General features: G+C 72.9%; 113 protein-coding genes and 1 pseudogene (2 of these 114 cut by a window edge). 56 read left to right on the top strand and 58 right to left on the bottom strand.

The window, feature by feature from the left end; translation table 11 throughout:
• Window positions 1–1044, top strand: partial view of a winged helix-turn-helix domain-containing protein gene (locus tag CRP29_RS15690; protein ID WP_097196035.1) — the 3' portion only. The gene continues 168 nt to the left of window position 1, outside the view; 1044 of the gene's 1212 nt are visible here — the last part of the coding sequence; the start codon falls outside the window, past its left edge; it ends in the stop codon at window positions 1042–1044.
• Here the strand turns inward: CRP29_RS15690 and CRP29_RS15685 are convergent.
• Together CRP29_RS15685 and CRP29_RS15680 are read right to left on the bottom strand one after the other, a co-directional pair.
• Window positions 1019–1516, bottom strand: coding sequence for a hypothetical protein (locus tag CRP29_RS15685; protein ID WP_141437153.1), 498 nt, complete (start codon window positions 1514–1516; stop codon window positions 1019–1021). The genes CRP29_RS15690 and CRP29_RS15685 overlap by 26 nt on opposite strands.
• Window positions 1517–1563: 47 nt before the next feature.
• Complete coding sequence (locus tag CRP29_RS15680; protein ID WP_097195971.1) at window positions 1564–1986, bottom strand: YkvA family protein; 423 nt, start codon at window positions 1984–1986, stop codon at window positions 1564–1566.
• Between the two features lie 39 nt (window positions 1987–2025).
• Here CRP29_RS15680 and thyX point away from each other — a divergent pair, with 39 nt between their 5' ends.
• The 5 genes from thyX (at window position 2026) to CRP29_RS15655 (ending at window position 6804) form a co-directional block, all read left to right on the top strand.
• A complete protein-coding gene (thyX, locus tag CRP29_RS15675) occupies window positions 2026–2778 on the top strand; it encodes an FAD-dependent thymidylate synthase (RefSeq protein WP_097195970.1) in 753 nt (250 codons plus the stop codon).
• Between the two features lie 64 nt (window positions 2779–2842).
• Window positions 2843–3649, top strand: coding sequence for a thymidylate synthase (locus CRP29_RS15670; protein ID WP_097195969.1), 807 nt, complete (start codon window positions 2843–2845; stop codon window positions 3647–3649).
• Window positions 3650–3671: 22 nt separating this feature from the next.
• Window positions 3672–4187 carry a dihydrofolate reductase gene (locus CRP29_RS15665; RefSeq protein ID WP_097196034.1) on the top strand — a complete coding sequence of 172 codons (516 nt, stop codon included), beginning with the start codon at window positions 3672–3674 and terminating at the stop codon, window positions 4185–4187.
• 9 nt (window positions 4188–4196) lie between these two features.
• Complete coding sequence (gene dapA, locus CRP29_RS15660; protein WP_097195968.1) at window positions 4197–5093, top strand: 4-hydroxy-tetrahydrodipicolinate synthase; 897 nt, start codon at window positions 4197–4199, stop codon at window positions 5091–5093.
• Between the two features lie 10 nt (window positions 5094–5103).
• Window positions 5104–6804 (top strand): ribonuclease J, encoded by a 1701-nt coding sequence (locus CRP29_RS15655; protein ID WP_097195967.1) that lies wholly within the window; start codon window positions 5104–5106, stop codon window positions 6802–6804.
• Between the two features lie 2 nt (window positions 6805–6806).
• On the opposite strand, the gene CRP29_RS15650 is transcribed toward CRP29_RS15655, so the two are convergent.
• From CRP29_RS15650 to CRP29_RS15620, 8 genes are all read right to left on the bottom strand, one after another.
• Window positions 6807–7790 (bottom strand): hypothetical protein, encoded by a 984-nt coding sequence (locus CRP29_RS15650; protein ID WP_097195966.1) that lies wholly within the window; start codon window positions 7788–7790, stop codon window positions 6807–6809.
• Complete coding sequence (locus CRP29_RS15645) at window positions 7780–8271, bottom strand: signal peptidase I (RefSeq protein ID WP_097195965.1); 492 nt, start codon at window positions 8269–8271, stop codon at window positions 7780–7782. The genes CRP29_RS15650 and CRP29_RS15645 overlap by 11 nt, the downstream gene beginning before the upstream one ends.
• Entirely contained in the window at window positions 8271–8396 is a 126-nt protein-coding gene (locus CRP29_RS23615) for a hypothetical protein (RefSeq protein ID WP_281256810.1), read from the bottom strand. The genes CRP29_RS15645 and CRP29_RS23615 overlap by 1 nt, the downstream gene beginning before the upstream one ends.
• Window positions 8393–8932, bottom strand: coding sequence for a M73 family metallopeptidase (locus CRP29_RS15640; RefSeq protein ID WP_097195964.1), 540 nt, complete (start codon window positions 8930–8932; stop codon window positions 8393–8395). The genes CRP29_RS23615 and CRP29_RS15640 overlap by 4 nt, the downstream gene beginning before the upstream one ends.
• Before the next feature lie 38 nt (window positions 8933–8970).
• Window positions 8971–9492 (bottom strand): hypothetical protein, encoded by a 522-nt coding sequence (locus CRP29_RS22855; RefSeq protein ID WP_176522999.1) that lies wholly within the window; start codon window positions 9490–9492, stop codon window positions 8971–8973.
• A 10-nt stretch (window positions 9493–9502) separates the two neighbouring features.
• The gene (locus tag CRP29_RS15630) at window positions 9503–10108 is read right to left on the bottom strand and encodes a TasA family protein (RefSeq protein ID WP_097195962.1); all 606 of its coding nucleotides are present in this window, start codon (window positions 10106–10108) and stop codon (window positions 9503–9505) included.
• Window positions 10109–10303: 195 nt separating this feature from the next.
• Window positions 10304–10831: a GNAT family N-acetyltransferase gene (locus tag CRP29_RS15625; protein WP_245852849.1), complete on the bottom strand. Its 528-nt coding sequence runs from the start codon at window positions 10829–10831 to the stop codon at window positions 10304–10306.
• Entirely contained in the window at window positions 10828–12795 is a 1968-nt protein-coding gene (locus CRP29_RS15620) for an alpha/beta hydrolase family protein (RefSeq protein ID WP_097195961.1), read from the bottom strand. The genes CRP29_RS15625 and CRP29_RS15620 overlap by 4 nt, the downstream gene beginning before the upstream one ends.
• An 89-nt stretch (window positions 12796–12884) precedes the next feature.
• On the opposite strand from CRP29_RS15620, the gene CRP29_RS15615 reads away from it, so the two are divergent.
• The 6 genes from CRP29_RS15615 (at window position 12885) to CRP29_RS15590 (ending at window position 19141) form a co-directional block, all read left to right on the top strand.
• Window positions 12885–15371: an FtsK/SpoIIIE family DNA translocase gene (locus tag CRP29_RS15615; RefSeq protein WP_097195960.1), complete on the top strand. Its 2487-nt coding sequence runs from the start codon at window positions 12885–12887 to the stop codon at window positions 15369–15371.
• Between the two features lie 106 nt (window positions 15372–15477).
• Window positions 15478–16875, top strand: a complete 1398-nt coding sequence (locus tag CRP29_RS15610; protein ID WP_245852847.1) for a MiaB/RimO family radical SAM methylthiotransferase — start codon at window positions 15478–15480, stop codon at window positions 16873–16875.
• Between the two features lie 4 nt (window positions 16876–16879).
• Window positions 16880–17554 (top strand): CDP-diacylglycerol--glycerol-3-phosphate 3-phosphatidyltransferase, encoded by a 675-nt coding sequence (gene pgsA / locus CRP29_RS15605; protein ID WP_097195958.1) that lies wholly within the window; start codon window positions 16880–16882, stop codon window positions 17552–17554.
• Window positions 17554–18018, top strand: coding sequence for a CinA family protein (locus CRP29_RS15600; RefSeq protein WP_097195957.1), 465 nt, complete (start codon window positions 17554–17556; stop codon window positions 18016–18018). Before pgsA ends, CRP29_RS15600 begins: the two co-directional genes overlap by 1 nt.
• A gap of 153 nt (window positions 18019–18171) precedes the next feature.
• Window positions 18172–18588: a helix-turn-helix domain-containing protein gene (locus CRP29_RS15595; RefSeq protein ID WP_097196032.1), complete on the top strand. Its 417-nt coding sequence runs from the start codon at window positions 18172–18174 to the stop codon at window positions 18586–18588.
• 28 nt (window positions 18589–18616) lie between these two features.
• Entirely contained in the window at window positions 18617–19141 is a 525-nt protein-coding gene (locus tag CRP29_RS15590) for a TetR/AcrR family transcriptional regulator (RefSeq protein ID WP_097196031.1), read from the top strand.
• Here the strand turns inward: CRP29_RS15590 and CRP29_RS15585 are convergent.
• Window positions 19114–19599, bottom strand: a complete 486-nt coding sequence (locus tag CRP29_RS15585; protein ID WP_097195956.1) for a GNAT family N-acetyltransferase — start codon at window positions 19597–19599, stop codon at window positions 19114–19116. The two genes, CRP29_RS15590 and CRP29_RS15585, sit on opposite strands and share 28 nt — an antisense overlap.
• Complete coding sequence (locus tag CRP29_RS15580; RefSeq protein WP_097196030.1) at window positions 19596–20609, bottom strand: PfkB family carbohydrate kinase; 1014 nt, start codon at window positions 20607–20609, stop codon at window positions 19596–19598. Before CRP29_RS15580 ends, CRP29_RS15585 begins: the two co-directional genes overlap by 4 nt.
• A gap of 135 nt (window positions 20610–20744) precedes the next feature.
• Here CRP29_RS15580 and CRP29_RS15575 point away from each other — a divergent pair, with 135 nt between their 5' ends.
• Window positions 20745–21590 carry a PspA/IM30 family protein gene (locus CRP29_RS15575; RefSeq protein WP_097195955.1) on the top strand — a complete coding sequence of 282 codons (846 nt, stop codon included), beginning with the start codon at window positions 20745–20747 and terminating at the stop codon, window positions 21588–21590.
• Between the two features lie 66 nt (window positions 21591–21656).
• On the opposite strand, the gene CRP29_RS15570 is transcribed toward CRP29_RS15575, so the two are convergent.
• Together CRP29_RS15570 and CRP29_RS22850 are read right to left on the bottom strand one after the other, a co-directional pair.
• Entirely contained in the window at window positions 21657–22514 is an 858-nt protein-coding gene (locus CRP29_RS15570) for a DNA-formamidopyrimidine glycosylase family protein (RefSeq protein WP_097195954.1), read from the bottom strand.
• A gap of 58 nt (window positions 22515–22572) precedes the next feature.
• Complete coding sequence (locus tag CRP29_RS22850; protein ID WP_176522997.1) at window positions 22573–22746, bottom strand: hypothetical protein; 174 nt, start codon at window positions 22744–22746, stop codon at window positions 22573–22575.
• A 138-nt stretch (window positions 22747–22884) separates the two neighbouring features.
• Between CRP29_RS22850 and CRP29_RS15565 the strand changes: the two genes are divergently transcribed.
• Complete coding sequence (locus tag CRP29_RS15565) at window positions 22885–23679, top strand: aminoglycoside 3'-phosphotransferase (RefSeq protein ID WP_217991618.1); 795 nt, start codon at window positions 22885–22887, stop codon at window positions 23677–23679.
• Between the two features lie 15 nt (window positions 23680–23694).
• Here the strand turns inward: CRP29_RS15565 and CRP29_RS15560 are convergent, their stop codons facing one another.
• Window positions 23695–28296, bottom strand: a complete 4602-nt coding sequence (locus CRP29_RS15560; RefSeq protein ID WP_097195952.1) for an ATP-dependent helicase — start codon at window positions 28294–28296, stop codon at window positions 23695–23697.
• Window positions 28297–28410: 114 nt separating this feature from the next.
• Between CRP29_RS15560 and CRP29_RS15555 the strand changes: the two genes are divergently transcribed.
• From CRP29_RS15555 to CRP29_RS15540, 4 genes are all read left to right on the top strand, one after another.
• Entirely contained in the window at window positions 28411–29676 is a 1266-nt protein-coding gene (locus CRP29_RS15555) for an MFS transporter (protein WP_097195951.1), read from the top strand.
• A 157-nt stretch (window positions 29677–29833) separates the two neighbouring features.
• Complete coding sequence (locus CRP29_RS15550; protein ID WP_097195950.1) at window positions 29834–30028, top strand: DUF3046 domain-containing protein; 195 nt, start codon at window positions 29834–29836, stop codon at window positions 30026–30028.
• Between the two features lie 205 nt (window positions 30029–30233).
• Entirely contained in the window at window positions 30234–31265 is a 1032-nt protein-coding gene (recA, locus tag CRP29_RS15545) for a recombinase RecA (RefSeq protein ID WP_091991062.1), read from the top strand.
• A 121-nt stretch (window positions 31266–31386) separates the two neighbouring features.
• Entirely contained in the window at window positions 31387–31914 is a 528-nt protein-coding gene (locus CRP29_RS15540) for a regulatory protein RecX (protein ID WP_097195949.1), read from the top strand.
• A 97-nt stretch (window positions 31915–32011) separates the two neighbouring features.
• On the opposite strand, the gene ctaD is transcribed toward CRP29_RS15540, so the two are convergent.
• The 8 genes from ctaD to CRP29_RS15505 all read right to left on the bottom strand — a co-directional run bounded on the left by ctaD (window position 32012) and on the right by CRP29_RS15505 (window position 38839).
• Window positions 32012–33772 carry an aa3-type cytochrome oxidase subunit I gene (gene ctaD / locus CRP29_RS15535; RefSeq protein ID WP_097195948.1) on the bottom strand — a complete coding sequence of 587 codons (1761 nt, stop codon included), beginning with the start codon at window positions 33770–33772 and terminating at the stop codon, window positions 32012–32014.
• A complete protein-coding gene (locus tag CRP29_RS23610; RefSeq protein ID WP_281256809.1) occupies window positions 33769–33903 on the bottom strand; it encodes a hypothetical protein in 135 nt (44 codons plus the stop codon). The genes ctaD and CRP29_RS23610 overlap by 4 nt, the downstream gene beginning before the upstream one ends.
• Window positions 33904–33949: 46 nt before the next feature.
• Window positions 33950–34450 carry a hypothetical protein gene (locus CRP29_RS15530; protein WP_097195947.1) on the bottom strand — a complete coding sequence of 167 codons (501 nt, stop codon included), beginning with the start codon at window positions 34448–34450 and terminating at the stop codon, window positions 33950–33952.
• 98 nt (window positions 34451–34548) lie between these two features.
• Window positions 34549–35391 carry a phosphatase PAP2 family protein gene (locus CRP29_RS15525; RefSeq protein WP_176522996.1) on the bottom strand — a complete coding sequence of 281 codons (843 nt, stop codon included), beginning with the start codon at window positions 35389–35391 and terminating at the stop codon, window positions 34549–34551.
• Window positions 35392–35500: 109 nt separating this feature from the next.
• Entirely contained in the window at window positions 35501–36418 is a 918-nt protein-coding gene (locus tag CRP29_RS15520) for an amino acid ABC transporter permease (protein WP_097195945.1), read from the bottom strand.
• Window positions 36415–37068: an amino acid ABC transporter permease gene (locus CRP29_RS15515; protein WP_097195944.1), complete on the bottom strand. Its 654-nt coding sequence runs from the start codon at window positions 37066–37068 to the stop codon at window positions 36415–36417. The genes CRP29_RS15520 and CRP29_RS15515 overlap by 4 nt, the downstream gene beginning before the upstream one ends.
• 93 nt (window positions 37069–37161) lie before the next feature.
• Window positions 37162–38049: a glutamate ABC transporter substrate-binding protein gene (locus tag CRP29_RS15510; RefSeq protein ID WP_097195943.1), complete on the bottom strand. Its 888-nt coding sequence runs from the start codon at window positions 38047–38049 to the stop codon at window positions 37162–37164.
• 34 nt (window positions 38050–38083) lie between these two features.
• Window positions 38084–38839, bottom strand: a complete 756-nt coding sequence (locus CRP29_RS15505; RefSeq protein ID WP_097195942.1) for an amino acid ABC transporter ATP-binding protein — start codon at window positions 38837–38839, stop codon at window positions 38084–38086.
• Between the two features lie 144 nt (window positions 38840–38983).
• Here CRP29_RS15505 and miaB point away from each other — a divergent pair, with 144 nt between their 5' ends.
• Window positions 38984–40474: a tRNA (N6-isopentenyl adenosine(37)-C2)-methylthiotransferase MiaB gene (miaB, locus tag CRP29_RS15500; protein ID WP_097195941.1), complete on the top strand. Its 1491-nt coding sequence runs from the start codon at window positions 38984–38986 to the stop codon at window positions 40472–40474.
• A 63-nt stretch (window positions 40475–40537) separates the two neighbouring features.
• On the opposite strand, the gene CRP29_RS15495 is transcribed toward miaB, so the two are convergent.
• Complete coding sequence (locus CRP29_RS15495) at window positions 40538–42076, bottom strand: DUF349 domain-containing protein (RefSeq protein WP_245852845.1); 1539 nt, start codon at window positions 42074–42076, stop codon at window positions 40538–40540.
• Window positions 42077–42200: 124 nt separating this feature from the next.
• Here CRP29_RS15495 and CRP29_RS15490 point away from each other — a divergent pair, with 124 nt between their 5' ends.
• Genes CRP29_RS15490 through dapF form a run of 3 tightly spaced genes read left to right on the top strand, consistent with a single transcriptional unit; the run spans window position 42201 to window position 44715 of the window.
• On the top strand, window positions 42201–42926 hold the full coding sequence (locus tag CRP29_RS15490; RefSeq protein WP_097196029.1) for a class III extradiol ring-cleavage dioxygenase family protein: 726 nt from the start codon (window positions 42201–42203) through the stop codon (window positions 42924–42926).
• Complete coding sequence (miaA, locus tag CRP29_RS15485; protein ID WP_217991617.1) at window positions 42923–43846, top strand: tRNA (adenosine(37)-N6)-dimethylallyltransferase MiaA; 924 nt, start codon at window positions 42923–42925, stop codon at window positions 43844–43846. The genes CRP29_RS15490 and miaA overlap by 4 nt, the downstream gene beginning before the upstream one ends.
• Window positions 43843–44715: a diaminopimelate epimerase gene (gene dapF / locus CRP29_RS15480; RefSeq protein WP_097195939.1), complete on the top strand. Its 873-nt coding sequence runs from the start codon at window positions 43843–43845 to the stop codon at window positions 44713–44715. Before miaA ends, dapF begins: the two co-directional genes overlap by 4 nt.
• Window positions 44716–44736: 21 nt before the next feature.
• Here dapF and CRP29_RS15475 read toward each other — a convergent pair whose 3' ends face one another.
• Entirely contained in the window at window positions 44737–44946 is a 210-nt protein-coding gene (locus CRP29_RS15475; protein ID WP_097195938.1) for a hypothetical protein, read from the bottom strand.
• A gap of 190 nt (window positions 44947–45136) precedes the next feature.
• Between CRP29_RS15475 and hflX the strand changes: the two genes are divergently transcribed.
• The 3 genes from hflX (at window position 45137) to CRP29_RS15460 (ending at window position 48431) form a co-directional block, all read left to right on the top strand.
• Window positions 45137–46603 (top strand): GTPase HflX, encoded by a 1467-nt coding sequence (gene hflX / locus CRP29_RS15470; protein WP_097195937.1) that lies wholly within the window; start codon window positions 45137–45139, stop codon window positions 46601–46603.
• 63 nt (window positions 46604–46666) lie between these two features.
• Window positions 46667–47389: a phosphatase PAP2 family protein gene (locus tag CRP29_RS15465; protein WP_245852843.1), complete on the top strand. Its 723-nt coding sequence runs from the start codon at window positions 46667–46669 to the stop codon at window positions 47387–47389.
• Window positions 47361–48431: a hypothetical protein gene (locus CRP29_RS15460; protein ID WP_097195936.1), complete on the top strand. Its 1071-nt coding sequence runs from the start codon at window positions 47361–47363 to the stop codon at window positions 48429–48431. Before CRP29_RS15465 ends, CRP29_RS15460 begins: the two co-directional genes overlap by 29 nt.
• 44 nt (window positions 48432–48475) lie before the next feature.
• Here CRP29_RS15460 and lexA read toward each other — a convergent pair whose 3' ends face one another.
• On the bottom strand, window positions 48476–49243 hold the full coding sequence (lexA, locus tag CRP29_RS15455; protein WP_097195935.1) for a transcriptional repressor LexA: 768 nt from the start codon (window positions 49241–49243) through the stop codon (window positions 48476–48478).
• 210 nt (window positions 49244–49453) lie between these two features.
• Between lexA and CRP29_RS15450 the strand changes: the two genes are divergently transcribed.
• The 4 genes from CRP29_RS15450 to CRP29_RS15435 all read left to right on the top strand — a co-directional run bounded on the left by CRP29_RS15450 (window position 49454) and on the right by CRP29_RS15435 (window position 54772).
• Entirely contained in the window at window positions 49454–50023 is a 570-nt protein-coding gene (locus CRP29_RS15450; protein WP_097195934.1) for a LysM peptidoglycan-binding domain-containing protein, read from the top strand.
• Between the two features lie 131 nt (window positions 50024–50154).
• On the top strand, window positions 50155–50973 hold the full coding sequence (locus CRP29_RS15445) for a hypothetical protein (protein WP_141437151.1): 819 nt from the start codon (window positions 50155–50157) through the stop codon (window positions 50971–50973).
• Between the two features lie 301 nt (window positions 50974–51274).
• Window positions 51275–51772 (top strand): transcriptional regulator NrdR, encoded by a 498-nt coding sequence (gene nrdR / locus CRP29_RS15440; protein ID WP_097195932.1) that lies wholly within the window; start codon window positions 51275–51277, stop codon window positions 51770–51772.
• 117 nt (window positions 51773–51889) lie between these two features.
• Window positions 51890–54772, top strand: coding sequence for a vitamin B12-dependent ribonucleotide reductase (locus tag CRP29_RS15435; protein WP_097195931.1), 2883 nt, complete (start codon window positions 51890–51892; stop codon window positions 54770–54772).
• 160 nt (window positions 54773–54932) lie between these two features.
• Here the strand turns inward: CRP29_RS15435 and CRP29_RS15430 are convergent, their stop codons facing one another.
• The 6 genes from CRP29_RS15430 to CRP29_RS15410 form a co-directional block, all read right to left on the bottom strand.
• Window positions 54933–55640 carry a hypothetical protein gene (locus CRP29_RS15430; protein WP_097195930.1) on the bottom strand — a complete coding sequence of 236 codons (708 nt, stop codon included), beginning with the start codon at window positions 55638–55640 and terminating at the stop codon, window positions 54933–54935.
• Window positions 55637–56803: a hypothetical protein gene (locus CRP29_RS15425; RefSeq protein ID WP_097195929.1), complete on the bottom strand. Its 1167-nt coding sequence runs from the start codon at window positions 56801–56803 to the stop codon at window positions 55637–55639. The genes CRP29_RS15430 and CRP29_RS15425 overlap by 4 nt, the downstream gene beginning before the upstream one ends.
• Window positions 56800–57600, bottom strand: coding sequence for an AAA family ATPase (locus tag CRP29_RS15420; RefSeq protein ID WP_097195928.1), 801 nt, complete (start codon window positions 57598–57600; stop codon window positions 56800–56802). The genes CRP29_RS15425 and CRP29_RS15420 overlap by 4 nt, the downstream gene beginning before the upstream one ends.
• The gene (locus tag CRP29_RS22845; RefSeq protein ID WP_176522994.1) at window positions 57590–59137 is read right to left on the bottom strand and encodes a Mu transposase C-terminal domain-containing protein; all 1548 of its coding nucleotides are present in this window, start codon (window positions 59135–59137) and stop codon (window positions 57590–57592) included. Before CRP29_RS22845 ends, CRP29_RS15420 begins: the two co-directional genes overlap by 11 nt.
• 176 nt (window positions 59138–59313) lie before the next feature.
• On the bottom strand, window positions 59314–59847 hold the full coding sequence (locus CRP29_RS22840; protein ID WP_176522993.1) for a PD-(D/E)XK nuclease family protein: 534 nt from the start codon (window positions 59845–59847) through the stop codon (window positions 59314–59316).
• 520 nt (window positions 59848–60367) lie between these two features.
• The gene (locus CRP29_RS15410) at window positions 60368–61045 is read right to left on the bottom strand and encodes a hypothetical protein (protein WP_097195926.1); all 678 of its coding nucleotides are present in this window, start codon (window positions 61043–61045) and stop codon (window positions 60368–60370) included.
• Window positions 61046–61368: 323 nt separating this feature from the next.
• On the opposite strand from CRP29_RS15410, the gene CRP29_RS15405 reads away from it, so the two are divergent.
• The 8 genes from CRP29_RS15405 to CRP29_RS15370 all read left to right on the top strand — a co-directional run bounded on the left by CRP29_RS15405 (window position 61369) and on the right by CRP29_RS15370 (window position 69459).
• Entirely contained in the window at window positions 61369–61935 is a 567-nt protein-coding gene (locus CRP29_RS15405) for a hypothetical protein (RefSeq protein ID WP_141437149.1), read from the top strand.
• Window positions 61936–62361: 426 nt separating this feature from the next.
• The gene (locus CRP29_RS15400) at window positions 62362–64008 is read left to right on the top strand and encodes a site-specific DNA-methyltransferase (RefSeq protein WP_097195924.1); all 1647 of its coding nucleotides are present in this window, start codon (window positions 62362–62364) and stop codon (window positions 64006–64008) included.
• A gap of 11 nt (window positions 64009–64019) precedes the next feature.
• Window positions 64020–66503 (top strand): DEAD/DEAH box helicase, encoded by a 2484-nt coding sequence (locus tag CRP29_RS15395; protein ID WP_176522992.1) that lies wholly within the window; start codon window positions 64020–64022, stop codon window positions 66501–66503.
• Between the two features lie 115 nt (window positions 66504–66618).
• Window positions 66619–67419 carry a hypothetical protein gene (locus CRP29_RS15390; protein WP_097195922.1) on the top strand — a complete coding sequence of 267 codons (801 nt, stop codon included), beginning with the start codon at window positions 66619–66621 and terminating at the stop codon, window positions 67417–67419.
• Between the two features lie 268 nt (window positions 67420–67687).
• The gene (locus CRP29_RS15385; protein WP_097195921.1) at window positions 67688–68176 is read left to right on the top strand and encodes a TIR domain-containing protein; all 489 of its coding nucleotides are present in this window, start codon (window positions 67688–67690) and stop codon (window positions 68174–68176) included.
• The gene (locus CRP29_RS15380; RefSeq protein WP_217991616.1) at window positions 68146–68640 is read left to right on the top strand and encodes an HIT family protein; all 495 of its coding nucleotides are present in this window, start codon (window positions 68146–68148) and stop codon (window positions 68638–68640) included. The genes CRP29_RS15385 and CRP29_RS15380 overlap by 31 nt, the downstream gene beginning before the upstream one ends.
• Window positions 68641–68657: 17 nt before the next feature.
• Window positions 68658–69068, top strand: coding sequence for a hypothetical protein (locus CRP29_RS15375; RefSeq protein ID WP_097195920.1), 411 nt, complete (start codon window positions 68658–68660; stop codon window positions 69066–69068).
• Window positions 69069–69081: 13 nt separating this feature from the next.
• A complete protein-coding gene (locus tag CRP29_RS15370; protein WP_097195919.1) occupies window positions 69082–69459 on the top strand; it encodes a hypothetical protein in 378 nt (125 codons plus the stop codon).
• Between the two features lie 22 nt (window positions 69460–69481).
• Here CRP29_RS15370 and merA read toward each other — a convergent pair whose 3' ends face one another.
• Window positions 69482–70849, bottom strand: coding sequence for a mercury(II) reductase (merA, locus tag CRP29_RS15365; RefSeq protein ID WP_097195918.1), 1368 nt, complete (start codon window positions 70847–70849; stop codon window positions 69482–69484).
• Window positions 70850–70938: 89 nt separating this feature from the next.
• Between merA and CRP29_RS15360 the strand changes: the two genes are divergently transcribed.
• The gene (locus CRP29_RS15360) at window positions 70939–71370 is read left to right on the top strand and encodes a heavy metal-responsive transcriptional regulator (RefSeq protein ID WP_097195917.1); all 432 of its coding nucleotides are present in this window, start codon (window positions 70939–70941) and stop codon (window positions 71368–71370) included.
• Window positions 71371–71802: 432 nt separating this feature from the next.
• On the opposite strand, the gene CRP29_RS15355 is transcribed toward CRP29_RS15360, so the two are convergent.
• Both CRP29_RS15355 and CRP29_RS15350 read right to left on the bottom strand, forming a co-directional pair.
• Window positions 71803–72768, bottom strand: coding sequence for a quinone oxidoreductase family protein (locus tag CRP29_RS15355; RefSeq protein ID WP_097195916.1), 966 nt, complete (start codon window positions 72766–72768; stop codon window positions 71803–71805).
• Between the two features lie 67 nt (window positions 72769–72835).
• On the bottom strand, window positions 72836–74608 hold the full coding sequence (locus CRP29_RS15350; RefSeq protein WP_097195915.1) for an acyclic terpene utilization AtuA family protein: 1773 nt from the start codon (window positions 74606–74608) through the stop codon (window positions 72836–72838).
• A 99-nt stretch (window positions 74609–74707) separates the two neighbouring features.
• On the opposite strand from CRP29_RS15350, the gene CRP29_RS15345 reads away from it, so the two are divergent.
• Entirely contained in the window at window positions 74708–75961 is a 1254-nt protein-coding gene (locus CRP29_RS15345) for an amidohydrolase (RefSeq protein ID WP_097195914.1), read from the top strand.
• Between the two features lie 75 nt (window positions 75962–76036).
• On the opposite strand, the gene CRP29_RS15340 is transcribed toward CRP29_RS15345, so the two are convergent.
• On the bottom strand, window positions 76037–76732 hold the full coding sequence (locus CRP29_RS15340; RefSeq protein ID WP_097195913.1) for a hypothetical protein: 696 nt from the start codon (window positions 76730–76732) through the stop codon (window positions 76037–76039).
• A 188-nt stretch (window positions 76733–76920) separates the two neighbouring features.
• On the opposite strand from CRP29_RS15340, the gene CRP29_RS15335 reads away from it, so the two are divergent.
• Window positions 76921–77631: a class I SAM-dependent methyltransferase gene (locus tag CRP29_RS15335; RefSeq protein ID WP_097195912.1), complete on the top strand. Its 711-nt coding sequence runs from the start codon at window positions 76921–76923 to the stop codon at window positions 77629–77631.
• Entirely contained in the window at window positions 77631–78686 is a 1056-nt protein-coding gene (locus CRP29_RS15330; protein ID WP_097195911.1) for an NAD-dependent epimerase/dehydratase family protein, read from the top strand. The genes CRP29_RS15335 and CRP29_RS15330 overlap by 1 nt, the downstream gene beginning before the upstream one ends.
• A gap of 58 nt (window positions 78687–78744) precedes the next feature.
• Here CRP29_RS15330 and CRP29_RS15325 read toward each other — a convergent pair whose 3' ends face one another.
• Window positions 78745–80109, bottom strand: coding sequence for a hypothetical protein (locus CRP29_RS15325; RefSeq protein WP_097195910.1), 1365 nt, complete (start codon window positions 80107–80109; stop codon window positions 78745–78747).
• A gap of 76 nt (window positions 80110–80185) precedes the next feature.
• On the opposite strand from CRP29_RS15325, the gene CRP29_RS15320 reads away from it, so the two are divergent.
• The 4 genes from CRP29_RS15320 to CRP29_RS15305 are packed head-to-tail and all read left to right on the top strand — an operon-like array spanning window position 80186 to window position 83152.
• Window positions 80186–80860 (top strand): glycosyltransferase family 2 protein, encoded by a 675-nt coding sequence (locus tag CRP29_RS15320; protein ID WP_097195909.1) that lies wholly within the window; start codon window positions 80186–80188, stop codon window positions 80858–80860.
• Window positions 80857–81528 carry a TIGR04282 family arsenosugar biosynthesis glycosyltransferase gene (locus tag CRP29_RS15315; RefSeq protein WP_097195908.1) on the top strand — a complete coding sequence of 224 codons (672 nt, stop codon included), beginning with the start codon at window positions 80857–80859 and terminating at the stop codon, window positions 81526–81528. The genes CRP29_RS15320 and CRP29_RS15315 overlap by 4 nt, the downstream gene beginning before the upstream one ends.
• The gene (locus CRP29_RS15310) at window positions 81525–82724 is read left to right on the top strand and encodes a molybdopterin-dependent oxidoreductase (RefSeq protein WP_097195907.1); all 1200 of its coding nucleotides are present in this window, start codon (window positions 81525–81527) and stop codon (window positions 82722–82724) included. The genes CRP29_RS15315 and CRP29_RS15310 overlap by 4 nt, the downstream gene beginning before the upstream one ends.
• Complete coding sequence (locus tag CRP29_RS15305; protein ID WP_097195906.1) at window positions 82721–83152, top strand: hypothetical protein; 432 nt, start codon at window positions 82721–82723, stop codon at window positions 83150–83152. Before CRP29_RS15310 ends, CRP29_RS15305 begins: the two co-directional genes overlap by 4 nt.
• Here CRP29_RS15305 and CRP29_RS15300 read toward each other — a convergent pair.
• The 7 genes and pseudogenes from CRP29_RS15300 to CRP29_RS15275 all read right to left on the bottom strand — a co-directional run bounded on the left by CRP29_RS15300 (window position 83149) and on the right by CRP29_RS15275 (window position 89117).
• The gene (locus tag CRP29_RS15300) at window positions 83149–83808 is read right to left on the bottom strand and encodes a nucleoside/nucleotide kinase family protein (RefSeq protein WP_097195905.1); all 660 of its coding nucleotides are present in this window, start codon (window positions 83806–83808) and stop codon (window positions 83149–83151) included. The genes CRP29_RS15305 and CRP29_RS15300 overlap by 4 nt on opposite strands.
• Before the next feature lie 11 nt (window positions 83809–83819).
• Window positions 83820–84593 carry an inositol monophosphatase family protein gene (locus CRP29_RS15295; RefSeq protein WP_097195904.1) on the bottom strand — a complete coding sequence of 258 codons (774 nt, stop codon included), beginning with the start codon at window positions 84591–84593 and terminating at the stop codon, window positions 83820–83822.
• A 29-nt stretch (window positions 84594–84622) separates the two neighbouring features.
• A complete protein-coding gene (locus tag CRP29_RS15290) occupies window positions 84623–85369 on the bottom strand; it encodes an SDR family oxidoreductase (RefSeq protein WP_097195903.1) in 747 nt (248 codons plus the stop codon).
• Window positions 85366–86184 (bottom strand): SDR family NAD(P)-dependent oxidoreductase, encoded by an 819-nt coding sequence (locus tag CRP29_RS15285; RefSeq protein WP_097195902.1) that lies wholly within the window; start codon window positions 86182–86184, stop codon window positions 85366–85368. The genes CRP29_RS15290 and CRP29_RS15285 overlap by 4 nt, the downstream gene beginning before the upstream one ends.
• A gap of 5 nt (window positions 86185–86189) precedes the next feature.
• Window positions 86190–86834: pseudogene (locus CRP29_RS23605) on the bottom strand (serine hydrolase); the annotation flags it as partial.
• A complete protein-coding gene (locus CRP29_RS23600; protein ID WP_281256812.1) occupies window positions 86732–87481 on the bottom strand; it encodes a serine hydrolase domain-containing protein in 750 nt (249 codons plus the stop codon). The gene CRP29_RS23600 and the pseudogene CRP29_RS23605, both read right to left, overlap by 103 nt.
• Window positions 87482–87644: 163 nt before the next feature.
• A complete protein-coding gene (locus CRP29_RS15275; RefSeq protein WP_097195901.1) occupies window positions 87645–89117 on the bottom strand; it encodes an HNH endonuclease signature motif containing protein in 1473 nt (490 codons plus the stop codon).
• A gap of 92 nt (window positions 89118–89209) precedes the next feature.
• On the opposite strand from CRP29_RS15275, the gene CRP29_RS22835 reads away from it, so the two are divergent.
• Window positions 89210–89383, top strand: a complete 174-nt coding sequence (locus tag CRP29_RS22835; RefSeq protein ID WP_176522991.1) for a hypothetical protein — start codon at window positions 89210–89212, stop codon at window positions 89381–89383.
• A gap of 4 nt (window positions 89384–89387) precedes the next feature.
• Here CRP29_RS22835 and CRP29_RS22830 read toward each other — a convergent pair whose 3' ends face one another.
• Window positions 89388–89558 carry a hypothetical protein gene (locus tag CRP29_RS22830; RefSeq protein ID WP_176522963.1) on the bottom strand — a complete coding sequence of 57 codons (171 nt, stop codon included), beginning with the start codon at window positions 89556–89558 and terminating at the stop codon, window positions 89388–89390.
• 91 nt (window positions 89559–89649) lie between these two features.
• Here CRP29_RS22830 and CRP29_RS15270 point away from each other — a divergent pair, with 91 nt between their 5' ends.
• The 4 genes from CRP29_RS15270 to CRP29_RS15255 all read left to right on the top strand — a co-directional run bounded on the left by CRP29_RS15270 (window position 89650) and on the right by CRP29_RS15255 (window position 92707).
• Window positions 89650–90930 carry a lipase family alpha/beta hydrolase gene (locus CRP29_RS15270; RefSeq protein ID WP_097195900.1) on the top strand — a complete coding sequence of 427 codons (1281 nt, stop codon included), beginning with the start codon at window positions 89650–89652 and terminating at the stop codon, window positions 90928–90930.
• A 92-nt stretch (window positions 90931–91022) separates the two neighbouring features.
• Entirely contained in the window at window positions 91023–91892 is an 870-nt protein-coding gene (locus tag CRP29_RS15265; RefSeq protein WP_217991614.1) for a lysophospholipid acyltransferase family protein, read from the top strand.
• Between the two features lie 58 nt (window positions 91893–91950).
• Window positions 91951–92160, top strand: coding sequence for a DUF4177 domain-containing protein (locus CRP29_RS15260; protein ID WP_091984156.1), 210 nt, complete (start codon window positions 91951–91953; stop codon window positions 92158–92160).
• 10 nt (window positions 92161–92170) lie between these two features.
• Entirely contained in the window at window positions 92171–92707 is a 537-nt protein-coding gene (locus CRP29_RS15255; protein ID WP_245852840.1) for a DUF4334 domain-containing protein, read from the top strand.
• Here the strand turns inward: CRP29_RS15255 and CRP29_RS15250 are convergent.
• The 3 genes from CRP29_RS15250 to CRP29_RS15240 are packed head-to-tail and all read right to left on the bottom strand — an operon-like array spanning window position 92691 to window position 94584.
• Window positions 92691–93098: an arsenate reductase ArsC gene (locus CRP29_RS15250; protein ID WP_097196024.1), complete on the bottom strand. Its 408-nt coding sequence runs from the start codon at window positions 93096–93098 to the stop codon at window positions 92691–92693. The two genes, CRP29_RS15255 and CRP29_RS15250, sit on opposite strands and share 17 nt — an antisense overlap.
• Entirely contained in the window at window positions 93095–94219 is a 1125-nt protein-coding gene (arsB, locus tag CRP29_RS15245) for an ACR3 family arsenite efflux transporter (RefSeq protein WP_097195898.1), read from the bottom strand. The genes CRP29_RS15250 and arsB overlap by 4 nt, the downstream gene beginning before the upstream one ends.
• Window positions 94216–94584, bottom strand: a complete 369-nt coding sequence (locus CRP29_RS15240; RefSeq protein ID WP_097195897.1) for an ArsR/SmtB family transcription factor — start codon at window positions 94582–94584, stop codon at window positions 94216–94218. Before CRP29_RS15240 ends, arsB begins: the two co-directional genes overlap by 4 nt.
• Window positions 94585–94697: 113 nt before the next feature.
• Between CRP29_RS15240 and CRP29_RS15235 the strand changes: the two genes are divergently transcribed.
• Both CRP29_RS15235 and CRP29_RS15230 read left to right on the top strand, forming a co-directional pair.
• Window positions 94698–95117, top strand: coding sequence for an ArsI/CadI family heavy metal resistance metalloenzyme (locus tag CRP29_RS15235; protein WP_097195896.1), 420 nt, complete (start codon window positions 94698–94700; stop codon window positions 95115–95117).
• A gap of 25 nt (window positions 95118–95142) precedes the next feature.
• Window positions 95143–96093, top strand: a complete 951-nt coding sequence (locus tag CRP29_RS15230) for a hypothetical protein (RefSeq protein WP_097195895.1) — start codon at window positions 95143–95145, stop codon at window positions 96091–96093.
• A gap of 6 nt (window positions 96094–96099) precedes the next feature.
• Here the strand turns inward: CRP29_RS15230 and CRP29_RS15225 are convergent, their stop codons facing one another.
• Window positions 96100–96615 (bottom strand): DinB family protein, encoded by a 516-nt coding sequence (locus CRP29_RS15225; RefSeq protein WP_097196023.1) that lies wholly within the window; start codon window positions 96613–96615, stop codon window positions 96100–96102.
• A gap of 92 nt (window positions 96616–96707) precedes the next feature.
• Here CRP29_RS15225 and CRP29_RS15220 point away from each other — a divergent pair, with 92 nt between their 5' ends.
• A complete protein-coding gene (locus CRP29_RS15220) occupies window positions 96708–97667 on the top strand; it encodes a helix-turn-helix transcriptional regulator (protein WP_097195894.1) in 960 nt (319 codons plus the stop codon).
• Here the strand turns inward: CRP29_RS15220 and CRP29_RS15215 are convergent.
• Complete coding sequence (locus CRP29_RS15215) at window positions 97664–98599, bottom strand: GGDEF domain-containing protein (protein WP_176522990.1); 936 nt, start codon at window positions 98597–98599, stop codon at window positions 97664–97666. The two genes, CRP29_RS15220 and CRP29_RS15215, sit on opposite strands and share 4 nt — an antisense overlap.
• A gap of 126 nt (window positions 98600–98725) precedes the next feature.
• Between CRP29_RS15215 and CRP29_RS15210 the strand changes: the two genes are divergently transcribed.
• On the top strand, window positions 98726–100084 hold the full coding sequence (locus tag CRP29_RS15210; protein ID WP_141437148.1) for an acyltransferase family protein: 1359 nt from the start codon (window positions 98726–98728) through the stop codon (window positions 100082–100084).
• Here the strand turns inward: CRP29_RS15210 and CRP29_RS15205 are convergent.
• The 5 genes from CRP29_RS15205 to CRP29_RS15185 all read right to left on the bottom strand — a co-directional run bounded on the left by CRP29_RS15205 (window position 99970) and on the right by CRP29_RS15185 (window position 105384).
• Window positions 99970–101400, bottom strand: coding sequence for an NAD(P)/FAD-dependent oxidoreductase (locus CRP29_RS15205; RefSeq protein WP_097195891.1), 1431 nt, complete (start codon window positions 101398–101400; stop codon window positions 99970–99972). The two genes, CRP29_RS15210 and CRP29_RS15205, sit on opposite strands and share 115 nt — an antisense overlap.
• Window positions 101401–101604: 204 nt before the next feature.
• On the bottom strand, window positions 101605–101952 hold the full coding sequence (locus CRP29_RS15200; RefSeq protein WP_097195890.1) for a hypothetical protein: 348 nt from the start codon (window positions 101950–101952) through the stop codon (window positions 101605–101607).
• A gap of 25 nt (window positions 101953–101977) precedes the next feature.
• A complete protein-coding gene (locus CRP29_RS15195; RefSeq protein ID WP_245852839.1) occupies window positions 101978–102493 on the bottom strand; it encodes a hypothetical protein in 516 nt (171 codons plus the stop codon).
• Window positions 102494–102639: 146 nt separating this feature from the next.
• On the bottom strand, window positions 102640–104265 hold the full coding sequence (locus CRP29_RS15190; protein WP_245852838.1) for a DEAD/DEAH box helicase: 1626 nt from the start codon (window positions 104263–104265) through the stop codon (window positions 102640–102642).
• A gap of 285 nt (window positions 104266–104550) precedes the next feature.
• Entirely contained in the window at window positions 104551–105384 is an 834-nt protein-coding gene (locus tag CRP29_RS15185; protein ID WP_097195888.1) for a helix-turn-helix domain-containing protein, read from the bottom strand.
• Window positions 105385–105422: 38 nt separating this feature from the next.
• On the opposite strand from CRP29_RS15185, the gene CRP29_RS15180 reads away from it, so the two are divergent.
• The gene (locus CRP29_RS15180; RefSeq protein ID WP_097195887.1) at window positions 105423–105968 is read left to right on the top strand and encodes a TIGR03086 family metal-binding protein; all 546 of its coding nucleotides are present in this window, start codon (window positions 105423–105425) and stop codon (window positions 105966–105968) included.
• A 104-nt stretch (window positions 105969–106072) separates the two neighbouring features.
• Here the strand turns inward: CRP29_RS15180 and CRP29_RS15175 are convergent, their stop codons facing one another.
• From CRP29_RS15175 to CRP29_RS15165, 3 genes are read right to left on the bottom strand one after another with little or no spacing between them, the layout of a single operon-like run.
• The gene (locus CRP29_RS15175; RefSeq protein ID WP_097195886.1) at window positions 106073–107689 is read right to left on the bottom strand and encodes a GMC family oxidoreductase; all 1617 of its coding nucleotides are present in this window, start codon (window positions 107687–107689) and stop codon (window positions 106073–106075) included.
• Window positions 107686–109230, bottom strand: coding sequence for an aldehyde dehydrogenase family protein (locus CRP29_RS15170; RefSeq protein WP_097195885.1), 1545 nt, complete (start codon window positions 109228–109230; stop codon window positions 107686–107688). The genes CRP29_RS15175 and CRP29_RS15170 overlap by 4 nt, the downstream gene beginning before the upstream one ends.
• A gap of 45 nt (window positions 109231–109275) precedes the next feature.
• Window positions 109276–109707: an ATP-binding protein gene (locus tag CRP29_RS15165; RefSeq protein ID WP_141437147.1), complete on the bottom strand. Its 432-nt coding sequence runs from the start codon at window positions 109705–109707 to the stop codon at window positions 109276–109278.
• A gap of 124 nt (window positions 109708–109831) precedes the next feature.
• Here CRP29_RS15165 and CRP29_RS15160 point away from each other — a divergent pair, with 124 nt between their 5' ends.
• Window positions 109832–111254 carry the beginning of a sacsin N-terminal ATP-binding-like domain-containing protein gene (locus CRP29_RS15160; protein ID WP_097195883.1) on the top strand. 1553 nt of this gene lie beyond the right edge of the window, so only the first 1423 of its 2976 coding nucleotides appear in the window; the start codon lies at window positions 109832–109834; its stop codon lies beyond the right edge, outside the window.

Below are 111254 nucleotides of genomic sequence, written 5' to 3'. Positions count from 1 at the left end.
TCGCACTACCTGCCGTTCTTCAGCCGGCTCGGGCCCTATGCGCGCCCGTCACTGGACACCCTCACCGACGGCCGGGGTGCCGTCTTCGAGTACTGGGCGCACGAGGCGTCGTTCCTGCCGGTGCGGCTGCACCCGCACCTGCGCTGGCGCATGGCGGCCGCGGACACCCTGGCGTGGGGCTCGATGACCCGGGTTGCCCGGGAGCGGCCGGAGTACGTCGCCGCCCTCGTCGAGCGGGTGCGCCGAGACGGCCCGCTCCGGGCCGCCGAGCTCGGGGAGGCGCGTCCCGACCGGCCCGGCAGCATGTGGAACTGGCACGCCGGCAAGGCGGCGCTCGAGTACCTCTTCTTCACGGGCGTGCTCACCGCCCGGGGACGGACGGCCGGCTTCGAGCGGGTCTACGACCTGACCGAGAGGGTGCTGCCCGCGGCGGTTCTCGCCCAGCCGGTGCCGGAGCGCGCCGATGCCGTCCGCGAGCTGGTCCGCACCGCCGCCCGAGCCCTGGGCGTCGCCACCGAGAAGGACCTGCGGGACTACTTCCGGCTCTCGCCGGGGGACGCGCGCACCGCGATCGCGGAGCTGACCGACGCCGGCGAGCTGACCGCCGTCGAGGTGGACGGCTGGGGCCGGCCGGCCTGGCTGGACCCGGCGGCCCATCGCCCGCGCTGGATCCGTGCGCGGGCGCTGCTGAGCCCCTTCGACTCCCTGGTGTGGGAGCGGCCGCGCGTCGAGCGGATCTTCGGTTTCCGCTACCGGCTGGAGATCTACACGCCGGCGCCCAAGCGGGTGCACGGCTACTACGTGCTGCCCTTCCTGCTGGGGGACCGCCTGGTGGGGCGGGTGGACCTCAAGGCCGATCGCCAGGCGTCGGTCCTGCGCGTGCAGTCCGCCTTCGCGGAGGACGGCGTCGTCCACGGTCAGGTGGCCGGCGAGCTCGCCGACGAGCTGCGGCTGATGGCCGACTGGATGGAGCTCGACGACGTCGTCGTGGGGGAGCGCGGCGACCTCGCCGGCGAGCTCAGCCGGGTTGTGGCGAGGCGCTGAGCCCGCCCGCCTCGACGACGAGGCCGCCCAGGACCACGACGGCGTGGATGCGCAGATCGGCCGCGTGCTCGTCGTGGGTGCGCTCCACGGCGCCGTCGGTACCGATGCCGCCCACTCCCCGGAACCGCCACCACACCCGCCAGTCCGCCGGGACCCGCACGACCAGCCCGGCCATGCCCATCCGGACGGTGAGGTCGACGCCGCGCGCGGGGAGCGGCAGGGCGGTCAGGTCGATCTCCCCGCCGGCCATCGCCAGGTCCACGCGCAGCCGCGACAGGTCGGCGTTCGTGGGACGCAGCTCGAGCCCGTTGTGGGTGACCGTCCGGCGGATGCTCGTGCTCGTCGCGTCGCCCTCGTCCCGGCGCCACGCCGTGAGGACGCCGGCGAGTGCCACCAGTGCCTGGAAGGTGAACCAGCCGACCACCCAGGGCCGCAGCCTGCGGAGCACGGACGACCAGTTCGGGTTCCTCATGGGGGCAGCCTGCCGCCGCGCGATGCGGAGGACCAGGGGCGGCGGGCTCAGCCCGGCGGCGTCCCGGCGGGCGGCAGGCCGGCGAGCCGGCTGACGAGGGCCAGCCCGCCGGGGTCGCCCGGCCAGTGCCGGGCGAGCGCGTCGGCACCGGCGCGCCTGGTCACCGACCGCAGCGTCCAGGCGACCACGATCACGTCGTCGGCGTAGCCGAGGACCGGGATGACGTCCGGGACCAGGTCGATCGGCATGAGCAGGTAGCCCAGCAGCAGCCACAGCCGGATGCGGACCCCGCGGGGGAGCGAGCCGTCGGCGGCCAGGCGGCGCACGAGGCGGACCACGTCGGGAAGCAGGCGGAGAGCCGTGCGGGCGGTGAGCTCGTCGGTGCGTGCCCGCCACAGCAGCGCGAGCAGGATCAGCCAGAGGAGCAGCAGGCCACCGACCACGACGGCCAGCGTCCGCACCCATTCCACGGGCCCAGTCTGCCGCTGCCCTCGCCGTACGCTCTCGGCGTGCCCGACATCGTGCCGCTGAAGGTCCAGGTCGTCGCCCAGACGCGGTTCACGCCGCCGGCGGACGTCCCGTGGACGACCGACGCCGACGGGGGCCAGGCGCTGGCCGAGTTCGCCGGGCGGGCGTGCTACCAGTCGTGGGACAAGCCCAACCCGGCGACGGCGACGAACGCCGCCTACCTGCGGCACCTGCTCGAGGTCGGTCACCTCTCGGTCCTCGAGCACGGCAGCGTGAGCATGTACCTGACCGGGGTCTCCCGGTCCCTCACCCACGAGCTGGTCCGGCACCGGCACTTCTCCTACAGCCAGCTCTCCCAGCGGTACGTCCCGGAGCGGGACGCCGAGATGGTGGAGCCGGCCGTCATCGCGGAGGATCCGGAGCTGCACGCGCTCTTCCAGGCCGCCACGGGCGCGGCGACCGAGGCCTACGACGCCCTCCTCGCCGGCCTGGAGCAGCGGTTCGCCGACCAGCCCAACGCCACGCTGCGGCGCAAGCAGGCGCGGCAGGCGGCGAGGTCGGTGCTGCCCAACGCCACGGAGACGCGCATCGTCGTCACGGGCAACTACCGCGCCTGGCGGCACTTCGTCGCCATGCGGGCCAGCGAGCACGCCGACGTGGAGATCCGCGAGCTGGCGATCGCCTGCCTGCGCGAGCTGCAGCGGGTGGCCGGCAACGTGTTCGGCGACTTCCGCATCAGCACGCTGCCCGACGGCAGCCAGGTGGCCGCCAGCCCCCTCGTGGGCGAGGGCTGAGGCCCCTGGGGCGGATGCGCTCCGGACTCACGGACCGTCGGCCGGTCGCCGTAGTCTCGGGTGCGTGGCAGCGCCGATCGACACCCAGTACGAGGACCTCCTGCGGCGGATCCTGGAGCAGGGCACGCCGAAGCAGGACCGCACGGGCACCGGCACCCTGAGCCTGTTCGGGGAGCGGCTCCGGTACGACCTCACCGAATCGTTCCCGCTGGTGACGACGAAGAAGGTGCACTTCAAGTCGATCGCCGTCGAGCTGCTGTGGTTCCTGCGGGGGGACAGCAACGTGGGCTGGCTGCGCGACCAGGGTGTGACGATCTGGGACGAGTGGGCCTCGCCCGAGGGCGAGCTCGGGCCGGTCTACGGCGTGCAGTGGCGGTCCTGGCCGGCGCCGGACGGGCAGCAGATCGACCAGATCTCCGCGGTGCTCGACACGCTGCGCTCGGACCCCGACTCCCGGCGCATGATCGTCTCCGCCTGGAACGTCGGCGCCCTGCCGGAGATGGCCCTGGCACCCTGCCACGCGCTGTTCCAGTTCTACGTCGCCGACGGCAAGCTCTCCTGCCAGCTCTACCAGCGCAGCGCGGACATGTTCCTCGGCGTCCCGTTCAACATCGCCAGCTACGCGCTGCTCACCCGCATGGTCGCAGCCCAGGTCGGCCTCGAGCCCGGCGACTTCATCTGGGTCGGCGGGGACTGCCACATCTACAGCAACCACGTCGCGCAGGTGAGCGAGCAGCTCTCCCGCGAGCCGCTGCCGTTCCCGACCCTCGAACTGGCCCCGGCGCCGTCGCTGTTCGACTACACCTACGACCACGTCACCGTGCACGACTACCGCTCGCACGCCGCGATCCGCGGCGCCGTGGCCGTCTGACCGGCGGCCGCCCGTGATCGGCATGGTCTGGGCCCAGGGCCGCGACGGGGTGATCGGTGCCGACGGCGGGCTGCCCTGGCACCTGCCCGAGGACCTGGCGCTCTTCCGCCGGCTCACCACGGGGTCGACGGTGGTCATGGGCCGCCGCACCTGGGAGTCGCTGCCCGAGCGCTTCCGGCCCCTGCCCGGCCGGGTCAACGTCGTCCTGACGTCGGACGACGGATGGTCGGCCGACGGTGCGCTGCGAGCCGCCTCGGTCGACCAGGTGCTCGCCGAGCACCGCTCGTGCTGGGTGATCGGTGGGGGAGCGGTGTACGCCGCGTTCCTGCCCCACGCCGACCGGCTGGTCGTCACCGACGTCGACGTCCAGGTCGACGGGGACACCTGGGCGCCGGTGCTGGACGACACCTGGACCCGCACCACGCGGACGCCGGAGCAGGGCTGGTCGGAGTCCGCCTCGGCGGGGTTGCGCTACGCGGTGACGGAGTACGAGCGCGCCGTCGTGGGCGGCCCGGTGCCCGAACGTGCGGCTCGGTAGATTCAGCCCATGACCACCGACCCCGCCCGGCCCTTCGGGCGCGTGCTGACGGCGATGGTCACGCCGCTGGCCGAGGACGGGTCCATCGACCTCTCCGGCGCGCAGGAGCTGGCCGCGCACCTCGTCGACCGGCAGGCGCACGACGGCCTCGCCGTCCTGGGCACGACCGGCGAGTCCCCGACCATGAGCGACGGGGAGTCGCACGCCGTCCTCGAGGCGGTCATCGACGCGGTCGGCGACCGCGCCACCGTCCTGGCCGGCGTCGGCACCAACGACACCGCCCACACCATCGAGCGGGCGCGGGCCGCGGAGCGGCTGGGCGCCGACGGCCTGCTGGTCGTCACCCCGTACTACAACAAGCCCCCGCAGGCCGGACTGCTCCGGCACTTCACCGCGGTCGCCGACAGCACCGACCTGCCGGTGATGCTCTACGACATCCCGCACCGCTCGGCGGTGCCGATCGAGGTCGAGACCTTGGTGCGCCTCGCCGAGCACCCGGGGATCGTCGCGGTGAAGGACGCCAAGGGCGACTTCGGCGCTTTGGCCTGGACGAAGGCGCGCACCGACCTGGCCTTCTACAGCGGCGACGACATGCTCAACCTGCCGATCCTCGCGATGGGCGGCGTCGGCGTGGTCAGCGTGGTCGGCCACCTGGTCGGCCCCCGGCTGGCCGAGCTCGTCGCCGCCGTCGAGGCCGGCGACCTGGCGCGTGCGCGCGCCGTGAACGACAGCCTGCTGCCGGTCTACACCGGCATCTTCCGCACCCAGGGCGCGATCCTGGTCAAGGCGGCGCTCAACGCTCTCGGCCTGCCGGCCGGCCCGCTGCGGCCGCCGCTGATCGAGGCGACCGACGAACAGCTCGCGCAACTGCGCATCGACCTCGCCGACGGAGGCATTCAACTGTGAGTGGCACCCGATGAGTGGCGTAGCCACCCAACCGCACCTGGGCCTCAAGGCCCCGCCGCCGCTCCCCGAGGGTGGTCTGCGCGTCATGGCGCTGGGCGGCCTGGGCGAGATCGGCCGCAACATGGCGGTGCTGGAGTTCGACGGGCAGCTGCTCGTGATCGACTGCGGCGTCCTCTTCCCGGAGGCCGAGCAGCCAGGCATCGACCTGATCCTGCCGGACTTCGGCGTGATCGAGCACCGCCTCGACGACATCACCGCCGTCGTCCTGACGCACGGCCACGAGGACCACATCGGGGCGATCCCGTACCTGCTGCGGCTGCGCGAGGACATCCCGCTGGTCGGCTCGCGGTTCACCCTCGCGCTGGTCAAGGCCAAGCTCCGCGAGCACCGCATCGACCCGGTGCTGGTCGAGGTCGCGGCCGGCGACGACCACCTCGCCGGGCCGTTCCACTGCGAGTTCATCTCGGTGAACCACTCGATCCCCGACGCGCTCGCCGTGGCCGTGCACACCCCGGCCGGGCTGCTGGTGCACACCGGCGACTTCAAGATGGACCAGCTGCCGCTCGACGGCGTCCTCACCGACCTCGGGGCCTTCGCCCGGCTCGGCGTCTCGGGCATCGACCTGCTGCTGTCGGACTCGACCAACGCCGAGGTGCCCGGCTTCGTCACCCCCGAGCGCAGCATCGGCCCGGTCCTCGACGACGTCTTCGCCCGCGCCACCCAGCGGCTGATCGTCTCCAGCTTCGCCAGCCACGTGCACCGCATCCAGCAGGTGCTCGACTGCGCGCACAAGCACGACCGCAAGGTGGCGCTGGTCGGCCGGTCGATGGTCCGCAACATGGGCGTCGCCCGCGACCTCGGCCTGCTTCACATGGCCCCGGGTCTGATGGTGTCCCTCGACGACGCGGCCAAGATGCCGCCCGAGCAGGTCGTGCTGGTGAGCACCGGTTCGCAGGGCGAGCCGCTCTCCGCGCTCGGGCGCATGGCCCGCGGCGACCACCACCAGGTCACCATCGAGCCCGGCGACACCGTCGTCCTCGCCTCGTCGCTGGTGCCGGGGAACGAGACGGCCGTCTACAAGGTGATCAACGGGCTGTCCCGGCTCGGCGCCACGGTCGTGCACAAGGAGACCGCGAAGGTGCACGTGTCCGGGCACGCGCCCGCCGGTGAGCTGCGCACCCTGCTCAACGTGGCCAAGCCGCGCTACCTGATGCCCGTGCACGGGGAGTGGCGGCACCTGCGTGCCCACGCCAAGCTCGCCGAGGAGACCGGCATGCCGGCCGACCGGGTCCTGCTCGCCGAGGACGGCGTCGTCATCGACCTGGTCGACGGCAAGGCGACGATCGTCGGCAGCGTGCCCATCGGCAACGTGTACGTCGACGGGCTCAACGTCGGCGACGTCGGCGAGGAGTCCCTGCAGGCGCGGCGGATCCTGGGCGACGAGGGCTTCGTGGCGCTCACCGTCGTGGTGGAGCCGTCGACGAGGACCATCGTGCGGCCGGTGCACCTGTCGACCAAGGGGTTCTCCGACGACCCGTCGGCCTTCGACGAGGTGCTGCGCCTGGTCGAGGACAGCCTGCGGCGCGCGCTGCAGGACGAGAACGTCGACGCACACCGGATGTCGCAGATCATCCGTCGCACCGTCGGCAAGTGGGTGTCGGACAAGCACCGCCGTCGTCCGATGATCATCCCGACCGTGCTGGAGGTCTGACCTCAGAAGTCGCGGTCGGCGGTGCCGGACTCGGTGACGGCCGTGGCGGGGGACCGGTTCCCCGCGCGGTCGAACACCGTGGTGCTCGGCGTCCAGGTGACCGTGCCGGCGGTGCTGCTGGTGACGACGTTGCCGGCGACGTCCGGCGGGCCCAGGACGACGGTGAACGCGGTGCCCGGCGTGGCCGCCCAGCTCAGCCTGGAGCGGGTGGCCGCGCCGGAGGCGCCGAAGGTGGTCGTCGCGGTCACGTAGTTGCCGCCCAGCACGATCTGGCCGAGCGGCAGCTGGGCGGTGTTCGCCGCGTTCCAGACGGTCAGCACGTCACCCCCGGTGGCGGTGCTGTCGGTGATCCGCACGGTCACGTCCATGGCGGCGCCGGTCCACCCGGGGACGACGCTGTGCGGGTCCAGCACCTCGCCCCAGCCGAACGTGACGGTGTCGCCGGCGTCCGCCCGCCGGGCCGTCCCGCCGTTGGCGACCGTCACTGAGGTCGGGGCGGGGGCGGTGTTGTCCACCACCACCCCGAGCGGGTACTCCGCGGAGGTGTTCCCGGGGGTGGCCAGATCCGTGGCCCGCACCCACGCGGTGTAGGACCCCGCAGGCGCGTACGCCTCGGTCCGCGGCGATGTCCGGTGGCTGTACGTCACGCCCGGCGCGACGGCGACCAGGTCCATGGGCGGCAGGCCGGTGATACCGACGACGACCCTGCCCACCCCGCTGGCGGGCCGGGACGACGGATCGTCGCCGACCGTCGCGTACACCTGGTAGGAGCCGCCCTGGCGGATGAAGCCCGGGGTCCCGCCCTCGGACTTGACGACGACCGCGCCGCTGACGATCGGCGGCTTCCAGTCGGAGGCGCTGCTCAGGGACATGACCGGCGTCCCCGTGCTGACGGCGAACGCCGCCTCGGTCGCCCCGGAGACGTGCAGGGCGAGGCCGAGCGCCGCGAGGACGCCCAGGCCGCGGGCCGGGCGGCTACCCCGCACGACCGACCGCCTGCGGGCGGGACCGGACGACGGGGGCGCGTCCGTCGCGGCCCTCGTGCGCAGCGGCACGGGCGTGCACGGGGAGCGGGACGGTCGCGGGGGCCGGCCGCCAGATGAGCTCGATCGCCCAGAAGGCCAACGACAGCGCGAGCACGCCGACAGCCAGCCGCCCGGCTGGCGTGCCCAGCACACCCAGGACGTAGCCCGCGGCGGGCAGGCGCAGGACGACCAGGCCGACGGTGCCGTCGGCGGAGATCGTCCACTCCTCCCCGGCGTCGTTGGCGTCGCCGCGGGTGACGACGTCGGCGAGCTCGCCCCGCCAGACGATGCTCTGCACCCGGTGCGTCACGAACCGGTCGTGGCCCGGGTCGCGGTAGGTGACCAGGTCGCCGGAGACGAGATCGGCGGGGCGCACCACCCGGGTCACGACGAGGTCCCCGACGTCCAGCGCCGGGGCCATGCTGCCCGAGAGCACGCTCATCACGCGGACCGGCTGAGCGGAGCCGCCGGTGGCGCCCGCGCGAGCACCCCGCCGGCGCCGATCACGCTCCACGTGAGCAGGACGGCCACCGCACGCAGCAGCGGGCCCCGGTGCGCGCCGGTCAACTGCGCGCCTCCCAGGTGAACCCGGCCGTGCTGGTCAGCCCCTGGGCGGCGTTGGTGTCCAGGATCTCCGCGCTGAAGCGGTAGGAGATCCGGGTGTCGGTCGCCCACGAGGCCGTGGGATCGACCAGCGCGGTGGCGAAGGTCGTCGGGAAGGTGGAGAGCGAGCCGGAGAACAGGATGCCCGGGCCCAGGCCCGTGTGGTCGGCGGTGTCGGCGGTGAACGTCGCGCACGAGCCGAACGACGGGGCCGCGTCGGTGCCGCGGGTGATGGTGATCTTCACGTACGGGGCCAGCGCCCCGGCGTACGTGCCGTACAGCCGCACCCCGGCGGTCAGGGAGCCGGTGTAGCTGACCTGCAGGCAGTTGGTCGCCGGCGCTCCCGGGCGGGCGTTGGCCAGGGAGAGCAGCGCCGTCCCGGCGTCGTTGTCGGTGAGGACGACGGTCCCGGCCGAGAAGCTGTTGGCGGCGTTCTCGGTGGTCCCCGAGAGCGCGGCCATGGTGCCGCCGCCCAGGACCGTCGACGCGCCGAACAGCACCGCCAGCGTGAGCGTCAGCCTGGCGAGGACGCCGCCGCTCAGCCGCCGCGGGGCGCGACGGGGGTCGAGGCGAGGAGGAACCGCAGCTCGGTGCGTCGTCCCTGGTGCACGTCGGGCGCGCCCGGGGCCAGGGTCACGGAGACCGCCAGGGGCAGCCGCGTGCCGGGGTCGAGCCGCACGGGGACCGACGGCGCCTGGCGCAGCGAGGACCGCGGCCCGTCGAACACCACCTGGTCGCCGAGCGCGATGCGAAGCCACAGCTGTTCCTCCCATCCGGTGGGTGGGCCGATCTCCTGGACGGTGACGTCGACCGGGAGCCTGGTCTGCGAGATGAGGTGCGTGCGTGCGTGCGCGCCGCCCCGGTCGGTGGGCCGCACCTCGGCGCCGGAGAGCAGGTGCCCGGCCCCGTCGACGCCCACCTCGCCGCTGCGGACCAGGGAGGCGTCGACGGTGAGCGGCAGCGCCGGCGGTCCGGCCGCCGGGGCGAGCGCAGGGAGCGCGAGGAGGGCCAGTCCGGCACCGACCACTGCCCCCGCGATGCGCAGCGGGAGCCGTCTCATGCCGGCCTGCTCAGGCGGTGTCGGCGCGCCATGTGTAGGTGTGCGGGCCGGAGAAGTTCTCGCCCGGGCCGCGGGGGGTGGACGAGAGCTCGAGCCGGACCTTGTAGACGACGGTGTCGTTGTCCGCCCACAGCTCGCCGACGCCGTTCGGGCTGTAGACGACCCCGGTCCCGACACTGCCGTGGTCGGTCCGGAAGCCGGTGAGCGTGCCGCTGTAGAGCGACTGCGCGGAGACGAACCCGGTGCAGTCGGGGTAGACCGGAGTGCCCGTCTGGGTGCCCGCCTCGACGGTCATCGAGACGTAGGGGCCGACGCTGCCGACCGGCGTGCCCAGGTACAGGGCGACGGTGCTGCCGGCGGTGCCCGTGTAGGAGACCTTCACGCACCGCTCGACGGTGTCGCCCGGCTCCTGGTTGTCGACGTCGTAGAGGAACGAGCCCGCGTCGTTGTCGGCGAGGTCGATCTCCCCGGCGTCGAACTGGTTGAGCGAGTTGTCAGTCGTGGCGCTCAGCGCGGCGGTCGTCCCGGCGACCCCGAGCACCCCCACCAGGGTGACGGCGGCGAGGGTGCCGAGGACCTGGACCGGTGAGAAGCGGGATCGTGCTGCCGTGGTCATGGGGAAGCCTTCCGTGGCTGACGCGGTCGGGACGCAGGCCGCGATGCTCGACGGCCGATGATCGAACCGTGATCATCGAAGGCTCTTACGGACACCGGCCCGACCGGTCGAGCCGAAACTGTTGTCACTACAGCCGCGGCGAGAACTTTGTGGTTCCGGTATCCGATCGGTCGCGCCGACGGATGGAGCCGCTGCTCAGGCAGGCGGGACGGGCGGCGCCACGTCCCGCCGCAGCACCTCGCGGGGCCAGTGGTCCAGGCCCCGCCCGGCCTCCTCGCGCCGGATCTCGCGCAGCCCGGGCGTCAGCTCCGCCGGCGCGACCGGGCCGAACCCGAGCCGCCGGTAGTAGGGGCCGTTCCAGGGGACGTCGCGATAGGTGGTGAGCGTGACGGCCGGCAGGCCCTGCTCGCGCGCCCAGACCTCCAGGTGTGCCACGAGCTCCCGGCCGTGACCGTGCCCGGCCGCGTCCGGGTGCACGCTGACCTGCTCCAGGTGGGCGCAGCCGTCGACGACGTCGGCCAGCAGGTAGGCCACCGGCCGGTCGGCGTCGTCGGTGCGCACCCACGCCCGGCCGCCGTCGGCGTACCGGCGCAGCTCCTCCAGCGGCGGGGGCTCGTCGTCGGCGACGAGGTGCATGCCGATCGCGGCGAAGGACCGCCCGGCCGCGCGCTCGATCTCCCGCAGCAGCGGCAGGTCGTCCTCGCGGGCCGGGCGGAGCGTCACGTCCCGACCACCTCGATGGGGGTGATGCCCTCCGCAGCGGGGAGGTCGAAGCCCCAGACCTGGGCGTAGAAGGAGAGCTCCCCGTCCAGTGCCGCGCGGATGTTCCCGGCCTTGCGGAACCCGTGCTGCTCGCCCTGGAACAGCAGGTAGGCGTGCGGCACGCCCTTCTCCCGGAGGGCGGCGACGATCGCCTCCGCCTGGTCGGGGGGCACGATCGCGTCCTCGTCCCCCTGGAACACCGCCAGCGGGGTGTCGAGCGCGTCCACGTGGTTGATCGGGGAGCGTGCGGCGTAGACGTCGGCACCCGCGGGCCAGGGGGCGACCAGGCCGTCGAGGTACCGGGACTCGAACTTGTGCGTCTCCGCCGCCAGGGCGCCGAGATCGGCGACGCCGTAGTGGCTGGCGCCCGCGGTGAACACGCCCGGGCGCATGGAGAGCGCGGCCAGCGTCGTGTAGCCGCCGGCCGAGCCGCCGCGGATGGCCATCCGGGCGGGGTCCACCCGGCCGGCGGCGGCGAGGTGCCGGGCACACGCGACGACGTCGTCCAGGTCCACCACGCCCCACCGGCCCTGGAGTGCGTCGCGGTACCGGCGCCCGTAGCCGGTGGAGCCGCGGTAGTCGACGTCGGCGACGCAGAACCCCCGCGAGGTCCAGTACTGGACGGCGAGGTTGAGCACCGGTGAGGCCGCCGACGTCGGGCCGCCGTGGACCACGACCAGCAGCGGTGGGAGGTCGCCCTCGGGCAGGGAGACGTCCGGGTTCGCCGGTGGGTAGACCAGGGCGTGGGCGACGCCGATGCCCGTGCCGGCCTCCTCGGTCGGGAACGAGACGTGCTCGGGTCGGGAGAACCAGGCCGGGTCGATCCCGAGCTCGCGCGCGGGGCGCAGGACGCGGGCCCCGCCGCCGTCGAGCGGCACCTGCAGCACGACCGGCTCGCTGTCCGGGCCGCCGGCGACGCACACCACGTCCTGGCCCACCGTGACGAGGTCGCGGAGCGCGGCGTAGGGGAGCGGGACCTCGCGCACGGCGCCGTCGGGGGAGAGCACCGCCAGTCGGTCGGCGCCGTCGCGGCCGTAGGCGAGGGCGATGCGCCCGTCGGGCAGCAGGGCGAAGCGGCTGCCGCCGAACACCCACTGCGGGCCGGCGATGTCGCTCCCGACGTCCAGCACCAGCTCGGCCTCCCCGCCGGCCCGCCACCGGTACAGCGACCAGAAGTTGGTGCGGTCGCAGAGGAACCACAGCGTGCCGTCGGCGGCCCACACCGGCTGGACGACCGACTCGCCGGACCCGCCCGCGACGACGGTCTCCATGCCGTCGGCCGCGCGGACGACCAGCTGCGCGGCGTCCCACGGCATGGAGGGGTGGTCCCACTGCAGCCAGGCGAGCTCGCCGCCGGGCCCGGGACGGGGGTCGGAGACGAAGTCGGGGCCGCTGACCAGCACCTCGGAGCCGTCGGGGCCCACCCGGACGATCTCGTTCACGACGTCGGCGGCGGGGGTGTGCTCGGCCGGGTGGGTCTCCCGGACGGCGAGCACGGTGCCGCCGTCGACCCGCAGGTCGGCGTACCGGACCCCGGCCCGGACGGCGGGCTCCGGGGTGACCGCGACCGGCCGGTCGCTGCCGGGGTCGATCCGGTACAGCCGCTGGTCGGAGAACTCGGTGAACCACAGCGTGCCGTCGGCGACCGTCCACGCGCCGCCGCCGTACTCGTGCACCCGGGTGCGGGCGTTCCACGGGGCGGGGAGCACGTCGGCGACCGCGCCGTCGGCGCCACAGCGCACGAGCACCGACCGGCCACCCTCGTCGGGACGGGATTCCGACCACCACACGTCGCCGGGACCGGTGGGGGAGCCGTCCACGACCACCTCGCCGATCCGGGCGGCCGCGCGGACCACCAGCTCGGAGGTGATCGGGGTCGGCCAGCTGCCATGTCGACGAGGGGCACGGTGGTGCGTCGGGCTCATGGCTGTGACGTTATGAGATGGGTCGCCGGTGCGGGACACGACGCTCTGCCTGCCCGTTCGCGGCCTCCACGCGGATTACCGTTCGACACATGCCTGCCCGCACCACGTCGACGCGCCCGGCGTCCCCCCGGAAACGCTCGGGCTCGACCGCTGCGAGCAAGAAGCGGCCGGCCGCCAAGCGCACCGGCAACCGTCGCCCGCCCGCCAAGAAGCAGGACTCCGGCTTCAACCTCTGGCGAGCCGCGAGCGGCACCTGGGGGCTGCTCGCCCGGGGAGCCGGTGGACTGGCCCGGTCGGTGGCCCGTCCGGAGGAGGCCGAACCGCTCGCGCCCGAGCACCGCCGTGACGGCGTGGGGCTGGCGTTCCTCGGTCTGGCCATCGTCCTCGGCGCCGCGGCGTGGAGCCACGGCATCGGTCCCGTCGGCGAGGCCCTGACCGACGGCGTCCGCTGGGTCATCGGCTCGCTGGTGATGGTGCTGCCGGTCGTCCTGTTCTTCACCTCGCTGCGACTGCTGCGCCGCGGCCCGCGTCCCGAGGCCCGCGGGCGGCTGGTGATCGGCTGGCTGTGCACGGTCGCCTCGGTGCTCGGCATCGCCCAGGTCGTCGGCGAGCCGGCCGACCCCGAGGCCGGCCTCCCGGGATCCGGCGGGATCATCGGCTGGGGCGTCGGCACGCCGCTGGTGACCGGCATGGGCAGCGTCGTCACCGTCGTCCTGCTCGCGCTGCTCGCGTTCTTCGGCCTGCTGGTCATCACCGCCACGCCGGTGCACCAGATCCCCGAGCGGATGCGCGAGGTCGCCGACCGGCTGCTCGGTCGCAACGACGACGACGACGAGTACGACGACGACGAGTACGAGGAGGAGGAGCTCGCCCCGACCGGGCGGCGGCACCGCCGGAAGCTGTCGGAGGACCTCCTCGCCACCGGGCCGATCGACCACGGGGCGATGGCGCAGGCCGCCGAGGCCACCCTCACCACCGAGCCCGAGCACACCGAACTGCGGCCCGCGCTGCCCCGGCCGCCGGTCGTCGACCGCACCTTCCCGGCCGAGGACCTGCCCCCGATCACCGAGCCGGAGCAGCTGTCCATCCAGCCGGTCGAGGGGCACTACATCCTCCCGGCCCTGTCGATGCTGCGGCCCGGCGATCCGCCGCGGGCCCGGTCCAAGGCCAACGACGTCGCGATCGAGGCGATCAGCGGCGTGCTCGACCAGTTCAACATCGACGCGGCGGTCACCGGGTTCACCCGCGGACCGACGGTCACCCGGTACGAGGTGGAGCTCGGCCAGGGCGTCAAGGTCGAGAAGATCACCCAGCTGACGAAGAACATGGCCTACGCCGTGGCCAACGACAACATCCGCATCCTGGCGCCGATCCCGGGCAAGTCCGCCGTCGGCATCGAGGTGCCCAACACCGACCGCGAGAAGGTCAGCCTCGGCGACGTCCTCCGGTCGGGAGCGGCCAAGCAGGACCCGCACCCGATGCTCGTGGGCCTGGGCAAGGACATCGAGGGCGGCTTCGTCTGCGCCAACCTCGCGAAGATGCCGCACCTGCTGGTCGCCGGCGCCACCGGCGCCGGCAAGTCCAGCTGCGTCAACTCGATCCTGACCTCGCTGCTGCTGCGGGCCACGCCCGACCAGCTCCGGATGATCCTGATCGACCCGAAGATGGTCGAGCTGACGCCGTACGACGGCATCCCGCACCTGATCACGCCGATCATCACCGACCCCAAGAAGGCGGCCACCGCGCTGGCCTGGCTGGTCGAGGAGATGGAGCAGCGCTACCAGGACATGAAGTCCACCGGGGTGCGGCACATCGACGACTTCAACCGCAAGGTCGAGAACGGCGAGATCACCGCGCCGCCCGGCAGTGAGCGGGTGTACCGGCCCTACCCCTACATCCTGGCGATCGTCGACGAGCTCGCGGACCTGATGATGGTGGCCCCGCGCGACGTCGAGGAGCACATCGTCCGCATCACGCAGAAGGCGCGCGCGGCCGGCATCCACCTGATCCTCGCGACGCAGCGGCCGTCGGTCGACGTCGTCACCGGTCTGATCAAGGCCAACGTGCCCTCGCGCCTGGCCTTCTCCACGTCCAGCCTCACCGACAGCCGCGTCATCCTCGACCAGCCCGGCGCGGAGAAGCTGATCGGCATGGGTGACGCGCTGTTCATGCCCATCGGCGCGGGCAAGCCGATGCGCGTGCAGGGCGCCTTCGTCACCGACGCCGAGATCGAGGCGGTCGTCGAGTTCAGCAAGCGCCAGGCGGAGCCGGAGTACCGCGAGGAGGTGTTCTCCGCAGGCAGCGCCGGCGAGAAGAAGGACATCGACGAGGACATCGGCAACGACCTGGACCTGCTGCTCCAGGCCGTCGAGCTCATCGTCACCAGCCAGTTCGGTTCCACCTCGATGCTGCAGCGCAAGCTGCGCGTGGGCTTCGCGAAGGCCGGCCGGCTGATGGACCTCATGGAGAGCCGCGGCATCGTCGGCCCCTCCGAGGGATCCAAGGCGCGCGACGTGCTGATCAAGCCCGACGAGCTGGAGTCCGTGATGTTCACCTTGCGCGGCGGGGCGGCCTGACGCGCGGAGGACGGGGATCACTCCCCGGAGCGGGGAGGACGGCGGTCCGGGCGACTACGATGTCCCGGTGACAGCTGCGCCCTCCTCTGCCCGGAAAGTGGCGGTGGTGACCCTCGGGTGCGCCCGCAACGAGGTCGACTCGGAGGAGCTGGCCGGTCGGCTGGCCGCCGGTGGCTACGAGCTCATCGACGACGCGGACGCCGCGGACGCCGTGCTGGTGAACACCTGCGGGTTCATCGAGTCGGCCAAGAAGGACTCCGTCGACGCGATCCTCGCCGCCACGGACTCCGGCGCCCCCGTCGTCGCCGTCGGCTGCATGGCCGAGCGATACGGCTCGGAGCTCGCCGGCGCGCTCCCCGAGGCCACCGTCCTCGGCTTCGACGACTACGCGCAGATCGGCGACCGGCTCGACGACGTCATCGCCGGCCGGCCGCTCGTACCGCACACCCCGCGGGACCGCCGCACGCTGCTGCCGATCAGCCCCGTGCAGCGCACCGCCGCCACCACCGCGGTCGACGCCCCGGCGATCCCCGGCCACGACTGGCTGCGCCGCAAGCGCCTGGCGTCGGGCCCCATGGCCGCGCTCAAGCTCGCCTCCGGCTGCGACCGCCGCTGCGCCTTCTGCGCCATCCCCACCTTCCGGGGCGCCTTCGTCTCCCGCCCCCCGGCCGAGGTGCTGGGCGAGGCGCACTGGCTCGCCGGCCAGGGCGTCACCGAGCTGGTGCTGGTCAGCGAGAACTCGACCTCCTACGGCAAGGACCTCGGCGACCTGCGCTCGCTGGAGAAGCTGCTGCCGGAGCTGGCCGCCGTCCCGGGCATCGTCCGGGTGCGGGTCGCCTACCTGCAGCCGGCCGAGCTGCGCCCGGGTCTGCTGGACCTCATCGCCACCACCCCGGGGATCGCGCCCTACTTCGACCTGTCGTTCCAGCACTCCTCGCCGACCCTGCTGCGCCGCATGCGCCGGTTCGGCGGGACCGACGACTTCCTCCGCACCATCGAGCGGGCCCGCAGCCTGGCGCCCGGCGCCGGCTTCCGCACCAACGTCATCCTCGGCTTCCCGGGGGAGACCGAGGAGGACGTCGCGGAGCTGGAGCGCTTCCTGACCCTCGGCCGGCTGGACGCCGTCGGCGTGTTCGGCTACTCGGACGAGGACGGCACCGAGGCCATCGGCCTGCCCGGCAAGCTCGACCAGGTCGAGATCGATGCCCGCGTCCGCCGGATCACCGACCTGGTCGAGGAGCTCACGGCCCAGCGTGCGGAGGACCGGATCGGCGAGCGCGTCGAGGTGCTGCTCACCGAGGACCTGTCCGCCGAGGAGGGTCCGGGGAGCTGGCTGGGGCACGCCGCGCACCAGGATCCCGACGCCGACGGCACCACCACCGTCGCCGGGGTGCCCGAGGGCGCGGTCGCCGGGCAGCTGGTCGAGGCCGTCGTCGAGGGCACCGAGGGCGTCGACCTGGTCGCCCGGGCCGTCGTGCCGGCCGGAGCGGGAACCGGCCGGTGACGGCATGAGCGAGGTGCTGCCGGACCCGGCCGCGACGCCGCCGCAGACGGCTCGCCTCGTGAACCTGCCCAACGCGCTCACCGTGCTCCGCCTGGCGGTGGTGCCGGTCTTCGCCGCCCTCCTGCTCCAGGACGAGGGGCTCGACGACGCCGGCCGCTACTGGGCGACGCTGGTGTTCGCGCTGGCGATCATCACCGACCGGTACGACGGGATGATCGCCCGCCGCACCGGCCAGGTCACCGAGTTCGGCAAGCTCGCCGATCCGATCGCCGACAAGGCGCTCACCGGCACCGCGCTCATCGGGCTCTCCGCGCTGGGGCTGCTGCCCTGGTGGGTGACCTGGATCATCCTGGTCCGCGAGGTCGGGGTCACGGTGCTCCGGTTCTGGGTCATCCGGCACGGGGTCATCGCGGCCAGTCGCGGCGGCAAGCTCAAGACCGTCGCCCAGGCGCTGGCCATCGGGCTGTACATCCTGCCGCTGACCGGGCTGCTGGCCACCGGGCGCTGGTGGGTGATGGCGCTGGCCCTCGTGCTCACCCTCGTCACCGGGCTCGACTACGTCGTGCGTGCGCTCCGGCTGCGCCGGACGAGTGCCCGGGCCATGAAGGCCGCGGCCGCGCGCCGCTCGGCCGCGGGCAGCGCGGATCCCACCGGCACGCGGACCGACACCGCCGCCTGATGGGGTCGGCTGCCGAGCTGCACCGGGCCCTGCTCTTCCGGCGCGAGACCGTGGCCGCCGCCGAGTCGCTGACCGCCGGGCTGTTCTGCGCGCGGCTGGCCGAGGTCCCCGGGGCCAGCGCCACGCTGCGCGGGGGCGTGGTCGTCTACGCGACCGACCTGAAGACCGCGCTCGCCGGCGTGCCGGCCGGGGTGCTCGCCGCGCACGGTCCGGTCAGCCCGGAGACCGCCGCCGCACTCGCCGACGGCGTGCGGGAGCGGTGCGCCGCCACGTGGGGGGTCGGGCTCACCGGTGTCGCCGGCCCCGATCCGGTCGACGGGCACGGCCCCGGGCGCGTCTACCTCGGGCTCTCCGACGGCGCGCGGACCGACGTCGTCCAGCTCGACCTGCCCGGCGACCGGGCCGCCGTCCGGGCGGCTGCCGTCGATGCGGCGGTCGACGCGCTCCTCGCGCGACTGGGCTGAGCGCGGGGAAGCGCGGCGGGTACCGGCGCGTTACGCCGTGAGAGGACGCGAGCCGGGTGGGCCAGCCACCGGGCGCGGCGCCGCGTACCGTGAGCGCACGGCGCTCGCGAAGGGCGCCGGTGCTTCCCCCGCTCGCAGGACAGGAGAGTGGCCATGTTGCTGCTGCGTACCCAGCTCGGGAGCACCCTGCGGGGTCACCGGCTGCGTCAGCGCCGAACGCTGCGCGACGTCTCGGGTGCCGCCCGGGTCAGCCTCGGCTACCTCTCCGAGGTCGAGCGCGGCCAGAAGGAGGCCTCCTCCGAGCTGCTCGCCTCCATCTGCGATGCCCTCGACGTCGAGCTGGCCGACCTGCTGGCCGAGGTGAGCCTGGAGATGCGGGTCGCCGGTGCCGGCGGTGTCCGCGCGCTCGCCCACCCCGCGCCGGCCGAGGCCGCCGAGGCGGCCGCCGCCGAGGAGCAGCCCTCCGTCGAGGAGGCCGGCGTGCCCGCGGCCGAGCCCGCGCTCGCCCTGGTGGGCGCTCCCGCCCGCTCAGGTCTCCGCCGCGGCGAGGCGGTCTCGCTCGCCGCCTGATGTGCCGCAGCGTCCCGGGGTCGCGCTCGTGAACCCCACGCGCCGCGGCCTGCTCGACGGCGCCGCGCGGGCGTTCGCCGAGAACGGGCTCCGGCGCAGCACCATGCAGTCGGTGGCCGCGGCCGCCGGCGTCGCCAAGGCCACGCTGTACAACCACTTCCGGACCAAGGACGAGGTCGCCCGCGAACTGCTGGCCGTGGAGCTCGACCGGCTCAGCGCCCTGGCGGCCGGACTGCCGCCGGCGGGGGCGCTGGCCGCGCTCTCCGACGAGCTGGGCGGTCACCCGGTGCTGCGCCGGCTCGCGGCGACGGAGCCCGAGGCGCTCACGGGGCTGCTGGCCGTCGACGCCGTCGCGTGGGCGGACCTCCGGGACAGGCTGGCCGCCGCCCTGCGGATCGACGCCGACAGGGCCGAGCTGGCCGGCCGCTGGTTGCTCGGCGTCGTGCTGCAGCCGGGGCGCTCCCTCGACCGCCACCGCCAGGCCGCGCGCCTGGCCGGAGCCCTCGGCGCCGGTGAGCCCTCGGCTCAGGCCCGGCGCAGCGAGCGGGTGTAGACCGTCCGGTCGCACCCCGGACCGGCGTGGCCGGGGGAGGGGGCGGGAACGGCTCCGCAGTGCTCGGCCAGCCCGCGTGCCGCGGCGTCGTCCGGTCGGGCGACGCCCTGGACGGCCCGGGCCCCCGTCCCGGCGGCCAGCCCGGCGAACCGCTGGAGGAGCCGGGCGGCCAGCCCGCGACCGCGGTGGTCGGGGTGCACCGCCACGGCGTGCACGACGGCCAGCCGGTCGGCGGTGACCACCCCGAGCAGGTAGCCGGCGTCCCGGTCGTCCGGGGTGAGAGCGACCGCGCCGAAGCCGCCGAGCTGGTGGAAGAAGAGCGGATCGTGCAGGCCGACCTGCTCCTCGTCGGCCAGCACGGAGCCCGACCAGAACGAACCGCGGTGGTCGAGCAGGCGTGCCCGCAGCACCGCGGCGGAGAGCTCCTCGAACCCGACGAGCCGGAGCCCGCCGGTCATCGGGCTGCGCGCGCCGCGTCGACCTCCGCGCGCGTCGGCGGGTCGGCGCCGACCCGCGTGCAGTTCAGCGCGGCGACGAGGGCGGCGTCGTCGACGACGGCCAGCAGCCGCTCGTCGTCCAGGGCCTCCAGCGCGCCGCGGTCGGTGACGCCGGCAGCGAGCAGCCCGCTGAGCAGCCCCGCCGCGAGCGAGTCCCCGGCGCCCACGGTGTCGGCCACCTCGACCCGGGGGGAGTCGCGGTGCAGCACCGGCCGGCCCGGACGGGCGATCCGCAGCGGGGCGGCGCCGTCGGTGAGGAGCACGAGCGCCGGTCCGCGCGCGGCCCAGCGCCTGGCCACGTCGTCGAGGTCCGGAGTGCCGGGCTCCAGCCACTCGAGATCCTCCGCGCTGACCTTGACGACGTCGGCCTGCGCGACCAGCCGGTCCAGCCGGGCGGTGACCCCGGCGCGGTCGTTGCCGAGCGAGGCGCCGACCGGCCCGTCGGCCAGCGGGGGCCGGATGTTCGGGTCGACGCTGATCAGCGCCGTGCCGGCGAGGCGCTCGACCAGGGCGGCGATGGCGGTCGCGCCCGGCTCGGTCCAGCTGGAGATCGAGCCCACGTGCAGCACGGCCGTGCTCTCGGGCACCGAGCGCGCCAGCTCCTCGTCGGTCCACTGCCAGTCGGCGGCGCCGAGCACGTGGAAGCCGTAGTCGGGGGAGCCGTCGGGATGCAGGCCGATGACGGCCAGGCTCACCGGCTCGTCCGCGGCGACGAAACCGGTGACGTCCACCCCCGCGAGCTCGGCGTGCCGGCGGAGGGCGGCGCCCAGCGGGCCGGTGCCGAGCCGGGCCACCAGGGCGACCGGCGCACCGAGCCGGCCGGCGGCCACCGCGACGTTGAGGGCGTTGCCGCCGGGGCGTGCGACGTACTGGGGCGCGGTCCCCTCGGGGCCGGCTCCGGCACCCGGAACGGGCAGCAGATCGACGACCAGCTCGCCCAGGACGCACAGCTTCGGGATGGGTGCGGACACGGGGTAACGGTAGGTCGCCACGTCGAGGGTGACCGCGTTGGCTTGGAACGGCAGTCACCTGGGACGATGGGGTCGACGAACATCGCCGCGCCGGCCACCCACCCCCCGGCTTCGGTGCCGGAGCAGGAGGAACCAATGCCCAACCCGTTCGTGAAGCTGTGGAAGTACCTGACGGCGTCGGCCAATGCGCAGATCGACCAGCGGGCCGACCCCAAGATCCAGATCGCCCAGGCGATCGAGGCCGAGCAGCAGCGGCACCAGTCGCTGGCCAACCAGGCCGCCGCGGTCCTCGGCAACCAGCGCCAGCTGGAGATGCGACTGAACCGGCAGCTGGGTGAGGTCGAGAAGTTGCAGGCCTCGGCCCGCCAGGCGCTGGTCCTGGCCGACAAGCAGCGCGCCGGGGGCGACGCCGCCAAGGCGACCGAGTACGAGACCGCCGCGCAGGCGTTCGCCACCCAGCTGGTCGCGGCCGAGCAGTCGATGGAGGACCTCAAGCGCAGCCACGACGAGGCGCTCCAGGCCGCCGAGCAGGCGCGCGGCGCGGTCGAGCAGAGCCGCATGCGGCTGCAGACGACGCTGGCCGAGCGCACCAAGCTGATGAGCCAGCTCGAGCAGGCCAAGATGCAGGAGCACGTCGCGAGCTCGCTCAAGCAGGTCAACGAGCTCTCGGCACCCGGCAACACGCCGAGCCTGTCCGAGGTCCGCGACAAGATCGAGGCCCGCTACGCCAACGCCCTGGGGCAGGCCGAGCTGGCCCAGAACTCGGTCGAGGGCCGGATGCTCGAGGTCGAGAAGGCCACCCTCGACGTGGCCGGCGCCTCCCGGCTGGACGCGATCCGCGCCTCGATGAGTGGCGGAACCCAGGCCGTCGAGGGCAGCACGCCCGCCGCGGCCATCGAGCAGGGTGCGCCGTCGGCCGCGGAGCCGGCCAGCGAGCAGCAGGCGACGCAGCCGGCCGAGCGGCCCGGCCAGCAGGCCTGACCGTTCCACGCGTACGCCTCGCGGCGGTCTCCGGTTCCCGGAGGCCGCCGCGACGTGCGTGACGGGTCAGCCGGGCGTGGCCAGGGGGCGGGGCCGCCCCGGCTCGCCGGTACGGGCCAGCGGGTCGACGGGGGAGTCGGTGGCCTGGCAGCGGGGGCACCAGTAGGTCACCCGCGCCTGCAGCTCCGGCCCCTGCTCGCCCATGAGGATCGGTGATCCGCACCGCCGGCAGGGCTTGCCCTTCCGGCCGTACACCCAGTGGTCCTGGCCGCGGCGCAGGTTCCCGGTCGTGCTCTGCTCGGGATGGTCGCGGTTGGCGAGCATCAGGGTCCGTGCGCGGGTGACCAGCGGCTCGAGCTTCCCGTCGACGTCGGCCACCCGCGCCCAGGGGTGCACGCCGCAGAGGAACAGCGACTCGACCTTGTAGAGGTTGCCGGGCCCGGCGAGGTTCCGCTGGTCCAGGATCGCCACGCCGATCTGCTCGTCCGGATGGCTGCGCAGCCGTCGCAGCGCCTCCGCCAGATCCCAGTCCGGCCCCAGGACGTCGGGCCCGAGGTGGCCGACGAGCCGGTCCTCGTCGGCGGTGGGGACGATCTCGACGTCGTGCAGCCGGTAGCCGACGCACTCCCACTCGTCGGTGGCCAGGACGACGCGGACGTCGTAGGCAGGCCCGCCGCGCCACGTCGTCCCCGGCCGGTAGATGTGCCAGCTGCCGTCCATCCGGTAGTGCGTCCGGAGCGTGCGCTCGTCGGCCAGCCGGATGAGCATGTGCTTGCCGCGGGGCACGACCTCCCGGACGGTGGCACCGGCCAGGTCGAGCGCGGCCAGTTGCGACAGGCGGAACTCGCCGCGGCGCAGCGTGGCGCCGGCGAGCGCGGTGTTCATCCGCTTGGCGGCCAGCCAGACGGTGTCTCCCTCGGGCACCCACCCAGTGTCCCTGCCGGCCCGGGTTCGTGGGCAGCAGGGAACGAGCAGCCGACGGTCAGTGGTGCAGCCGAGGAGGGCCCGGTGGCCCCAGGCCGGCCAGCGCAACGCTCGCGGCGCCGGTGAGCAGCAGCAGGCCGAGCAGCGCGAGGACGAACAGCTGCGGTGTGACGGCGCCGACGACGAGCAGGCCGGTGCCGACGAGGAGCAGGAACGTGAGAAGAGTGCGCATGAGGTGATCCCCCTTGGGTGCGCCGGTACCTCCAGCGTCCCCGTCCGCGGCGGGCGGCGCACCGTTCCCTCCAGCTCTCCACGGGATCGTCATGATGTGACGGCTCCGGGGACGGCCACCCGTGGCAGCATCCCGGACGTGATCTCCGGGGTACCGACGGAGCCGGTACCCGTGCCGCCCGCCGTGGCCGGCCTGGCCGACGGCGCGCGGCTCGCGCCGGTCTGGCGGAACCAGCTGGGCGGCCTCACCTGGCAGCTGGGGGAGGGCCCGCAGCGGCGCTTCGTGAAGTGGGCGCCGGCCGGCAGCGCGCTGCCGATGGGGGAGGAGGCCGAGCGGCTGCGCTGGGCCGTGCGGTTCACGCCCGTCCCGGTCGTCCTCGCGCACGACCGGGACGACGACGGGGAGTGGCTGGTGACCTCGGGGCTCCCCGGTCGCAACGCCGTCGAACCGCGCTGGCTGGCCGACCCGCTGCCCGCCGTGCGTGCGATCGGTGCGGGTCTGCGGGCGCTGCACGACGCGCTCCCTGCGCCGGACTGCCCGTTCGACTGGTCCGCGTCCACGCGCGTCGCCGACGTGCAGCGCCGCGCCGACGTCCTGCGGCCGCGGCAGTGGTTCCCGGAGCACGCCGGTCTGACGGCGACCGAGGTGCTGGCCCGCCTGGCCGACGTCCCGGACGTCGACCTGCCGGTCGTGTGCCACGGTGATGCCTGCGCCCCGAACACCCTGCTCACCGACGACGGCGCGTGGTCCGGTCACGTCGATCTGGGGTCGCTGGGCGTCGCCGACCGGTGGGCCGACCTCGCGGTGGCCACCTGGAGCACGACCTGGAACTACGGGCCGGGGTGGGAGCGCCCGCTCCTGGAGGCCTACGGGGTGCATCCCGACCCGGAGCGCATGTCGTACTACCGGCTGCTCTGGGACGCCGCCCCCTGATCCGGGAGGGCGGCGTCAGCCGCGCAGCCGCAGCCCGCGCGGAGTGGCGCTGAATCCGGCCGCCTGGAGCGCGGCGGACAGCGGCGAGGCCTCGTGCACCGAGGCGCCGTCGGCCTTCTGCACGATCATCCGCCCCAGGGCCCCGGCGCTGACGGCGCCGGAGAGCGCCGTGGCCGCCTCCTTGAGCGTCTGCTCGTCCTCCGTCCAGGAGAGCAACGTCTTGCCACCGCGCTCGACGTAGAGGACCAGTTCGCCGTCGACCAGGACGACCAGCGCCCCCGCCTTGCGCCCGGCCCGGTGTCCGCTGGCCTTCCGGGTGGCGGCGGTGCCCTCGCCGAGGTCGACCGCGTCGACATCGGCGGCGGAGGGGCGCTCGGGCCACGGCAGCGCGGCCCCGTAGACGTTGGCCGGGTCGGTCGCGGCCAGGACGACGGCGCCCCCGGGCACCCGGTCCGGGGCGGCGAAGCTGCGCAGCCGGTCGACCGAGCCGGGAGTGCCGAACTGGGCCGCGCCGAGCGTCTCGACGAAGTACCCGCGGCGCGCGCGCCCGTTCTCCTCGAAGGCGCGCAGCACCGGGTAGACCGCCGGGAACCCGCCGGCCACCTGTTCGGCCATCACCGCGCCCCGGGTGAGCACGCCGTGCCGCTCGATCAGCGCCTCGGCCCGCGCGGTCGTCCGCCGGGTGGCGTTCGACTCGCGGTCGGGCAGCCGCGACCAGCGGCCCGCGACCGTGGGCGGCCCGGTGCGCGTGGGCATCGCCGGGCGGCCCAGCCGGGTGCGCCCGCCGCGCGAGCGGTCGAGGCGCGCCCGCGGAGGAGCGGGCGCCTTCTTGTGCGTGCCGCCCCCGCCCAGCCGGGTGCGCAGCGGCGCGAGGGTGTCGTTGGTGAGCGCGCCGGACCAGACGAGGTCCCACACCAGGTCGGCCAGCGCGGTGTCGTCGGTGGCGCCCAGCAGATCGGACAGCCCGCGGAAGAAGAGCGCCTGCCCACCGGCGAGCAGGTCGAGCAGCGGACCGCCGGCCTCCGGCGGCTCCAGCGGCTCGGGCAGCAGGAGCGGCGCCAGGTCGGCCGGGACGAGGCTGATCCACCCGTCCCCGCCCGGGAGGCCGCCGGCGCCGGCCCACAGCACCTCGCCGGCGCTGGTGAGCTCGTCGAGCATGGCGGGGGAGTAGTCGCGGACGCGGGTGGGGAGCACCAGCGACTCCAGTGCGCTGGCGGGGACCAGCGCGCCGGCCAGCTGCTCCACGACGGCCAGCACGCCGTCGGTGCCGCGCAGCCGCCCGCCGATGCCCTGCCAGGACGGCGTGAAACGGGCCAGCGTGCCGATCGGGACCGGCTCGACCTCCTGGCGCAGCTTGGCCAGGCTCCGGCGGCGGATCGAGCGCAGCACCTCGGCGTCGCACCACTCCTGGCCGGTCCCGCCGGGGCGGAACTCGCCGGCGACCAGCCGTCCGGTCGCGGTGAGCCGCTGCAGGGTCGCGGTCACCACCGCGACGCCCAGGCCGAGCCGGGCCGCCACCTCGGCCGGCTGGAACGGCCCGTGGGTTCGGGCGTAGCGGCCCACGAGGTCGCCCAGGGGATCGGCGACCGGCTCGGTGAAGACCTCCGGGACACCCACCGGCAGAGCGGTGCCGAGCGCGTCGCGGAGCCGGCCGGCGTCCTCGATGGCGACGTGCCGCTCCTCCCCGGCGATGCGCACCCGCAGGGCACGCCGGGCGTCGACGAGCTCGTCGAGCCACGCCTGCGGCACCCCGCGGGCGGCGGCTTCGGCGACGCTCAGGTCGCCGAGGCCGCGCAGCAGGTCCGAGGCGCCGTCCACGTCGCGGGGGTGCCGCTGCTCGGGCAGGCGCTGGAGCTCGGACTCGATCTCGGCCATCGCCTCGCCGTCGAGCAGCTCGCGCAGCTCGGTGCGGCCCAGCAGCTCGGCGAGCAGGCCGGTGTCGAGCGCCAGGGCCTGGGCGCGGCGCTCGGCCAGCGGCGCGTCGCCCTCGTACAGGAACTGACCGACGTACCCGAACAGCAGCGACTGGGCGAACGGCGACGCCGACTCGGTCTGCACGTCGACCACCCGCACGCGCCGGGAGCGGACGTCGCGCATCAGCTCGACCAGCCCGGGCACGTCGTAGACGTCCTGGAGCACCTCGCGCGCGGCCTCGAGGGTGATCGGGAAGGACGCGAACTCGCTCGCCACCGACAGCAGCTGGGCCGCGCGCTGGCGCTGCTGCCACAGCGGGGTGCGGCGGCGCGGATCGCGACGGGGGAGCAGCAGGGCGCGCGCGGCGCACTCGCGGAAGCGGCTGGCGAACAGCGCCGAGGTGCCGACCTCGGCGGTGACCTCGCGTTCGACGTCGTCGGGGTCGAGGACGGCGAGGTCGGCCTCCGGCGGTTCGCCCGTGGTGTCGGGCAGCCGGAGCACGATGCCGTCGTCGGAGTGCATGCTCGCCACGTCGACGCCGTAGCGCTCGCGCAGCCGGGCGGCGAGGACGAGGGCCCAGGGTGCGTTGACCTGCGCGCCGAAGGGGGAGTGGACGACCAGCCGCCAGTCGCCCAGCTCGTCGCGGAACCGCTCGACCAGGAGCGTGCGGTCGTCGGGGAGGTGGCCGGTGGCGGCCTTCTGCTCGGTCAGGTACGCGAGCAGGTTCGCCGCACCCCATTCGTCCAGGCCGGCGGCCCGTGCCCGGTCCAGCCCCGCCTCGGGGGTCGCCGTCCCGACCTCCCGGAGGAAGGCTCCCAGCGCCCGGCCCAGCTCGAGCGGCCGGCCGGGGGCGTCGCCGTGCCAGAACGGCATCTTGCCGGGCTGCCCGGGTGCGGGGGTGACCAGGACGCGGTCGTGGGTGATGTCCTCGATCCGCCACGAGGAGGACCCGAGGAGGAACACGTCGCCGACGCGCGACTCGTAGACCATCTCCTCGTCGAGCTCGCCGACCCGCCGCCCGCCGGTGCCCTCGGAGCCGACGAGGAAGACGCCGAAGAGCCCGCGGTCGGGGATGGTGCCGCCGCTGGTGACCGCCAGGCGCTGGGCGCCGGCCCGGGCGGTGAGGGTGTCGGTCACGCGGTCCCACGTGAGCCGTGGCCGCAGCTCGGCGAACGCGTCGGAGGGGTAGCGGCCGGCCAGCATGTCGAGCACGGCGTGCAGGGCGGAGTCGGGCAGCGAGCTGAACGCCGCCGACCGGCGCACCAGCGCGGCGACCTCGTCGACGGTGCGGGGGCGCTCGGAGACGATCGCGACGATCTGCTGGGCGAGGACGTCGAGCGGGTTGCGCAGGTAGCGGATCGACTCGATCGCGCCGGCTTTCATGCGCTCGGCGACCAGCGCGCACTGCACCAGGTCGCCGCGGTACTTCGGGAACAGCACGCCACGGCTGACGGCGCCGACCTGGTGACCGGCGCGGCCCACCCGCTGCAGGCCGGCCGCGACGGTGGGCGGTGACTCGACCTGGACGACGAGGTCGACCGCGCCCATGTCGATGCCGAGCTCGAGGCTCGAGGTGGCGACGACCGCGGGCAACCGCCCGGACTTCAGCGCCTCCTCGACGATCGCGCGCTGCTCCCGGGAGACCGAGCCGTGGTGTGCCGCGGCGACCGGCTGGAAGCCCTCCGGTGTCCCGCCGCCGGAGCCCGCCTGTGCCATCAGCGCGGCCGCATTGGTGCCCGGCGGCACGGGCTCCCCGCTGGCGCGTTCGTAGGCCAGCTCGTTGAGCCGGCTGGTGAGACGTTCGGCCAGCCGGCGGGAGTTGGCGAAGACGATGGTGCTGCGGTGCGCCTCGACGAGGTCGAGCACCCGCTCCTCGACCGCCGGCCAGATGGAGCTGCGCGGCTGGTTGCCGGCGGCGGAGCCCTCCAGCTCGCCGGTTGGTTGCCCCAGCTCGCTCATGTCCTCGACCGGGACCACGACGGAGAGGTCCCACTCCTTGGTCGACGGGGGTGCGACGACGCGCACCGGCCGGCCGCCGGTGAGGAAGGTCGAGACCTCCTCGATGGGGCGCACGGTCGCCGAGAGTCCGATCCGCTGGGCGGGCCGCTCCAGCAGCTCGTCGAGCCGGTCGAGCGTGACGGCGAGGTGGGCGCCGCGCTTGGTGTGCGCGACGGCGTGCACCTCGTCGAGGATCACCGTCTCGACCCCGCGCAGCGCCTCGCGGGCCGCGCTGGTCATCAGCAGGAAGAGCGACTCGGGCGTGGTGATGAGGATGTCGGTGGGCCGCTTGGCGAAGGCCCGCCGCTCGTCGGCCGGGGTGTCGCCGGAACGGATCCCGACCCGGATCTCCGGGCGCGGCAGCCCGAGCCGGGCCGCGGCCTGACCGATGCCGGCGAGCGGAGCGCGCAGGTTGCGTTCCACGTCGACGGCCAGCGCCTTGAGCGGCGAGACGTACAGCACCCGGCACCGCGACTGCTCGTCGACCGGAGGAGTGGCGGTGAGCCGGTCGAGGGACCACAGGAAGGCGGCCAGCGTCTTGCCGGAGCCCGTGGGGGCGACGACCAGCGCGTGTTCGCCGCTGCTGATCGCGTCCCAGGCACCCTCCTGGGCGGCCGTGGGCTGCTGGAAGGCGCCGGTGAACCACGCCCGGGCCGGCTCGGAGAACCGGTCGAGCGCCGAGGTGGAGGAGGTGCGGCGGGCCACGGGGCCAGTGTCCCCGCGGGGTACGACAGTTCGCCGGTCGGAGCGGCGACGAGCACCCGACCGGGCACCCCTGGGCGCCACGGGGGGACCGCGCCGGTGCGGCAGACTTCCGGCATGCGAACGGAGGCCGGTCCCGACGTGGCGGCGGTGCAGCGCCGGACCGTGCGGGTCCTGTCCGGCGGGGTGGCCCTCGCGGGACTGGGGGTGACCGTCGGGATCACGGCGGGCGGCCTGCTGGCGCGGGACGTCGCCGGCACCGACAGCGCGGCCGGGCTCGGGCAGACCGCCGGTGTGCTCGGCGCCGCCGTCCTCGCGGTCCCGCTCGCGCGGATCAGCGACAGGGCGGGGCGCCGTGCCGGGCTGTCCGTCGGCTACCTGCTCAGCGTCGTCGGCGCGGTCGTCACCGTCGTCGCGGCGGCCGCCTCCTCCCTGGTGCTGCTGCTGGTCGGGTTGTTCCTCTTCGGCTCGGCCACCGCCTGCGGGCTGCAGGCCCGGTACGCGGCGGCCGACCTGGCCACGCCCGAGCACCGCGGACGGGCCCTGTCGCTGGTGGTGTGGGCGACCACCGTGGGCTCCGTCCTCGGCCCCAACCTCGCCGCGCCCGGCGCCGACCTCGGCACCGCGCTGGGTCTGCCCGCGCTGGCCGGGGCGTTCGTCGTGTCGGCCGTCGTCTTCGCCGTGGTCGCCGTCGTCCTGCTGACCCTGCTCCGTCCCGACCCGCTGCTGCTCGCACGGCGGACCGGCGGTGGGACGGGGGCACCACCGCCGCGCACCGCGACCGGGACCGCGCTGCGGGCGGTCTGGGCCACGCCGTCGGGCCGGCTCGGGCTGGTGTCGGTCGTGGTCGCCCACTCGGTGATGGTCGGCGTCATGGTCATGACCCCCGTGCACATGGGCCACGCCGGGGGAGCGGAGGAGGCGGTGCTCCGCGTCGTCGGCCTGGTGATCAGCGTGCACGTCGCCGGCATGTACCTCTTCTCCCCGCTGGTCGGGATGCTGGCCGACCGGGTCGGCGCCCCCACGGTCGTCGCGCTGGGCGGCGCGCTGCTGCTCGTGGCGGCGGCGGTCGCCGGCACGGCCGACCCGTCCGAGTCCCTGCGGCTCGGGACCGGCCTGCTGTTCCTCGGGGTGGGGTGGTCGTGCGGTCTCATCGCGGGCTCGACGCTGGTGACCGGCGCCGTGGACGCCGACCTCCGGCCCACGGCCCAGGGCGGCACGGACCTGCTGATGGGCCTGGGGGCCGCACTGGCCGGCGTGGTGGGCGGCCCGTTGCTGGCGTGGGGCGGCTTCGGGCTGGTGAGCGCCGTGTCGGCCACGCTGGTCCTGCCGCTGGGCGTGGTCTGGGCGTCGGTCGCCCTCCGTGCTCAGCGGTCCCGGTAGTTGCGGATCAGCAGCACGATCGTCACCAGCAGGGCGCCCACGATGCCGATCTGCAGGACGACGTCGAGCGTCTCCGACCCGGTGCCCGGAACCATGGGCCGACCGTAGTGCGCGCGGGCGGCGGCGGGGGCGCCCCGCGGCGCGCTAGCGTCGAGGCGTGCGCCTGCAGGAGTTCTGGTCCCGTCTGGACGATCGGTTCGGTTCCATGCGTGCCCAGAGCGTGTCCCGGGACCACCTCTTCTCCGACCTCGGCGGGCGCAGCGCGGTCGAGGCCATCGACGCCGGCATCCCGGTGCGGAAGGTGTGGCTGGCCATCTGCGAGGCGTACGACGTGCCGCCGCGGGAGCGCTGAGCCGGCTCGTCGGGGCCGGTGTGACCGGTGGTCCACCGGTCGCCGGGTGCGGGCGTGTCGCCCTGGCAGTCGAACACCTGTTCGGCCTACAGTGGCGTCCACAGGCGATCGGGATGTCCACAATCCCGGTCGCGACCCGAGAACTGTCGGTGGCTCGTCCTAGCGTCGGTCCCGACCCGCTTCCCGCGAACCGAAGGTGACCACCATGGCGACACTCGACCGCGACAAGGCCCTCGACATGGCCCTCGCCCAGATCGACAAGCAGTTCGGCAAGGGCTCCGTCATGCGCCTGGGCGACAGCCCCGAGGTGGCCATGAAGGTCATCCCCACCGGCTCGATCGCCCTCGACATCGCGCTGGGCATCGGCGGGCTCCCGCGTGGCCGCGTCATCGAGGTCTACGGCCCGGAGTCCTCCGGTAAGACGACGGTCGCGCTGCACGCCGTGGCCAACGCGCAGGCCGCCGGCGGCATCGCCGCCTTCGTCGACGCCGAGCACGCGCTGGACCCCGAGTACGCCCGCGCCATCGGCGTGGACACCGACGCCCTGCTGGTCAGCCAGCCGGACACCGGTGAGCAGGCCCTCGAGATCGCCGACATGCTGATCCGCTCGGGCGCGCTCGACATCATCGTCATCGACTCGGTGGCCGCGCTCGTGCCTCGTGCCGAGATCGAGGGCGAGATGGGTGACAGCCACGTGGGTCTGCAGGCCCGGCTGATGAGCCAGGCGCTGCGCAAGATCACCGGTGCCTTGAGCAACTCGAACACCACGATGATCTTCATCAACCAGCTGCGCGAGAAGGTGGGCGTCGTCTACGGCTCGCCCGAGGTCACCACCGGTGGTCGTGCGCTGAAGTTCTACTCGTCGGTCCGCCTGGACGTCCGCCGCATCGAGACCCTGAAGCAGGGCACCGACGCCGTCGGCAGCCGCACCCGCATCAAGGTCGTCAAGAACAAGGTGGCCGCGCCGTTCAAGCAGGCCGAGCTCGACATCCTCTGGGGTCAGGGCTTCAGCCGCGAGGGCGGGCTCATCGACGTGGGCGTCGAGCAGGGCTTCGTGAAGAAGTCCGGCGCCTGGTACACGTACGAGGGCGACCAGCTCGGCCAGGGCAAGGAGAACGCCCGCAACTTCCTGAAGGACAACCCCGACCTCGCCGACGAGATCGAGAAGAAGATCAAGGAGAAGCTGGGCATCGGCCCGAGGCTGGACGCGCCGGCAGTCGACGCAGTCGACTTCTGAGCCGCTGGTGACCGACTCGGGCGCTCGCCGCCGCGGCTCCGGGAGCTCCTGGGGCACGCGGCGGCGGCCCACGGCAACCGCCAGCGGTGCTGACGGCGAGGACGGCTCGGGGGCCGGCCCGATGAAGGATCCCGAAGCCGTCGCCCGCGATCTCTGCCTGCGGGCGCTCACCGGCACTCCCAAGACCCGGCAGCAGCTGGCCGATCTCCTGGCCGATCGCGGGGTGCCCGAAGACGCCGCGGAGACCGTCCTGGACCGGCTCGGCGAGGTCGGACTCATCGACGACGAGGCCTTTGCCGAGGCGTGGGCGAGCTCCCGCCAGTCCGGTCGCGGCCTGGCCCGCCGGGCGCTCAAGGCCGAACTGCGCGCCAAGGGGGTCGACGACGAGGTCGCGGCCACCGCCGTGCTCGCGGTCGGCGACGACGACGAGCGGGAGACCGCCCGCCGGCTGGTGGAGCGCAAGCTGCCCAGCATGCGGCGGCTCGACCGCGCCACCGCGACCCGCCGACTGATGGGCATGCTGGCCCGCAAGGGCTACGGCGGGGGGCTGGCCGCCGGAGTGATCCGCGAGGCCCTGGACGCCGACGGCGCGGACGACGCCCCGGTCGCCGGGTTCGACGACCTGGACGAGGACGCCCTGCTGCCCTGATCGCCCGCTGCTCGGCCCGGCGTGCGTCAACCGTCGAACCGGAGAGGCCCAGAACCGACGTGGTTCTGGGCCTCTCCGGTTCAGTGGACGGAGCCGATCAGGTCGGGTCGGGGTCGTTCGGGCCCTGTCGCGGGCCAGCCGTGCCGCCGACCTCGCTGACCCCGGCGTAGGGCTCGTGCCGCTTGCCGGCGTGGGCCTCGTCCTGCAGGCGCTGGACCAGGTGCGGGTAGTGCGCCTCGAAGGCGGGGCGCTCGGAGCGGATGCGCGGGATCTCCACGAAGTTGTGCCGCGGCGGCGGGGAGGAGGTCGCCCACTCCAGGGAGTTGCCGTGGCCCCACGGGTCGTCGCGCAGGGCGAGCTTGCCGTACTTCCAGGACCGCACCACGTTGTACAGGAACGGGATGATCGAGGCGCCCAGCACGAAGCTGAAGATCGTCGAGATCATGTTCAGCGTGGTGAAGGTGTCGGTCGGCAGGTAGTCCACGTACCGGCGTGGCATGCCCTCGTTGCCCAGCCAGTGCTGGATGAGGAAGGTGCCGTGGAAGCCGATGAAGGTCATCCAGAACTGCAGCTTCCCGAGCCGCTCGTCCATCATCCGGCCGCACATCTTGGGGAACCAGAAGGCGATGCCGGCGTTCGCCGCGAACACCACGGTGCCGAAGACGACGTAGTGGAAGTGGGCGACCACGAAGTAGGAGTCGTGCACGTGCCAGTCGAGCGGCGGGGAGGCCAGCAGCACACCGGTGAGCCCGCCGAGGAGGAAGGTGACCATGAAGCCGATCGACCACAGCATGGGCGTCTCGAAGGTCATCTGACCCCGCCACATGGTGCCGATCCAGTTGAAGAACTTCAGCCCGGTCGGCACGGCGATCAGATACGTGAGGAAGGCGAAGAACGGCAGCAGCACCGCGCCGGTGGCGAACATGTGGTGCGCCCACACCGCCAGCGAGAGGAAGCCGATGGCCAGGGTCGCGCCGACCATGCCCTTGTAGCCGAACAGCGGCTTGCGGGCAAACACCGGGATGATCTCGGTGACGATGCCGAAGAACGGCAGCGCGATGATGTACACCTCGGGGTGGCCGAAGAACCAGAACAGGTGCTGCCACAGCATCGGCCCGCCGTTCTCCGCCGAGTAGATCAGCGAGCCCAGGTTGCGGTCGGCCAGCAGCCCGAACAGCGCCGCGGTCAGGATCGGGAACACCAGCAGCACGAGCAGGCTGGTGACCAGCGCGTTCCAGACGAAGATCGGCATCCGGAACATCGTCATCCCCGGCGCCCGCAGGCAGACGATCGTGGTGACGAAGTTGACGCCACCGAGGATCGTGCCCAGGCCGCTGACCGCCAGGCCGCCGATCCACAGGTTCGCGCCCACGCCCGGGGAGTGGGTGACGTCCGACAGCGGCGTGTAGGCCGTCCAGCCGAAGTCCGGCGCACCGCCGGGGGTCGCGAAGCTGGAGATCACGATCAGCGAACCGAAGAGGAACAGCCAGAACGACAGCGCGTTCAGCCGTGGGAACGCCACATCGGGCGCACCGATCTGCAGCGGCATGATCAGGTTGCCGAAGGCGAAGAACAGCGGCGTCGCGAACATCAGCAGCATCAGCGTGCCGTGCATCGTGAACAGCTGGTTGTACTGCTCCGGAGACAGGAACTGCAGCTCCGGACGACCCAGCTCAGCCCGGATCAGCATGGCCATCAGGCCACCGATGATGAAGAACGAGAACGAGGCGGTCAGGTACATCAGACCGATGGTCTTGTGGTCGGTCGTCCGCAGCAGGTTCGACAGCCGCGAACCCTTCGACGGGGCGACCGCGGCACCGGGCCGGCTGATGATCGGCCGCGGCGCGATGGCGGTCACGCCGTCACCCCGGCGCCCAGGCGGGTGCGCACCCGTCGGATCTCGATGAAGAACCCGGACATGATCGGCCCCCGGAGGTCGGTGACATGGTGCGGACGCCGCTGCGAACGGCTCCGGTCATCGTCGCCCATCGGCGCGAGTTAGGAAACCCGGGTCGGGCCGCCGCCTCCGGTGCGGTCAGGCCTCCGAGCGCCAGGCGCTGAGGTCGACAGCCACGCCGTCGGGTGCGTCGCCGTCGGCCACCAGCCAGGCGTCGTCCCGGACCTGCCCCGCGGCGAGCCAGCGGGTGATGTCGAGGTCGAACTCCGGCTGCCCGCCGTCCGAGGGCCTGCCGACGGGGCCGAGGAACGTCACGTCGGTCTCCTGCCCGTCCGCGGAGCGCAGCACCACGCGGCAGCGCGAGCGGCGGTGCCGGGCCGGGGGGACCGCCTCGCGCACGACGGCGGACTCGGCTCCCGCCGCGGCGGCGAACGCCGTCGCGGCTCCGCGGAGCCGCGCCACGAACCGCTGGGCGTCGTCGATGTGCTCGTCGGGATCGACGAGGGCGAGGGCGAGAGCGCTCGCGCTGGCTACCGTCTCGAGGGGCATCGCACCGTCGATGGCGGTGCGCGGAACGGGGGGCAGGCTGCGGCGCCGACCGGCGTGGATGGTCTCCATGGTGACGGACAGTCTCGCCACGCCGACGAGGCCGCACCGGGAGGGCGCGCCGACCGCGGGACGTGTGGGGCGGACGGGTCGGGATGCGGGCCCGGTGCGCCCGCCAGGCGCCGGTCCGGTCAGGCCGCGAGGGGGAGCGACACGTCGTCGGCAGGCGCCTCGACCGCCTCCTGCGCTCGCACCCGGGCCGCCGAGGCCGCCGCGAGCACCACGCCGGCGCCCACGCACAGGACCAGCACGCCGGCGACGACGTCCAGCAGGTAGTGGTTGCCCGACCCCAGGACGACGAAGAACGTGCTGATCGGGTAGACCGCGCCGACGAGGCGGATCCAGGTGCGGCGGGCGAGCAGCACCAGCACCAGCCCGCACCAGGCGGCCCAGGCGCAGTGCAGCGAGGGCATGGCGGCGAACTGGTTGGAGATCGCGTCGGAGCCTGGCGTCCCGGACTGCGGCCACCAGCCCCACGTCGACGTCTGGCTCATCACGTCGGCGAAGCCCTCGTCGGGGAGCAACCGCGGGGGAGCCGTGGGCAGCCAGTAGAAGCCGATCAGCGCGAGCGCCGTGGTGATCATGAGGACGCTGCTCGCCACCCGGTAACGGGTGGGCCTCCGGAAGAACAGCCAGACGAGGACCGCCGGGGTGACGAGGAAGTGCAGCGTGGCGTAGTGCAGGGCCACGGCGACGGCAGCGACGTCGGTGCGCTGCACCCAGTCGTTGAGCCCCCGCTCGAGCGCCAGCCCCCAGCCGTCCTGCAGGGCCAGGATCTCCCGGCCGTTGGCGCGCGCACGTACGGCGACGTCCCCGACGCTGTTGCGCACCAGCGAGTACGCCGCGTACAGGACGCCGATGGTCGCGAACTCCGCCCACCACCAGCGGGGACGCTCGAACGCGAGCCAACCCGCGGCGTGGCCGTCCGCCGACGTCTCGGCGGGCGCACCGCTGGGCGCCAGGGTTGCGGTCACGTCCCACCCATCTCGTCGGCGAAGCCTCGCCTCTTCTCCATCGGAGGCCCGGCCACGGTTCTTGACCGCAGGGCGACGATCCACCCTTGCGTCCCGGCGGTCCAGACGGTCAGGCGCCCCCGCCGACGGGTGCGGCTCCGGGCGCGAGGCCCGCGGTCTCGGCAGGCCCGGCCGTCGAGCGACCCGCCCGTGCCTGGCGTCGTTCGATGTACTGGGCCAGGCGACCGAGGCAGTAGTTCATGGCGATGTAGATCAGCGCGATGACGAAGAAGGTCTGGATCGGGTTGCCCAGGTTGCGCTGGATGCTCTCGCCCTGGCTGAGCAGCTCGTCGTAGTTCGCGATGAAGGTGACCAGCGAGGTGTCCTTCAGGACGACGATCAACTGGCTGATGATCGCCGGCAGCATGGTGCGGAACGCCTGCGGGAGCAGCACGATGCGCATCGTCTGCCAGTTGGTGAGCCCGTTCGCCAGCGCGGCCTCCCGCTGACCCCGGGGCAGCGAGGCGACGCCGGCGCGGACGATCTCGGCGAAGATCACCATGTTGTAGACGGTGAGGCCGATGACCAGGCCCCACAGCACCTGGCCGCCGGGCAGCCCGCTGAGGTCGACGCCCACGTCGGGCAGCACCCGGACGCCGATGAACACGAGGACGACCACGGGCAGGCCGCGGAAGATCTCGACGAGGCCGATGAGCGGGATGCGCCCGACGCGGCCCAGCGAGAGGCGGGCCACCGCGATCAGCGTGCCGAGCACGACCGACAGCACCATGGCCAGCGCCGCGGCCGTGAGCGTGTTGACGATGCCCTCGCGGATCAGCCGCCAGACGGCGTCGAAGTTCTCGTCGCCCGGATCGATGAGGGGGCCCCACTTCTCCATGGAGAACTGGTCCTGGTCGGCCAGCCGCCGGACGACCACGTAGGCCAGCCCGAGGAGCACCAGCACGGCGACGACCGTGCCGATCAGGCTCCGCCGGCGGGCCTTGGGCCCCTGGGCGTCGTAGAGGACGGCCTGCTCCTGCTGGCTCATCGGGCGATCGCCACCTTCCGCTCGAGGAGCTGCAGCAGCGCGCCCGCCGTGAGCGTGATGATCAGGTAGCCGACCGCCACGCCGCCGACGTAGATCGGGAAGGTCGCGTAGCCCTGGGCGCTGGTGAGCGACGCCCCGGTGCTCCACAGGTCACCGCCCACGCCGAAGGCGCCCACGACCGCCGAGTTCTTCATCATGGCGATCAGCACGCTCCCCAGCGGCGGGACGACGGTGCGCAGCGCCTGGGGGAGGACGACGAAGCGCAGCCCCTGACTGAAGTTCAGCCCGATGGAGCGGGCGGCCTCTGCCTGCCCGGCGGGCACGGAGTTGATGCCCGAGCGCACCGCCTCGCAGACGAACGCCGAGGTGTAGAGCACCAGGCCCAGCACGCCGAAGAAGAAGAACGACCGGTTGATCCCGAGCTCGGGGAAGCCGAACGCGCAGAAGAACAGCACCACCGTCAGCGGGGTGTTGCGGAAGGTGGTCACCCAGAAGGTCCCGAACGCCCGAAGCGGCGGGATGGGAGAGACGCGGCACGCGGCGATGAGCACGCCGAGGGGCAGGGCGCCCGCCAGTGCGAACAGGATGATCTTGAGCGAGGTCAGGAAACCGTCGACGAAGAGATCGATGTTGTCGAAGACAGGACTCACGGGCTCTCCTCCGGCGCCGGCGCTCTCGGATCAGGACGGGGTCCCGCGGCCGGCCGGCACGGATGGCCGGCCGGCCGCGGGGCGATCAGACGGTCAGGCGCACGGGGCGGGCTCGGGCAGCTCGGGGGTCTCGGTGCCCTCGACCTCGCCGGCCGTGGACTCCCACGCCTCGATGTAGGCGTCCTCGTTCTCCTGCAGCGTCTCGTTGATGAACTCGCAGAAGGCGACGTCGCCCTTGGTGATGCCGATGCCGTAGGGCTCCTCGGTGAACTGCTCGCCGACGAGCTTGAAGGCGCCGTCGGACTCGGAGACGAAGCCGAGCAGGATGACGTTGTCGGTCGTCACGGCGTCGACCTGGCCGTTGCGGAGCGAGTCGGCGCACTGCGAGTACTCGTCGAAGAGCACCAGCTGGCCCGGGTCGGCCAGGTAGGGCTTGATCTGCTCGGCCGGCGTGGAGCCGGTCACGGAGCACACCTTGGCGTCCGGGTTCTCCTTGAGGGAGTCCGGCCCGTCGATCTCGTCGTTGTCCGAGGCGACCATGATCTGCTGCCCGGCCTCGTAGTACGGCCCGGCGAAGGAGATCCGCTCCTTGCGCTTGTCGTTGATCGTGTAGGTGGCGACGACCATGTCGACCTCGTCGCCCTCGATGACGTCCTCGCGGACGGAGGAGGGGGTCTGCACCCACTCGATGTCCTCGGGCGCGATGCCGAGCGCGCCGGCGATGATCTTGGCGACCTCGACGTCGAAGCCCTCGACCTCGCCCTCGAGGTTCTCCAGACCGAAGCCGGGCTGGTCGAACTTGGTGCCGACGCGGAGCGTGCCGGCCTCGGCGATCTCGGCCATCGTGGTGCCCGCCTCGAACTCGGGGGCCTCGGCGACGGTGGGCTCGGCGGCGCTGTCGTCGGCGTCGTCACCGCAGGCGGCGGCGGTCAGGGCGACGACGGACAGGGCGGCAACCAGGGCGGTGCGGCGGAACTGCATGGGTTCGGTCCTCTCGCTGGATGGTGCTCGGTGGTCAGTGGGTGAGGATCTTGGAGAGGAAGTCCTTGGCCCGGTCGGAGCGCGGGCTGGTGAAGAACGTCTCGGGCTCGGCGGTCTCGACGATCCGGCCGCCGTCCATGAACACGACGCGGTTGGCCGCCCGGCGGGCGAAGCCCATCTCGTGGGTGACCACGACCATCGTCATGCCGTCCTTGGCGAGCCCGACCATCACGTCGAGGACCTCGTTGATCATCTCCGGGTCGAGGGCCGAGGTGGGCTCGTCGAAGAGCATCACCTTGGGCTCCATGGCCAGGGCGCGGGCGATGGCCACCCGCTGCTGCTGACCGCCGGACAGCTGCGCCGGGTACTTGTCGGCCTGGCTGGCGACGCCCACGCGCTCGAGCAGCTCCCGCGCGCGCCCCTCGGCCTCGGCCTTGGGCTTCTTCCGCACCTTGACCGGGCCGAGCGCGACGTTCTCCAGGACCGTCTTGTGCGCGAAGAGGTTGAAGCTCTGGAACACCATGCCGACGTCGGCCCGCAGGCGGGCGAGTTCCTTGCCCTCCTCGGGCAGCCGGCCCCCGTCGATGGTGATCTCGCCCTTGTCGATGGGCTCGAGCCGGTTGATGGCGCGGCAGAGCGTCGACTTGCCCGAGCCCGAGGGGCCGATGACCACGACGACCTCGCCGCGGTCGATGGACAGGTCGATGTCCTGGAGCACGTGCAGTTCGCCGAACCACTTGTTGACGCCGGACAGGCGGACGAGAGGCTCTCCGTTCGGACGGCTGGTCACCCCGGGGACACTAAAGCCGGATGGTCTCGTATCCCGAACCGTGGGATCACGAAGCGGTAACGAACGCCTCGAATTCCCCCGGCCGGGGCATCGGCGATCGGCCCGGACGGCCCCTGGCGGGCGCGCCGTACCCTCGCTCCTGTCATGGAGAGCGCAGCGATGAGCCCCGAGCGCACCTACCGGGTGCGCACCTACGGGTGCCAGATGAACGTGCACGACTCCGAGCGGCTGTCCGGGCTGCTGGAGCAGGCCGGCTACCGCGCCGCCCCCGAGGGGGACGACGCCGACGTCGTCGTCCTCAACACCTGCGCGGTGCGGGAGAACGCCGACAACCGGCTCTACGGCAACCTCGGCCACCTGCGCCCGGTGAAGGACGCCCGCCCCGGCATGCAGATCGCCGTCGGCGGCTGCCTGGCGCAGAAGGACCGCGGCGAGATCGTCCGGCGCGCACCCTGGGTCGACGTCGTCTTCGGCACGCACAACGTGGGCTCGTTGCCCGCGCTGCTGGACCGGGCGCGACACAACGCCGAGGCGCAGGTGGAGATCGTCGAGTCGCTCGAGGTCTTCCCCTCGACGCTGCCGGCCAAGCGGGACTCGGCCTACTCCGGCTGGGTGTCGATCAGCGTGGGCTGCAACAACACCTGCACGTTCTGCATCGTCCCGGCGCTCCGCGGCAAGGAGAAGGACCGCCGCCCCGGCGAGATCCTGGCCGAGGTGCAGGCACTGGTGGACCAGGGCGTGCTCGAGGTGACGCTGCTCGGGCAGAACGTGAACGCCTACGGCGTGGAGTTCCGCGAGCGGGGCGCGTTCGCCGACCTGCTGCGCTCCGCCGGCCGGATCGAGGGCCTGGAGCGGATCCGCTTCACCAGCCCGCACCCCCGCGAGTTCACCGACGACGTCATCGACGCGATGGCCGAGACCCCGGCGGTGTGCCACCAGCTGCACATGCCGCTGCAGAGCGGTTCGGACGACGTCCTGCGCCGGATGCGCCGCGGCTACCGGCAGGAGCGGTACCTCGGGATCATCGACCGGGTGCGGGCCGCGATGCCCGACGCGGCGATCACCACCGACATCATCGTGGGCTTCCCCGGCGAGACCGAGGCCGACTTCGAGCAGACCCTCGAGGTCGTCCGGCAGGCGCGGTTCGCCAGCGCGTTCACCTTCCAGTACTCCAAGCGCCCCGGGACGCCGGCGGCCGAGATGGACGAGCAGCTGCCCAAGGCGGTCGTCCAGGAGCGGTACCTGCGGCTGACCGCGCTGCAGGACGAGATCAGCCTCGCTGCGAACCGGGCCCAGGTGGGCCGGCAGGTCGAGCTGCTCGTCGCCGCGGGCGAGGGCAGCAAGGACGCCGCCACCGGCCGGCTCTCCGGCCGCGCCCGCGACGGTCGCCTGGTGCACTTCCGGGTGGGCGGGGAGATCGGCGCCGGCATCCGCCCGGGCGACGTCGTCGAGACGGTCGTCACCGACGCCAAGCCGCACTTCCTGGTGGCCGACGGCGCCCTGCTGTCCCACCGCCGCACCGCGGCCGGAGACGCGAGCGAGGCCGGCACCCGCCCGACGACGCCGGGCGTCGCGCTGGGCATGCCCGCCATCGGCGTCCCCGAGCCGCTGCCGGTGCTCGCCAGCGGCTGCTGAGCCCTCCGACGACGACGCCCCCGCACCGGAACTCCGGGCGGGGGCGTCGTGCGCGGGGAATGCCTAGCGGCGAGCGGACTTCTCGGCCTCGGTCAGCCACTCGCGGCGGGTCGCCAGGTTGGCCTGAGCCTCGTCGATCCGGCGCTGGTCACCGGCCGCCTCGGCCTTGGCCAGCTGCTCCTCGGCCTTGGTGACCGCGGCGCGCATCGAGGTGACCATCGGGTTCTCCGCAGCGACCCGCGGGCGTCCGGCGTCGGCGGCGCCGCGCACCTTCTCCTCCACGGCCTGCATGCGGTCCTCGAGCTGGCGCATGGCCCCGCGCGGGACGTGCCCGACGGCGTCGTAGCGCTCCTGGAGCTTGCGCAGGGCGTTCTGGGCCCCGCGCAGGTCCTTGGACGGGTCGAGCCGCTCGGCCTCGGCCAGCAGCTCCTCCTTGAGCTTCTGGTTGGCCGTCTCCTCGCTCGTGCGCGCCTTGTCCGAGTCGGCGCGGGCGGCGAAGAAGACGTCCTGGGCGGCGCGGAACTGCTTCCACAGGTCGTCGTCGCCGTCCCGGCCGATGCGTGGCACGGCCTTCCAGCGGTCCATGAGCGAGCGCATCGCCGCGCTCGTCGGACCCCAGTCGGTGGAGGCGGCGAGCCGCTGCGCCTCCTTGATCAGCTCCTGCTTGGCCGCGCGGGCCTCGCCGCGCTGGGTGTCCAGCTGGGCGAAGTGCGCCCCCCGGCGGCGGCCGAAGGCGTCCCGCGCGGCGGCGAAGCGGGTCCACAGCGCCTCGTCGGTCTTGCGGTCGATACCGCGGATCGTCTTCCACTCCTCGACGATGGCCTTGAGCCGGTCGCCGGCGGCCTTCCACGACGTCGACTCCGCGGCGATCTGCTCGGCCTCGGCGGCGAGCGCCTCCTTGCGGGCCACCTGGGCGGCGCGCGCGGCGGCCTTCTCGGCCCGGGACTCGGCCGCGGCCGAGTCGGCGGTGCCGACCATCGCGCGGGCGCGGGCGGCCAGGCCCTCGAGGTCGCCGACCGCGGCGGCGGTCGGGATCGACTCGGCCAGCGTCTGGGCCTTGTTCTTGATCTCCGCCGGGTTGCCGGTGTGCGCCTTCAGCCGCGCCTCGAGCAGCGTGACCTCGGTGGCGAGGTCGTCGAACCGGCGGGCGTAGTGCGCCAGGCCGGCCACGGGCTCGCCGGCCTGCCAGGAGCCGACGGCGCGCTCGCCCTCGGCGGTGCGGACGTACACGGTGCCGTCCTCGTCGACCCGGCCCCACGAGGACGGGTCGCTGACCGCTCCGGCCGTGGGGGCGATCGACGCGGGGGAGGGCACCGCCGGTGCGGGGATCGGGGACGCGGGTCCGGCCGAGCCCGGGGCGGGCGGGGTCTCGGCGTCCGGAGCCGCTGTCGCCTGCTCGGCAGCCGGTTCCTCGGCAGTCGACGCCTCGGCGGCAGGCGCCTCGGGCGCCGTCGCCTCGGTCGCCGTCGCCTCGGTCGCGGCGGCCTCGGGACCGGGCGGCGGGACGGCTGCCTCGGGAGCCACCGTCTCCAGCGTCTCCGCCGCCGGGACCGCCACCTCGGGCGCCGCCTCCGGCGTCACTGCCGCCGGTACCTGTTCCACCTCCGCGCTCGCTCCGTCGGGAGTCTCCACAATCGGTGGAGTGGCCTGCTGCGCCCCGCTGCCGGGGTTGTCCGTGCTCGACACTCCGGCAGTGTCCCACGTCGCATCGGCGACACTGCTGGATGTGAGTGCCGATCCCCGGAGGCCGCCGGTCCCGTTCGCCCCCGACGGGGTCACCGTCGCCTTCTGCCCTGCTCCGCCGCTGCTGGTGCCCGCGGTCGAGGGGCGGCCCGACGCCGACACGGCTGCCCTGCGCCGCGCCTGCGCCGACGCGGTGTCCGCGATGCTCGCCGTCGCGCCCGGGGTGGTCCTCGTGGTGGGTGTCGGTGCGCCGCCCGGCGTCCGGTTCGGCGACGGGGACGCCGGCGACCTCCGCGGTCTCGGCATCGACGTCGAGCTGCCGTTCGCCGGCGGGGTGCGGCCCGGCGGTCGCCGGCTGCCGCTGCCGCACCTGCTGGGCGCGTGGCTGCTCGACCAGGCGGGTTACGCCGGGACGCGCGTGGGCGTCGGCCCCGACGACCTGCCCGGGCTGGTGCGCTCCCTCCCCGGAGCCGTCGGGGTGCTGGCGATGGGGGACGGGTCGGCCCGGCGCAGCCTGAAGGCGCCCGGCCACCTCGACCCGGCCGCCGAGCCCTTCGACGACGCCGTCGCCCGGGCGCTCGGGCGCGGGGACGCCGCCGCGCTCGCCGCACTGGACGAGGAGGAGGGGCAGCGGCTGCTGGCGGCGGGCGTGCCCGTCTGGCGGGCCGTCGGCAGCGCGCTGGCCGACCGGGCCGTCGTCGCGCACCTGCACGCCGCCTCCGCCTCGTTCGGGGTCGGCTACCTCGTCGCCGACTGGGCGGCGCGGTGAACGGACCGCCTCCGGTGATCGCGGTGGTCGGGCCCACGGCCACGGGCAAGACCGCGCTCGCCGTCCAGCTCGCCCGGCGGCTCGGTGGCGAGGTGGTGAACGCCGACTCGATGCAGCTGTACCGCGGCATGGACATCGGCACCGCCAAGCCCGACGAGGCCGAGCGCGGTGGCGTGCCGCACCACCTGCTCGACCTGTGGCACGTGCGCGAACCGGCGTCGGCGGCCGAGTACCGGCAGCGCGCGCGGGCCGAGATCGACCGGCTCCGCGCCGCCGGCGTCGTCCCCCTGCTGGTCGGTGGGTCGGGGCTCTACGTGCGGGCGGTCCTCGACGAGCTGGACTTCCCGGGCACCGACGCCGCCGTGCGGGCCCGGCTGGAGGCCGAGCTGGCCGAGCAGGGTCCGGCGGCGCTGCACGCCCGGCTGGCTGCGGTCGACCCGGCGGCGGCGCAGGCGGTGCTGCCCGGGAACGGGCGGCGGATCGTCCGGGCGCTGGAGGTCGTCGAGATCACCGGTGGCCCCTTCCGCGCCACGATGCCCGAGCCCGTACCGCACTACCCGGCGGTGACGCTGGCCCTGGACCGCGACCCGGTCGAGCTGGACGAGCGGGTCGCGCGGCGGGTGGACCGCATGTGGGCGGCCGGTTTCGTCGCGGAGGTGGCGGCGCTGGCCGCCGAGGGGCTGCGCGAGGGGCCGACGGCGTCCCGCGCGTTGGGCTACGCGCAGGTGCTCGCCCAGTTCGACGGCACGCTGACCGAGGACGAGGCGAGGGAGCGGACGGTGGTCACCACCCGCCGGTTCGTCCGCCGGCAGCGCTCGTGGTTCCGCCGCGATGGGGCCACCACCTGGCTCGACGCCGGCCGGCCCGACCTGCTCGACGCCGCGGCCGCGGTGATCGCCGACCGTACGATCGGCCGGTGACCGCCACCCCCCGCGTGCTGATCGGGCACGGGACCGAGAACGACTTCGTCGTGCTGCCCGACCCCGACGGTTCCGGATGGGCCGGCGAACGCCTGGACGCCGCCATGGTGCGCCGGCTGTGCGACCGCCGCGCCGGACTCGGGGGCGACGGCGTCCTCCGCCTGGTGCGCAGCGCGCACGTGCCCGACGCCGCCGACGTCCTGGGGCCGGAGCTCGCCGCCTGCGAGTGGTTCATGGACCACCGCAACGCCGACGGCTCGTACGCGGAGATGTGCGGCAACGGCATCCGGCTGTTCCTCCACGCGCTGATCGAGGAGGGGCTGCTCGACCGGGCGGCCTGCACCGACGGAGTCCTGGTCGGCACCCGTGGTGGTCCGCGCCGGGTGGGGGCGACGGCGGACGGCGCCTACTGGGTCGACATGGGTCCGGCCACCGAGTTCGGGCACGGCTCGGCCGAGCTCGACGGGCGCACGTTCTCCGGGCGGGCGGTCTCGATGGGCAACCCGCACCTGGCGTCGCTCACCGACGTCGACGTCGACACCCTCGACCTGAGCCGCGCGCCGCGGTTCGACGCGGAGCTCTTCCCCGAGGGCGTCAACGTCGAGCTGGTCAACGTGGTCGAACCGGGCGCGCACATCCGGCTCCGGGTGTTCGAGCGCGGAGTGGGGGAGACCCGCTCCTGCGGCACCGGCGCCTGCGCGGCGGCGTACGCGGCCCTGGCCGACACCGGCCGGACCGAGGGAACGGTCCTGGTCGACGTCCCCGGGGGTCGCCTGTCGGTGCAGGTCGACCCCCGGACGACGGTGCTCACCGGCCCCGCGGTGCTGGTGTCGGCCGGCGTGCTGTGCCAGGAGTGGCTCGGGGCCTGAGCCCCGGGCCGGTTCGTTCCGTCAGACGCGGTCGTCGTCGTCCGTCGGCGACTCCGGCATCATCGACTCGCCCTCGGTGCCGGGGCTGCCGGTCGGCTCGCCCCGGCCGCTGTCCTGGTCGGGCCCACCGCCCATGGGGTTGCGCGGCGGGCCGCCGATGCCCTTCGGGTCCCGGCCGGGATCGTCCAGCTCGCTGTTCTTCCCCAGGCTGCTCGATCCGCTTCCGCTCATGACTGCTCCTCGTGACGGCGATGTCTGACCCACCCCCGCTACCCGGCAGCGGCGAGGAGCACTCGTGGCTGCGCCGGTGGAGGCGGTGGCCGCGGCCGCGGTCCCGGGATGGACTCGCAGGGGTGGCGTGTTGTACCGGGCGATGACAACTCAGGTGCTACCTGCCGCAGACCGTGCCACGCTGGAGACGATGACGACCGCCGCGAACACCCCCGTCGAGGAGCCGACCGCTGCCTCGACCCGCTCCGCCCCCGCCGCCGACGCACGGCGGGTGGAGAAGGACGAGACCACCGGCTCCTACGCCCTCGAGGCGCGCGGCGCGCTGCGCCGCGTCGCCGGGCTCGGTACCGAGCTGGCCGACGTCACCGAGGTCGAGTACCGGCAGCTGCGTCTCGAGCGCGTGGTGCTGGTCGGCGTCTGGACCGAGGGCACGCAGGTGGACGCCGACCGTTCGCTGGCCGAGCTCGCCGCCCTGGCCGAGACCGCCGGCTCCGAGGTCCTCGAGGCCGTGAGCCAGCGCCGGGACAAGCCGGACGCCGCCACCTACGTGGGCTCGGGCAAGGCGAACGAGATCCGCGACATCGTCGCCGCGACCGGCGCCGACACCGTGATCTGCGACGGCGAACTGACCCCGGGCCAGCTGAACCAGCTGGAGAAGGTGCTCAAGGTCAAGGTCGTCGACCGGACGGCGCTGATCCTCGACATCTTCGCCCAGCACGCCACCAGCCGGGAGGGCAAGGCCCAGGTCGAGCTGGCGCAGATGCAGTACATGCTGCCGCGCCTGCGCGGCTGGGGTGAGTCGCTGTCCCGTCAGGCCGGTGGCCGGGTCGCCGGCGGTGGCGGCATCGGTACCCGCGGCCCCGGTGAGACCAAGATCGAGACCGACCGCCGGCGGATCCGGGCGCGGGTGAGCAAGCTGCGCCGCGAGATCGCCGGCATGGCGACGGCCCGCGCGACGCAGCGCAGCAGCCGCGACCGGAACGCGACCCCGAGCGTGGCGATCGCCGGTTACACCAACGCCGGGAAGTCCAGCCTGCTCAACCAGCTCACCGGGGCCGGTGTGCTGGTCGAGAACGCACTGTTCGCGACCCTGGACCCGACCGTGCGCCGGGCCGAGGGGCCCGACGGCCGGGAGTACACGCTCACCGACACGGTCGGGTTCGTCCGGCACCTGCCCCACCAGCTGGTCGATGCGTTCCGCTCGACGCTCGAGGAGGTCGCCGCCGCCGACCTGCTGCTGCACGTGGTCGACGGCTCCGACCCCGACCCGCTCGGCCAGATCAACGCGGTGCACGTCGTGCTCCGGGAGATCGACGCCTCCGCGGTCCCCGAGGTGATCGTCGTGAACAAGGTCGACGCCATGGACGAGGAGGCCATCCTCACCCTCCGCCAGGCGCTGCCCGGCGCGGTGTGGGTCTCGGCGCGGACCGGTGCCGGGATGGACGGGCTGCGGGAGCTCATCGCGGCCCGGCTGCCGCACCCCGACGTGGACGTCGACGTGCTGGTGCCCTACGACCGCGGCGATCTCGTCGCCCGCGTCCACCGGGACGGCGAGGTGCTCGCCGAGGCGCACGAGGCCGCAGGCACCCGGCTCACCGCTCGGGTCGACGGGGCCCTGGCCTCGGCGCTCGAGGAGTTCGCCGCGCCGGTGGTCTGACCGACGGCGCTCCGTCCGGCTCGGTCAGGTCACGGCGAGGTCACGGCCCGGTACGGTGAGCCGGTGACAAGCGGCGTGGTGCACGACGCCGGCCTCCGGGGGAGCACCTCCGGGGCGCCGGTGGGACGGCCGTCGTGGTGGCTGATGCTGGCCGCGCTCGTCGTCGGCGGGCTCGTCACCGCGGATCTGCTGGCCTCCGGCACCTCCGAAAGCCTCGACATCCGCGTCTCGGAGATCGTGAGCGACTGGGGCCTGGCCGATTCGGCCGTGTACCCGCTGGTCTGGCTGGTGACGCAGCTGGGCGGTCGGGTGACCATCCTGGTCGTGCTCGCCGGGTTGGTCGGCTATCTCGCCTGGCGGCGGCGCACCGTGCTGCCGGCGCTCCGGGTGCTGGTCGCCCTCGCCCTGCTCACCGGCGTCGTCTACGCGCTGAAGTACGGCACCGGCCGGACCGCCCCGGGCTATCCGGGGAGCTACTTCTTCCACGACGACGGCGCCTCCTTCCCGTCGGGGCACGTCGCGAACGCGGTGCTCATGTGGGGCGTGGCCCGGTGGCAGGCCGTGGAGTACGGGCTGCCGGCCCGGATCCAGCGCCTCTTCTGGTGGCTGAGCGTCGTCGGCCCGGTCCTGACGGGCCTGTCGATGATCTCGCTGGACTTCCACTGGGTCACCGACGCCGTCGTGGGAGCGGCCGTCGGCATCGTGTTGCTGGGCGTGGTTCACGCACTCGACGCAGTCGTTCTGTCACGCTGGGTTCGTGCCCGAGCAGGCCGAGCGACCGCCTAGCGGCTCCGGAGGACGGCGCACCACGCGAGCGGTCCGACTCGGCGTGGTCGTCCTCCTCGGTCTCGGCCTGCCCGCCGCCGGCGCCGGAGGTGCCGCGGCCGAGGAGCCGGCGGCACCGTCGGTCCGGTGCACGGTCACCGACCCGGCGCTGGCCGAGATCTCGGGCCTGGTCGACCTCGGCGAGCGCATGCTGGTGATGAACGACGGCGGTGACCGGCTGAGCGTCTCGGTTCTGGACGCCGGGTGCCAGGTGCTCGAGGCGCGCAGTGCGGCCGTAGACCCGTACGACCCGGAGGATCTCGGGCTCGGCGCCGACGGCACGCTCTGGCTGGCGGACGCCGGCGACAACACCGCCATCCGCTCGACGGTCGCCCTCCTGGCGCTGCGACCCGACGGCTCGGCGGGCGTGCACCGGCTCAGCTATCCCGACGGCGCGCACGACTCCGAGGCGCTGCTGCTGGCCCCCGACGGCACGCCCTACCTGGTCACCAAGGACGTCCTCGGGTCCAGCGGCGTGTACCGGCCCACCGGCCCGCTCTCGGTCGATGTCACCGTTCCGATGGAGCGGGTCGCGACGGTCAACATGACGCTCACCGGCACGCCCGGCGGCCCGGTCGGCCGGGCGGGCCAGTTGCTGATCACCGGGGGAGCGGTGGCCGGCGACGGCTCCGCGCTGGCCCTGCGCACCTACACCGATGCCTACGTCTGGCCGCTCACCGGCTCGGACGTCCCCGCGGCGCTGGCGGGCACACCGGTGCGGGTGCCGCTGCCCGACTCGCCGCAGGGCGAGGCGATCAGTTTCACGACCGACAACCGGCAGCTCGTCGTGGCCGGCGAGGGCGTGCCCGGGGACGTCGTCGTGGTGCCGATCCCGGCGGGGACGTTGCCCGCCGCGGCGGCGACCTCGGGCGGCCCGGTGCCGACCCTGACCGAGCTCACCAGCTCAGGACGCTCGGCGGTGACGTCCGCGCTCATCGCCGCGGCCGTGGCCACCGTCGTCGTCTGGGTCGGCGGCCTGGTGCGCCGCCGGTCCACGCCGTGACCCGCGCCGGCTGACGCTGCCGCCGGCCCGGGTCACGGAACCGCTCAGAGCCTCCGCAGCACCGAGACGACCCGGCCGAGGACCGTGGCGTCATCGCCCGGGATCGGCTCGTACGCCGGGTTGTGCGGGAGCAGCCAGACGTGACCGTCGCGCCGCTTGTAGGTCTTGACGGTCGCCTCGCCGTCGATCATCGCGGCCACGATCTCGCCGTTCTCCGCCGTCGGCTGCTGGCGGACGACCACCCAGTCGCCGTCGCAGATCGCGGCGTCGACCATCGAGTCGCCGGCCACCTTGAGCATGAACAGCGTGCCCTCGCCGACGAGCTCGCGCGGGAGGGGGAAGACGTCCTCCACCGCCTGCTCGGCGAGCACCGGGCCACCGGCGGCGATCCGGCCGACCAGGGGCACGTAGGTGGGGGCGGCCAGCGGCTCGTCGGTTCCGGCGGCCTGCTCCGGGAGCGGCGCCGCGGGACGGGAGGTGTCGCCCGGCAGGCGGACGTCGAGGGCGCGTGGGCGGTTGGGATCGCGCCGCAGCCAGCCCTTCTTCTGCAGCACCGAGAGCTGGTGGGCCACCGAGGATGCCGAGGAGAGGCCCACGGCCTCGCCGATCTCGCGCACCGAGGGCGGGTAGCCGCGGCGGTCGATGGAGTCGCGGATGACCTCCAGCACGCGGCGCTGCCGCTGGGTGAGCCCGTCGCCGTCGGCGCCGCGGTCGGGGAAGGCGCGCACCGACGCGGTGCCGCCGTCGCTCTCCGGTTCGGCCGTCGCGCTGCGCGTGCGCCGGCCGCCCGACGTCCCGCTGGTCTCCGCCACGTCTCCTCCTCGCGGGCTGCCGGTGCAGCCGTGCTGGTTGCGTCGGGAGAACCGTAGCGCCGATCGCCCCGGCTTTCAAACAGGTGTTCGAAGAAAGTCTCGCGTCGGGGTCGCTTCTGTCGGAGGCGTCCGGTAGACATCGCACAGACGTTCGATTCGAACAGTCGTTCGAACGCGGGTGCACCGGTCGGTGGGTCGGGAGGAGTGGTCATGGGAAGCGTGGCGCAGGCCGTGGTGGAGTTCGACGAGGCGGTGCAGGCGCCCTGGCGTCCGCCGCTGGCTGATGGGGTCGGCCGGCGCGGGCAGCTCCGGGCGGTGCCGGACCCGGCGCGGCGGCCGGGTGTCGTTCGAGCGGGCGCGGGTCGTCGCCCCGCGGGCTTCGAGGTCCACGGCCGCCGGCCTCCGCTGCCGAACACCCGGCGTCCGTCGCCGGCGGGTCCCGGCCCGCGCCGGCCGGTTCCGGCCTGTTCGCCCGAGTTCGGCGTGGCGCCCGGCCTCCGGCTCACCCGGCGGGCCCGGCGGCTCGGGGTGGTGCTCGGCCTGGCCATCGGGGTGGTGGTCGGATCCTGGGTGGGCTCGGTTGCCTCGGGCGGGGGAGACGGACTCCGGCTGGCGGGGGAGAGCAGTGTCGTCGTCGAGCAGGGCGACACCCTGTGGTCCATCGCGGCCACGGTCGCCGGGAGCGGGGACGACGTCCGCGCGGTCATCGCCGAGATCCGCGAGCTCAACGGGTTGGCGAACGCCTCCCTGGTGCCGGGCCAGACCCTCGTCCTGCCGTGACGCGGGCTGCTCCGCCCGGGAGTCGGTCGGGCGCCAGGGGCACACCTCTCCAACCCGAGGCCGCGAGTTCGTCAACCCTCAGTCCGCCCGCCTTCACGCAGAGTGGTCACCCGAGCGCTTACGGTCGTTGCGTGTCAGGCCCCATGGACAGTCGCGCCGCTGTGTTCACCAGTTCCCCTCAGTCCGTCGAGGTCTACCAGGCGGGCACGTGGTGGGCGGGCGAACTGCTGGGCTGGCGGCACGATGCCTCGGGGACCTGTCAGATGTGGGTCCGCGTCGTCGTGGGCGGCGTCGAGGAGACGGCCTGGATCGACCTGACCGCACTGCGCCTGCCGGACACCGACGCCTCGCCGGCCGTCGCGGCCGGCCGGATCGACGACCGGGTCAAGCAGGTGCTCCCGCCGGCCCAGGCGATCTCCGCGCTGCGCGGCCGGGTCGTCGGCTCCGACGCGGCGACCACGGCCGCGCTGCCGATGATCCGCGACGAGGCCCCGGCGCCCGCGGTCGCCGAGCGACGCACCGGCCGCCGTCGCGCCCCCGAGGAGGCGCCGGTCGGCGCCGCCCCGGTCGCAGCCGCCCCCGTCCGGACGGTGCCCGCGGCCGGGGCAACCGCCTCCGCCGGGCGGCACCGCGCCCCGGACGACGAGGGCCGGCACCGCGCCGCCGACACCGCGGTCTTCGCCGCGGTCACCGACGCCACCGACCAGTTCCCGGCCGTGGAGCCCGAGCCGGCTCCCGAGCCGCGTCGCACGGCGGCGCGTCCGCACGTCGGCGCCGGCTGGGTGGTCCCGGCCGCCCGCACGGCACGTCCGGAGGAGTCCTACGGCCGTGCCGAGGTCTGCACCGGGCGCATCGACGTGGAGCCGGACCTGCTGACCCGTCCCATGCGGCTGAGCGACCTGGCGCCGTCCTCTCGTCGCCCGCGGCTGAGCGGCTCCCGCTCCGCCTGATCGGTTCCGGGGACCGTCCGCGCGCGCCCCGACCGGCGCGTCGCCGGGCGTGTCGTGTGACTGCTGGGAAGCCCTGTTCCTGGGGGTGACGGCAGGGTCAGGGCGGAACACGCCGACGGTGGCAGCTCTTGCACATCTAGTGGGGCCAGGCTTAGGGTTCCACTAGATCTAGTAGTTACAGAGCTGTAAGCCTTGTCCACAGGCTGGTCCTCAGGTTCTCCCCGCGGCGTCCACCGGATGTCCCCAGGAGGGTCCACAGGGGTCCTCCCGGACGAGGAGTCGCCGAAGGAGGTGGACCGCGATGCGTTGCCCGTTCTGCCACAACCCCGACAGCCGGGTGATCGACTCGCGGGAGGCCGACGAGGGGGCCACCACCCGTCGTCGCCGCTCGTGCCCCCAGTGCGGCCGGCGGTTCACCACCGTCGAGGAGGCCGTCCTCGCCGTCGTCAAGCGCAGTGGCGTGAGCGAGCCGTTCAACCGCTCCAAGGTGGTCGCCGGAGTCCGCCGGGCCTGTCAGGGCCGGCCGGTCGACGAGGACCAGCTGGCGTTGCTGGCCCAGCAGGTCGAGGACACCATCCGGGCGAGTGGTGCGGCCGAGGTGCCGAGCCACGAGGTCGGGCTGGCCATCCTGCGGCCCCTCCGGGAACTGGACGAGGTCGCGTACCTGCGCTTCGCCAGCGTCTACCGCGCCTTCACCTCGGTGGCCGACTTCGAGAAGGAGATCGCCGAGCTGAAGGCCCGCACCACCGGGGGCGTCGATCCCGCGCCCGGCCCTGCCGGCGGCTCCGCCGGCACCTGAGAACTGTCAGACCCTCCGGCTAGACATCAGTCAGAGCACACCGATCGCGGCTCTTCCCCAGCCCTCCGATCTCCCTCGCACGACACATCCAAAGCCAAGACCAGGGAGCTCCACACCATGACCGAGACCGACGACCGCTTGGCCGGGACCCGCGCGCGGCGCACCCCCAAGGCGCCCAGCCGCAAGGGCCTCAAGATCAAGCGCGTCTTCACCACCGCCGGTGTGCACCCCTACGACGACGTGACGTGGGAGCGCCGCGACGTCGTCATGACCAACTGGCGCGACGGCTCGATCAACTTCGAGCAGCGCGGTGTCGAGTTCCCCTCCGAGTGGAGCATCAACGCCACCAACATCGTCACCACGAAGTACTTCCGCGGCGCCGTCGGCACCCCGCAGCGCGAGACCAGCCTGCGCCAGCTCATCGACCGCGTGGTGCTCACCTACGGTGCGGCCGGTCGCGAGCACGGCTACTTCGCCAGCGAGGGCGACGCCGAGATCTTCGAGCACGAGCTGACCTGGATGCTCATGCACCAGTACTTCAGCTTCAACTCGCCGGTGTGGTTCAACGTGGGCACGAGCTCCCCGCAGCAGGTCAGCGCCTGCTTCATCCTCGCCGTCGACGACGAGATGGACTCGATCCTCAACTGGTACCGCGAGGAGGGCCTGATCTTCAAGGGCGGCTCCGGTGCCGGCCTCAACCTCTCCCGCATCCGCTCCTCCAAGGAGCTGCTCTCCTCGGGTGGCACGGCCTCCGGCCCGGTCAGCTTCATGCGCGGCGCCGACGCCTCCGCCGGGACCATCAAGTCCGGTGGCGCCACCCGCCGCGCGGCGAAGATGGTCGTCCTCGACATCGACCACCCGGACATCGAGGAGTTCATCGAGACCAAGGCGCGCGAGGAGGACAAGATCCGCGCGCTGCGCGACGCCGGCTACGACATGGACCTCGGCGGCAAGGACATCACCAGCGTCCAGTACCAGAACGCCAACAACTCCGTCCGGGTCTCGGACGAGTTCATGCGCGCGGTGGACGAGGGTGCCGAGTTCGGCCTGCGCGCCCGCATGGACGGCTCGGTCATCGAGACCGTCGACGCCAAGACGCTGTTCCGCAAGGTCACCCAGGCCGCCTGGGAGTGCGCCGACCCGGGCATCCAGTACGACGACACGATCAACGACTGGCACACGAACCCCGAGACGGGCCGGATCAACGCGTCCAACCCCTGCTCGGAGTACATGAGCCTGGACAACAGCTCGTGCAACCTGGCGTCGCTGAACCTCATGAAGTTCCTCAAGGACGACGGCACCTTCGACTCCAAGAACTTCATCAAGGCCGTCGAGCTGGTCATCACCGCGATGGACATCTCGATCTGCTTCGCCGACTTCCCGACCGTGCCGATCGGCGAGACGACCCGCGCCTACCGCCAGCTGGGCATCGGCTACGCCAACCTCGGCGCGCTGCTCATGGCGACCGGCCACGCCTACGACTCCCGCGGTGGCCAGAGCCTGGCCGCGGCCATCACCTCGCTGATGACCGGCACCGCCTACCGTCGCTCGGCCGAGCTGGCCGGCATCGTCGGCGCCTACGACGGCTACGCCCGCAACGCCGACGCCCACGCCCGGGTCATGCGCAAGCACTCCGCGGCCAACGACGCCATCCGCCCGGTGGGTGCCGACGACGCCGACGTGCTCCGTGCGGCCACCCAGCAGTGGCAGGACTGCCTCGAGATCGGCGGCGAGAACGGCTGGCGCAACGCCCAGGCCTCGGTGCTCGCCCCGACCGGGACCATCGGCTTCATGATGGACTGCGACACGACCGGCATCGAGCCGGACTTCTCGCTGGTCAAGTTCAAGAAGCTCGTCGGTGGCGGCTCGATGCAGATCGTCAACCAGACGGTGCCGCGGGCGCTGCGCAGCCTGGGCTACCAGGAGGAGCAGATCGAGGCGATCGTCGAGTACATCGCCGAGCACGGCCACGTCGTGGACGCGCCGACCCTGCGCCCCGAGCACTACGAGGTCTTCGACTGCGCCATGGGCGAGCGGGCCATCTCCCCGATGGGCCACGTCCGCATGATGGCCGCGGTGCAGCCCTTCATCTCCGGCGCGATCAGCAAGACGGTCAACATGCCGGAGACCGCGACCATCGAGGACGTCGAGAAGATCTACTTCGAGGGCTGGAAGTCCGGCCTCAAGGCGCTGGCGATCTACCGCGACAACTGCAAGGTCGGTCAGCCGCTGTCCGGCGGCAAGGGCAAGAACGACGGCACCAAGGACGAGGTCAAGGTCGAGGCGACCGTCTCGGCCGCGCTCTCGCACCCGGTCCGCAAGCGGCTGCCGAAGAAGCGGACGAGCGTCACCACCTCGTTCAGCGTCGCCGGCGCCGAGGGCTACATGACCGCGGGCATGTACGAGGACGGCAGCCTCGGTGAGGTGTTCCTGAAGCTCGGCAAGCAGGGCTCGACCCTGGCCGGGGTCATGGACGCCTTCTCGATCGGCATCTCGCTGGCGCTGCAGCACGGTGTGCCGCTGGAGACCTACATCTCCAAGTTCACCAACATGCGCTTCGAGCCGGCCGGCATGACCGACGACCCGGACATCCGGATCGCGCAGTCGGTGATGGACTACATCTTCCGTCGCCTGGCGCTGGACCACCTGCCCGTCGACAAGCGGGCCGGCCTCGGCATCTTCACCGCCGAGGAGCGGGCCGCCCAGGTCGCCGGCTCCTACGGCTCGTCGGCCAGCACCACGGCCGTGGCGGAGGAGGACGAGGTCGACCTGGAGGAGCTCCGCGGCTCTGCGCCGATCGAGACCGCCAAGGTGGAGGAGAAGGTCACCCCCTCCGGCCCGAAGTCGGTCAAGGAGGCCCACTCCTCGGCCGAGCTCCTCGAGCTGGTCACCGGCACCGCCACCGACGCGCCGCTGTGCATGACCTGCGGCACGAAGATGCGCCCCGCCGGCAGCTGCTACGTCTGCGAGGGCTGCGGCTCCACCAGCGGCTGCAGCTGATAGCGAGTTGCACGGTTCTGTCACCGGAGTTGCACGGTTCTGTCACCGCGATTGCAGCATTCTGTCACCGATAGTTGCAGCGGAATGACACCGGTAGCAGGGCGAAAGTAAGAGGGCGGGCGACCGGATGGTCGCCCGCCCTCTCACTTTGCTGTGGGCGCTAGTCGATGTCGGGGAGCGCGAGCCTAATGTCGGCGGTGGGCCGGTACTGGGCTTGTTCGTCGAGTTCGATGCAGCCCATGTTCTTCAGTGCCCCGAGGGTGAGTTTCTCTTGATTGCCAATGTTGCGGTGGAAGACCGGCTCACCGTTAGTGATGCGCAGGAGCGTGCGAGCCTGGCTCGCGTTGAGGCCGGAGGTCGTGGTCTGGAGCCGACCGATGACCTGAAGCAGTGACTTGGCCGAGTCGATTGGCGTGATGGTCGCCCGACCGTTGATCTTGTGCAGTCGCAGGCCGGTGCCTTCGAGCACGGGTGGGATCGAAGCCAGGGCGTCCTCGATGCGTTCGCGTGTCCACCCGAGTGTGCGGGCGGCGTGGATGATCGACGCCAGCCTCGGTACCGACACTAGTACGGGGATCAGGACTTGTGCGTCGGCTGTTGGCGAGGTTCGTTCTTCTTGTTCGGATGCCCCGTCCTGGTCGGGCTCGGCCGGGCTCGGCGGGGAAAGCAGTTCGGCGACCGTCAGTCCGAGTTCGAACGCGAGTCGGTGAATCTGCGAGAGCGTGACATGACCGTCGAACTGTCCGGTCTTGCGTGCTTGCCGGAACTGAAAGTACGGGATCTTGGTCTTCTGGACGATTGCGCGCTCGGAGAGTCCGAGAATGTTCATGCGGTCGGTGATGAGGTCCCGCTCGAAGTCGATCTTCATGCGATTGGTGCCATCCGGATCCCGTAGTTGTGCTGCCACCGGTCGGAACGCAAGGTCTGCCAGTTCGTGGCGAGGGGAAGTCTCAGTTCGCTGGTGACCTTGCGGATGCCCGCGCGGGTGGCGTTGGCGTTCTTGTCGATCAGCGGGGGGTTCTCATCGCCGGTGATGAGTTCAAGCCAACGCTGGGCAGCGAGGATGGGGCGTGCACCGTGGTCGATCGTCGTGCCCAGACGGGGAATGGTTCCGTCCGGTTCGACGTCGAGTGCGCGTAGCGCGAGGGTGTCCTCGGTGCTGACGTGGTGGGCGTGCAGTACCGCGGCGGCGGCACGCCACGGATCGGCGTAGGTCATGAGGGCCTGGTAGTGCTCGGGCGTGAGCGGGTTGACCAGTCGAAGGCGGAGGAACCGTTCGAGGTGGCCGCGGCTGACGCGGACGTTGAGGCCGTTGCGGAAGAGGCCAGCCTGGGCTGCCCGGATGGCGGTGATCGCGGGCAGCGGAGTGCAGCCGTGCCGCTGCCACAGGAGGGCGATGAGCCGAGCGATGTCTTCCTCGGTCGCTGCTGTGCTGCGGCGGGCCGTCCGGTAGGCGTCGAGGTAGACGCGGTCGGCGGTGGCCACAAGGTCTGTTGGCCAGAGGGACCGGTAGGTGGAGCGGTAGGAGATCCAGTCGTCGTCGGGGATCTCGATGTCAGCCTCGTCGTCTTCCGGCCCGGGTGGTGCCGGGGGAGTGGGGTGGCGGAGTTCGGCGGGTAGGTCGGTGAAGCGGCGGGTCATGCCGCCGAGTTGCTCGATCGTCTGCGCGTGAACGGACACCTGGCCGTAGCCGGTGATCAGGTGCAGGGTTGCGCCGATCCGCTGGGAGAAGTCGAGGCTTTCGAGGATGCCGTTGCGGTCCATGTCTTGGACTTCACCCAGGTACACGTCGGTGACGCCGTGGGCCAGTGACCATGCGCTGGCGGTGTTGAGCAGGGTGTATGACCCCTGGGCCTTGCTGTAGAGGTCTCGTGTCGCGCCGAGGCTGCGCATGATGTCGGCGGCCAGCGAGTGGATCGACTTGGCGTTGGGGCGAGCGATGGCGCGTACGGCCCGCGGAAGGGCAACGGGATCAACGAGCCCGGCCAAGTCCTTCCCCTGCGGGGCCTCGTAGTGAAGAAGCGCGGTCATGCTGCGGCCTCCTCGTCGATGGAGACGATGGCATCGTCGAAGTCAGTCCGCGTCGGTGCGGTGACGTTCCAGTCCTGCAGGGTCTCGATGAGGTCGACCCATTGACGCAGGTTTCCGCGAGCGAACTTGTCGTCGGCGTAGCGGATGACGTCGTCGGGAACCGTTGCGAGCCGGTCGTCGATGGTCCGAACGGTGTCGAACAGGTCTTGGCCGCTGAGTGTCCGGAATGTGCGGCGAAGCCGGATCCGGGAGTCGAGTGGTGTGTTCTCGCGGACCGTCGCCATGGCTCCGTAGCCGACGAGTAGCAGCGGGAACCGGGGGCGGGTGATGTCGTGGATGTACCGCGCTTCGGTCAGCCCCTTGATGCGGACGTTCTGGACTTCGTCGAGGACGAGCAGGCCCTGCCATTCGCCGAGGGCTTCGGCGAGTTCGGCTTCCATCTCGGTCTTGTTGCTGCCGGTCGGGTTGTGTCCGGTGACCGCGGTGATGCTGATCCGGAGCAGATCGAGGGGGCGCGGGTCCTCCGGCATGACCGCGATCGCGCTGGGCCGATCACTCTGCTCAGCGGCCCACTGCGCGAACGTCGACTTGCCGGTGCCGGGCGGTCCGTCGATCAGCCCGATCTTGTTCCTGGCAAGCAGGCCCGCCATGGCGCTCGCTGCGTGCCGGAAACTGGGCGTGTGTACCAGCGGATGATCGAGTTCGAGATGAGGCGGAAGGACCAGGGCGTTCAGATCCGGCCGCTGTTTGTAGTCATGCGTTGACCTGCGGCCGATGGCGGTCAGTTCAGTCGTCATTGATGCCACCAAAGTTCGAGCCGGGGCGCTTGCTGATGCGCTCCTTGGCGTCCTGGATCTTCTTGTCGCGGCGCTTCTCCTCGGACTTCGTCCGAGAGGGTGCGATTGACCGCTTCGTCCGCTGGGGCGTCGTGGGGTCGACCCGTGGAGCCGCGGACGGCTCCACTGTCTCTGCACCGCGTCCGCGGTCGCGGCGGGCGTTGAGGTCGGTGACGTTGGCGATGGCCTCGTCAACCGCCTCCTGCACGTCTGGGTCGATGTCGCCGTCGTAGGCGGCGGTGTCGTCGCCGGTGGCGTTCCGGTGAATGCGGTCCTGGACGGCGGCGGCGTTGACGCGCTTGAGGAGGTCGAGGTCTCGCTCGCGGTTGCGGAGGATGGCCTGACGCTGTGTCTCCGTCAGTAGCCTCCGGTCGTACGCGCGGCAGACCCACGTGTCGCCGTCGAAGACCTCGATGAATCGGGTCTCGCGGGCCAGGTACCGGACGGTGACCTTGAAGCCCTTCTCCCGGTAGGCGTTCAACTCAGGTGCGAGGTAGTCGACGCCGCGGAACCGGATGCCTTCGCCGTTGATCGCCCGGTTGAACGAGGCGCGCATCATCATGGCGCGCACTGTCTCGACGGCGACGGGGCGGATCTCGGTGGGGTCGTCCTGCCAGGCAACGATGGGGAACTGGTCGCCCAGGCGGTGCACCCGGCCCGTGGTGTTCTTCTCCACGAGCCAGCCGTCGAGACGCTGTTGCAGGTCCTCGATGGTGAGGATCGTGTCCGGGTCGATCTTGTCTGGGGTGTCCGGACAGAGCAGCGGTTTTCCATCATCGCCGTTGCCGCCCTTGGTGTAGGCGGGCAGCCCTGCCAGTAGTTGCTTGTTCAGGCCACTGAACGTGGACTCGGCCGGACCGTTCTGGTGCTTGTAGAACGCCTTCGTCGGTGCCACGACGACACCGAGCATGACCGCCCCGCGGGTCACGGCCTCCGCGAAGTGCTCCCGGGCGTTGTCGAGCACCAGTTGCACGGGCAGCCCGCCAACCAGGATCGTTTCACCGTCCAGGACGTACTCGCGGGTGGTGGCTGCCGTCGCGAGCAGATCACACATCGCGTCCTCGTTCGGGCGGCCCACGTACGCCACCGCGGCCAGGCGCATCGAGGTGGCGTTGTCGCGGACGATGCCGATCCAGGGGCGCACCACCTGACCGCGCGGCAGGCTCACCCATACGTCGGCCTGGGTCCAGTCCAGGTGCCAGGTGTGGTTCCGGTGCGGAGCGGTCATCGACAGGTACACCTGGTGCCGTCCCATCGCGTCCCAGCCATGCAGAATGCCCTCGCGGATGCTCGGGGGCAGGTTCTTGAAGGCCCGCGTGAACGTCGTGTAGGAGATCCGCCCGGGGGAGTCCTCCTCAGGCCACAGAAGAGCGTGCGCTTCCTTCCGATTCAGCACAGACCTGATGGCCGTCAGGTGAGTCTCGTTGATCTGGAACGGGCCGTCTTTGTCGTCCTGCCGCCGCGGGTCGACCGTCCGTGGCGTGTTCGCCGCGCTCATCGCAGCGTCGCGCTCGGCGGTCTGCGCTTGGTAGTCGGCGACCCAGCGGCGCAGAGTCCGCGGCGTGATCGCCGCGTGCGAGGCGATCTGCTCGACGGCGAAGTTCGGCAGGACTCCGCCGTAGGTCGACTGGTAGGACAGCGCAGCGCGCACGACCGCGTCCTTCTCGGTGTGGGTCATGCCGCGTCCTTCCGCACGGTCGCGGCAGGGGAGTCGGTGAGCCGGTGCACCTCTCCGTCGGCGCTGATGAAGCGGGCCTCGCCGGGATTCCGCAGGGGAAGGAACCGGACCCCGGCGAACCCGGAGCCCCACTTCTGCACGCCGAACTCCCGGTACCGCTGCGGTTGCGCGAGCATCGAGGCGTCCACGTTCAGGCGCACCCACGCGGTCGTCTTCAACTCGTCGATGACGACCCCAAGACCAGGGATCGACCAGACGAGGTCGACCCGCCCGCCATCGAACGGAATCTCGGCACCGAGGTAGTCGGCGTCCGCGTCCGGCGCGTACCGGTGCAGGTAGGCGCAGGCAAGAGAGGTGATCTGAGCGCGGGCCTTCGCCAGGTTGCCGAACACCCTGGTGTCCCGGGCAGCCGAGTTCACCCACTCGGTCGCCCGCTGCGCGATCACCCCCGACTGCTCGCCGCGGTGCTCGGCGAGCGCGCCCGCGCACTGGTGAACCAGTGAGCCGATCGCCACGTGCCAGGTGCTCATTCCGGGCCGCACGTCGCCGGTCGTCTTCGAGGCCGAGGTCGACCCGCTGCCGTGCAGGCGTGCTGCCGTTACGTGCCGGGCGGTCATGCCCGGGCCCCGAGCACGAAGGTCGGCTCGACCTTCGAAAACTGCGCATGGCAGCGCACACGCTGGGTGGCTGTGCCGGTTACCGGCAGCCGCAGCGCGGTAGGGGTTGCGTTGTTCCTATGGGTGGTCATGGGCGCTCCGCTCAGATTGACGGTTGGGCGCCCCTGACCTGACTGATCAGGCGAATAGGGAGGCGTCAGGGCAGGGGTATGAGCCCGCCCATGCGAATGCGAAACCAGCGCAAGAACCCTGTTGATCGCATTGCCGTGCCTCCTCTCCGTCTCAATATCGGCCTCGAACTGAGGCGCAGAGTAAGAGTCCGGTGCAGCCTCGGCAGTGTCCCCAGGAGGAGGCGTCCCCCCGAAGAGGTAGATCCCCGGCACTGCTTCGCCGTCGGGACCGGAGCCCAGCGGACTGCTGATATTGGCCATCATCAGGCGTTGTTCTCGCCGTAAGAGGGAAGTAGCGCTTCGCTCGGCGAAGCCGCGGTCGGACGCGGCGCCTGGAGCGCCTGAAGCCGCGCCAGCCCGCAGCACCACGGGTCGAAGTCGTGCCCGCTGTGCGGGTTGTCCGCGTCTCCTGTCCTGGACTGCTGGTACGAGGCGTCCGGGATGTAGCCGACAGCACCGCGCTCGCCGAAGGTGTGCTCGAACTGGCTGTACGATTGAAGTTCCTCCAGCGCATGCTCGAACCAGGCGTCGAACGCCGGCGGGTCGGCGTGCACGTCGGGTCCACTCAGCAGCACACCGATCGCCGCCTCGTGCACCGGGTGCAGACGTGCATCCGGGCTGCGACGGACGACGCGGATCTCCTCACCCCAGGGCAGGGCGGCCAACTCGTCGTCGCTTAGCACCGAGGCGTCCGGAATGCTGATTGTCAGCAGTTCGGTGTCCTCCCCGATAAAGTCCAGCAACTCCCAGATCGACCCGTCCTCCGGCGGGTAACACATCGCGGGGTTGCCGACCGTGGCGTCGATGACCACGCCCAAGTGGATGTCCACCAGCGTGAACAGCCAATAGCGCCCGAGGTGGCTGCCGTCGACGACCGGCATCTCGGTGCGGGCCAGTTCGAACGTGAACGGCAATCCGTCGCGGGTCGTGAACTTCTTCATCAGGTCTGCTCCTGCGTCTTCGTGAAGCCAGCGGGATTGCTGACGGCCAACAGGAAATCGCCCGGATCAGACACGTACCGGCGAAAGTGCCATCGAGTGCCGCGTGGACCGTCCGGCGCCACACGCGACCGATGGCACTTGATGGCACCCGACCACCCAAGCGCGTGCTCGGACGGAAGTCAGCGACCAACAAATCCGGAGATCAGGTGGCCATTTCGGGGGAGAAGGGGCTGCGGACCGTCCAACAACTGGCCGAAGTGGCACTCGACGGCACTCGCTGGCACTCGACGAAGCCGGACGGAAACGACGAAAGGACCCGCACGGTGACGATCAGGCAGGCCGGTGTCCCGCTCGACACCTCCACGCCACTCGACTCCCGACCGTCGCCAGACGCCCCGGTCCAGTCGCTGGAGGAGATCGGGCGCCGCACCGTCCTCGCCCGCGTCGCCGCCGACGGCACCCGCTGGTGTCGCTGCTGCGACACCAGCGCCGCACCTGGCCCGACATCGGCCTACTGCCCCGACCACCTCCGGCAGCGCAACCCGCTGCTGAAGCGGCTCCGCCGCCAAGCCGAGCGCGAAGCCGCCGAAGCGGCCCGCGCCGCCGCACCGGCTACCCCGGTCGTCCGGGACGACATGGTCCAGATGCCCAGGGAGGCGCTACGGCAGATCGGGATCCGAGCCGCCGCCATGGCCACGCACATTGCCCGCGCCTCCCGCCACTACCACGCCCTCCAGCAGGAGGGCCGCGATCCGGTCTGGCTCGACAACCTCATGTGGAGCGCCAAGGAACTGGACGCCGCCATCCAGAGTGGTATCGCCAACGACGAGGTGCTCCCGCGCCACCTGGCCCGACGTCCGCCAGCCAGGCAGCAGCCCCGCACCGCCTGATCGCGACGCTCACGCCGCGCGGTGTCGGCGACCTGGGATACCGTCCGGCCCGTCGGACCGGCGTCGTCGGCTCGACTACGGGCCCGAGGGGGATGACAGTGCCCTCGGACCCTTGCGGGGGCTCGGACCGGATGACCGACGGCCCGAACCTTCGAGCCAGGGTTGTTGGCTCGAACCGCCGCGCTGGGCTCCGCTGGTCGGGGTCGCAGCGCGGCGCGCCCACGCTGCTCCACGGCCCCGCCATTCGACGGGGAGAGGATCAGTCCCCAGTGGACCAGGCCGCGGACTGTCGTAGTCGGCCTGCATGATCAGGGACAGGAGCGGCCTGCGTCGGCCGATACCCCTGTACAGGGCGCCCGCGGAGGCGCTTGGTCTTCGAAGGGACGGCGGAACAGTGCAGCAGGCCACGGCGGGCGCGAGGACTTCGTGAGCACGATCCGCAACCAGCGCCTCAAGGGCCAACTCGAACTGACCTGGACCAACAAGGACCAGCGACTGCTCTCGCACGGCGAGGACACCTACGAGTGGACGACGCCGGATGACTACCGTGTCAGCGAGGTCCGGCTGCTCCACGACATCGCCACGGTGGGTGAGACCCACAAGGACGCCGAGCGCGCCAAGGACAACCTGCTCATCCGCGGTGACGCCCTCCATGCGCTGACGTCCTTGAAGGAGTTGCCGGAGTTCGCGGCCGAATACCGCGGCAAGGTCCGACTCGCCTACATCGATCCGCCGTTCAACACCGGGCAGATGTTCGAGCACTACAACGATGCTGTCGAACACAGCGTCTGGCTCACTCAGATGCGCGACCGGCTTACGCAGATCCACGAACTGCTCGCTGACAATGGCAGCCTGTGGCTGCATCTCGACGACTCCGAAATGGCCTATTGCCGGGTCATCCTGGATGAGGTTTTCGGCCGTCAGAACTACGTCGGAACGGTCGTGTGGGAGACGGACGCGGGCCGCCGCAACGACACCGACATCAGCACCGTGCAGGACTACATTCTGGTCGTCGCCAAGGACAAGAGCATCTGGCGCAAGCAGCGCAACCTCCTGCCGCGCACGCCGGAGCAGGAGAAGCGCTACCGCAATCCCGACAACGACCCACGGGGGCCGTGGCTCCAAGGGGCAGACAGCACGGCTCGCTCCGGGTCCGACGCGCTGCGCTACGAGGTCGCGCTGCCGTCTGGCCGGACGGTGGTGCCGCCGAAGGGCGTCTTCTGGCGGTTCTCGCGGGAGAACTTCGACCGTGCACTGGCTGAGGACCGCGTGTACTTCGGCAAGGACGGCGACGGTATGCCGATCGTCAAGCGCTACCTGTCCGAGGTGCAGGGCGGGGTGGTTCCTCGCTCCCTGTGGCTCGCCTCCGAAGTGGGCAGCAACATGACCGCCAAGCGCGACCACCTGCGCAAGATGTTCCCCGACCTGCCCGCGTTCGCCACGCCCAAGCCCGAGGGCCTACTGGAGCGCGTCATCCACATCGCCACCGACCCCGGTGACATCGTTCTGGACTGCTTCGCCGGATCCGGAACCACTGCCGCGGTCGCCCACAAGATGGGCAGGCGATGGGTCACCTCAGAGTTGAGCGCCACGAACCTGGCGGACTACACGCGTCCTCGCCTGGAGAAGGTCGTCAACAACGAGGACCCCCGCGGCATTACCGCATCGATCGGATGGCAGGGCGGCGGCGGCTTCCGTGTCATGGAGGTCGGGCCGTCGATGTTCGAGGCCGACGAGGACGGCGGCATCCTGCTCGCCGAGTGGGCCACCAACGGCGCCTTCGCTGAGGCCGTCTGTGCACAGTTGGGCTACGAGCGCCTCGGCGCGGAGAGCCGCCCGTTCAGCGGACGGAAAGGCCGCATGCGGCTGGCCGTCGTAGACGGGGTCGCCGGAGACACCGAGGTCGACTTCCTCGTCTCCCACCTCGCCGACGGCGAGCGCCTCACCCTAGTGGCGAAAGCCGCGACCGAAGACGCCCAGGACCGGCTCAGGACCCTGTCACCGGGCAGTCGCCTGCGCACCGCACCGCGAGACCTGCTCCGCGTGCGCTCTCACGGGAAGGCAGCCCAATGACCCTCCTCCCCATGGACACCGACCTCATCGAAGAGGTCGCAGCGCGGCTCCAGTTGCGCGCCCCCAACAAGGCCGCCCTGGAAGCCGTCGCCCGACGCCTGGATGAGGCCGACGAACCGCTCGACGGCGTCTGCGATCTGGCTACCGGCGTCGGCAAGACCTACATCGCGGCAGCCCTCGTGGACTACCTGTACGAGTCCGGGGTCCGGAACATCCTGATCGTCACCCCAGGGACGACGGTCTTCGGGAAGACCGTCAACAACTTCACCCCCGGCCACGCGAAGTACGTGAACGGGCTGGAGTCAAACCCGCTCGTCATCACGAGTGAGGACTTCGACCGTGGCGCGGTCGCGCACGCCCTGGCTGACGACACCCGCCTCAAGGTGTTCGTCTTCAACGTCCAGCAGTTGATCAAGCCCACGCAGAACACCTCCCGCAAGGTCCGCGAGCACGACGAGAACCTCGGCGGCAGCCTCTACGAGCACCTCCAGCAGGTGTCAGACCTCGTCGTGATCGCCGACGAGCACCACGTCTACTTCGGCAAGAACGCCAAGGCGTTCACCGCCGCGGTCAAGGACCTCAAGCCGCTCGCGCTCATCGGGCTCACGGCCACCCCGTCGGAGAACACCACCGACGACCAGATCATCTACAACTATCCGCTCGCCGCGGCCATCGCCGACGGCTACGTGAAGATCCCGGTCCTGGTGGCCCGGAAGGACGGCCAGGTCACGCTGCGCCGCCAGTTAGCCGACGGCCTCCTGCTCCTGGAGCGCAAGCGCGAGGCTCTCGTCGCGTACTGCGCCAAGCAGGACTGCGACCCGGTCAACCCAGTCATGTTCGTCGTCTGCGAGAGCATCGACGACGCCAACGAGGTCGCCTCCGAACTGCGCGGTCCGGACATGCTCGGCTCCGATGAGGCCGTCCTCGTCGTCACCAGCGAGTCCCCCGACGAGTCCCTCGCCGCTCTCGACAAGGTGGAAGACCCCGCCAGCCCGGTCCGGGCCATCGTCAGCGTGCAGATGCTCAAGGAAGGCTGGGACGTCAAGAACATCTACGTCATCTGCGCCCTCCGCGCACTGGAGTCCCAGGCGCTGTCCGAGCAGATCCTCGGCCGGGGCCTGCGCCTGCCGTTCGGCTCCCGCACCGGCGTCCCGATGCTCGACAGCGTCGAGGTCCTCTCACACCGGCGCTTCCACGACCTGCTCGCCAATGCCCGCGCGCTGCTGGAAGCGACGTTCAAGGAACGCGCCGAGAAGGTGGTCGCCGAGTCCTCCACCGGCCAGGTCAGCGGCACAGCCAGCATCACCGGCGGCGAGAACCTCGCCCTCCCGAACGATGGCCAGGCCGCCGATCAGGTGACCCGCGTCGACGGGATCGTCGGCACCGGCCAGTTGACCATCGCAGGTGCCAGCGCCGCCGACAGCGAGGGCAGCATCGGTCTCGTCTTCCAGGAGTTCGAGGACCGCGCCCAGGAGGCTGAGGCTGCCGTACTGCTGCTGCAGCAGGACATGAGCCCGCGCTCCGACGCTCCCCGGATCCTCTTCCCGCGCCTGGACAAGCAGATCCAGCCGCAGCCGTTCACCCTCTCTGACGTCGCCGATGACGATGCCCGCGTCCGTGGGCTGAACTACCGGTCGGAGATCGCCAGCCCGCTCGACCGGGTCGGTCTCGTCGCCGAGCGACGCGGGGAAGCGATCGACGTGACGCCGCGCAAGCAGGCCGAAGACATCGCCGCCAGCCAGGAGATGTTGCCGGTCGTCGATCTCATCACCGAGATGACCGGCAAGGTCCTCAGTAGCGGCCTCGTCATTCCTGAGACGAAGGAGAAGAACGCCGTCCGGCGCCTCATCCGGGCGTTCCTCGCCGGAGCCGGAGTCGACGATCCCGAGACGGCTGAGTGGTCACAGCGCCGAGTCCAGGCGGCTACCGACGCGTTCCTCCACCTGGTCCGGGAGAAGCACAAGAACCGGCCCAGCGGCATCGTCGAGAAGATCGAGTCGATCGGCTACCCGCCCAGCACCCTGCCGTCGATCACCGAGACCCTCGACCGGTACACCGTCCAGAACGCGGCCACGTTCGTCCCCGGCAAGCCCTACACCGGCTGGACCAAGAGCATCCTGCCCGCAGCCGCCTTCGACGCCTACAGCACCGAATACCGGCTCGCCGACCTGCTCGACTCCGCCCCCGAGATCACCTGGTGGGTCCGCGTCCTGCCCCACTACGGCGCCTACCTAAACTACGGCGCCAACCAGCGGTACATCCCGGACTTCATCGCCATCGACACCGATGGCGTTCACTGGCTCATCGAAGGCAAGGCTGACGTCCGAGCCAACGACAAGGACGTCCTGGCGAAGAAGGAAGCAGCCGAACGCTGGGTCCGGCACGTCAACGACAGCGGCGAAGTCGAAGCCGAATGGCGCTACCTATTCGCCACCGAGACCAACGTCAAGCACGCCGCCGGATCCTGGGTCGGACTCAAACAGGTGACCGGGTGATGACTCCCTGCCGAGGGGCCCACTGGCGTATCGAGAACCGCATGAGGGGAACGCAGGGAGCAAGATGAGTCAAGCAAGACCGACCACGGCAGGGCATGCGCTTCACGATTTGCTGATGCGGTTCCGGCAAACCAGCCAAGTCACAGTCCTCAACGGGTGGGTCGACGTGCTCGGTGTCCCCGAAGGAAGCGTCGAGTGGGCTCAGCGCCACGCAGAGGTTGTTGGCCTGTACCAAGGGGTGCTCCAACAGGTATCCAGCCTGCCCGAGGGTGACCCGAACCGGGACCGAGCCCTGCGCTATGCCCCGGCGTGGTACCGCGCCGTCGTCTGGCAGAACCTCTGGCAGAGCAGCCAACAGCGCCCCAGCCAGGTCGTGAGCGACGCCGCACTCGATCAACTCGGGTCTATCGCCGAGATCCTCTCCTACCGCCTCCCCGGAGCAGCCGCTAGTCCGTCCGATGAGGCGGTCGCTCGACTCCGACAAGAACTGGAGGACTGGCTCGACCTACTCGCCGAATCAGCCGATGTCCCCCAGTCGGCGCGGGAGGAGATTGCAGGCCAGATCCGGCATGTGCTCTGGCTGCTGGACAACATCGACACCTTCGGTGTCGCTCCGGTCGTCCGGGAAGCGCGCACCGTCGTCGGCCGAGTCACCGAAGCATCGGCAACGCAAAACTGGGCGAAGAAGTGGACGACGCGCATCGGTGCGCTCGTGCTCGCGCTCGGTCTCCTGACCCAGGGCCTGGAGGCGACGACGCAGGCGTTGGAAGCAGCCCAGGAGACGGTCACCGTCGTCAGCGAGATCGTGCGCGGTGAGTCCTCAGGTAGCGAGGCTCAGACCAACCGCCCGGCCCTGCCAAGCGGCTCCGGCGCCGATCCAGTCGACGCGGAAGAGACGGCCACTCCGGGCGGCTGATGGCTCCGACGAACCCGCCTTGCGACGATCCTCCGACCGCGATCCCGCAGACGAACGGCTGATTCACCAGAGCACGAACCTCGCCACATTGAACGCCTGGCGGGCCGTGCCACGCATGCCCAGGTGCAGCACGGCCGTCTCACCGGACTCCGAGATCAAGGCGCTGCGGTGGTCCGGCTGCCCCGGTTTTGTCGGTGCCCTCCTCTAGCGTCCGGCCTGAGCGTCACACCGCCCCGGGGGGTGCGCTATGGAGCAGAGGAGCACACGCATGGCTCGATCGTCGTTCGTCAGTTTCCACTACCAGAACGACTACTGGCGGGTCCAACAGGTTCTGCAGATGGGTGCGATCGAAGGGCAGGAGGTTCTCTCTCCGCAGCGGTGGGAGAGCGTCAAGGCCCGTGGCGCCAAGGCTATCCAGGACTGGATCGACAAGGAGATGGCCTACAAGCGCGGCGTCATCGTCCTGATCGGGTCGCAGACCGCCTCTCGCCCGTGGGTGAAGTACGAGATCCAGAAAGCATGGAACGCCAAGAAGCCGCTCGTCGGCATCCGTATCCACGGGCTCAAGAACAACAACCTGCGGACCTCGACCGCGGGACCTAATCCGTTCGCCCAGATCAGCATCTCGAACAGCACCAAGACGCTCGCCGACTACGTCCCCGTCCATGATCCGGCCGGACGCGACAGCACCCAGGTCTACGCGAGCATCAAGAACAACGTCGCCTCGTGGATCGCCAGCGGCTACAAGCGGCCCTGATGATGCACCCCGACTCGGACCTAGACTGCGATTTCTGCCAGATCGTCACCCGCGAAGAACCAGCCCGGGAAGTCTTGCGTACGGACAAGGTCGTCGCCTTCTTCCCGCTCGATCCGGCCACCCTCGGGCACACCCTCGTCATCCCACGCGAGCACATCCCCGACCTCTGGTCACTCGACGACCAGACCGCCCGCGACCTGACTGACGCGACTCTGCGCATCGCGCGCGCCATCCGAGCAGCGATCCCGCTGGACGGCCTCAACATCATCCAGTCCAACGGCGAAGCAGCCACGCAGACCGTGTTCCACCTGCATGTCCACGTCGTTCCCCGCCGCGCCGACGATGCAATGGGTCCCATCTGGCCAGCGGAGACCCACTGGAGCGACATGGACAAGAACGACGTGCAGGACAGAATCCGCGCCACTCTCACGTCGGGTGCAGGCGAACAGGACGGCGCGCCTTGACCAGTTCCCCCGGCGCCATGGCCTTCGATGCTGAAGACCGCAGGAAGCACCTGGACTACGTCCAAGCGGTCATAGCCCGACTCTCGCAATCTTCAGCGACTGCCAAAGGCTGGAGTCTTACCATCGCAGGAGCCGCCTTCGGGTTCTCCGCAGTCATCGAGCGCTGGTACCTCGCACTCCTAGGCTTGGCCATCATCATCTCGTTCTCGATCCTCGACATGTACTACCTCTACGAAGAACGACTCTTTCGCTGCCTCCACAATGGCGTCGTTGCCGGAACCGTCCCGCCGTACTCCATGGACAAGAACATGTTCACGGACCAAGCATCCAGGCTGGACACGTACACGTCCTGGTCGGTCCTCGGGTTCTACGCCCCCCTTACGCTCGCCGGGATCGCCGTAACCGGCATCTCGCTCCTGACCGGGTGAGCCGGAAGCGGCGATGATCCCCGACGCCCAAACACTCACCTTCCTGCTCGTACTCGCGGAGTTCGACTCCGACGACGGGCATCAAGCCATCATGTGGATGGACGAAGACAGCGTCGACTACTGGGAGATGCCCTACGCCGGTGCATGTTGGCCTTGTATGCGCGTCCGTAACGACGCGGTCTTCCGTGGCCGTCCGGTTCCCGGCCTCACGCTGCCGGAGGCATACGACATCCCCTACTGGCGTGCCGTGCAGGATGGCGCCGACGCTGTCGCCTTCCTGCGCCAGCACGAGAGATGTGGCGAGACTCCGCTGGCTCTCCGTTCCGCGCGGAATGGAACCCTGCCTACGGGTGACCCAGCGTCGGTGCCGCCGCCGGTCCAGTTTGGCTAGCAGCCGGATCGGCCGGGGCGGCTCATGCGCAGCAACTGGTCGGCTTGTCTGACCGGAACAGCCCGGCGGCGATCCGAAGGGCCTCGCTCATCGTCAAGTAGGGCGCCCAGGTATCGGCAATGTCGTCCACGGTCATCCCAGCCTTGACGGCGTAGGTGGCCGCGAGCATCACGTCTCCGGCGCCGTCGAGAGCGGCGTGCACGCCGAGGACCTTGCCGGTGTCCGCGTCGATCACGATCTTGAGTGCCCCGAGGGTGTCCTGGTTGGTCAGCGCGCGGGGAATGTCCTGCCCGCCGAGGACTCGGCAGTCGCAGGCGTGCCCGGCGGCCAGCGCCTCCGCTTCGGTCAGTCCGGCGCTGGCCAGTTGAGGGCGGGTGAAGATGACGGCGGGGAGGCCGGTGTAGTCGACCTCGCGCTTGCCGCCGAGGGCGTTGACGGCGGCGGCACGGCCGGTCTCGGCGGCGACGTAGACGTACTGCGGGGCGCCGGACACGTCCCCTGCCGCCCACACCTTCGGGTTGCTGGTCTGCTGCCGCGCATCGACGGCGATGAACCCGCGCTCGTCCACCTCGATCCCGGCCGCCGCCAGGTCGAGCCCGTCGGTCCGCGCCTGGCGGCCGGTCGCGATCAGCAGCCGCTGGGCGGTCACCGTCTGCCCAGCGTCGGTGGTCACGCTGACGACACCCGCCTCCGCCGCCACCTGGACGGCGCGCTGCTCGACGACGGTGATGCCCACCCGGTCGAACGCCTCGCGCAGCACCTCGGCCAGTTCGGGCTCGGTGTGCGGGGCCAGGCGGCCGATGAGGGTCACGCGGGTGCCGAGCCCGGCGAACAACTGGGCCTGCTCCATGCCGACGTAGCCGCCACCGATGACGATCAGGCTCTCGGGCAGGTTCTCCAGTTCCATCGCCGTGGTCGAGGTCAGCCAGTCCACCCCGTCCAGGCCCGGCAGGTCCGGGGTGGCGGGCTCGGAGCCGGTGGCCACGATGTAGGCGGCGGCGGGCAGCGGCTCCCCGTCGACCAGCAGCGTCTGCGGGTCCGCGAACCGCGCCTCACCACGGCGGATGTCGAACCCGTGCGCCTCGGCCACGTCCAGGTACTTCGCGGTCCGCATCTGCTCGATCAGGTCGTCCTTCTGGCCCACCAGCGACCGCAGGTCGACCGGTCCGGCGCTGGTCGGGACGCCGGGGAAGGCGCTGTGCAGGGCGTGCTCGCGCTGCCCGCTGGCGGCCAGCAGCGTCTTGCTCGGCACGCAGCCGACGTTCAGGCAGGTCCCGCCGACCACGCCCCGCTCGACGAGGACGACGCTCTTGCCCTGGGCGCGGGCGTGGATCCCCGCCGCCATCGCAGCGCCGCCGGTACCGATGATTGCCAGGTCGAGTTGGTCCACGTTCGCTCCTGCACAGGTCGAGGAAGACGGTCGGCGTGGACCGTAAAGCCTCCCCTGCGGTGGAAGGTCAAGCCGAATACGGTCGACCCGTGCGCATCGGCGAACTGGCGACGAACGCGGGCCTCACGGCCAAGACCATTCGCTTCTACGAAACCGCCGGAGTGCTGCCCGAGCCTGAGCGGCAGCCCTCCGGGTACCGCGACTACAACGGCAGCGCGCTCGCCCGACTGCGGTTCGTCAAGGCCGCGCAAGCCGCCGGGCTCACCCTCGCCGAGATCCGACAGGTCATCGCTGTCCGCGACCTCAGCGGCCCACCCTGCCGCCACGTGGCCGACCTCCTCGATACACACGCCGCCGACCTCGACCGCCGCATCGCCGAACTGGCCGCACTGCGCGACGACGTCCAGCGGCTCCGCGACCGTGCCAAGAGCCTCGATCCCTCCCGCTGCGACGACACGGCCGTCTGCCACGTCATCCCCGCAGACGATCCCGCTGCGCACCCTCCGGCCCGGATACCGTGACCCGATCCGGCCGCCGCGCCGCTGACTAGGAGAGGCCCTGCGATGAGCCTGCTGGGACGGCAACCGGCCGACAACGGTGAGCGCGCGCACTGCGGCTGCTGCGGGCGCGATCTACCCCGATCGGCAGTGCACGAGTTGGGCGGCACCCCTGGCGTGTTCATGTGCCGCCGCTGCGCCCTCTGGGTCGCGACGAGGCGTGGCCGTCGCCGGTAGCGCGCCCCCGCTACACGCACTCGTTCGGCGCTCGACCGGGGCGAGGTCCTCGCGCACGAGGCGGCGGTGTCGCAAGGCCGTGAGATTCGGAGTGACACTCGGATGAGATTCGTCAGCTGATCTAGCACCGGCGAACCCGGCAGCCGCCTGCTCGCCCGGAACACACACCGGCCCGGTCCCTCCTCCGAGGGGCCGGGCCGGTGGCGTTCCGGAGCCGGGTCAGGGGGTGAGCACGACCCGCCCGACGGCCTTCCGGCTCTCGATGTACTCGTGCGCGGCGGCGGCCTCGGCGAGCGGGAAGGTGCGGTCGACGAGCACGGTCAGCCGGCCGGCGGCGACGTCGTCCACCAGGTCCTGCACCATCGTCTGGACGCGCGGCGTGGTGATCTCGCCGCCCAGGTAGACACCGGTGAGCGACTGGTTCAGCCGGCCCAGCACGCCGGCGTTGAACGGCGAGAAGTCCCGCCCGGCGTTCCCGACGGTGATCGCCCGGCCCCGGCGGCCCAGGCAGGCGACGGACTGCTGGAGCATCGAGCCGCCGACCGAGTCCACGACGAGGTCGACGCCGCGCCCACGATCGGAGAGGCTCCGCACCTCCTCGACCCAGCCGCTCTTCGAGTAGTCGACGGCGTGGTCCAGGCCGAGCTCGGCGAGCGGCTCCAGCCGGGCGAGCGAGGACGCGGTCGCGATGACCGTCGCCCCGGCCCGCTTGGCCAGCTGGATCGCGGCCACCCCGACGCCTCCGGCACCGGCCTGGATCAGCACGGTCTCGCCCTCGCGCAGCCGCCCGAACTCGAAGAGGCAGTCGTGCGCGGTGCCGAAGGGGATCGGCACGCAGGCGACCGCGGTGACGTCGGCACCCGCGGGGATCTTCCACGTGGTGCGCGCGGACACGGCGAAGAGCTCGGCGTGCGAACCATGGCTGTTGGTGGCGACGACCCGGTCCCCGACGGCGCGGTCGGTCACGTCGTCGGCGACGGCGACGATCGTCCCGGCGGCCTGGTAGCCGACGATGTGCGGCTCCGACAGGAGGGGGCCGCCCAGCCGGTTGAGGGTGTCCCCGCCCTCGATGGAGACGGCCTCCACCTTGATGACGACACCGCCCGGCGCGAGCTCGGGATCGGGGACCTCCTCGTACTGCAGGACGTCCGGGGGACCGTTGCGGTAGTAGACGGCAGCCTTCATGGGTGCGCTCCTGATGGTCGAGATGGTCGGCCCGACCGGACTGTCGGGCCGCGAGCGGTGTCCCGGCTCAGCCGGGCAGGTCCTCCGGCACGGTCACGTACCTCGAGCGCAGGTACTCGCCGACCGACTTGCCGATCTGGTCCACCCGCAGGTTCGACGAGCCGCCGGTCCCGAGCAGCCCCTCGAGCACGAAGTGCACGGCCCGGAGGTGCGGGAACTCGTGCCGGCGCAGCGTCAGCTCGCGCGCCTCGGGCATGAGCGTGCGGAAGGCGTCGGTGGTGAGCGTCGTCCGTAGCCACTCCCAGTGCGCCGGGTCGCTCACCCAGAGCCCCACGTTGGAGTTGCCGCCCTTGTCCCCGGCCCGCGCGTGCGCCAGGTCGCCGAGCATCACCCGGCGCCCGCCCGTCGGCGGTGCGGCCTCCGGCTCGGGGTGCCGGGGCTGCGCGATCTCGTCGTCGGTCGCGACGCGGGACGGCGTGGGTGCGTCGATGACCGTGCCGTCGTCCATCACCGCCCGGTGCACCAGCACCTCGGCGGGCAGCAGTGCCGGCCAGTAGTCGATCCGCGGCCACGGCTCGCGCGCGGCCTGCGCGTGCCCGTCGTGGTGGAAGCCCGGGAAGCCCTGCAGGTACAGGCTGCTCACCGCCTGCGGGAACGCCCGCAGCTGCTCGCGCTCCCGAGCGGTGGCGATCACGCGGATCGGGACCGTCGCCGCCCACTGGGTCGCCGGGTCCGGCGCCGCGGTGCCCAGCGCGGTCACGTCCAGCTCGTCGACGACGTCGCCGAGCAGCAGCTCGAGCTGCTCGCGCAGCAGCGCCACCTTGGCCTCGACGTCCGGCGACGTGCAGAACAGCATCGTGGAGATCTCGAAGCCGATCGGAGCGAAGACGGCGACCTTCGCGGTGGCCGGCGGCGGCGACCCGGTCACCGGGGCGATGGCCACCCGGTCCCGGCCGACCTCGGACAGCTGCACCGTCTCCAGGTGCACCGTCGCGTCCGGGTTGAGGTACCGCGGCCCCTGGATCTCGTAGACCAGCTGGGCGGTCACCGTGTCGACGGTGACCATGCCGCCGTCGCGGGCGTGCTTGGTGATCACGCTGCTGCCGTCGGCGGCGATCTCGCCGATCGGGAAGCCGGGCCGGACGATGCCCGGCACGGTGCGGAAGCCGGAGAAGTTGCCGCCGGTGGCGTGCGCACCGCACTCGATGATGTGCCCCGCGGTCACCGCGCCGGCCAGGGCATCCCAGTCGTCCGGCGTCCACCCGTGCCACCAGGCGGCCGGGCCGACGGTCAGCGAGGCGTCGGTGACCCGCCCGGTGACGACGATGTCGGCCCCGGCCCGCAGCGCCTCGGCGATGCCGAACCCGCCCAGGTAGGCGTTCGCCGCGATCGGCTCCACGCCCCAGTCCTTGAGCGGCGCGGACGTGTCCAGGTTCTCCAGCGCGAAGCCCTCGGCGTGGAACTCCTCGAGCCGGCCGACCAGGTTGTCGCCCTCCACGTGCGCCACCCGCAGCGACAGCCCCGCCTCGGCGACCAGGCCGCGCAGCGCTGCGGCCATGCCCGCCGGGTCGAAGCCGCCGGCGTTGCTCACCACCTTGATCCCGCGCTCGGCGATCACCCCCAGGTGCGGGGCGAGCTGGCGCAGGAAGGAGGCGACGAAACCGCCGCGCTCGGGGTTCTGCCGGTACGTCGTGGCCAGCCCGGCGAGCGTGACCTCGGCCAGGTAGTCGCCCATGAGGACGTCGACGGGGTCCCCGGCCAGCGCCTCCTCGATCGCGGTGAACCGGTCACCGAGGTAGCCGGAGAAGTTGCCGATGCGGATGGGACGCCGGTCACTCATGTGCGGACGGTAGCGAAGACCCGATCCGGGCCGGTGACGCACGGTGGACGGCGGGATACGGTCGCCTCCCGCCCGCCGACCATTCAAGGAGCCGCCGACGTGAGCCCTGCCGACGTCCTCGCCGACCTGGCCAACATCTACCGGGATCTGCACGAGCACCCGGAGCTCGCCTTCGCCGAGCACCGCACGGCCGGGATCATCGCCGAGCACCTGACGGCGCTGGGCTACGAGACGGCCACCGGGGTGGGCGGCACCGGCGTCGTCGGCGTCCTCCGCAACGGGCCCGGCCCGACGGCCCTGCTGCGCGCCGACATGGACGCGCTCCCGGTGCAGGAGGAGACCGGCCTGGACTACGCGAGCACGGCCCGCGGCACCGCCCGCGACGGCTCCGAGACCCCGGTCATGCACGCCTGCGGCCACGACGTGCACGTCACCTGCCTGCTCGGCGCCGCCGCCACCCTCGCGGCCGAGCGCGACACGTGGCGCGGCACCGTGCAGCTGGTGTTCCAGCCCGCCGAGGAGGTCGGCGGCGGCGCCCAGGCGATGATCGACGACCAGATCTTCGACCGCTTCGGCCGCCCCGACGTGGTGCTCGGCCAGCACGTCGGCCCACTGCCCGCCGGCCTCGTCGGCCTGCGGCGGGGTCCGGCGTTCGCCGGCGCCGACATGCTGCACGTCGTGATGCACGGCCGCGGTGGCCACGGCTCCCGGCCCGAGACCACGGTCGACCCGGTCGTCATGGCCGCCGCGACCGTCATGCGGCTGCAGACCGTGGTCTCCCGCGAGGTCGCGGGCGGGGAGTCCGCCGTCGTCACCGTGGGCGCGCTGCACGCCGGCAACGCCGGCAACGTCATCCCCGAGCGCGCGGAGATGCGGGTCAGCCTGCGCTCCTACGACCCCGACGTCCGCAACCGGCTGATGACGTCGATCGAGCGGATCGTGCGCGCCGAGGCGGCCGCGTCCGGCGCCCCCGAGGAGCCCGAGGTGAACCTCCAGGAGTCCTTCCCGGTGCTGGTCAACGATCCGGACGCCTGCGCCCGGACCCAGGCCGGCTTCGATCGCGACCTCGGGCCGGGGCTCACGGTCGATCCCGGCAAGGTCACCGGCAGCGAGGACGTCGGCCTGCTCGCCACCGCCGCCGGGGTGCCGCTGGTCTACTGGCTGCTGGGCGGCGCGGACCCCGCGGCGTTCGCCGGGGTGAGCGACCGCGACGGCCTGCAGCGCGTCGTCCGCGAGCTGCCGTCCAACCACTCGGCGCAGTTCGCGCCGGTCATCGAGCCCACGCTCACGACCGGGGTCAAGGCCCTGGTCTCGGCCGCGCGCACCTGGCTGCCGGCCGAGGGTCGCGGGTAGTCCGGACGCCGAACGCACAGGAGGGGTGGAGCCGGTCGGCTCCACCCCTCCTGCGCGTCGTGCGGTGCTACCCGATCAGCTGGTCGGGACCGTGATCGTCGCGATGCCGATCAGGAAGCCGCCCGCGAGGGCGTCGGTGTTGAAGGTGGAGTTCAGCAGCTCGGCGGCCTCGGCGCTGAGCAGCACCTCGGTGCCCTGGAGGGTGGCCTCGCCGCCCTCGATGGTCGGCGGGTTCAGGGTGCTGCCGTCCAGGTCGAACAGCGGCGCGCTGGGCACGGCGAGCTCGCCGTTGACGGAGACGTCACCGAACAGGCGGGACGGGGTGCCCGGGTCGATGGTGAAGTTGGTCAGCTCGACCGTGGTGCCACCGGCGGCCAGGCTCAGGCCACTGCCCTGGTGGAACACGGTGCCCTGCACGTAGGGCTTGTAGCCGGTCTCCTTGTCGAACACCGTGACGGTGCCACCGGTGATCGGGAAGGAGATGGAGCCGTCGGCGAGCGAGGCACCCCCGACGGTGCCGGGGGTCAGGCCCAGGGTGGTGAGGGCCTCGACGAAGCCCGCGTCCAGGGCGACGGCGGTGCTGCCGCCGGCGGGGATCGCCGGGAGGGAGGCGACCGGCTCGGGGCGGGCGAACTGGGCGCTCGAGGACGAGCTCGACGAGGTCGACTCGTCGGCGGAGGCGTCGTCGCTGCTGCAGGCGCTGAGGCCGAGGGCGGCGGAGAGGGCCACGCCGGCGACCAGGAGCTTCGTGGGGGAGCGGAACTGCTTCATGGGATCTCCTCGTGTCGATCGGGATGTCACCGGGTCTTCGCCCCGACGTGACCGATCGGATTGCGCCCGACCGATTTTTCTTTTTCCGGCCCGGACGTGAACCGGTCGGCCCCTCGCGTGCGAACGCAGGGGGTGAGCCGATCCCGCTGTGCCGTCGCCCCCCGCCCCGTGACCCCGGGCGCCGGTCGATGAGCCTCGCGATCGCCGACCCGGCGCCGGCCGACCTCTACGACACCGCGCTGCGGTCCGCCGGCCGGCCGGAGGAGCGGTGGCAGTGGTTCGCCCACTACGAGGGGGGACGGCGGCACTCGCTCGCCGAGGCGCTCGGTCAGTGGGTCGGCCGTGCCGACGATGCCGACCGCGACCTGCTCGCCCGGGCCGAGGGCACCGTCCTCGACGCCGGCTGCGGGCCGGGCCGCCTGGTCGCCGAGCTCGCCGACCAGGGGCGCGAGGCGATCGGCGTCGACACCTCGCGGGTCGCGGTCCTGCTGACCCGGGCCCTCGGCGCCACCGCCCTCCGCCGGTCCCTGTTCGACCCGCTGCCCGCCGAGGGCTCCTGGGACACCGTGCTGCTCGCCGACGGCAACATCGGCATCGGCGGGAACCCGGTCGCGCTGCTGACCCGGTGCCGCGAGCTCGTCACCTCCGCCGGCCGGGTCCTCGTCGAGCTCGACCCACCCGGCACCGGCCTGCGCGCCGCACGGGTCCGGCTCGAGCGGGGCACCGAGCGCGGCAGCTGGTTCCCGTGGGCGCACGTCGGTGTCGACGCCGTCGACGCGCCCGCGGCGGCCGCCGGGCTCCGGGTCGAGGCGGTCTGGGAGCGCGACGGCCGCTCCTTCGCCAGCCTCGCGCCGGCCGCCGGCGACGACGCGGCCGTCCTGCGGCTCCGGGCGTCCTGATGCGCGTCCTGGTCACCGGGGGCGCGGGGTTCATCGGCTCGCACGTCGTCGACGCCTTCGTCGCCGACGGGCACGAGGTGCGGGTGCTCGACGCGCTGCTGCCCGCCGTCCACCCGGTCGGCAGCACCCCCCGCCTGCCGGACGGCGTCGAGTTCTCCCACGGCGACGTGCGCGACCCGGCCGCCGTCGACCGGGCGCTGGACGGCGTGGAGGCGGTCTGCCACCAGGGCGCGATGGTGGGCCTGGGCATCGACGTCCAGGACATGCCCGAGTACGCGGGCATCAACGGGCTGGGCACCGCGGTGCTGCTGGCCGCCATGGCCCGCGCCGACGTCGGCCGGCTGGTGCTCGCCTCCTCGATGGTCGTCTACGGCGAGGGCCGCTACGAGTGCCCGGTCGACGGCGTCGTCCCGGCCGCCCCGCGGCGCCGTGCGGACCTGGACGCCGGCCGATTCGAGCCGCCGTGCCCGACCTGCGGGCGGCAGCTCGCCTGGGGCACCGTGGGGGAGGAGACCCCGACCGATCCGCGCAACACCTACGCCGCCACCAAGCTCCACCAGGAGCACCTGGCCGCCGCGTGGGCGGCCTCGACCGGGGGCGGCGCGATCGCCCTGAGGTACCACAACGTCTACGGCCCGCACATGCCGCGCGACACCCCCTACTCCGGGGTCGCGGCCATCTTCCGCAGCGCCCTGGAGACCGGGCACGCACCCCGCGTGTTCGAGGACGGCGGCCAGCAGCGCGACTTCGTGCACGTCACCGACGTGGCGCGGGCCAACCTCCGCGCGCTGCTCGCCCCTCCGCCCGATGCTGCGCTGCGCGCCTACAACGTCGCCTCGGGGCACCCGCACACCGTCGGGGACATGGCCAGGGCGCTGGCCGCCGCGTTCGGCGGCCCCGATCCGCAGATCACCGGCGAGTACCGGATCGGCGACGTGCGGCACGTCGTCGCCAGCCCCGCCCGTGCCGAGCGCGAGCTGGACTTCCGGGCCGAGGTCACCTTCGCCGACGGGATGCGCGCGTTCGCCACCGCTCCGCTGCGCCCGGCGCCCTGAGAACGGACTTTCTGCACCGAAAGTCCCGAACTTTCTGCACCGAAAGTCCGGGAGGGGGTCACCAGGGGGTGCGGACGGTCACCTCGACGGCGAGCGCCAGCAGCGCCGAGAGGGCCAGCCAGAAACGGTGCGAGCGCGCCGGCAACGACGCCGTCGCCGGCAGCAACCAGACCACGAACGGCAGCCAGATCCGCTCGGTCTCCCCGAGGACGAGACCGGAGAGGTCGCTGACCGCCATCCCGGCCAGCGCGGCGGCCGGCAGCCAGACCAGCCGGCCGCGCACCCCGGCCAGGCCGGCGATCACCGCGGGCCCGGCAGCGAGCACCGCGGCGGCGGGGTTGGCGGCCAGGAACCAGGTGGCGTGGGCCGCCCGGTCCTCGTAGCTGGCGCCGTCACGGACCCGTTGCGACACCACCTCGATGCCCTCGAACCACCAGTAGCCGCCGACGGTGAACAGCGCGGCCACGAGCAGCACCCCGACAGCGGCCGCGGCGAGCACCCGCAGCACGCCGTCCCACCCGAGCCGCGGCCGCTGGACCAGCACGACGGCGAGCGCGACGAGCCCGGCGGCGGCGAGCCCGAAGGACAGGTACAGGCTCACCCCCAGGACGACGCCGCCGGCGAGGGCCAGCGCGGCGCGGGTGCGGGACGGTGCCCGCACGGCGGCCAGTGCCAGCAGCGCGACGCCCCAGGCGGTCACCCCGGCGAAGAGCGCGTCCGCGCTGGTGGCGATCCAGACCGCCCCCGGCAGCAGGACGGCGAACGGCGCGACCGTGCGGGCGGCGGCCTCGTCGGCCACAGCGCGGACGGTAACCAGCACGGCCGGCACCGCGAGCGCACCGCCGGCGATGCACAGCGCCGCCGCCCAGCCGGCTCCGCCGAGGCCGATCCGGTCCAGCAGCACGAAGGCCAGCAGGGCGCCCGGTGGGTGCCCGGACACGTGCGTGACCCAGGGGTCCGGCGAGCTCACCGGCACGGAGTCGACGAACGTGGACAGGAAGGTCCCGAGGTCGCCCACCCGGCCGACGTCGTGGACGTACTCGTGCTCGGTGGCCATCGGCGCGGCGAGCGACCCCCATCCGCTGCTCACCGCGAGCGCGACCGCCCAGGCCGCCGCACCGGCGGTGCTCGCCCCGAGCAGCGCCGGCCAGCGCAGCCGGCGGGCCAGGGCCGGGCCCCACAGCACGCCCGCGACCGCGACGAGCAGCGGCAGCAGCACGCGGGCGGTGAGGACGACGTCGAACGGCCCGACGACCAGGTAGCCCTCGCGCAGGTGCAGGTCGCCGCCGTCGCGGGTGATCTGCCGGCCGGTCAGCCAGACGGCCAGCACGCCCGCGGCGACCAGCGCGACGGTGAGCCCGCGCGCGGCGCTCCCTCGGGAGGCGGTGCGCGCCGGCTCGACCAGAGGAGGGGCGGAGGTCACCCGCCGGACAGTAGGTGGCCGCGGGGCGCTTCGCCGGGCAGCGAACCGATCGGGGCGTCGGGTGCGAACCTAGGTCATGGACGCTTCCGCGCACCGCCCGACGGTCGACGTCGTCCTGCCCTGCCTGGACGAGGCGGCCTCGCTGCCGTGGGTGCTCTCCCGCCTCCCGGCCGGCTACCGGGCGATCGTCGCGGACAACGGCTCGACCGACGGGTCGGGCGCCGTTGCCGCCGAGCACGGCGCGATCGTCGTCGCGGTGCCGCAGCGCGGGTTCGGTGCGGCCGCGCACGCCGGGCTGGAGGCCGCCACCGCCGACGTCGTCTGCTTCTGCGACGCCGACGGCTCGATGGATCCCGCCCAGCTGCCCCGCGTCGCCGACCCGGTGCGCGCGGCGGAGGCCGACCTGGTGCTCGGCCGGCGCCGTCCCGCCCGTGGCGCCTGGCCGGTGCACGCCCGCGTGGCCAACCTGGCGCTGGCCCGCATGCTGCGCCGGCGCACCGGCCTCCGGTTGCACGACCTGGGCCCGATGCGCGCCGCCCGGCGCGAGGCGCTGCTCGGGCTCGGCCTCACCGACCGGCGGTTCGGGTACCCGCTCGAGATGGTCACCTCGGCCTCCGACGCCGGCTGGCGCGTGCGCGAGGTCGACGTCGACTACGCGCTCCGCACCGAGGGCTCGACGTCGAAGGTGACCGGCACCGTCCGGGGCACCGTCCGCACGATCCGCGACATGAGCGCGGTGCTGGCCCGATGACTGCGCTGCGGACCCAGGTCGTGGTCATCACCAAGGCGCCGGTGCCCGGCCGGAGCAAGACCCGGCTCACCCCGCCCTGCACCCCCGAGCAGGCGGCCGGCATCGCCGCCGCGTCGGTGGGGGACACGCTCGACACGGTGCGCGCGACCCCGGTCGCCGGCCGGGTCGTGGCGCTGGACGGCGCGCCCGGTGAGCTCGACCTGACCGGCTTCCGCGTCGTCCCGCAGGTCGGGGGCGACCTGGGCACCCGGCTGGCGGCGGCTTTCGCCGGCGCCATGGCCGGTACCGCGGCGCCGACCCTGCTCATCGGCATGGACACCCCGCAGGTGACGCCCGACCTGCTGGTCCGCTGCGCGCAGCGGCTCGAGCGCGGCGGCCCGGGGACGGCGGTCCTCGGCACCGCGCCGGACGGCGGTTGGTGGGCGCTGGGCCTGCACCGGGCCGACGGCGCGGCGGTGCTGGCGTCGGTGCCGATGTCGCGGGAGGACACCGCCGTCCGCACGCGGGCGGCCCTGAAGGCGGTCGGGCTGATCGTCATCGACCTGCCCGAGCTCACCGACATCGACCACTTCCCCGACGCCGTGGCCGTGGCGGCGCAGTGCACCCCGGAGAGCCGGACGGCGCGGGTGGTCGCGGCGACCGTCGCGGACGTCGGCAGCCGGGCATGAGCACCGCCCTCGACCGGATGCTCGGCGCCCCCGTGCCCGGGCCGCCGGAGGCGCTGCGCCGCGGCCCCTTCCGCGAGGGAGCCTTCTCCAGCCCGCTGCACTCCGAGCGCCGGGCCGCCCGCGTCGGCGTGTGGCTGGGCCTGGCCTTCACGATCTGCTTCGTCACCGGGCTGCTCAGCCATCTGATCCAGTACCCGCCCGGCTGGTTCGTCTGGCCGGCCTCGCCGTCCTGGCTCTACCGGGTCACCCAGGGGCTGCACGTGGCGACCGGGCTGGCGGCGGTCCCGCTGCTGGTGGTCAAGCTCTGGACGGTCTTCCCGGCGCTGTTCGCCTGGCCGCCGGCCGGCTCGATCGGACGCGTGATCAGCCGGCTGTCGATCCTCGTGCTGGTCGGGGCGGCCGCGATGCAGCTGGTCACCGGCATCATCAACACCGCGCAGTGGTACCCGTTCGGCTTCTTCTTCCCGACCGCGCACTACTGGACGGCGTGGATCGCGATCGGCGCGATCGCGGTGCACGTGGGCGCCAAGGCGCCGGAGATCCGGCGCGGGCTGGCCCGGCGGGGGACCCCGGCCGCAGCCGCCGAGGAGGTCGAGGCCGAGGAGACCGGCGCCGTGCCGCGGCGGGCGTTCGTGCTGGCCACGGGTCTGGGCGTCGGTGCGGTCACGGTCACCACCGTCGGGCAGACGTTCTCGCCGCTCGGGTCGGTGTCCCTGCTCGCGCCCCGGCAGCCCGGGGTCGGCCCGCAGGCGCTGCCGGTGCGGCAGACCGCCAAGGCTGCCCGGGTCACCGACGTCGGCCCCGAGTACCGGCTGGTGATCGAGGGCCCGAACCGGCTGGAGCTGACCCTCGACGACCTCGCCGCGTTCCCGCAGCGCACCGAGCGGCTGCCGATCGCCTGCGTCGAGGGCTGGAGCGCGAACGCCACCTGGACCGGCGTGCGGCTGGGTGACCTGCTCGCCGAGGCCGGGCTGGCCCGGGACACCGAGGTGATCGTCGAGTCGCTGCAGGAGGGCGGGCTGTACCGCCGCTCGACCGTGGCGCCGCCGCACGCGCGCAGCCCGCGGACGCTGCTGGCCACCGGCCTGAACGGCGCCCCGCTCGACCCCGACCACGGGTATCCCGTCCGGCTGATCGCGCCCAACCGGCCCGGCGTCATGCAGACGAAGTGGGTCACCCTGGTGACGCCGGCATGACCGCCGACGTCGACACCCGCGGCCTCTGGTGGCGCTGGCTGTTCCTGCTGCCGGGACTCGCCGCGGTGGGCTACGGAGTGTTCGGGCTCGTGACCGCCGACGTGCCGCTCGACGCCTGGGCGACCTGGTTCGTGGGCAGCGCGCTGCTGCACGACCTGGTGCTGGCACCGATCTGGATCGGTCTGGGCTGGCTGGCCGCCCGGGTGCTCCCGCGCGCCGCGCGCCCGGCCGCCGTCGTCGGTGGTGCGGTGGCCGGGGTGCTCGCGCTGGTCGCGTTCCCGTTCGTGCTCGGCTTCGGCGCGGACCCGGACAACCCGTCGTTCCTGCCGCACGACGTCGGCCGCAACCTGCTGCTGATCGTGCTCGCCGTGCTGCTCGCCGCCGCGCTGTGGGGGACCGTCGCCACCCTCCGCGCCCGGCGCGGTTAGTGGGCCGCTGAGGCAGAAGCAGGGGAGATGGTGCGAGGCCGGCCGAGCTCGTGGTTGTCCACCACGACAGAGGCCCGTTCCCACGGGCGCGCGCTGGCGAAGTACAGACGTTGGGCGCCGGTGTAGCGCCGCATCAGCTCGTGCACGGCGTCACCGGACAGGCCGTCCCGCTCGGCCATGCGTCGCTCGGTCTCCTCGAACGGCACGTCCAGGTAGATCGAATGGTCCCAGAACGACACGAGCTCGTTCCGGTGGAGGAAGGTGCCTTCGACCACTACCAAGGCATCCAGTGGAGCGAGCCTCGCCTCCGGTTCAACCGTTCGTCCGGTACGGCGGTCGAAGGAGGAACTCCGGTACCTCCCATCGCCCGAGCTGAGTGGCTCGAGCGCCCACGAACGGAGTGCCGAGTAGTTGTACGAGTCGAGCCAGAAGCCCTCCGCTGAGTGCCGCCCTCGTGCATGCCGGACCTCGGCCGGGTTGAAGAAGTCGTCGACGTGCAGCACGAGCACCGGACGAGTGGTGATCCGGCGGGCGAGTTCCGCTGCGAACGTGGTCTTACCGCTGCCGCCGACCCCGTCGATCGCCACCAGCGCGCGGCGGTCGGCAGGCGCGGCCGCGAGCACGCCGTCCACGATCGCCGGGAAGTCGCCGTCCATCCGGGCGGACGCTAGCCCAGGCCGAGCCCGGCGAGGACCGCCTGCGCCGTTCCGCCGTCGGCGGCCGCCAGCAGTCCGGACCGGTCGTCGTCCGGCCGGTAGGTGCTGCCGTCGGGTCGCACGGCGACGCCGCCCGCCTCCGTGAGCAGTAGCGCACCGGGTGCGTGGTCCCATGCCAGCGTCCGCCAGAACAGCACGAAGTCCGCCTGGGCTTCAACGATCCGGGGGTACTCCACGCCGGCGCAGGTGGTTTGCGGCGCCAGGTCCCCGAACCGGTGCTCGTTCGCCTCGATGGCGCGTCGCGCATCCGGTGAAAGGAAGCGTCGCAGGACGGCTCCGCGGAGTGCCGCCAGGTCGCCCGGGTCGGCCGGCTCCCGGTGCAGGCGGACGCCGTCGCGCCAGGTGCCGCCACCCAGCTCGGCGGTGTACGTGCGTCCGTGCTGGGGCTGATGCACCACGGCGGCGACCGTCTGGCCCCGGTCCACGAGCGCCAGCATGATGGCGTGGTCGGGTGATCCGGCGAGGAACTGCGTCGTGCCGTCGAGCGGGTCGACCAACCACACCGGGCGATCGCCGCGCAGCGCTCCCAACAGGGACGGATCGGCCGAGACGGCCTCCTCGCCGACCACGGGGAAGCCCGGGGTGAGCTCGGCCAGCCCGTCGGTCAGGAGTGGTTCCGCCTCGCGGTCGACCCGGCTGACGAACTCGCCCGGCGACTTCTCCTCCCCGGCCACTCCCTGACCGAACGCGGGGACGTGCACCCGGGCCGCGACATCGCGGACCATCGCGGCGACCGCATCCAGGTTCGCTCCGGTCAGGTGAGCCTCCGGATCACCGACAGCGGCAGTACCCGCAGGAGGAACCCGATCGGCACCCACGGCCACGCCGGGACGTAGGCCTTCGCGCGGCGCTTCTCGATGGCCGCGACCAGGCTTCGGACGCCGGTCGGGGTGTCCACCATGAACCGCGTCTTCTGCTGGACGTGCGCGTTCATCTCCGACCGGATGTAGCCCGGGTAGATGACCGTGACGTCGACGCCGGGGATGCGCTCGACCCGGAGCCCCTCGGCCAGCGCCGCGACACCGGCCTTCGTGGCGGCGTAGGTGGTCATCGCCTTGCGCATGCCGCGCAGCGCCGAGATCGACGAGATCAGCACCAGGTGGCCGCGCTGCTGGCGGCGGAAGATCTCCAGCGCCGCCTCGGTCTGGGCCAGCGCGCCGACGAAGTTGGTCATCGCCGTCGCCCGGTTGACGTCGGCCTGGCCGGTGCCGAGTGCGGCGCCCTTGCCGAGTCCGGCGTTCACGACCACCCGGTCGATCGTTCCGAAGGAGTCGGCGAACCCGCCGAAGACGGTGGGGACGGCGTGGGCGTCGGTCACGTCGAGCGCTGCGGTCTCCACCCGCCGGCCGGTGCGCGCACGGATCTCCTCAGCCAGGGAGTCGAGCCGCTCGGTGCGCCGGGCGCACAGCGCGAGGTCGTAGCCGAGGTCGGCGAACTGGCGGGCCATCTCCTCGCCCAGACCGGCGCTCGCGCCGGTGATGAGGACGACGCCGCGGCTCACGCCGCACCCCCGGCCTGCTGCTCGGCACCGCGGATGCGCGCACCCATGCCGAGCATCTGCCGGTCGTACAGCGGCCGGACCAGCCGCTTGGTCCAGAAGGCGAGCCGCGCGTTGCGGTCGGGGAGGACGAGGAAGCGCTTCACGTCGACGGCGCGCACGACCCGCTCGGCGATCTGGTCGGCGCCGAGCTTCGAGCCCTCGATCAGCCGGGTGGCCACCGTGTCCATCATCGGGTCGTCGCCGCCCAGCGAGGCCGCGAGGTTGGTGCGGAAGAACGACGGGCAGACGACCGAGACGTCGATGCCCCACGGCGCCAGCTCCCACCGGAGGCTTTCCGAGAGCGCGACCACCGCGGCCTTCCCGGCGTCGTAGGACGTCATGGCGGGCGGGTGCACCAGGCCGGCCGCCGAGGCGACGTTGACCAGGTGACCGCGCCCCTGCTCCTTGAACAGCGGCACGAAGGTGCGGCATCCGGTGACCGCGCCGAGGACGTTGACGTCGAGAACCCGGCGCCAGTGCTCGGCGGTGAGCCGGTCGATCCGCCCGCCGGCGGCGATGCCGGCGTTGTTCACCAGCACGTCCAGGCCGCCGAACTCGGAGCGGACGCGGTCACGCGCGGCGCGCCAGTCGTCGTCGGAGGTGATGTCGAGGCGCTGGTAGACCGCCCCGGCGGGCACCGCGGCGTCGGCGGCCAGGTCGGTGACCATCACCCGGTCGCCGCGGGCGGCGAACTGGGCCGCGAGCGCGGCGCCCAGGCCGGATGCACTGCCGGTGATGAGCACCCGGCGCGGGCCGGTTCGTGCTGCGTCGTCCATGGGCGTCACCGTAGGGAGCCCATCGCGCGGTGGGTCACCCCGCCCAGGCGCAGCGCCACCACCCGGCCCGCGGCGTCCCGCTCCAGCGGCACGAGCTCGCCGCCCGCCCCGAAGCCGGGCTGCGCCGCCACCCGCAGCGTGTCGGCGTCGATCACCTGGAGCTCCTCCATGCCGTGCAGAGGGTCGGGCAGGGTGGCGCGGACCAGCACGAGCCGGCCGCCCAGCTCGGCGACGTCGAGCACGCCCCACAACCCTGCGAACCGGCCGGTGAACGAGGCGAGCGGCGGGGCGTCCGCCGGTGGTGCGGGCACCTCCGCCCGCGGTGCCAGGGTGGCGTCGACCAGCTTCACCAGTCCGTGCGCGAGCTCCTGGGCGGGGCCGTCGATCGCGTTGGTGAGCACGCTGATCACGAGCCCGGCCCCCGGATCCGCGAGGGTGAGGGTGATGTGCCCCGGCCAGCCGCCGCTGTGCCCCACCAGGTGTCGCTCGCCGACGGTGCTCAGGTCGACGCCGAGCCCGTACCGGCCGACCTCCGTGCCGTAGGCGGTCACCACCGACTCGAGCCGCTGCATGATCCGCTTGGAGTCGTCGGGGAGGAGCCGGTCGTCGCCGAGGACGAGTGCGGCCTCGGCGAAGACGCTGAGCTCCTCGGCGGTCGACCAGAACCCGGTGGCCGGCGCGTAGGCGCCGTGCCGTCGTGCCCGAGCACCCGGCGGGTCTGCTCACCGAGCAGCAGCGCGGTGTGGCCGGCGGCGTACTCGTCGGACCGCGCCGGGTCGTGGTCGGCGCCGGTCCGCGTCAGGCCCAGCGGCCCGAGGACGGCGTGCTGGACGTGCTCGGCGAACGGCTCGCCGGTGACCGCCTCGATGGCCAGGCCGATCAGGCCGTAGCCGACGTTGGAGTACTTGAAGTGCTCGTTGCGTCCGTGGACGACGCCGTTCCCGGCCTCGGCGATCAGCCGCTCCCGGCCGGGGAACGATGTCTCCAGCTGCCAGAAGTCCGCGTGCGCGCCGTCGCGGGTGACCCCGGATTGGTGGCCGAGCAGCTCGCGCACCGTGGCCCGGGCGATCGGGGAGCCGGCCGCCTCGAGCTCGGGGACGTGGCTGCCGATCGGGTCGTCGAGCCGCATCCGGCCGGCCTCGACCAGCTGCAGGACCGCGGTCGCGGTGAACGTCTTGGAGTGCGACGCGACGTGGAACAGGTGCTCGGCAGTGAGCGGTGCGCCGGTGCCGACGTCGGCGACGCCCACGGCGGCCGACAGCACCAGCTCGCCGCCGGAGCGGACGGCGACCTGCACCCCGGGCACCCGGCGGTGCGCGGCCTGCGCCTCGAGCCACGAGCGCAGGTAGCCGGCGGCGGCGCGGATCGTCGCGGTCGGTCCGTCTTCGCTCGTGGTCACGCGGTCGAGCGTGTCACGGGCGGTGTGTCCCGCGGCCGCTCGCCGGTCGGCCCGACTCCGCTCAGAACGGTGGCGGGTCGTCGTCGACCGGGCTCGGTCGCGGAGGCGGTAGTGAGCGTTGCTCGCGGAGGCCGGGTGGGCGTGTGCTCCGCGTGATGCCGGACGGTGTGGTGACGTGCAGGGTGCCGTCGGGGTCCATGCGGAAGCGCCAGCCGCGGGCGAAGGTCTTGAGCCGGTGGTGGGAGCGGCACAGGCAGCAAAGGTTGTCGCAGCTGGTTCGTCCGCCGCAGTCGTAGGCCACGACGTGGTCGGCGTCGGTGCGGCCGGCGGGCTGGCCGCAGCCGGGGTGGCGGCAGGTGCGGTCGCGGAGCCGGAGGAAGCGTTCCTGGGCTGCGGTGTGGCTGTAGCCGGGCACCTCGGGTGGGGGGCCCAGCACGGGGCAGCCGCAGTCGGCGTCCCGGCCGTGCTCCAGGCAGCCGCGGGTGGCCAGGCGGCTCAGTTCGGCGGGGGTGACGGTGGCGAGCAGTACGCCGTTGTCGTCGGTGAGCGCCAGCGCGAGGCTGCCGCCCGGCGGCGCCTGCACGCCGAGAGCGTCGAGCTGCGCGAGGAGTTCGCGGAGGTGCGCCGTGGTGATCGGGCTGCCGCCGATGGTCGGTCCGGACTCCGCTGTGGGTGCTGAGTTGGAGGGGACGAGGGCGGACAGCGGGGCGGTGATCGTGACGTGCCCGGTCAGGGCAGGGCCACCGTCCTGCGTGCCGAGCACGCGCGCGGCGTGCGCCTCGGCGCGCAGCACCCCGATCGGCCGGTCATCGCCTGCGGTCTTGGCCAGCTGCGCGGCCTGGTCGATCACCGACCACATCGCCGCCGTCACCGCCGCCGGCGCCTCGGTGGTCAGCGCCGACATGCCGTCCGCGGTCGGGTACAGCCGGACCGCGGCGCGTCGCTCGGCCTCGACCCGGCGACGCTCGGCGAACTCCTCGTCCGCCGCCACCGCCGCCGCGATCAGCCGCTTCCGCAGCGTCCCCGACGACCAGCCCGCAGCGGACGGGAGGACCGCCGGCACCACGACGGCGATCACCTCGTCGGAGGCCGTGCCGAGCACGTCGGCGAAGATCCGCGCCCGGTAGGGGTCCAGCCGGCCCGCCGCACGCTCCGCGTGCACCGCCGGCATCCGTTCCACCAACTGGTAGGCCTCGGACAGCTTGTCGGTCGCGAACGGGCGGCCGCAGTTGAGCACCATCGCGACCTCGTCGGGCAGGAACTCCGACGTGCCCGGCACCGGCGACCCCGCACCCCGCCGCCGAGCACCGGGATGCCCCGGCGGCGGATCGTCGGTGTCCGGACGATGCGCGGCTAGAGCCATGAGCAGCTCGGCCTCGCGGGCGACGTCCCTCGCCTTCCGCTCCTGCAGCAGGGTCAGCGCCCGCACCGCCTCCTCCGCCAACAGCCGGTCGGCGGGCACGTGCTCGACCACCGGCGCGAGCTCCAGCAGCACCCCCTCCAGAGAGGACCGCTGCACCTCGACCACCGGCATGGAACGAACGTACGGTCGGGGTACGACAGTTTCCGCGCTCGAGGGCGCGGCAGTCCTACCGTTCCGCGGGACGTCGGGGGCAGGATGCCGGCATGGCCGATCCCCGGTACGAGATCTCCCTGGACGAGCTGGTCGCCGGAGCGCGGGTCGCCCGCGAGGCGCAGGTCGAGGTGCAGACCGACGTCGTCGTCCCAGCGCCGGTGTACGGCGAGGTGCTGCCCTACGGCGACGGGATGACCGGCGACATCGACGGCGACGGCGACTGACCGGTCACCAGCGTCGGGGCAGTTCCTTCCGGTCGCGCTTGGTCCAGCCGAGCGCGACGGTGGCGCCGGCGAGCAGGAGGCCGAGCACGGTGAGCCAGAACAACCCCTTGATGACGGCGCCCAGGATGCTGAGCGCCAGCCAGATGACCACGAGCCAGCCGAGCAGACGCAGCACGGGAACTCCTCCGGTCGGGTGCGGATGCGCCGTCCAGCCTAGGTGCCGCAACGCACAGGTCGGTCGAACGGTCCACGGGTAGGGAGACCTCATGCGCACCGACGAGGTACAGGGTGCGACGGAGCTGGCCCGGCTGACACTGCGGGGGACCACCAGCCGCGTCCGCGAGGTGCACCAGGGCATCGCCGACCGCGTGTTCGGAGTGGTCGGCCCCGTCGGCCGCCCGGTGAAGCTGTGGCACGACGCCGTCGCCGGGTTGAGCTACGCGAGCGTGGGGCTGGCGCTCGGGCTGGGCGCACGGGCCGTGGGCCGCGCCGCCGTGGAGCGGGCCAGCGGCCGCGACCTGGACGAGGAGCGACGCGGACGGGCGGTCCTCGGCTTCCTCAACGGAGCGCACGGAGACCTCGTGCAGCAGGCCGCTCCGGGGCTCGATCTCGGCATGACCGTCCGGGTGGCCGGGCGGGCGGTGCTGCCGGACGCCGACTCGCTGCGGACGGCGTTCCCCGAGGCGACCGGCCGGATCGCGGTCTTCCTGCACGGGCTGACCGAGACCGAGGACTCCTGGGCCTACGGCGCCGAGAAGCACCACGGACGCCGTGACGTCACCTACGGGTCGCTCCTGCAGGCAGACCTCGGGCTCACCCCGGTCTACCTGCGCTACAACACCGGCCGGCACATCTCCGACAACGGCGACTCGCTCGCCGCGCTGCTCGCGGACCTGGTGGCGGCCTGGCCGCGAGAGGTCCAGGACCTGGTCGTGGTCGGCCACTCCATGGGCGGGCTGGTCGCGCGCAGCGCCCTGCACCAGGCCTGCGACGGCACGGCGGAGGCGCAGCCCTGGACGCACCTGGTGCGCGACACGATCACCCTCGGCTCGCCGCACCTGGGCGCCCCGCTGGAGCGCGGGGTCCACCGGCTCACCCTGCAGCTCGCCCGGTTTCCCGAGACCCGCCCGCTCGCCCGCGTGCTGTCGCTGCGCAGCGTGGGCATCAAGGACCTCCGCCACGGCACCCTGGTCGAGGACGACTGGGCCGGCCGGGATCTCGACGGTCCGGAACCGGCCATCCGCACGCTCGTGCCCCTGCACCACGGTGCCCGGCACTTCGTGGTGATGGCGACCCTGAGCCCGAACACCTCGGGGCGGCTGGCGGACCTCTTCGGCGACCTCATGGTGTCCCCCCGCAGTGCCGCGGGTGACACCGGCGACGACGACCGCCTGGCGTTCCCGGGCGACCACGTGGAGCGCGTCGGCGGGCTGCACCACTTCGGCCTCCTGGACCACCCGCGGGTGTACGCGGCCATCCGGCGCTGGCTGGTGGACCGGCCGGAGGGTCCGCGGCCGACGGCTCCCGAGGTGCTGCCCGACCGGTGACCGGGCACGCTGTGCCGGCGGCGTGACCTCAGGGTTTCTCGGACGTTGAACCGCACAGCACAGCCGTCGTCCTTCAGCACCGAGGGAGCAGCGTGGCCGAGAACGAGCAGAACCTCCTCCAGCGACTGATCGGCTGGCGCGTGAGCGCCGCGATGGAGCCGCAGCCGCCGAACGAGACGCTCCTGCGCCTCCAGCAGCCGTTCTACGACCTGCTGAACAAGTGGTACTTCCGGCTCGAGATCGGCGGCTGGGAGAACGTGCCCGACCGGACGAGCCTGGTCGTCGGCGTCCACTCCGGCGGCGCGCTGACCATGGACGCCTGGACGCTGGTCAACGCCTGGCACACCCATTTCGAGGGCCGGCGCACGCTGCACGGCACCGCGCACGACGTGCTCATGGCGGCGCCCGGCCTGGGCGACTACTTCCGCGCCGTCGGCGTCGTCGCGGCGAACCGGAGGAGCGTCGGCGCCGCGCTGGACCAGGGCGAGGACGTCGTCGTCTGGCCCGGCGGTGAGATCGACGCGATGCGCAGCTGGCGCAAGCGCGACGTCGCCACGCTCGGCGGGCGCACCGGCTTCGTGAAGCAGGCGATCCGCTCCGGCGTCCCGATCGTGCCGGTGGCGACCGTCGGGGGCCACGACACCGTCTTCATCGTCTCCGAGGGCAAGTGGCTGGCCACCGCGCTCGACAAGGTCACCGGCCTGAAGTCCACCCTGCGCGGGGCCAACCTGCCGATCATCGCGGGCTTCCCGTTCCCGCTGGCGGTCGAGATCCTGCCGGCGCACGTGCCGCTGCCGGCGAAGATCCGCACCGAGCTGCTGGAGCCCGTCGAGGTCGACGACGACCCGGAGCGGGCCGAGGACGAGGCCTACGTGCAGAAGATCTACGACCAGGTCGAGGCGCAGATCCAGGCCGGCATGGACAGGCTCGCGGCCAAGCGCACCCTGCCCGTGCTTGGCTGACCCTCGACGCAGGGCCTCCCGTCCGGGCAGGCTCCGCGCGTCGACGAGGAGGCTGGGCATGGCTGCACGGTTCGAGTACAAGGTCGAGGAGATCCGCGAGGGGATGGTCGGCGGCAAGATGTCCGGCGGCAAGCTCGAGAAGGTGCTCAACGAGCACGCCCGCGAGGGGTGGCAGCTCAAGGCCGTCACCGCCGTCGAGGTCAAGGGCCGCATCGGCCCGGGGGGCGTCGAGGGCGTCCTGGTGACCTTCGAGCGCCCGGTCTCCTGACCTGTCGCTCGTGAGCACCGACCAGTGGCTGGTCGAGCACGGCGCCGGCGCCTCCCCCGAGGAGGCGCTGGCCCTGTTCGACTCCCTCGACGCCGTCGCGACCGACGACATGCTTGGCCGGTGGCGGGGGAGCGGTCTGCCCACCGGATCGCCGTTGGACGGCCTGCTCGAGGCGTACGGGTGGTACGGCAAGGAGTTCCTCGACGCCGAGACCGTGCACCCGCTGCTGTTCACGACCCGCGCCGGTCCGCGGCCGGTGGACCCCGTCTTCGTGCCGATGGCCGTGCTCCGCGACCGGCCGGCGCTCGCGCACTCCCGGGCGGCGCGGGCCGCGTTCCGCCTCGCCCGCCCGCTGGTGACGACGACGAAGCCGCGAGCCCGGCTGCGGACCGTCGAGCACCGCGGCATCCACACCGCGGCGATGGTCTACGACGCGCTGCCGATCATCGACGTCTTCCGCCGGGTGTCCGACGACGTCCGGCTGGGTCTGATGGATCTGCGGGGCCTGCCCGGCCCGTTCTTCTTCGTGCTCAGGCGCGAGCGCTGACCCCGAGCTCGGCGAGCAGCCCGCGGATCCGCCGCTCGATCTCGTCGCGGATCGGGCGGACGGCCTCGACGCCCTGGCCGGCCGGGTCGTCGAGCGCCCAGTCCAGGTAGCGCTTCCCCGGGAAGATCGGGCAGGCGTCGCCGCAACCCATGGTGATGACGACGTCGGAGGCCTCGACGGCGTCGGTGGTGAGCACCTTCGGCTGCTGGCCGGAGATGTCGATGCCGACCTCGGCCATCGCCTGCACCGCCGCCGGGTTGACCCGGTCGGCCGGGACCGAGCCGGCCGACCGGACCTCGACGGCGTCGCCGGCCAGCGAGCGCAGCCAGCCGGCCGCCATCTGGGATCGGCCGGCGTTGTGCACGCAGACGAACAGGACCGACGGGGTCACCGGGCGCTCCGGACGCTCGCAGGGACGGACGGGTCGCCGGGGAACCAGCGGCGCGCCGCCCACAGGGCGACGTAGACCAGTCCGACCAGCACCGGCACCTCGATCAGCGGGCCGACGACGCCGGCCAGCGCCTGGCCGCTGGTCACGCCGAAGGTGCCGATGGCCACGGCGATGGCGAGCTCGAAGTTGTTGCCCGCGGCGGTGAACGCCAGCGTGGCGGTCTTCGCGTAGCCGAGCCCCAGCCGCATGCCGAGCAGGAACGAGCCGCCGAACATCAGCGCGAAGTAGGCCAGCAGCGGCAGGGCGATGCGGGCGACGTCCCACGGGTTGGAGGTGATCGCGTCGCCCTGCAGCGCGAAGAGCATCACGATGGTGAACAGCAACCCGTAGAGCGCGACCGGGCCGATCCGCGGCAGGAACCGCTCCTCGTACCAGGTGCGGCCGCGGCGGCGCTCGCCGATCGTGCGGGTGAGGAAGCCGGCGAGCAGCGGGATGCCCAGGAAGACCAGGACGCTGACCAGGATGGCCCAGACGCTGAACTCCGCCGAGGTGGTGGACAGGCCCAGCCACCCGGGCAGCACCTGCAGGTAGAACCAGCCGAGCGCGGCGAAGGCGACGATCTGGAACACCGAGTTGATCGCGACCAGCACCGCGGCGGCCTCGCGGTCGCCGCAGGACAGGTCGTTCCAGATCAGCACCATCGCGATGCAGCGGGCCAGGCCCACGATGATCAGGCCGGTCCGGTACTCGGGCAGGTCGGGCAGCAGCAGCCAGGCCAGGGTGAACATCAGCGCGGGCCCGACCAGCCAGTTGAGCACCAGGCTGGCGGTGAGCATCTTCCGGTCACCGGTCACCCGGTCGAGCTCGGAGTACCGGACCTTGGCGAGCACCGGGTACATCATCAGCAGCAGCCCGACCGCGATCGGCAGACTGACGTTGCCGACCTCGACGGCCGACAGGGCGTCGTCCAGACCCGGGATCCAGCGGCCGAGTGCCAGCCCGAGCGCCATCGCGGCGACGATCCAGACCGGCAGGAACCGGTCCAGCGTCGAGAGCTTCCGCAGGACCGGCGCGTCGGCGGAGGCGCCGGGGCGTGCGGTGTCGCGGACGGCGTCGCTCATGCCGGCGTCAGCGAAGCGGTCTGGAACAGGCCGGCGACGGCGGTCAGCGCCTCGGGCCGGACCGCGTAGTAGACCCACACGCCGCGCTTCTCGCGGTCGAGCAGACCGACGGAGTGCAGCACCTTGAGGTGGTGGCTGATGGTCGCCTGGGTGAGGTCGAAGGCGTCGTTGAGGTCGCAGACGCAGGCCTCACCGGTAGTGCTGGAGGCGATCAGGCTCAGCAACCGGAGCCGCACCGGATCGGCGAGCGCCTTGAGCAGGGGGGCCACCTGCTCGGCCTGCTCGGTGGACATCGCCGTACCGGACAGGGGCGTGCAGCACGCCAGGCCGGGGTCGCTCATCGTCGTCTCCTCAGGTCCGGACATCGGTTGCCATCGTAACGACATGCATCGTATTGACAAGCGTCGATGTCAGGTGTTCATTCGATGTGCAGACATCGACGTCCGTCGAAGTCTCAGGTTCTCCCAGGAGGTCCACCGTGTCCCGTGTCCAGCTCGCTCTCCGCGTCGCCGACCTCGAGGCGGCCGTCACGTTCTACTCGCGGCTGTTCGACACCCAGCCCGCCAAGCGCCGTCCCGGGTACGCCAACTTCGCGATCGCCGAGCCGCCGCTCAAGCTGGTGCTGCTCGAGGGTCAGGCGGGCGAGCCCACCCGCATGGACCACCTCGGGGTGGAGGTCGCCACGACCGACGAGGTGACCGCGGCGACGAACCGGCTGGCCGACGCCGGCCTGGCGACGCGGGCCGAGGAGAACACCGCCTGCTGCTACGCCGTCCAGGACAAGGTGTGGGTCACCGGCCCGGGTGGTGAGCCGTGGGAGGTCTACACCGTCACCGGCGACGCGCGCCCCGATCTGGAGGGCAAGACCGCCGCGGAGCCTGCTCCCGCCTGCTGCTGAGGTCCCGCTCTGGCAGGGTCGGCGCGTGGAGTTCGACGAGGTGGCCGACGAGCTGTACGAGGTGCCGCCGGAGGAGTTCGTCGCGCTCCGGACGGAGCGGCAGGACGCGGCCAAGGCCGACGGCGACAAGGCCCTGGCCAAGGAGATCGGCGCCCTGCCCAAGCCGTCGGCGGCCGCATGGGCGTGCAACCTGCTGGTCCGCGAGCAGCGCGCCGAGCTGGAGGATCTCGTCGAGCTCGGCGACCTGCTCCGCGAGGCGCAGGAGAACCTGGCCGGTGACCAGCTGCGCGCCCTCGACGTCCAGCGGCGGCAGCTGGTCACCGCGCTGACCCGGCAGGCGCGCACGCTCGCCTCCGACCGGGGGCACCCGGTGAGCACGGCCGTCGCCACCCAGGTGGAGGAGACTCTGCGTGCCGCGATGTCGGACCCCGACGCAGGCCGGGCCCTGCTTACCGGCCGGCTCACCTCGCCGATGAACTACAGCGGCCTGGGGACGACGGTGTCCAAGCCCGACCTGCGGCTGGTGCACCCCGCTCCGACGGCCGCTCGCCCCGCCACGACCGCCGCGACGCCGGCGAAGGCGACACCGCGGAAGCCGGCGGGGGAGTCCGCCGCCGACCGTCGCGCGCGGGAGCAGGAGGAGCGCAGGCAGGCCGCGGAGGAGAAGCGGCGGCGCGAGCTGGCCGCGGCCCGCGTCGTCCTGGAGGAGGCCACCGCCGCCGCCGAGGAGGCGGCGGCCACGCTCGATCAGCACCGGGAGCAGACCGAGGAGCTCGCCGCCCGGCGCACCGACCTGCAGGCGCGCGTCGACGAGCTCGCCGACCGGTTGGCCGAGGCCGAGCGCGCGGCCGCCGACGCCGCGGCCGCCCTCAAGCGCGAGGAGCGCCGCCGGGCCGCCGCCCAGCGGGAGGCCGACGAGGCGGCCGACGCCCGCGACCGCGCGGCCGCCCACCTCGCCGCGCTCGGCGAGGACTGACGCGGGTCAGCCCATCGTCTTCTGGCCGTCGAGGGACTCCCGCAGGATGTCCGCGTGCCCGGAGTGCTGGGCGGTCTCCGCAGCGATGTGCAGGAACGTCCGGCGCACCGACCGGCGTGCGCCCGGGGGGAACCAGGGCGCCTCCGGCAGCGGGAAGGACGCATCCAGGTCCAGCGTCCGCACCAGCTCGTCGGTGCGTGCGGCCACCTCCTCGTACTCCGCCAGCACGCCGGCCAGCGTCTCGTCGGGCAGCAGCCGGTGCCCGTCGGCCCAGTCCGCGTAGCCGGCCTCGTCGGCCGGCGGGGCCACGGCCGACGGCCCCTCGGTCGTGAAGCGCGCCCACTCGGCCTCGATGCGGCTCACGTGCTTGATCAAGCCGCCGAGCGTCAGCTCGCTGACCGTGGTGCGCTCCCGGGCCTGCTGGTCCGAGATGCCCTGCACGGTGAAGCGGAGGAAATGCCGATGCGCCTGCAGCAGCTCGAGCAGGTCCGCGCGCTCGGTGGTCGAGGTGGAGGTGGTCATCGCGAGTGCCTTCCGGTCGGTGGATCGGTCACTCACGACGCTAGGAGCAATCGGTGACAGATCCTGGCCGCAATGAGGAAGGATGTCTGCTCGTGACGAGCCCCGGGAACCGCACCCTGCGGCTGCTGTCGATCCTCCAGCAGCGCCGGCACTGGGCCGGCGGCGATCTCGCCGCGCGGCTGGGCGTCTCGCTGCGCACCCTGCGGCGCGACGTCGACCGGCTCCGCGAGCTCGGCTACCCGGTGGCGGCGCAGCCGGGGGTGGACGGCGGCTACCGGCTCGCCCCCGGCGCCGCCCTCCCGCCGCTCGTCCTGGACGACGACGAGGCGGTGGCGCTCACCGTCGGCCTGCAGGCGGCGGCCTCGAGCGCGGTGGCCGGCATGGCCGAGGCGTCGGTCCGGGCGCTCACCGTCGTGACCCAGGTGCTCCCGGCGCGGCTGCGGCGCCGCGCGGACGCGCTGAGCGCCATGACGGTGCCCGCCGCCGGGGGCGTGTGGGGCGCCGTCGTCGATCCGCAGGTGCTCGTCGCGGTGGCGGGCGCCTGCCGCGACACCGAACGGCTGGAGTTCTCCTACACCGCCGCAGACGGCGCCCGGACCGAGCGGCTGACCGAGCCCTTCCGCCTCGTGGCGATGGGCCGGCGGTGGTACCTGGTCGCCTACGACCTGGGGCGGGGGGACTGGCGCAGCTTCCGCCTGGACCGGTTGAGCGCGCCGCGGGGCACCGGGCAGCGGTTCGCACCGCGGTCCCTGCCGGCCGAGGACGCCGCCGCGTTCGTGCGCAGTGGCACCGACGCGCGGTCGGCGGCGCACGTGGTCGAGGCGCTGGTCGACGCGCCCGCCGACGACGTCCGCCGGCGGATCGGGGCCTGGGCGACGGTCACCGAGCAGGTCGGCGGGACCTGCCGGCTGCGCATGGAGACCTACGACCTGAGCTGGGCCGCACTCGCGCTGGGCAGCGTGGGCGCGGAGTTCACGGTGCTCTCCCCACCCGCGCTGCCGGCCCTGCTGGCGGAGTGGGCGGGCCGGTTCGAGCGCGCCACGCGGGTCTAGCCCGGACTGCGCCCGGCGCGCTTGCGCAGGTAGAGGTCCTCGTCGGCGCGGGCCAGCACGGTGGCCAGCGTGTCGCTCGGGACGACGGTGGCCAGGCCCACCGACCAGCGGAACGGGTGGCTCTCCTCCAGCCGGTCCAGGAGCTCGTGCGCGCCCTGCTCGTCGGTGGCGGGTAGGCAGAGCACGAACTCGTCCCCGCCGTAGCGGCCGAGCAGGTCCGCGTGGCGCAGCCGGTCCGCCCAGCCGGCGGTCAGCTCGCGCAGCAGCGCGTCGCCGGCGCCGTGCCCGTCCCGGTCGTTGACCAGTTTGAAGTCGTCGAGGTCGAGGATGGCGACGCTCATCGGCTCGCCGACGCGGAGCGCGCGGGCCAGGTGGCGGGAGGTCTCGGCCTCCCAGGACCGCCGGTTGGCCACCCCGGTGAGCGGGTCGGTGTCCGCCGCGTTGCGCAGTCGGCGGGCCAGGCGTCCCTGTGCCTCGGTCAGCGCGACCACCGTGACCACGAGGGTCAGCCAGGTCGGCGCGAAGTCCGACGGTGCGGCCGCAGCGGCGCCGATGCTGGTGGCGACCACGAGGACCGCGGCGTGCGCCCGCGCGGCGGCCAGCCGCAGCACGTGCGCGGCGTAGAGACCGACGGCGATCATGGCCGGACCGAGCCCGACGATCCCCACCGCCGTCGCCGACCGCCAGGCCAGGACGCCGATGAGCGCCGACAGCGCGACCAGCGCGCCGTCGACGGCCCACGCAGGCAGCTTCCGGCCGAGGAGGGCGATGGCCGCGCCCCCGACCATGCCGACGCAGCCCAGCGCCCAGAGCAATCGCACGGGGGACTCCGGGTGCATGGGCCAGGCCGCGCCGGCGAAGCACAGGACTCCGCTGACGAGGTAGAGCGCTCCCAGCAGCATCTCCGCCGGCGCACCGCGTGGGCGATCCATGACCTGCATCTTTCCGGTCACCGCAACCTGGGCGCACAGCGCCCCATGAGGTCCATGTGACGGACGGTTCCCGCCTCGTCACGGCATCCCCGGTTCCGGTCGCCGTCGTCGCTAGCGTCCGCTGACGTGACCTCGGTAGCGCCTGTCAGCACGCCGGACCGCCGCCTCGGGATGCTCGACGTCCTGCGGCTGCTGGCCGCGATCAGCGTGGTCGCCTTCCACTTCACGGCGCGGAACAGCCCGGCCTGGGACGGGCCGGTCCCCGGAGCACTCGCGCCGGTGGGGCAGTGGGCCGCCTACGGGCGGATGGGTGTGCCGCTGTTCTTCGTCATCAGCGGCTTCGTGCTCCTGATGAGCTCCTGGGGCAGGGACGTGCCGGGCTTCGTCGCCTCCCGCGTGGCCCGGCTCTATCCGGCGTACTGGGTGGCGGCGGCCTTCAGCATCGTCCTGGTCCTCTACGTCTGGCCGGCGAACCCGGCCTTCTTCGGCCACGACATCACCACGACGGACGCGCTGCTCAACCTCACGATGGTCCAGGGCGCCTTCGGCGTGCACGACGTCGACGGGCCGTACTGGACGCTCTGGTACGAGGCGCGCTTCTACCTCCTGATCGTGCTGCTCATGCTGGTCGGCATCACGCGCAGGCGCATCCTGGCGTTCTGCGCCCTGTGGCCCGTCGCCGGGGCGCTCGCCGAGGGCGCGGACTCGCAGCTGCTGACCGCCGTCCTCATGCCCGACTACGCGCCCTTCTTCGCCGGCGGCATGCTGCTGTACCTGATCCACCGCGACGGGCACGACACCGGGACGTGGCTGCTGGTCGGCCTGCAGGGCCTGTTCGCGCTGAACTTCTCGCTGGAGTACTACCGGTACGTGCTCGGCCTGGAGACGCCCTGGACGCCGTCGGCCGCGCTGATCGCCCTCGGCACGCTCGCCTGCTTCGCGCTGGTGGCGCTCGTGACGCTGACCTCGCTGGCCCGGCGCAGCGCCCGGTGGATGACGGTCGCGGGCGCGCTCACCTATCCGCTGTACCTGGTCCACGAGAACCTCGGCTGGTACGTCATCCACCTGGTGCGCGACCGGGTCGGGCCCTGGCTCGCGGTGCTGGCCGCCACGGTCGTGGCGCTGGCCGCGGCCGTGGCGCTGCACCACCTGGTGGAGCGGCCGGTCAGCGGGCGGCTCCGGGCGGCGACGCTCGCCATGCTGAGGTCGACCGCCCGCCCGGAGTCCACGGCCCCGGAGCGGATCCCGTCACCCATCCCGGTGCCGGCGGCCGCCGTGGATCCGTTGCGGGCCGGTGAGCCCTCGACGGTGTCCTTCCCGGTGATCGCGCCGGGCAGCCTGCCGCGGCACAACGGCTACGGGCGGTCGGATCAGGCGGACTCGCGCCCGGTCACGTCCTCGTCCGCGGGCGGGGCCTCCTTGGGGCCGCCGGTCTTCGACGCCTCCCAGCCGGGGCCGAGGTGCTCGAGCGCCAGCCGGCCGTAGACCTGCTGCTGGGTGGCCACCCGCTGCGATCGGCCGCGGCCCAGGAAGCTGACCGTCCAGTGCAGGGCGGCGGTGAGCCGGCTGCGGAACCCGACGATGTAGAGCAGGTGCAGCGCCAGCCACATCACCCAGGCGATGAAGCCCTCGAACTTCAGCCGGCCGCCGAGGTCGACGACGGCGTGGAAGCGCGAGATCGTCGCCATCGAGCCCTTGTCCTTGTAGCGGAACGGGGCCTGCGGCGCCTTGCCGGCCAGCCGGCGCGTGATCGCCTTCGCGGCGTAGCGCCCACCCTGGATGGCGACCTGGGCGACGCCGGGCAGCTTGTCCAGCGCCATCATGTCGCCGACGACGTGCACCACGGGGTGGCCCGGCAGCGTGAGGTCGGGCTGCACCGAGATCCGGCCGGCGCGGTCGACGGCGGCGCCGGACTGCTCGCCGAGGATCCGGCCCAGGTCGCTGGCCTGCACGCCGGCGGCCCAGATCTTGGTCGCGGCCTCGATGCGGCGGGCCTGGCCGTCGCCGTCCTTGACGTCGATGCCGTTGGCGTCGACGGAGGTGACCATGGCGCCGAGCTGGACCTCCACGCCACCCTCGGCGAGCTGGCGGCGGGCGCGCTCGCCCAGCTTCTCGCCGAAGGAGGGGAGCACCGCGGGGGCGGCGTCGAGCAGGATCACCCGCGCGGTGGTGGGGTCGATCCGGCGGAAGTCGCGGCGCAGGGTGCGGCGCGAGAGCTCGGCGATCTGCCCGGCCATCTCGACACCGGTGGGTCCGGCGCCGACGACGACGAAGGTGAGCAGCCGGTCGATCTCGGCCTGGTCGGTGGCCAGCTCGGCCAGCTCGAACGCGCCGAAGATGCGGCCGCGCAGCTCCAGGGCGTCGTCGATGCTCTTCATGCCGGGGGCGAACTCGGCGAACTGGTCGTTGCCGAAGTAGGACTGGCCGGCGCCGGCCGCGACGATCAGCTCGTCGTAGGGGTGCACGGTGGTGCGGCCCAGGACGGTCGAGGTGACGGTCCGGCCGGCCAGGTCGATGTCGACGACCTCGCCCAGAACCGTCGTCGCGTTCTTCTGGTGGCGGAGCACCTCGCGGGTGGCCGGGGCGATCTCGCCCTCGGAGAGGATGCCGGTGGCCACCTGGTAGAGCAGCGGCTGGAAGAGGTGGTGGGCGGTCTTGCCGATCAGGGTGATGTCGACCGGGGCCTTGGCCAGTGCCCTCGCGGCGAACAGGCCACCGAAGCCGGAGCCGATGATGACGACGCGCGGCCGGCCGCTGTCGGTGTCGCGTCCGGCGGGGGCACGCGTCGCTGCTGTCGTCATGCTCACGATTCTCCCACTCCGAACGGCTCCGGCCCCCGGCGGCCCCGCGCGATCCGAACCACATCCGGCTGGTCCCGGCGGGCCGTGGGCGGCTCCGGCCGGTTGACCGCCGGGGTGACCTCGTGGCCCGCCCGGATCGTCGTCGTCCCTGGTCCGGGGCTGGACGAGCGCCCGCCGTCGTCGCCGTCCTGCTCGACCGCCCGATCAGCTCCCCGGGCTGAGCCGGGCGGCCACGTCGACGGCGTCGTCCGTGCCGATGAGCACGGTGTCGTACCGCTGCCCGGTCAGGCTGATCCGAACCGCCGGCTGGTTCCGCCGCACGGAGACGTACGACTTCTCTCCCCGGCGGCGCCACGTCCCGATGGCCCGCACGCCGGGCAGGCCGAGCCCCGGTGCGCGCAGGCCGCGGACGTCGCGCAGGCCGGCGGGCACCGCCTCGACCGCGGTGATCGCGGAGCGGGGCACCTCGAGGTCGCGCAGGAGGCCGAAGAACCTCTCCGCCCGGGTCAGGCGGACGTGCAGGGTCGCGGTCGTCGACTCGATCGTGGCCATGCCCCGACCGTAGCGACCCCTGACTTCAGGACCGGGCGGCGGCCTTCACCTCGCGGCGGGCGTCCTTGGCGGCCTGCTTGGCCTGCTTTCCGGCCAGCTTGGTGGCCTTCTTGACCGTCACGCGGGGACGGCGCTCGATCAGCCCGCGGGTCATCAGCCCGATGCCGATGCCGACCAGCCAGCTGTCCTTGGCGACGGCCAGCCCCTGCTCGGTGGGCGCCAGGCTGCCGGGCTTCCGCATCCCCGGCGTCTTCAGGTAGAGGCCCAGCAGGCCACCGGAGAAGGCGGTGAGCGCGGCACCGGCGGCGAAGGTCGGCACGAAGGGGGTGAGCAGGGCGGCGCCGAGGACGATCTCGGTGGTGGCCAGCCCCTGCGCGAACTGCTGCGGCGGCACGGACTTGAGGAACGGGTAGGTGCCCGCCGCGAAGCCGTGCATCCCGGCCGCGGTCTCCTCGTCGGCTCCGCGCTTGCCGAGCCCGCTGTTGAGGATGAAGGCGCCGGCGCTGATGCGGGGGGCGATCTCGGACAGGGTGATGGGCATCTTCAGCATGGAAGCGCAGTGCCCAGCCCCGGTCCGGTCAACCGTGGCCCAGCGAGGATCAGGTGCCCTGATCGTCGAGCGTCCTCCCTCGTGGTGCGCGGTGAGGGAGGACGCTCGGCGGTGCTGGAGGACGTCGTGCGGAGAGGTCAGCGGCCCCGGCGCGAACCGGCGCTGAACGACGCCGCCGACGACGAACCGGCGCGGGCGGCGAGCTCAGCGCGGGTGCGGGCCGGGCCGGACGAGCGGCCGGAACCGCCCGAGCTCCCCGAGCCGCCACGGCCGCCGGAGGCCGGCTTGGCCGAGGAGGTGCCGCGACCGCCACCACCACCGCCGCCACCGGCGCCGCGACGACGTCCGCCGCCGTTGCCCTGGGGCTGCTGCTCCACCACGGGCGCGGGCTCGACGTAGGGCGCCGTCGGACCGGTCAGCTCCTCGAGCAGCGGTGCGCCGGGGGTGACCTTGCTGACCAGCGGGTTGATGCCGGCCTGACGGGTCAGGGTGCGCACCTCGCCGACCATGTCCGGGGTGGTGATGGTGACGACGATGCCGCCGGCACCGGCGCGGGCGGTGCGGCCCGAGCGGTGCAGGTAGGCCTTGTGCTCGGTCGGCGGGTCGACGTGCACGACCAGCGCGACGTCGTCGACGTGGATGCCGCGGGCGGCGATGTCGGTCGCGCACAGCACCCGGGTGGAGCCGTTGCTGAACGCCTCGAGGTTGCGCTCGCGGGCGTTCTGGCTCAGGTTGCCGTGCAGGTCGACGGCGGGGATGCCCTGCGCGGTCAGCTGCTTGGCCAGCTTCTTCGCCTGGTGCTTGGTGCGGGTGAACAGCACGCTGCGGCCCAGGCCTGCGGCGAGCTGGCGCACGACCTCGGGCTTGTCGGCGGTCTGCACGTGGAAGACGTGGTGGGTCATCGTGCTGACCGGGGCGACGGCCGGGTCGACCGAGTGGGTGACCGGGCTGCTCAGGTAGCGCTTGACCAGGATGTCGACACCGTTGTCCAGCGTGGCGGAGAAGAGCATCCGCTGGCCGACCTTCGGGGTGCGGTCCATGATCCGCTTGACGCCGGGCAGGAAGCCCAGGTCGGCCATGTGGTCGGCCTCGTCGAGGATGGTGACCTCGATGGCGCCGAGGTCGCAGTGGCCCTGCTGGATGAGGTCCTCGAGCCGGCCGGGGCAGGCGATGACGACGTCGACACCCTGGGAGAGCGCCTGGACCTGCGGGTTCTGTCCGACGCCACCGAAGATCGTGGTGGTGCGCATGCCGAGCGCGCGGGCCATCGGGTCGACGACGGCGGCGACCTGGTTGGCCAGCTCGCGGGTCGGCACGAGGATCAGCGAGCGCGGGCGCTTGGGCTGGCGCTTGCTGTCCGAGGCGGACAGGCGGGCGACCAGCGGGATGCTGAAGGCCAGCGTCTTGCCCGAGCCGGTGCGGCCGCGGCCGAGCACGTCGCGGCCACCGAGGCTGTCGGGGAGGGTCGCGACCTGGATGGGGAACGGCGCGGTGATGCCGCTGCCGGTGAGCACCTCGACGAGGGGGGCGGGGACGCCCAGCGCCTCGAAGGTGGTGTCGGTGGGCAGCACGGTGGCGTCGGCCCCGACGGGGACGACGACGGGAGCCGGCGCGGCGGCGGGCGCCGGGCGGTCCTGCTGCTGGTTCTGCGAGCCCTGCTCACCGGCGGGGCGGGTGCCGGTACCGCGGCCACGGCCACCGCGACGGCGGCGGGGGGCGCCGTCCGAGGAGGAGGCGGGGGAGTGGTTGGTGCTGGAGGTCAAGGGAGTCCTTCGACGTTCGGTGGCTGCTCTCCACCTCGCGAACGCGAGCACCGGCACGACTGCACGGGGGCAGGGCGGGTTCGCATCGTCGGCGAGACGTCGGTCAGCCGGGCGCACCAAGGTGGCGCAGCCTCAGCCCGACGTCGATTCCTGCCGCTCAGGATGAGCGAGGGCGGCGCCGGTACGTAGTACTCAACCAGACGCGCCGGTCGTCTGGTCCCACCGCGGGGGAGTGACAGGTCACATCGGGTGAGCCCCTGCTGGGACTTTCGGTACATGAAGTCCTCAGGGGCGGGCGTGCAGGGCCGCGAACTCGCCGGGCGTCATGCCGGTGACGGCGGAGAAGTCGCGGGAGAAGTGCGGCTGGTCGGCGTACCCCAGCGCAGCAGCGACGTCGGCCGGCGAGGTGCCGTGGGTGCGGAGCCGGTCGGCCGCCTCCTGCAGCCGCCGGCGCTGGATCAGCCACTTCGGCGTCAGCCCGATCCGCCGGTGCACCAGCCGTTGCAGCGTGCGCTCGGTGAGGCCGAACTCCTCGCAGACCTGGGCGACGCGGGTGACGTCGCCGCGCGACTCGACGAAGGCGACCAGCCGGTTGACCAGCACGCCCTCGTCGTCGACGGGCAGGTAGGGCTGCAGCGCGTCGCCGAACGCGGCGATGGCCCGCGCGTGGGCGGACGGGTCGGTGGGGTCCGGTGCCATCGCCGTCCGGACGCGGTCGGTGAGCGACCGGCCGGCGTCGCCGAGCACCTCGGTGACGTCGACGGCGCGGTCGGAGAACCCCGCCATCGGCCGGCCGGAGATCAGGAACCCGGCCGCGGGCGAGCACGCGACGCCGACCGCCCAGCCGTCGCCGGTCAGCGTGGTGGTGGAGAGCCCGGCGACGACGCCGTAGAAGCGGGCGTAGTCCTCGGTGATGACGATCAGCGAGTTCGGGTACTGCAGCACCTTTTGCGGCGCCTCCTGCCCGGGCGGCACCGACCACACCGGGATCCAGAACCACTGCAGGAACCCGGCGAACTCGGCGGGCGGCTCGTAGCGGTGCATGCGGTGCGAGGCGTCCCGCGGGTCCTTGAGGTGGGCGCGCGCGATGGCCTCGAGCCGGACGCTGTCGGGTTTCATCAAGACCCAGGGTGCCGTAGCGGGGCAGGGTCGAGGGCATGAACGAGATCGCGACGTCGTACGAAGCAGCCGACCGCCCGCTGACCGCCGTCCTCGAGGCGCTGCCCGGGAAGGCGTGGCGCGCGCCGTCGCCCTGCGAGGGCTGGACGGCGGCCGACGTGGTCGCGCATCTGGTGACCACCGAGCGCGAGTTCCTGAGCGGGCGCGGCCTCGAGCTCGGCGAGGCGCCCGACGTGGCGGCCGACCCGGCCGGGGCCTGGCGCGAGCACGCGAAGCGGGTGCGGGAGGCACTCACGGACGACGTCGTCGCGACGCCGTACGAGAGCTTCTTCGGCCCGAGCACGATCGGCGAGACGTTCGAGCGGTTCTACGTGTGGGACATGGTCGTGCACCGCTGGGACGTCGCGACCGCCGCGGGCGTGGACGCCGGCCTCACGGACGCCGAGCTGGACCGCATCGAGCGCGGCGCCGACGGGTTCGGCCCGGCCCTGCACTCGGACGGGGTCTGCGCGCCCGCCGTCGAGCCGCCCGCCGACGCCGACCGCGCCACCCGCGTGCTGGCCCGTCTCGGCCGCCGAGCCTGACGCCCCCACTCTGCGCAGCAGTTGCCGACGTTGACGGCGCGATCGCCCCGGCAACGTCCGCAACACGTCGGCGAAGTGGGACAGCGCAGAGTGGACGGGATCCATCAGCGGGCGGCGGCGAGCTCCGGGTCCACGGTGCGGCCGCGGATCAGGTCGGCGGCTCGCTCGGCGATCATGATCGTGGGGGCGTTGGTGTTGCCGCGCACCAGCGTCGGCATGACCGAGGCGTCGACCACCCGCAGGCCGTCGATGCCGTGCACCCGCAGCGTGGGGTCGACGACGGCGAGGTCGTCGGTGCCCATCCGGCACGACGACACCGGGTGGTACAGCGACTCGAGGGTCTCCCGCACCTTGGCCCGCAGCGCCTCGCGCCCGGTGACCGCGGCACCCGGTGACCACTCGTCGGCCAGCACCGACGCCAGCGGCCCGACCGAGGCGATCTCGCGAGCCTTCTCCACGCCGCACACCAGCGCGTCGAGGTCGCGCTCGTCGGTCAGGTAGCCGGCGTCGATCGAGGGCGCCCACGTCGGGTCGGTCGAGCGCAGCCGCACCGAGCCCCGCGAGTGCACGTCCACCAGCACGACGGCCGAGGTGAAGGCGTCGACGTCCGGGTCGACCTCGGCCTGCTTCCAGAACTTCACCGGCAGGAAGTGCATCTGGAGGTCGGGCTGCGACAGGTCCGGCCGGGACCGGGTGAACAGCCCCGCCTCGGCCAGGTTCGAGGTCAGCGACCCGCGGCGGGCGCCGAACCACTTCGCGTAGCCCGACGGCGACTCCGCCCGGAACAGCGACTCGCCGGAGCGCACGTCCCAGACCACCGGCACCAGCGGGTGGTCCTGGAGACCCGCGCCCACACCGGGCAGGTCGTGGACGACGTCGACGCCGACCTCGCGCAGGTGGTCGGCCGGGCCGATGCCCGAGAGCATCAGCAGCTGCGGGGAGTTCACCGCGCCGCCGGACAGCACGACCTCCGCGCTCGCCCGGGCGGTGTGCAGCGAGCCGTTCCAGCGGTACTCGACGCCGGTCGCCCGCCCGCCCTCGACCAGCACCCGGGTGGTCAGGGCACCGGTGAGCACGGTCAGGTTCGGCCGGTCCAGCACCGGGTGCAGGTAGGCGTCGGCGGCCGACCAGCGCCGTCCCCGCTTCTGGGTGACCTGGTACTGACCGACGCCCTCCTGCGTGGCGCCGTTGAAGTCGTCGTTGCGCGGGTAGCCGGCCGCGACCGCCGACTCGAGGACGGCCTTGGTCCACGCGTGCGGCGAGCGCAGGTCCTCGACCCGCAGCGGGCCGCCCACGCCGTGCCACTCGTCGGCGCCGCGGGCGTTGTCCTCCATGCGCCGGAACAGCGGCAGCACCGAGTCGTAGGACCAGCCGTCGTCCCCGGTGAGCTGCGCCCACTCGTCGTAGTCGGCGCGCGCCCCGCGGATGTAGATCATCGCGTTGATCGACGACGAGCCGCCCAGCACCTTGCCGCGCGGCCAGAACAGCTTCCGGCCGTCGAGCCCGGGCTGCTCCACGGTCGTGTAGTTCCAGTCCCGTCGGGTGCGCCAGACCTTGTACAGCGCCGCCGGGATCTGGACCTCCAGCACGCGGTCCGAGCCGCCGGCCTCCAGCAGCAGCACCCGCAGCGACGGGTCCTCGCTCAGCCGTCCCGCCAGGGCCGACCCGGCAGAGCCGGCCCCGACGACGACGACGTCGTACTCGGTGTGCCGATCGCTCACCGGTGCCGGCCGTGCAGCATGCCGATCACGCGGGCCAGCTGGTCGGTGGTGTTGGCCGGGCGGCGGAAGCTCATGACGTTGACCGGGAGCGCGATCCGCTGCCGGGTGATGGCCTTCGAGCGGGTGAACTCCTTGAGCCCGTCCTCGCCGTGGATCCGGCCGAAGCCGGAGTCGCCGACGCCGCCGAAGGGCAGGGCCGGCACCGAGGCGAAGGTCAGCACCGAGTTGATCGACGTCATGCCGCTGCGCATCCGGCGGGCGAGGTCCATGGCCTTCGCCCGGGAGCCGGAGAAGATCGAGCCGGCCAGGCCGTAGGTCGTGTCGTTGGTCAGCCGCAGCGCCTCCTCGGCGTCGCGCACCTTGGTGATGGTGAGCGTCGGGCCGAAGGTCTCCTCGCGGATCGCCGCGGACTCCTCCGGCACGTCGAGCAGCACGGTCGGGGCGACGTACCCCTCGCCGGACAGGGCAGCCTCGCCGGTGATCACGCGGGCGCCCGCGGAGGCGGCGTCCTGCACGTGCCGGTTCACGATGTCGATCTGCGAGGGCATCGTCATCGGGCCGTAGGTGGCCTCGTCGTCCGACCCGGGCCGCAGCTCGCGCACCTGGGTGGTGACCTCGGCGACGAACCGGTCGTAGACCGCCTCGGTCACGTACACGCGCTCGACGCCGATGCAGGTCTGGCCGCCGTTGCTCATCGCGCCCCAGACGGCGGCGTCGGCGGCAGCGACCACGTCGGCGTCGTCGTCGACGATCATCGCGTCCTTGCCGCCGAGCTCCATGAGCACGGGGGTGAGGGTCTCGGCGCAGGCGGCCATGACCTTCCGGCCGGTCGCGGCGGAGCCGGTGAAGGCGATCTTGCCGACGCCGGCGCGGCACAGCGCGTTGCCGGTGTCGCCGAAGCCGGTGACGACCTGGACGACGTCGGCGGCGTCCGGGACGGCGGCCCGCCAGGCGGCGGCCAGCCAGGCGCCGATGGCCGGCGTGTACTCCGAGGGCTTGAAGACGACGGCGTTGCCGGCGGCCAGCGCGTAGGCGATCGAGCCCATGGGCGTGAACACCGGGTAGTTCCACGGGCCGATGACGCCGACGACGCCGAGCGGCTGGTACTCCAGGTACGCGGCGTGGTTGGCCGCGAGCATCCCGGACTTCACCCGACGCTGACCGAGCGCCTTCCGGGCGTGCCCGGCGGCCCAGGCGAGGTGGTCGATGGCCAGGCTGATCTCGAGGATCGCGTCGGCGTGCGGCTTGCCGTTCTCGCGGTGCACCAGGTCGGCGAGCTCGTGCAGCCGGCGGGCCACGTAGCCGCGGAAGGCGTTCAGCCGCTGCTTGCGCCCGTCGAAGCCGAGCCCCGCCCAGAGCTCGGCGGCGGCGCGGGCCTGCGCCACGGTCTCGGTGACGGCGTCCTCGTCGTGGATCGGGAAGACCCCGACGACCGCACCCGTGGCCGGGTCGGTGGACTCGAACGTGCGGGACGTGGCGTGCCGGTCGACGCTCCCTGCGGAGGTACCGGTGACCGTGTCCATCTCTTCGGCGAGCGACATGGAACGCAGGTTACCGACGGGTTCGCCCCGTGGCCCGGTCGAACGTCAGACCGCGGTGACGACGGCCCATGCCGTCTTCTGGCCGCGGCCGATCGTGGTCCAGCCGTGCCGCACCGAGAGGTCGGCGACGAGGTACAGCCCGAAGCCGCCCTTGCCCGGGTCGCGGCCCTGGGCCGGGGTCGGCGGGATGTCGGGGGAGGCGTCGCTCACCGCGACCAGCCACTGGTCGTCCGCCTGGCTGATCGCGGCGGCGACCGGGGTGCCGCCGTGCCGCAGGGCGTTGGAGGCCAGCTCGTCGGCGATCAGCACCAGCCGCTCGGACCAGTGGTCCTCGTCGGGGCGCTCGACCGTGGCGCTGCCGGTCATGGTCGAGCGCAGTCGTGACCGGAGCCGGGCCAGCTGGTCGAGGGAGCTCAGCTCCTGGCACCACAGCTCGGTGAAACCGTGCGGAAGGCGCGCGAACTCCCAGAGGGCCACCTGCACCGCCTTCCGAGCTCGTCGCGACCGGGACGTCGGCCGTCGCACGCCCCCTGCCCCGTCCCCGTGATCGTCAACCGCGGACTCACCCGGAGGAGTCGGAGCGGACCCTAGGGTCTCGCCCATGGGGAGCGTGCACGCCGCCGATCCGTTCGGCACGGCGGAGCTGCGCCGCCGGGTGCTGGCCGCCTGGACCGACTCCCCGGCGCGCTTCCGCGAGGACGCGAACGCCGAAGAAGACCTGGTCCGGGGCGGGTACCGCGACCGGCTGCTGGTCGAGCTCGCCCAGAACGCCGCCGACGCCGCCGCGCGGGCGGGGGAGCCGGGCCGGCTGCGCCTGACGCTCACCGGAGGAGTCGCGCCGGAGCTGCGCGCGGCGAACACCGGTGCCCCGCTGGACGCCGCCGGGGTCGAGGGCCTGGCGACGCTGCGGGCCTCGGGCAAGCGCGACGACGCCGGGACCGTCGGCCGGTTCGGCGTCGGCTTCGCCGCGGTGCTGGCGGTGACCGAGGACCCCACCCTCCTCTCGACGACCGGCGCCGTCCGGTTCAGCGCGGCCCGCACCCGCGCCGCCGTGGCCGGCGTGCCCGACCTCGCCGCCGAGCTGGCCGCCCGCGACGGCGCCGTCCCGGTGCTGCGGCTGCCCGAGCCGGCCGCCGGCGCCCCGGCCGGCGGCTTCGCCACCGAGGTGGTGCTGCCGCTGCGACCGGGCACCCGGGACGACGTCGCCGCGGCGCTGGCCGCCCTGACCGCCGAGCTGCTGCTCGCCCTGCCGGCGCTGCGCTCGATCGAGGTGGAGGCCGACGGCGTCGGCCGGGTGCTCACCCGCGACGGCGCACCACCCCGGGTGCGGCTCGGCGACGGCGAGGCGACGACGACGTGGGCGGTCGCGACGGCGGCCGGCGAGCTGCCCGAGGAGCTCGTCGCGCACCGCGCGGTGGAGGAGCGCGCCCGGCGGAGCTGGACGGTCACCTGGGCCGTGCCGGTCGACGACGACGGCCGTCCCGTCCCGCTCCCGGACGGCCAGGTGGTGCACGCGCCGACGCCGTCGGACGAGCCGCTGTCCCTGCCGCTGCGGCTGATCGCTCCGTTCCCGCTCGGCCCCGACCGGCGGCACGTGCTGCCCGGCCCGGTGACCGACCTGCTCGTGGCCGAGGCGGCCCGGTGCTTCGCCGCGCTGGTGCGCGAGCTGCCGGCGGACCCCTCGGTGCTCCCGCTGCTGCCGCGCCCGCGCTGGGCCGGAGCGCCGCTGGACGCCGCGCTCGACCGGGCGGTGGTCGACCGGCTGTCGGTCACCGAGTGGCTCCCGGTCGCGGGGGAGGAGGGGCGCCGGGCGCCGATCGGTGCGGTGGTGCTCGACGACGCGCCCGAGCAGCGGGTGGCCGCGCTCACCGGCGTCCTTCCCGGGTTGCTGCCGGCCGCCTGGTCGCGGCGGACCGATGCCCCCGTGCTCGGCGCGCTCGGCGTCCGGCGGGTCGGCGTGGCCGAGGCGGTCGACGCGGTCCGCGGCGTGCAGCGGCCGGCCGCCTGGTGGGCGCGGCTGTACG

The organism is Blastococcus aggregatus, from assembly GCF_900221005.1.
GTDB lineage: Bacteria > Actinomycetota > Actinomycetes > Mycobacteriales > Geodermatophilaceae > Blastococcus > Blastococcus aggregatus.
Note: the sequence above shows the minus strand (reverse complement) of the source record. Positions and strands in the feature narration are given on the sequence as shown.

What these genes read in the sequence shown, in the direction of transcription:
- CRP29_RS15425 (WP_097195929.1), bottom strand. Translation starts at nt 56,803, where the DNA reads ATGACCGCGCTTCTTCACTACGAGGCCCCGCAGGGGAAGGACTTGGCC.
- CRP29_RS15540 (WP_097195949.1), top strand. Translation starts at nt 31,387, where the DNA reads ATGAAGGATCCCGAAGCCGTCGCCCGCGATCTCTGCCTGCGGGCGCTC.
- CRP29_RS15555 (WP_097195951.1), top strand. Translation starts at nt 28,411, where the DNA reads ATGCGAACGGAGGCCGGTCCCGACGTGGCGGCGGTGCAGCGCCGGACC.
- CRP29_RS15310 (WP_097195907.1), top strand. Translation starts at nt 81,525, where the DNA reads ATGAGCACCGCCCTCGACCGGATGCTCGGCGCCCCCGTGCCCGGGCCG.
- CRP29_RS15295 (WP_097195904.1), bottom strand. Translation starts at nt 84,593, where the DNA reads ATGGTCCGCGATGTCGCGGCCCGGGTGCACGTCCCCGCGTTCGGTCAG.
- CRP29_RS15395 (WP_176522992.1), top strand. Translation starts at nt 64,020, where the DNA reads ATGGACACCGACCTCATCGAAGAGGTCGCAGCGCGGCTCCAGTTGCGC.
- CRP29_RS15595 (WP_097196032.1), top strand. Translation starts at nt 18,172, where the DNA reads ATGTTGCTGCTGCGTACCCAGCTCGGGAGCACCCTGCGGGGTCACCGG.
- CRP29_RS15630 (WP_097195962.1), bottom strand. Translation starts at nt 10,108, where the DNA reads ATGACCACGGCAGCACGATCCCGCTTCTCACCGGTCCAGGTCCTCGGC.
- CRP29_RS22840 (WP_176522993.1), bottom strand. Translation starts at nt 59,847, where the DNA reads ATGAGCACCTGGCACGTGGCGATCGGCTCACTGGTTCACCAGTGCGCG.
- CRP29_RS15355 (WP_097195916.1), bottom strand. Translation starts at nt 72,768, where the DNA reads ATGAAGGCTGCCGTCTACTACCGCAACGGTCCCCCGGACGTCCTGCAG.
- CRP29_RS15225 (WP_097196023.1), bottom strand. Translation starts at nt 96,615, where the DNA reads ATGACCACCTCCACCTCGACCACCGAGCGCGCGGACCTGCTCGAGCTG.
- CRP29_RS15685 (WP_141437153.1), bottom strand. Translation starts at nt 1,516, where the DNA reads ATGAGGAACCCGAACTGGTCGTCCGTGCTCCGCAGGCTGCGGCCCTGG.
- CRP29_RS15350 (WP_097195915.1), bottom strand. Translation starts at nt 74,608, where the DNA reads ATGAGTGACCGGCGTCCCATCCGCATCGGCAACTTCTCCGGCTACCTC.
- CRP29_RS15180 (WP_097195887.1), top strand. Translation starts at nt 105,423, where the DNA reads ATGAACGAGATCGCGACGTCGTACGAAGCAGCCGACCGCCCGCTGACC.
- CRP29_RS15340 (WP_097195913.1), bottom strand. Translation starts at nt 76,732, where the DNA reads ATGAAGCAGTTCCGCTCCCCCACGAAGCTCCTGGTCGCCGGCGTGGCC.
- arsB (WP_097195898.1), bottom strand. Translation starts at nt 94,219, where the DNA reads ATGAGCGACGCCGTCCGCGACACCGCACGCCCCGGCGCCTCCGCCGAC.
- CRP29_RS15370 (WP_097195919.1), top strand. Translation starts at nt 69,082, where the DNA reads ATGATCCCCGACGCCCAAACACTCACCTTCCTGCTCGTACTCGCGGAG.
- recA (WP_091991062.1), top strand. Translation starts at nt 30,234, where the DNA reads ATGGCGACACTCGACCGCGACAAGGCCCTCGACATGGCCCTCGCCCAG.
- CRP29_RS15645 (WP_097195965.1), bottom strand. Translation starts at nt 8,271, where the DNA reads ATGAGCGTGCTCTCGGGCAGCATGGCCCCGGCGCTGGACGTCGGGGAC.
- CRP29_RS15335 (WP_097195912.1), top strand. Translation starts at nt 76,921, where the DNA reads ATGAGCCTCGCGATCGCCGACCCGGCGCCGGCCGACCTCTACGACACC.
- miaB (WP_097195941.1), top strand. Translation starts at nt 38,984, where the DNA reads ATGGAGAGCGCAGCGATGAGCCCCGAGCGCACCTACCGGGTGCGCACC.
- CRP29_RS15475 (WP_097195938.1), bottom strand. Translation starts at nt 44,946, where the DNA reads ATGAGCGGAAGCGGATCGAGCAGCCTGGGGAAGAACAGCGAGCTGGAC.
- CRP29_RS15620 (WP_097195961.1), bottom strand. Translation starts at nt 12,795, where the DNA reads ATGAGCCCGACGCACCACCGTGCCCCTCGTCGACATGGCAGCTGGCCG.
- CRP29_RS15205 (WP_097195891.1), bottom strand. Translation starts at nt 101,400, where the DNA reads ATGACGACAGCAGCGACGCGTGCCCCCGCCGGACGCGACACCGACAGC.
- CRP29_RS15575 (WP_097195955.1), top strand. Translation starts at nt 20,745, where the DNA reads ATGCCCAACCCGTTCGTGAAGCTGTGGAAGTACCTGACGGCGTCGGCC.
- CRP29_RS15390 (WP_097195922.1), top strand. Translation starts at nt 66,619, where the DNA reads ATGCGGTTCCGGCAAACCAGCCAAGTCACAGTCCTCAACGGGTGGGTC.
- CRP29_RS15275 (WP_097195901.1), bottom strand. Translation starts at nt 89,117, where the DNA reads ATGCCGGTGGTCGAGGTGCAGCGGTCCTCTCTGGAGGGGGTGCTGCTG.
- CRP29_RS15200 (WP_097195890.1), bottom strand. Translation starts at nt 101,952, where the DNA reads ATGGCCACGATCGAGTCGACGACCGCGACCCTGCACGTCCGCCTGACC.
- CRP29_RS15655 (WP_097195967.1), top strand. Translation starts at nt 5,104, where the DNA reads ATGAGTGGCGTAGCCACCCAACCGCACCTGGGCCTCAAGGCCCCGCCG.
- CRP29_RS15450 (WP_097195934.1), top strand. Translation starts at nt 49,454, where the DNA reads ATGGGAAGCGTGGCGCAGGCCGTGGTGGAGTTCGACGAGGCGGTGCAG.
- CRP29_RS15215 (WP_176522990.1), bottom strand. Translation starts at nt 98,599, where the DNA reads ATGGATCGCCCACGCGGTGCGCCGGCGGAGATGCTGCTGGGAGCGCTC.
- pgsA (WP_097195958.1), top strand. Translation starts at nt 16,880, where the DNA reads ATGAGCGAGGTGCTGCCGGACCCGGCCGCGACGCCGCCGCAGACGGCT.
- CRP29_RS15420 (WP_097195928.1), bottom strand. Translation starts at nt 57,600, where the DNA reads ATGACGACTGAACTGACCGCCATCGGCCGCAGGTCAACGCATGACTAC.
- CRP29_RS15260 (WP_091984156.1), top strand. Translation starts at nt 91,951, where the DNA reads ATGGCTGCACGGTTCGAGTACAAGGTCGAGGAGATCCGCGAGGGGATG.
- dapA (WP_097195968.1), top strand. Translation starts at nt 4,197, where the DNA reads ATGACCACCGACCCCGCCCGGCCCTTCGGGCGCGTGCTGACGGCGATG.
- CRP29_RS15430 (WP_097195930.1), bottom strand. Translation starts at nt 55,640, where the DNA reads ATGAAGATCGACTTCGAGCGGGACCTCATCACCGACCGCATGAACATT.
- CRP29_RS15435 (WP_097195931.1), top strand. Translation starts at nt 51,890, where the DNA reads ATGACCGAGACCGACGACCGCTTGGCCGGGACCCGCGCGCGGCGCACC.
- CRP29_RS15320 (WP_097195909.1), top strand. Translation starts at nt 80,186, where the DNA reads ATGGACGCTTCCGCGCACCGCCCGACGGTCGACGTCGTCCTGCCCTGC.
- CRP29_RS22855 (WP_176522999.1), bottom strand. Translation starts at nt 9,492, where the DNA reads ATGAGACGGCTCCCGCTGCGCATCGCGGGGGCAGTGGTCGGTGCCGGA.
- CRP29_RS15285 (WP_097195902.1), bottom strand. Translation starts at nt 86,184, where the DNA reads ATGGACGACGCAGCACGAACCGGCCCGCGCCGGGTGCTCATCACCGGC.
- CRP29_RS15665 (WP_097196034.1), top strand. Translation starts at nt 3,672, where the DNA reads ATGGTCTGGGCCCAGGGCCGCGACGGGGTGATCGGTGCCGACGGCGGG.
- CRP29_RS15385 (WP_097195921.1), top strand. Translation starts at nt 67,688, where the DNA reads ATGGCTCGATCGTCGTTCGTCAGTTTCCACTACCAGAACGACTACTGG.
- CRP29_RS22845 (WP_176522994.1), bottom strand. Translation starts at nt 59,137, where the DNA reads ATGAGCGCGGCGAACACGCCACGGACGGTCGACCCGCGGCGGCAGGAC.
- CRP29_RS15170 (WP_097195885.1), bottom strand. Translation starts at nt 109,230, where the DNA reads ATGTCGCTCGCCGAAGAGATGGACACGGTCACCGGTACCTCCGCAGGG.
- hflX (WP_097195937.1), top strand. Translation starts at nt 45,137, where the DNA reads ATGACGACCGCCGCGAACACCCCCGTCGAGGAGCCGACCGCTGCCTCG.
- CRP29_RS15315 (WP_097195908.1), top strand. Translation starts at nt 80,857, where the DNA reads ATGACTGCGCTGCGGACCCAGGTCGTGGTCATCACCAAGGCGCCGGTG.
- CRP29_RS15240 (WP_097195897.1), bottom strand. Translation starts at nt 94,584, where the DNA reads ATGTCCGGACCTGAGGAGACGACGATGAGCGACCCCGGCCTGGCGTGC.
- CRP29_RS22835 (WP_176522991.1), top strand. Translation starts at nt 89,210, where the DNA reads ATGGCCGATCCCCGGTACGAGATCTCCCTGGACGAGCTGGTCGCCGGA.
- CRP29_RS15195 (WP_245852839.1), bottom strand. Translation starts at nt 102,493, where the DNA reads ATGCCCATCACCCTGTCCGAGATCGCCCCCCGCATCAGCGCCGGCGCC.
- CRP29_RS15585 (WP_097195956.1), bottom strand. Translation starts at nt 19,599, where the DNA reads ATGACCGGCGGGCTCCGGCTCGTCGGGTTCGAGGAGCTCTCCGCCGCG.
- CRP29_RS15510 (WP_097195943.1), bottom strand. Translation starts at nt 38,049, where the DNA reads ATGCAGTTCCGCCGCACCGCCCTGGTTGCCGCCCTGTCCGTCGTCGCC.
- CRP29_RS15300 (WP_097195905.1), bottom strand. Translation starts at nt 83,808, where the DNA reads ATGGACGGCGACTTCCCGGCGATCGTGGACGGCGTGCTCGCGGCCGCG.
- CRP29_RS15270 (WP_097195900.1), top strand. Translation starts at nt 89,650, where the DNA reads ATGCGCACCGACGAGGTACAGGGTGCGACGGAGCTGGCCCGGCTGACA.
- CRP29_RS15410 (WP_097195926.1), bottom strand. Translation starts at nt 61,045, where the DNA reads ATGAAGAAGTTCACGACCCGCGACGGATTGCCGTTCACGTTCGAACTG.
- CRP29_RS15305 (WP_097195906.1), top strand. Translation starts at nt 82,721, where the DNA reads ATGACCGCCGACGTCGACACCCGCGGCCTCTGGTGGCGCTGGCTGTTC.
- CRP29_RS15330 (WP_097195911.1), top strand. Translation starts at nt 77,631, where the DNA reads ATGCGCGTCCTGGTCACCGGGGGCGCGGGGTTCATCGGCTCGCACGTC.
- nrdR (WP_097195932.1), top strand. Translation starts at nt 51,275, where the DNA reads ATGCGTTGCCCGTTCTGCCACAACCCCGACAGCCGGGTGATCGACTCG.
- CRP29_RS15600 (WP_097195957.1), top strand. Translation starts at nt 17,554, where the DNA reads ATGGGGTCGGCTGCCGAGCTGCACCGGGCCCTGCTCTTCCGGCGCGAG.
- CRP29_RS15375 (WP_097195920.1), top strand. Translation starts at nt 68,658, where the DNA reads ATGGCCTTCGATGCTGAAGACCGCAGGAAGCACCTGGACTACGTCCAA.
- CRP29_RS23610 (WP_281256809.1), bottom strand. Translation starts at nt 33,903, where the DNA reads ATGGGCGACGATGACCGGAGCCGTTCGCAGCGGCGTCCGCACCATGTC.
- CRP29_RS15615 (WP_097195960.1), top strand. Translation starts at nt 12,885, where the DNA reads ATGCCTGCCCGCACCACGTCGACGCGCCCGGCGTCCCCCCGGAAACGC.
- CRP29_RS22850 (WP_176522997.1), bottom strand. Translation starts at nt 22,746, where the DNA reads ATGCGCACTCTTCTCACGTTCCTGCTCCTCGTCGGCACCGGCCTGCTC.
- CRP29_RS15520 (WP_097195945.1), bottom strand. Translation starts at nt 36,418, where the DNA reads ATGAGCCAGCAGGAGCAGGCCGTCCTCTACGACGCCCAGGGGCCCAAG.
- CRP29_RS15185 (WP_097195888.1), bottom strand. Translation starts at nt 105,384, where the DNA reads ATGAAACCCGACAGCGTCCGGCTCGAGGCCATCGCGCGCGCCCACCTC.